This window comes from Azospirillum sp. Marseille-Q6669, from assembly GCF_965111635.1.
In genome coordinates, this window is the sequence record NZ_CBCOOP010000002.1 from 1 (window position 1) to 109,693 (window position 109,693).

The window sequence follows — 109,693 nt, forward strand, 5'->3', positions numbered from 1 at the left end:
TTCACGGCCGGCGGCGCCAGCCCCGCCGAGGCAAACCAGTGCGGCCAGTCGTCCGCCCAGTGCGACACCGACAGCAGCGTCGCCGACAGCAGATCCTCCGGACGGCGCAGCGTCCGCGCCAGAGCCGGCGCGCAGACCGGCAGCATGTCGGCGGTGAACAGCTCCTCCACCTCGTAGCCCGGCCAGTGCCCGTCGCCCAGCAGCAGGGCGCAGGTCCAATCCTCGCGGATCGGCGCGCCGGCGCCGCCGGTGGCGATGCGCACCTCCACGTCGGGGTGGCTCTCGTGGAAGGCCGACAGGCGCGGGATCAGCCAGCGCACCGCGAAGGTGGCACCCACCCCCAAGGTCAGCACCGGGCCATCGCGCATGGCGGCGACCCGCTCGACGCTCTCCGCGATCGTGTCGAAGGCGCCGGTCAGGCCGGGCTGCAGCGCCCGCCCGCGGTCGGTCAGCTCCAGCGCGTTGGCCCGCCGCTCGAACAGCGGGAAGCCCATCCGCTCCTCCAGCAGGCGCACCATGCGGCTCACCGCGGCCTGCGAGACGTTCAGCTCGCTCGCCGCCCCGGTGAAACTGCCGTGGCGGGCCGCGGCCTCGAACGCCCGCAAGGCGTTCAGCGATGGCAGGCGCCGCATCCGATCCCCTCCTCCCATGCACCCCAACATTTCCTGGGGGTCAGCATCAGACAATCCCGTTTGCGGCGCAAGCGCGTCAGGGGCATCATGCGGTCCACAGCCAAAGAAAACTTTCGGACGAGCGGGATGCTGACGGTTCCCCTGACACTCGGACTCGGCCTTGCGGCGCTGGTGACCTCGTTCCTGTCGGGCCTGTTCGGCATGGCCGGCGGCATGGTGCTGATGGGGTTGCTGCTGGTGCTGCTGCCGGTGTCCTCGGCCATGCTGCTGCACGGGATCACGCAGATGACCGCCAACGGCTGGCGGGCGTGGCTGTGGCGGCGGCACGTGCAATGGGGGATCGTGGCCCGGTTCCTGTTGGGCGGGGCGGTTGCGGTCGCTGTCTTCACCCTGATCCGCTACGTGCCCGGCAAGGCGGAATCGCTGATCGTGCTGGGGCTTTCGCCCTTCATGGCGATGGCCGTCCCGTCGCACTGGTCGCCGAACGTGTCGCGGCGCGGCCACAGCACATTGGCCGGCGTCCTGTGCATGGGCGTGCAGCTGATCGCCGGCATCTCGGGGCCGCTGCTCGACGTCTTCTTCGTGAAGTCCAGCCTGTCGCGGCAGAGCGTCGTCGCGACCAAGGCGACGATGCAGGTCTTCGGCCATCTGTTCAAGACGGTCTATTTCGGCTCCCTCGTCGCGGCGTCGGAGGCGGAGGCGCTGGACATCACGGTGACGCTCGTCTGCATCGGCATGGCCGTACTGGGGACGAACCTGTCGCGCCGCGTGCTTGACGCCATGAGCGACGCCCAGTTCCGCACCTGGAGCCAGCGTCTCGTCGCCCTGACCGGCACCGTCTATCTCGGCCAGGGGCTGTTCCTGCTGGTGGTGGGGTAGGTTCCGAGGGGTTCTTGCCCCCACCCTGGCCCTCCCCCGCTGACGCAGGGGAGGGAGCTGAAAATCCCCTCCCCTGCGAAGCTCTCGCGCAAACCTATGGTTTGCGCGAGAGCTGCGCAGGGGAGGGGAATGGCGCAGGGGAAGGAAAATTGCTTACAAATAGATCGCCGCGCCCGCCCCCGTGTTGACGGTGGCGTCCTTCAGCGTGTCCACGATGAACTGCACCTCGTCGGCGGTGACCTTGTGGTGCAGCGGCAGGGCCAGAACGCGGTCGACCGTCTTCTGGCAGACCGGGCAGTCGGCCCGGCTGGCGCCGCGCTCCTGGTAATATTGCTGGGTGTAGAGCGCCTGCCCGTAGTCCGACGCCTCCACCTCGTGCGTCGCCAAGTCCTCCAGCACCGCCTTGCGCCCCGAGGCGGTGAAGCGGGTGCCGAGGTGGACGGCGTAGACCATCGGGTGCACGTCGTCGGCGCCCGGCCCCTTGTAGGGCGGCTTGATGCCCTCGAAGGAGGCCATGGCCGCCTCGTAGTGGCCGACCACCTCCCGGCGCTTCGCCAGGATCTCCGGCAGCCGTTTCAACTGGACGAGGCCCAGCGCGGCGGTCAGGTTGCTCATGCCCGCCTGGAAGGGAATGGTGCGGGTGATGACCACCGTGTTGCGGTGCTCCATCTCGCGCCGACGCAGGTAGCGGAGCTGATGGGCGAGGTTGCGGTCGTCGGTGACGATCATCCCGCCTTCGCCGGTCACCAGCACGCCGGGTTCGGAAAAGTCGAAGATGGCGCAGTTGCCGAAGCTGCCGACCAGCTTCCCCTTGTAGGAGGAGCCGATGGCCTCGGTCGAATCCTCGATCAGGATCAGCCCCTTGTCCGTGGCGAGCGCGCGCAGCTCGTCCCAGTGGGCGGGGTGGCCGTTGACGTTGCCGGCCAGGATGGCCTTGGTCCGTGGCGTGATCTTGGCCTCGGCCTTCGCCGGGTTGATGGTGTGCTGCCAGTAGTCGATGTCGACGAAGACCGGCTCCGCGCCGGCCAGCGCGATGGCGTGCTGCACCTGATGCCAGCCGAAGGGGGAGCAGAGAACCTCGTCCCCCGGTCCGATGCCGTAGGCCTTGAGCACCATCAGCGTGGCGATGGTGCCGCTGGACACCGCCACCGCGTGTGCGCGGCCGAGCCAAGCGGCGAAGGCGTTCTCGAACCCCTCCGTCATCCGCCCGTCGCCGAGGCTGCCGGAGGTGAGGATGCGGCTGATGACCGCCACCTCCGCGTCCGAAATGTCCGGGTCGATCAGCGGGATGTAGTCGCCGAGTTCGCTGTCGTCATCTTCGGCTGAGTTGTCCAGGGGCATCGTCATTCCGCGATCCTTGTTCAGTCGTCCTCGTCCCGTTGCGCGATCACCACACCGGTCGCCGTCTCCGGCTTGTTGGTGATGAGCCAGCAATGGTTGGTGCCGTCGACGAGGTAGAGGTTGAAGCCGGGCTCTTCCCGGAAGGCGTCCTCCGCCATCACCGCGGCGTGCGCCCCGGTGACGTTGGACAGGTCCGGGTTCGCCTCGCGCACGGCGCGGACGACGCTGTCGAGGCGGGTGCCGTCCGCGAAGAGCTTACCGGCCAGGGCGGCGATGGCGTCGATCCGTTCCGGGGACAGGGCCATGGCGGTCACTCCGCGCCGCGCTTCTTGGCCTCGACGGTGATGGGCAGGCGGGTGTCCGCCGGCATCTCCGGCAGGTCCAGCGTCCAGCCGTTGGCGACCTTGACCCAGCCGCCCCACAGGCCCGGCTTCTCCATTTCGGTGATGGGCTCCTCCAGGTCCTTCTTGGCGACGTAGATCGTGTATTGCTCACCGGCCTTGCGCACCATCACCTTCATGTCACTCTCCAGTCGTCGTGTTTTTAACTGTCGTTTGGTCAGGCCGCGATCCGCGCGTAGAGCGCGGGAAACTCGTTGAGGACCGATTCCACCTCCTCCGCCGTGGTGCAGCGGCTGAGGGAGAAGCGTAGGCTGGCCGCGGCCTCCGCCGGGCTCAGGCCCATGGCGGTCAGGACGTGGCTCGGCTCGTTGCCGCCGGACGCGCAGGCCGCCCCCATGGAGACGGCGATGCAGGCGCGGTCGAGCCGCATCAGCAGCTCCTCCGCGTCCAGCGGTCGGCCCTGCGGGTCGGCGAAGCGGATGTTGCTGGTGTTGGGCAGGCGGGTCGCCCCCTCGCCGTTGACCCGGCTGCCCGGCCAGGCGGCGAGCACGCCGCGCTCCAGCCGGTCGCGCAGGATCGCCAGCCCGCCGGCCTCTGCGACCATCGCGGCGGCGCGGTCGGCGGCGGCGCCGAAGCCGACGATGGCCGGCACATTCTCCGTCCCGCCGCGGCGGTGGCGCTCCTGATGGCCGTGGATCAGCGGGGCGAAGGGCACGCCCTTGCGGATGTAGAGGGCGCCGATGCCCTTCGGCCCATGCATCTTGTGGGCGGACAGGGTCAGCAGGTCGGCGTTCACCGCGTCGACCTTGATCGGCAGCCGCCCGGCGGCCTGCACCGCGTCGGTGTGGAACAGGGCGCCGCGCGCCTGGGCGATGTCGGCGGCGGCGGCGACCGGTTGGATCGCCCCGGTCTCGTTGTTGGCCCACATGACGGAGACCAACGCCGTGTCGGGCGTCACCGCATCGCGCAGGTCGGCGAGCGCGATGGTGCCGGTGCCGTCCACCGGCAGGACGCTGACCCGCCAGCCCTGCCGTTCCAGATCATTCGCCAGCATCAGGGTCGAGGGATGCTCGATCGCCGTGGTGACGAGGTGGCGGCGCTCCGGACGCTCCGCCGCGACGGCGCGCAGCGTGCCGAGCAGGGCCGTGTGGTTGGCCTCCGTCGCGCTGGCGGTGAAGAGGATGTCCGCCGCCTTCGCGCCGACCAGCGCCGCCACCCGGGCGCGCGCCTCGCCCACCGCCCGTTTGGCCGCCATGCCGGCGGCGTGCGGGCTGGAGGGGTTGCCGAACTCCCCGGACAGGTGCGGCAGCATCGCCTCCCGCACCTCGGGCGCCAGCGGGGTCGTCGCGTTGTTGTCGAGATAGATCATGGGTCCATCGCAGGCCGTGGCACGGAGGGGGCGGTCAGTCCATCACGCCGGGAACGCCGCGGCGGCGGCCGTCGGCGGGGGCGATCTCCTCCTCCAGGCAGCCGACGACGACGCCGGCCGGGAACTCCACCAGATAGACGGGGATCTGTGTGCCCTCGGCGTGGCCGATGCGCACGATGGTGCCGGGCGTGCCCTTGGGAGCCAGCAGCGCGCCGTCCTCGGCGTTGGGGTGGCTGCCGTCGTTGTGGAGGTCCACCGCGGCGGTGACCGCCAGACCCCAGTCGTAGAGCGGTTCGCGGGGCGGGATGAAGCCGGGCTTCTTCGCTTCGGTGACGGCGTCGCTCATCGCGTGCTCCTTGGGCAAGACGGTCATTGCGGGTCGTTGCAGCGGGCGTCGACCAGTTCGAGTTCCTTGGCGCGCATGCCGACGATGATGCGCTTCTCGTAAAAATCGACGCCGTATATGTAATACATCTGCAGGTAGGTGCCGATCGACTTCACATAGCCGATGTCCCCGGTGCGGATCAGGAAGTCGCCCATCGGGCGTCCGGGATAGGTGCCGTCGTTGCGCACGTCGCGAAGGGCGCGGACCTTCTGGCCCTCCTCGAAGGCGGGGCGGTCTTCCAGTTCGATCGGTTCGTTCGGATCGCGGGCGCGCTCGCGCATTCGGTGCTCCTTGTTCCGGTCAGTCGGGGGGCCGGTCAGTCGGGGATCAGGTCGCCGGTGGCGGGCAGTCCGGCGCGGCGCTTCTGCGCCACGGTGCGGACGTCGTCCACCGGGTCTTCGGTCAGCGGGGCGAGGTCTTCGGGCGGCAGGCGGCTGGCAACGACGAAGCGCACGCACCAGTCGGTGTCGCGGATCAGGGCTGCCAGCTTTTCCGGCGGCAGGCGGCGGGCGACGACCATGCGCACGCGGGCGCTGTCGTCCCAGGCCATGCTCATCAGCCACTCCAGCCCGATGCGGTTGGCGACCTCCAGCCGGATTTCGGGGTCCTCGTCGTGCATCATCGCCGGCAGCATGCCCTCCGGCACGCGGCGGGCGACGCGCAGGCGCACTGAATAGTCGGGGTCGCGCATCAGCGGCGAGAGGTCGGCGTCTTCCAGCCGGGAGGCGACGGCGATGCGCACCTCGCGGTCGGGGTCGCCGCGCATCTTCAGCAGCAGGCGGCGCGGCAGGCGGCGGGCGACGGCGGCGCGCACCGTCTCGTCGGGGTCGTCCATCAGCCGCGGCACGATGAAGATCGGCGCGAAGCGGGCGGCGTTGGCGCGGACCTCGAAATAGGGATGGTCGAGATGCTCGCCCGCCAGATCGTCGTTCCATTGGAAGAAGCGCTGGATGCGCTTGGCGTAGCGGTCGTGCACGCAGGCGCGCAGCGGTTCGCAGCGCCCCTCGGCGAGACGGTCGCGGAAGGCGCAGCCGTCGCAATCGACGGGGTTGCCCAGCCAATCCAGCGCCTTGTCGATGTCGTCGCTCATGCATCGTCCTCCGGGCCGGCTTCGAAACGATCGGCGGCGGCGAGCAGGCGGGTGGTTCCGAAGCGGTCCTTCGGGTCCAGCTCCCGGACCTTGTTCAGGGCCTCGCGCCCTTCGGCCAGACGGCCCAGGCGCAGATGCAGGTAGCCGACCGCGGTCAGGGCGAACAGAAACAGGCGCGGGGCCGGTTCCAGACCCGCGAAGTCCGCTCCCAATGATTTGGAAGAATCCTGGCCGACCATGCGCCAGTCGCTGTGGTTCAGGCCGATGGCGGCCATGGCGTGGCCGAGCATCCGCTCGCCGTAGAGCAGGGCGGTGTCCAGGTTCGCCTTGTAGAAGTGGAACTTGTAATGGCCGAGATCGACCAGCCGGTGGCCCGGCGCCAGCTCGGCGGCGCGGGCGAGGTAGCGCTGCGCCGCCTCGGCGTCGGCGTGGCTGGCGGCGGCGAGATGCAGGAACCGCTCCGCCTCGGGCGGCAGGTCGCCGCCGTAGTAACGGCGGTTGAGCCAGCCTTCATCCACCTCGTCCAGCATGGCGGTGCGCTCCATGGACACCCTCTCCCGTGATGGGACGGGAGAGGGGTTGCGGGCGATCAGGCCGGGACGCAGCAGTCGGCCGGGCAGACCGAGGCGCACTGCGGGCTGGAGAACTGGCCCTTGCACTCGGTGCACAGGTCCGCGTTGATGGCGTAGGCGCCCTTCTTGAAGCTGATGGCGTTGTTCGGGCACTCGGCCTCGCAGGCGCCGCAGGCGGTGCAGTCGGAAGCCTTGATCTTGTAAGCCATGACACTCTCCTTGGGTGTGGTGGCGGCTGTTGCGGTGGGCCGCCGGGTAAGTCCGTGGGGTGGATCGGGTGTTCGGGTGTCAGGCGCGCAGGGCGGTGAAGGCGCCGGTGCGGATCACCGCGTCCTGCCCCTCGCGGGCGTTGATCGCACCTTGGCCGAGGCGCTCGGCGTAGTCCTTGAAGTAGGTCAATGCCGACTCCTCGATGTATTCGAAGGCGAAGCGGTCAACCGGCTCGATGCCCGCGTCCTTGAGGTTCTGCGACGGGCAGCCGCCGATCTTGGCGACGAAGACGGCGGTGCAGTCGTTGATCGCCGACAGCACACCGCCGAGCGCGTCCTCGTCGCCCGAACCGCCTTCGCAATACTGGTCGACGCGGCGGTGGCCGACGAACTTGGCGCCCTTCGGACCGACCTCGTAGATCTGGAATTCCTTGGCGTGGCCGAAATGCTCGTTGATGCGCTCGCCGCCCTTGGTGGCGACGGCGATCAGGATCGGCTGCACCTCGGTGCCGACCGTCTCGGCGACGTCGGCCTGTGCTGCGGCCTTGGCGGCGTGGCGACCGGCGCGCTCGCCCTCGACATGCTCGCGGTAGGTGCGGGCGGCTTCCTGGTCGTATTCCACCTCGCCCATCGCATCGATCTGGTCGATGGTGAATTCGGAACCGCGGTCCTCGCCCAGCAGGCCGACCGCGTCGGCGCGGCACTGGCGGCAGTGGCGCATCAGCTTGGCGCCGCCCTCGCACTGGTCCTGCAGGACCTTCAGCTCCTGCGCGGTCGGGCCGCGCTGGCCGGTCAGGCCGAAATGCGTGCCGTGCGCCGGGTCGGAGATCAGCGGCATGATGTTGTGCAGGAAGGCGCCGCGCGCCTTCACGGCCTTGTTCACGTCCATCAGGTGTTCGTCGTTGATCCCCGGGATCATGACGGAGTTCACCTTCACCAGGATGCCGCGCGAGGTCAGCATCTCCAGCCCGAGCATCTGCCGCTCGTGCAGGATCTTGGCGGCGTCCAGGCCGGTCCAGCGCTTGTGGTCGTGGAAGATCCAGGGGTAGATGTGCAGCCCGACCTCGGGATCGACCATGTTGATGGTGATCGTGACGTGGTCGATGTTGTAGTTCGCGATGGTGTCCACATGGTCGGGCAGGGCCAGGCCGTTGGTGGACAGGCAGAGCTTGAGGTCCGGCGCCTTCTTCGCCAGCATCTCGAAGGTCTTGAAGGTGTTCCTGCCGCCCGCCGCCAAGCTGTCGCCGGGGCCGGCGATACCGATGACGGAGAGCTGCGGGATCTCCTTGGCGACAGCCAGAATCTTGCGGAGCGCCTGATCGGGGGTCAGCTTCTCGGAGACCACGCCCGGCCGGCTCTCGTTCGAGCAGTCGTATTTTCGGTTGCAGTAGTTGCACTGGATGTTGCAGGCCGGCGCCACCGCGACGTGCATGCGGGCGAAATAGTGATGCGCCTCCTCGGAGTAGCAGGGATGGTTCTTCACCTTCTCCCACACCTCCGGGGACATGTCGGCGGGGCCGTCCGACGACCCGCAGGAGGACGACGCGCAGCCGGAAGCGGCGGCGGGCGGCGCCTCGGCGGGGGATTTCAGCTCACCCACGCCCAGGATGCTGTCGAGCGAAATAACGTTGGCCATCGTCCACTCCCTTCCCAGCCGCGCCGTCGGCGCCCTTGGTCGGGTCATTAAAAGCAAGTTCGGGGCCAACCGGGTGAAGTGTGGAGTTTCAGTGAGTTAAGCGGTTTTGTCTGGCCTGTGGGACATGTCAGCAATCCGACAAAGGCGGACAAAGCCCAACAATGGCCGACAAACACGCCGCCTGTCGGGGACCCGACATGGGGGCGTCGTCATGCGCTTCCCACTTGGAAGGTCAGGACATGGTCCTCCCCGGGCCGCAGCGGTTCTCCCCCGAACCCGATCAGCCCGCTGCCGGTCAGTTTCGTCGAATCGCGGCGCAGCAGCAGGGAGGGGGACTCCCCTGTGCGGATGAAGGTGCCGTTGGTCGAATGGTCGGTCAGCAGGAAGCCGCCACGGCTGAGGTCGATCACCGCGTGCTGGCGCGAGGTGCGGCGGGAGGGGATGCGCAGGCCGCAGCCCTCGTCACGCCCGACCGTGACGCGCGGCAGCAGGGGAGTCAGCGTCACCTCGGCGCCGCGCCCGAACAGGCGGAGGGACGGCAGGCCGCGCCCGTGGCCGGGAACCGATGTGCTCAGGGCGACGGTGGCGTTGTCCTCGGCCTCCGCCGGGGCGTTGCCGTCGCGGATCTGGTGGACGCGGACAGGGGCCGCCTTTCCCTTCACCGCGACGCTGTTCAGAAGGCGGGTCCGCTTGTGCAGCGGCGAGGAGAGGCGGTCGACCAGATCGTCGGTCGCCAGGATCTCGCCGGGGCGGGCGATGGATTCAAGCCGGGCGGCGACGTTGCAGGCGTCGCCGTAGAGGTCGCCGGGGCCGGCGATCACCGGGCCGAAATGCAGCCCGGCGCGCAGGCGAAGCCCGAAATCCGCCTGCCGCTCCATCATGGCGAGCGCGGCGCGGGTGGCGCCGTCGCTCATGGGGAAGCAGGCGAGAAGCCCGTCGCCCAGGCTCTTCACCACCGTGCCGTCGTTCTCCCCGACGATCCGGCGCAGGTCCTCCAGCACCCGCTGGGTCAGCGCCGCCGCCTTGCGGTCGCCCGCCAGTTCATAGAGCAGCGTGCTGTCGGCGATGTCCACGAAGAGGAGCGCAAGGGGCTTTTCCATGAATCTGCGGCAACCGGGGAGAGTGCCGGGAGGTTAACACACACCCGGTCACCTGTCCCGGTTGTGCAGCCGGATGCCCTTCGTTCCTCCGGGGAGAAAAGCGCCGGGCGGCTCGGTACCCCTCAGAAGCGCTTGATCTCGATGTTGTACTTGCGCAGGGCGTAGCTCACCTGACGGGTGGTCATGCCGAGAAGGCGGGCGGCCTTGGCCTGCACCCAGCCGGTGCGCTCCATCGCCCAGAGCAGGCGGTCGCGCAGCGATCCCGACTCCGGCTCGTCGAGCGGCACCTCGGCGGCGGGCGGCGGAGCGGCATTGGCAGCCGATGCGGGTGCGGGAGCCGCGGCGGCGGGGGCGCTCGGCTCCGGCAGGGGCAGCGGGATCAGGGGAACCGGAACCACCGGCTGGGCGGCGCCGCAGACCGGCGACGGGCCGGCGGAACAGCCCGACGCGCAGGCCGGCCACGCGCCGCCGCCGGCACCCACCGGTTCCGGCACCGGGGCCGGCATGGCCGGGGTCTTCGGCGCGTTGGCCGCCGCCGGACCGCCGGGACGTCCCGGAGGAACACGGTTGACGGCCCCCGGCCCCATGGACGGGGCGAGGCCGCCAACCGACGCGCCCAGCGTGCGGTACTGGAACAGCACCGAGGAGTTGCAGAGGTTCAGGCTGCAGGACAGGGATTCAGTGCGGATGATGCCGTCGCGCGACTGGGTGGCCGCGCGCTCGATGCAGTTCTCCAGCTCGCGCACGTTGCCGGGCCACGTGCAGCGGTTCAGCACCTCCAGCGCCTCGTCCTCCATGACAAGGGTCATGCCGTTGTCCTTGGCGAACTTCGCCACGAAATGGCGGGCCAGCGGGCCGATGTCCTGGCGCCGTTCGCGCAGCGGCGGCAGATGGATCGTCACCACGTTGATGCGGAAATACAGGTCGGCGCGGAACTTGCCGTGGCCGACCGCCTCCTCCAGGTTCAGGTTGGTGGCGCAGATCAGCCGTACGTCGGTCTTGATGGTCTTGGACCCGCCGACCCGCTCGAACTCCTGCTCCTGCAGCACGCGCAGCAGCTTGGCCTGGAAGTTGGGCGAGATGTCGCCGATCTCGTCGAGGAACAGCGTGCCGCCCGACGCCAGCTCGAACCGGCCCTTGTGGTCCTTCTGCGCGCCGGTGAAGGCGCCCTTCTCGTGGCCGAACAGCTCCGATTCCAGCAGAGATTCCGGTAGGGCGGCGCAGTTCACGCGGATGAAGGGGGCGTCCTTGCGCGGCGACATGTTGTGGATCGCCCGCGCGATCAGCTCCTTGCCGGTGCCGCTCTCGCCGCGGATCAGCACGGTGGACTTGAAGGGCGCCACCCGGTGGACCTGGGCCATCACCTCCAGCATGTTGGGGCTGGTGCAGACCACGTCGTTGATCGGGGCGGCGATGGGCCGCAGCTCCTTCTGCATGCGGAAGGTCTCCCGCATCATGAAGCGGCGCTCCTCGGCCACGGTGCGGTGCAGCCGCACGGTCTGGCCGATCAGGTTGGCGACCATGGTCAGGAAGCGAACGTCGCTGCCGAAATGGCCCTGAGGCCCCTCGTCGGAAATGCGGTCGATGGTCAGCACGCCGACGACCACACCCGCCGCCTTGATCGGCACGCCGACCAGCGAGGCCACCTGCTCGTCCAGGTCGTCGCGCCCGCCGGTGCGGTTGAGGAACAGCGGTTCCTCCGCCAGATTGGGGACGACGGCGGGCATGCCGGTCTTCAGGATGCGGCCGGTGATGCCTTCCCCGTCGCGGAATTCGATCTGCGCCGCGGCCTCGTTCGACAGGCCGTTCGCGGCCACGAGACGCAGCACATTGTCCTCGCCCACCAGATAGACGCGCCCGCGGTGCATCTGCAGCTGGTAGGCCAGCGCACGAAGCACCTCGCGCAGGGTCTGCTGGAGGTCGAGAGAGGAACCGAGGATCTTGCTGACCTCATAGATGGTCAGCAGCTCCAGGTTCGACGTGGACTGGCGCATTGCACCCGGCATGATCGACACCCCCTGCTCAACCGGGACTCCGGACGCCGCGCACCAGCGCGCTCGTCGATGCGATCCCGGCACGGCGCCTTGAACCGTTCCTCCCGGGGTGGGGTGTGCGCTCGTTGCTGATCGGCGCCTTTGACCACCGGTGCGCCCGCCGCGCGTGCTTCCGTGACAAGCCGTTCGCGCTGCGGACTGTCGAAAGTTTCGGAAACTCTCGGTCGAAAGGCAAGCCCTTTTGCATATCAGTTGCTGCGGCGCACAATGACTTATGGCTGCGGCAGAACGGCGCAACCCTTGAGAAAACTGGAATTTCTACTGTCAAACAGCTAATAACTGACTGGTCAGTAATATTTTCTCCACCCTGGAGGACGGCATGCCGGAGGATGATCCCGCCGTTCCGCGCTGGCGCCGCCGCAAGGAGGCGCGCCCCCGGGAGATCGTCGACGCCGCCCTGACCGTCTTCGGCGAGCGCGGCTTCGCGGCGGCCCGGCTGGAGGATGTCGCGGCGCAGGCCGGGGTCAGCAAGGGCACGCTCTACCTCTACTTCCCGAACAAGGAGGAGCTGTTCAAGGCGGTGGTCCGCGAGGCCATCCTGCCCAACCTGGACATGGCCGAGCGTCTGCTGGCCGGGGCACAGGGGCCGAGCTTCGCCGTGCTGGAGACGCTGCTGACCCTCTTCGCGACGCGCATCCTGAAATCCCGCGCCGGCGCCATCCCCAAGCTGGTCATCGCGGAGGCCGGCAATTTCCCCGATCTCGCCCGCTTCTATTACGACGAGGTGATTCGCCGCGCCTTCGCCCTGCTGACGGCGGTGCTGGAGCGCGGCGTCGCGCGCGGGGAGTTCCGCCCGGTGGACGTCGAGTCGACCGTCCGGCTGATCGTCGCGCCGATGCTGATGAGCGCGCTGTGGCGCTCCTCCTTCGAGGCGCTGGAGGGCCGCCCGCCGGACGTCGCGGCGCTGCTGGCCGCCCATCTCGACGCGCTGCGCCGGACGCTCGCCCCGGAGGGAGGGGCGCCGTCATGAGCTGGATCGCCGAAACGCTGGCGGCGGCCCTGGCTGTCCTCGGTCTGGGCGGCGGGGACGCCGTGCCGCTGGCCCACGGCTACGCCGAGGGGGAGTATCTGCGCATCGCCGCCCCGGTGGCCGGGACGCTCGACACGCTGGCGGTGACGCGCGGCGGGCGGGTTGAGGCGGGCGCGCCTCTCTTCGCGCTCGACCGCACCAGCGCGCGGGCGGAGCGCGACCGGCTGGCCGCCGCGCTGGGGCAGGCGCGGGCGCAACTGGCCGACCTGCGGACGGGCCGGCGCCCCGACGAGCTGGCGGTGGTCGCCGCCCAGCGCGCGCAGGCCGAGGCGGCGCTGCGCTATTCCGAAGCGGAACTGGCGCGGCAACAGACGCTGGTGGCGCGCAAGGTCAGTTCCGACGACCGGCTGGATGCCGCCCGCGCCAGCCGCGACGGCGACCGGGCGCGGCTGGAGGAGCTGACCGCGCAATTGGCCGTCTCCAACCTGCCGGCCCGCCCCGACCAGATCCGTGCAGCCGAGGACGCCGTGGCTCAGGCCGAGGCGGCGCTGGCCCAGGCGGACAAGCGGCTCGCCGAGTTGGCTCCGCCGGCGCCCGAGGCGGCGCTGGTCGAGGACACGCTGTTCAACCCCGGCGAATGGGTGCCGGCGGGCGCCCCGGTGGTCTCGCTGCTGCCGCCGGAGAAGCGGAAGCTGGTGGTCTTCGTTCCGGAGCCGCTGATGGCCCGCGTACGTCCAGGAGACCGGGTGACGGTGCGCTGCGACGGCTGCCCGCCCGGCCTGACGGCGCGTGTGACCTATGTGGCGCCGCGGGCGGAATACACCCCGCCGGTGATCTACAGCGTCGGCAGCCGCGAGAAGCTGGTCTTCCGCGTGGAAGCGCGGCTGGAGGACGGTGCGACGCTCAACCCCGGTCTGCCGGTGGACGTGGAACTGCCGCCATGACCGGAGACGCTGCCATCGACGTGCGCGGTCTGGTCAAGCGCTTCGGCGCCAAGACGGTGGTGGACGGCTTCTCCATCCGGGTGGCGCGTGGGCAGATCTACGGCTTCCTGGGGCCGAACGGGTCGGGCAAGACGACGACCATCCGCATGCTCTGCGGGCTGCTGACCCCCGACGCCGGGGAGGGGACCTGCCTCGGGCTCGACATCCGCCGCCAGAGCGCCGCCATCAAGCGGCAGGTCGGCTATATGACCCAGAAGTTCAGCTTCTGGGAGGATCTGAGCATCGCCGAGAATCTGGATTTCGTCGCCCGCATGTATGGACTGCCGGACCGGCGGCGGAAGGTCGCCGCGGCGCTGGAGCGGCTGGGGCTGGGCAACCGGCGGGCGCAGCTGGCGGGGGCGCTGTCGGGCGGCTGGAAGCAGCGTTTGGCGCTGGCCGCCTGCATCCTTCACGAGCCGAAGCTGCTTCTCCTCGACGAGCCGACCGCTGGGGTCGATCCCAAGGCGCGGCGGGATTTCTGGGACGAGATCCACCGGCTGGCCGACGACGGGCTGACCGTGCTGGTCAGCACCCATTACATGGACGAGGCGGAGCGCTGCCACGCCATCGCCTACCTCGCCTACGGCCGGTTGATGACCCAGGGCAGCGTGGAGGAGGTGATCGCCAACTCGGGTCTGGTCACCTACGAGGTCGGCGCGCGGGGGGCGGGCGGGGCGGACCTCGGGCGCGTCGCGGCGGCGCTGCGCGACCGTCCGGGTGTCGAGATGGTCGCCGCCTTCGGCGCCCGGCTGCATGTCAGCGGTGGTGACGGTGCGGACCTTGCGGAGGCGTTGCGCCCCTGGGCCGCCGACTCGGGCCTGATGGTGCGGCGGACGGAGCCAACGCTGGAGGACGTGTTCATCCATCTGATGAACCGCAGCACGGACAATTTCGCATGACCGCGCCGCCGGCGGGCAAAGTCAGGCCGTCCCCACAGCCTTGCGAAAGACGGTGCGGGGACGGCGCGTGGTCATTCGATCGACGCGGAGGTCACGCCTGTGTTCTTGTTCCAGCGCAGCGTCAGCTTGGAGATCTTGCAGAGGTTCAGATTCTGCCAGACCGCCGACTCACCGTCGTCGTAGATGACCTTCATGTCCCACTTGCAGGTCTTCTCGGCCTTGCTGAAGCTCAGTTCGAACTCCTCGCCGTCGTCGAGGACGTCACGGCCGAGGATGTCTTCGTCCCACTTCTCGTTGGCGGACTCGCTGACGTAGATGTGCTTCAGCGCGTAGCCCGTCTCGTTCGCGATGGTGAAGTCCTGTTGCCCGGCCATGGCGGCGCCATGAAACAGGAACAGGGCGGCGACGGCGGCGGCGCCCTTGGCAAGAATAGATGTCATGGTATGTTTCCCGCATACGAGTTAATCCATTTGGACGGTGCTTCAAGCAATTTCGATATGTCAATGGGGGTCAAGTTGCCCGCTGCGGCATTGAAGTGAAGGTTGTGTTTCTATTTTGAAATGCACGGCTGGGGAGGGGCGTCATGGCGCGGTTTTCCTTCGCGCGTTTCGTCGCAGTGATGGTGAAGGAGTTCATCCAGATGCGGCGCGACCGGCTGACCTTCGCCATGATGGTGGGGGTGCCCGTGCTCCAGCTCGTGCTGTTCGGCTTCGCCATCAACTCCGACCCCAAAAGCCTGCCGACCGCCGTCCACGCCGCCGACTCCAGCCCATTCGCGCGCACGCTGGTGTCGGCCATGGTGAATTCCGGCTATTTCGACGTGACCCGCGGCGCCGGCAGCCCGGCGGAGCTGGATCGTCTGCTGGCGGAAGGGCGGGTGCAGTTCGCCGTCACCATTCCCGCCGGCTTCGCCCGCGACCTGCAGCGGGGCGAGCGGCCCGTGCTGCTGGTCGAGGCCGACGCGACCGACCCGGCGGCGACCAGCAACGCGCTGTCCGCCCTGTCCACCCTCGCGCGGCAGGCGCTGGATCCCGACCTGACCGGGCCGCTCGCCCATCTGCGCTCCACCCCCGACCCGGTCGAGCTGCGGGTCCACCGCCGCTACAACCCGGAGGGCATCACCCAGTACAACGTGGTGCCCGGCCTGATGGGCGTCGTTCTGACCATGACCATGGTGATGATGACCGCGCTGGCCGTCACCCGCGAGCGTGAGCGCGGGACGATGGAGAATCTGCTGGCGATGCCGGTCCGCCCGTTCGAGGTGATGCTGGGCAAGATCGTGCCCTTCATCCTGGTCGGCTACATCCAGGTCGTCATCATCGTCCTGGCCGCCCGGCTTCTCTTCGGCGTGCCCATCATCGGCAGTCTGGCCTTGCTGTCCGCCGTGCTGGTGCTGTTCATCGCCGCCAATCTGGCGGTGGGCTTCACCTTCTCCACCGTGGCGAAGAACCAGCTCCAGGCGATGCAGATGTCCTTCTTCTTCTTTCTGCCGTCGATGCTGCTGTCCGGCTTCATGTTTCCCTTCCGCGGCATGCCCGGCTGGGCGCAGGCGGTGGGGGAGGTCCTGCCGCTGACCCATTTCCTGCGCATCGTCCGCGGCATCCTCCTGAAAGGCAACGGTCCGGCGGAGATCGCGGGGGAGGTGGCGGCGCTGCTGCTCTTCCTGGCGGTGGTCACGGTGGTCGCGCTGAAACGCTACCGGCAGACCTTGGACTGAGCAGTAAAGGGGAGCCGGGCGTTGCCCTACACTCTTGTCGGCAAGTCGAAATCGGCTGTGACATGAGCGTGAGCCTCACGTTTCGTTAAGAAACATTGGCTCTAATCTTTCCCGATTGGCGGTCCGTGGGGGAAGATGATGGGGCGCTTGGCGATTGGCCCGACGATCGGGATTCTTGCGGTGGCCTTGGTCGCAGCCGGCTTGATCGCCGCCGCTCTCGCCGGACCGGCCGAGGCCGGATCGCCCAAGAAGAAGAAGCCAGCACCACCGGCTCCCAATTCCATCGCCTGGAGTCAGGTGAGCGGTCCCGCCCTGGGACCGGCCCAGTCCATCGGCGGCTACGCCGCGGGCTGCATCACGGGGGCGCAGGCCCTGCCGGGGGAGGGCACCGGCTATCAGGTGATCCGCATGTCCCGCCAACGCTACTACGGCCATCCGGAACTGATCGACTATCTGAAGGGCTTCGGGCGGAAGGTCGCGGCGGCCGGGTTGGGGACCGCGCTGATCGGCGACATGGGGCAGGCGCGCGGCGGACCGATGAGCTTCGGCCACGCCAGCCACCAGATCGGGCTCGACGCCGACGTCTGGCTGCGGCTCGACCATCCGCCGATGGGGCGCAACGCGCGGGAAAGCCTGGCCGAGATCAAGTACGTCGATTACGGGCGCGTCCGCGTCACCGAGGACTGGTCGGAGCGGCAGGCCCAGCTTGTCCGCATCGCCGCCAGCGATCCGCGGGTGACCCGCATCTTCGTCAACCCGGCGATCAAATTCGCCATGTGCCGCCATTCCTGGCCGGACCGCGCCTTCCTGCGCAAGCTGCGGCCCTGGCACGGCCATGACGGGCACATGCACATCCGCCTGGGCTGCCCGGCTGGAAGCCCGCAGTGCGAGGACCAGCGCGACATTCCCGATGGCGACGGCTGCGGCGACGAGGTCGCGTCCTGGCTCGGCTCCGTCTATCCGGTGGTGGAGAGGCACAACGGCAAGCCGCAGCCGCGCTACGTCAACATGCCGCCCGCTTGCACGCCGGTGCTGCGCGCCGCCGGGACGCGGGTCGCCGCCATGGACGATCCGCGCGCGGAGAAGGCGTTACGGTAATGTGACGCAGGATTTTGCGCTTGCACGAGCGGAGCGCCCGGATACTGTGAAAGTCGGAATGAATTCGTCCGGCGGTCCAGGCAACGGGGCAGGCGCGAAGGCGATGAGCGATAACAGCGGACACGATCACGCGGGCGCTCCCCGCATCACGCTCAAGACCCGCCTTCACGCTTGGTGGGAGGGGTACGACCTCTCCGCCCTGAAGGGCCGGGGCGGCGAGGAGGACGGCAAGCCGCAGGCTGGCGCCGCTCCGGCCCAGCCCGCCGCCCGCGGCCATGGCCCCGGCATGAACCGCTGGGGCAAGCCGCTGTGGAGCGCCACGCGAATCGAGGTGGCGGAGAAGCTGTGGGGTGAGGGCTTCAACACGCCGGGCGGCCACGACCACATCCCCTATCTGGTGAAGCCGCTGGGACTCAATCCGGCGATGAGCGTGCTGGACCTGTCCGCCGGACTGGGCGGCACCAGCCGCACCATGGCGAGCAAGTACGGCTGCTGGGTCACCGGGCTGGAGGCCGCGGAGATCCTGGCGAAGGAGGGGATGATCCGCTCCTTCAAGGAGGGGCTGGAGAAGAAGGCTCCGATCGAAACCTACGACCCGGAGAATTTCAGCTATCCCAAGCGCGTGGACGCCATCGTCTACAAGGAGGGGATGTTCTCCGTCCGCGGCAAGGACCAGCTGTTCGACGGGATGGAACTGGCGCTGAAGCCGCGCGGCCATCTGCTGATGACCGATTATGTGATCGAACCGGCGCTGGCCGGGGCCAGGGCTGTCCAGGTCTGGTGCGACAAGGAGCCGATGCAGCCGCATCTGTGGTCCAAGGACCAGATGGCCGCCGCCTTCGCCCAGCGGAACCTGGACCTGCGAATCGCCGAGGACATCACCGACACCCACCGCGGCCTGATCGTGAGCGCCATCCAGGGGCTGGTCGAGCATCTGGAGCGCCATCATCTGGATCACGAAACCAAGCTCGCCGTGATGGACGAGGTGGAGCTGTGGGTCCGCCGCGTGTCCGCCATCGAGGCGGGCATGAAGGTGTGCCGTTTCTACGCGCTGAAACCGGCGGAGTAGCGTCGAAACGGCCGCGTCCGGCGGGAAACGCAACCGCGACGGGGGCCGTTGACAGCGGGGGTGCGCCGCACTATGGTGCGCGCCTTCGATCGAGCCGCCGACCGACCAGGATGAAGAACTATGAAGATCGTTAACTCTCTCAAGTCGATGAAGACGCGCCACAAGGCCTGCCGCGTGATCCGCCGCAAGGGCCGCGTCTACGTCATCAACAAGCAGAACCCGCGCTTCAAGGCCCGCCAGGGCTGAGACCGGCGGCCGGGTCCGCCCGGCCGACGAGCAGAGGTTTCTCGCAAGAGCCGCGCCTTTCGGGCGCGGCTCTTGCGTTTTGGGGGATCGGTTCGCCCATTGGCCGATCCCTCACCGGCTTGTGTCCTTCCCGCCGGCAATGATACCACTGGTTACGGAATGCATCCGGAACCAACCGGTGCGAATCACGGGGGAGGACGGCCGGCCATGCGGATGCCCGCGCCCGACGACGGCGTCATCGCGCGCCGCCGCGAGATCATCGCAGCGCTGCGGGCCATCGTGCCCGGCGAGGGGGTGATCGTCGACGAAAGCGAACTGCGCGCTTATGAATGCGACGGGCTGACCGCCTACCGCCAGCTTCCCATGGTCGTGGTGCTCCCCAGCACGACGGAGCAGGTGAGCCGGGTGCTCCGGACCTGCAAGGAGATGGGGGTGAAGGTGGTGCCGCGCGGCGCCGGCACCTCCCTGTCTGGTGGCGCGCTGCCGCTGGCCGACGGCGTGCTCCTGGGGATGGGCAAGTTCAACCGCATCCTCGACATCGATTTCGCCAACCGCTGCGTGGTGACCCAGCCTGGGGTGACCAACCTCGGCATCTCCAACGCGGTGGCGCATGAGGCCTTCTATTACGCGCCCGACCCCTCCAGCCAGATCGCCTGCACCATCGGCGGCAACATTGCCGAGAATTCCGGCGGGGTGCATTGCCTGAAATACGGGCTGACCACCAACAACGTGCTGGGGCTGGAGATGGTGCTGATGGACGGCACCATCCTGCGGCTGGGCGGCAAGCATCTCGACGCCGGCGGCTACGACCTGATGGGCGTCGTTACCGGCTCCGAAGGGCTGCTGGGGGTGGTGACCGAGGTCACGGTGCGCATCCTGAAGAAGCCGGCCACCGCCCGCGCCGTGCTGATCGGCTTCCCGACCAGCGAGCAGGGCGGCGACTGCGTGGCCGCCATCATCGCCGCGGGCATCATCCCCGGCGGCATGGAGATGATGGACAAGCCGGCCATCCACGCGGCGGAGGATTTCGTCCACGCCGGCTACCCGCTGGACGTCGAGGCCCTGCTGATCGTCGAGCTGGACGGCCCGGCGGCGGAGGTCGACCACCTGATCGACCGGGTGGCGGAGATCGCGCGGTCCAAGGGCTGCTGCTACTCCCGAGTCTCGACCTCGGAGGAGGAGCGGCTGTCCTTCTGGGCGGGGCGCAAGGCGGCCTTCCCGGCGGTGGGGCGCATCAGCCCCGACTACTACTGCATGGACGGCACCATCCCGCGCAAGGCGCTGCCCCTGGTGCTGCACCGCATGCAGGAGATGTCCGACCGCTACGCCCTGCGGGTCGCCAACGTCTTCCATGCCGGGGACGGCAACCTGCATCCGCTGATCCTCTACGACGCCAACAAGCCGGGCGAACTGGAGCGGGCTGAGGCCTTCGGCAACGACATTCTGCGCCTGTGCGTCGAGGTCGGCGGCGTGCTGACCGGCGAGCATGGCGTGGGGGTGGAGAAGCGCGACCTGATGACCGACCAGTTCGACGAGGTCGATCTCGACCAGCAGCAGCGCATCAAATGCGCCTTCGACCCCGACGGGCTGCTGAACCCCGGCAAGGTCTTCCCCAAGCTGCACCGCTGCGCCGAGCTGGGCCGTGTGCACATCCACAAGGGGGAACTGCGCTTCCCCGATATTCCCCGATTCTGAGGCCATCCGCATGACCGTGACCACCGTCAAGCCCGACACGGCGGCCCAGGCCGCCGACGCGGTGCGCTGGGCCTTATCGGAAGGGACGCCCCTGGATGTCGCCGGTTCGGGCTCCAAGCGCGGCCTCGGGCGCCCGATCCAGACCGCCTACACCCTCGACCTCTCCGGCCTGTCCGGGGTCGTCGCCTACGAGGCGGAGGAACTGGTGCTGACCGCGAGGGCCGGCACGCCGATGGCCGAGATCCTGCCGATGCTGGCGGAGCGCCGGCAGCAGCTCGCCTTCGAGCCGCAGGACCTCGGGCCGCTGTTCGGACGGCCGGAGGGGCAGGGGACGCTGGGTGGGGTGGTCGCCAGCGGGTTGGCCGGGCCGCGGCGCATCTGCGCCGGCTCCGCCCGCGACCACACGCTGGGCATCGAGGGGGTGAACGGGCGCGGCGACCTCTACAAGGGCGGCGGCAAGGTGGTGAAGAACGTCACCGGCTACGACGTGCCCAAGCTGATGGCCGGGTCCTTCGGCACGCTGACCGTCCTGACCGAACTGACGGTGAAGGTGCTGCCGGCGCCAGAAGACGTGCGGACGCTTCTGCTGGCCGGGCACGAGGACGCCGGGGCCGTGGCGGCGCTGACCGCGGCGCTGCAGAGCCCCTACGACGTGTCCGGCGCCGCCCATCTGCCGGCCGCGGTGGCGGCGCGGTCCCATGTGAGAACGGTCGCCGGGGCGGGCGGGGCGGTCACGCTGGTGCGGGTGGAGGGCTTCGGCCCGTCCGTCACCGCCCGCGTCGCCGCACTGAAGGAGGAGCTTGGCGCCGACGCCGTCCTGGACCGGGACGAGTCGCGGGCGGTGTGGAAGGAAGTCAGGGACGTGGCGTTCTTTTGCCTCGCTACCTCCCCTGCGTCAGTGGGGGAGGGCCGGGGTGGGGGCGACGACTCCCGCCACATCTGGAAAATCTCCGTCCAGCCCTCTGAAGGGCCACGCGTGGCGGAGTCGATCCGTTGGGCGCTGGACGCGGAACTGTACTTCGACTGGGGCGGCGGGCTGATCTGGGCGGCGGTGGCGCCGACGCCCGATGCCGCCTCCGCGATCCGCGGCGCGCTGGGCACCGCCGGCCATGCGACTCTGGTGCGCGCGCCCGAGGACGTGCGGACCACGACGGAGGTGTTCCACCCGCTGCCCGACCCGGTGATGGCGCTGAGCCGCCGGGTGAAGGAGAGCTTCGACCCCTGCGGCATCCTGAACCCTGGCCGCATGCACGCGGGAGTGTAAGGCATCCATGCAGACCAACTTCACGCTCACCCAGCTCGCCAACGCCGACTACCGGGACTCGGAAGCGATCCTGCGCAAGTGCGTCCATTGCGGCTTCTGCACGGCGACCTGCCCGACCTATGTCCTGCTGGGTGACGAGCTGGACAGCCCGCGCGGCCGCATCTACCAGATCAAGGACATGCTGGAGAAGGGCGGGCCACCCACCGAGCATCAGGTGAAGCACGTCGACCGCTGCCTCTCCTGTCTGTCCTGCATGACGACCTGCCCATCGGGCGTCAACTACATGCATCTGGTCGATCACGCCCGCGCCCATATCGAGGCGACCCACGCCCGCCCGCCCGCCGACCGGGCCATCCGTGACCTGCTGGCCCGCGTGCTGCCCAACCCACGGCTGTTCCGTCTGGCCCTGATCGCCGCCTGGTTCGGCAAGCCCTTCGCCGGGCTTCTGCCGGGTCGGCTGGGCGCGCTGCTGGCGCTGGCCCCGAAGTCGGTGCCGGGACCGAGCCACTGCGACCGTCCGGGCAGCCATCCGGCGGTCGGGCCGCGCCGCAAGCGCGCCGCCCTGCTGGTCGGCTGCGCCCAGCAGGTGCTGGCTCCGCAGATCAACGAGGCGACCATCCGCCTGCTGAACCGCCAGGGGGTCGAGGTCGTGGTGGCCAAGGGGGCCGACTGTTGCGGCGCCCTGACTCACCACATGGGCAAGACCGACCTCAGCGACGCCGCAGCGAAGAAGACCATCGACGCCTGGATCGCGGAGATGGACGGGGAGGGGCTGGACGCCATCATCGTCAACACCTCGGGCTGCGGCACCACGGTGAAGGACTACGCCTTCCAGTTCCGCGAGGACGCGGAATACGCGCCCAAGGCGCTGCGCGTGGCGGCCATCGCCCGCGACGTGACGGAGTTCCTGGCGGAGATCGGTCTGACCGCCCCGGTGATCGAGACGGGGCAGGCCATCGCCTACCACTCTGCCTGTTCCATGCAGCACGGCCAGCGCATCAAGGATCCGCCGCGGACTCTGCTGCGCGGCGCTGGTTTCGAGGTGAAGGAGATCCCGGAAGCGCATCTCTGCTGCGGCTCCGCCGGCACCTACAACATGCTCCAGCCGGAGATCGCCGTTCAGTTGCGCGACCGCAAGGTCCGCAACATCGAGAGCACGAAGGCCGCCGCCATCGCCGCCGGCAATCTCGGTTGCATCACCCAGATCGCCACCGGGACCGGGCTGCCCATCGTCCACACGGTCGAGTTGCTGGACTGGGCGACCGGCGGCCCGAAGCCCGACGCGCTGAGGGACAGCCCGGCCTTCGCCGGTCCTGCCCAGGCGCGGGGTGCTGCGGTGCACGCTGCGGAGTAGGCTGGAAGAGGGACCACCGACCCGCTTGGACTTTTCGCGCCGTATGGCTAGGTTGGCGCCAACGGGACGATGAGGCGCTCAGTGGACAGCGGGTTCAAGGACGAGAGCGACAGCGGGTACGGGATCGGGCGGCGTCTGTCGGCCTGGGGGGTGCATGCCTTCACGGGCAGCGGCGTGGTGCTGGGGTTGCTGGCGCTCCTCGCCGCGGTCAACGGCGAGGCCAAGGCGTGCCTCGGCTGGCTGGGGCTGGCTCTGGTCGTCGACGGGGTGGACGGCACGCTGGCCCGCCGCGCCTCGGTGAAGGAGGTGCTGCCGGGCATCGACGGGTCGGCGCTGGACCTCGTGATCGATTATCTGACCTACGTCGTCGTTCCGGCGGTCTTCATGTACCGCTTCGGCCTGCTGCCGGACGGGCTGGGCGTCGCGCTGGCCGCCTTCATCATGATGACGTCGCTCTACTGCTTCTCGAACACCGGGATGAAGAGCGGCGACAACTACTTCGTCGGCTTTCCGGCGATCTGGAACGTGGTCGCGCTCTATTTGTGGATTCTGGCGCTTGACCCGTGGATCAACACCTCGGTGGTGCTGGTTCTCGGCCTGCTGACCTTCACGACGGTCAAGTTCCTGCATCCCTTCCGGGTACGCCGCTGGATGCGCCTGAATCTTCTGGTCAGCGGCGCGTGGCTGGCCTCCAGCGCGGCGTTGGTGGTCCTGTATCCGGACCGTCCCGACGCCGTCTGGTACGTCTGGCTGGCCAGCAGCGCCTATTACGCCGCGATCTGCGCGTGGCGGACGCTGCGCGGGCCGGCTGAGGCGTAAGGCGCCCCTGGGCTTCGCTCAGGGTTTCTCGGGGGCGGTCTCCCGGTTGATGTCGTCCTTGGCGTCGCGGGCCTTCTGCTGAATGGCCGCGCCGGCGTCCTGCATCATGCGGCCGGCCTCGGAGCCGATGCCCTTGGCGGCCTCGCCCACGCGCTCCGCGGTCTGGTCCACCGCGCGCCCGATCTCCTGGCCGGTCTTCTCCGCCGACTGCTGGTCGTCGCAGGCGGCCAGCAAAGGCAGGGCCAGGAGCGGAAGGGCAAGGACGGCGGTGCGAATCCCGTTACGACGAGCCATGGAATAGCCTCCACAATTGATCCATGGAGGCGTAACGGTTCACGGGGGCGTTTGGTGCCCGTCCTCCATCAAAAGGGGAGCCTTCCTCAAAAGCGGTAGGCGGCGGTGATGGCGACCACCGGCCAGAAGCGCGCGGCGCGGATCGAATCCTCGACCTCGCGGCGCTGGTCCTCCAGCACGGCGGCGATGGCCGGCGTGGTCGCCACGCCCGGCGCGCTCAGGCTGACCCGCGGCTTGCCCTGGAACAGCACGCCGAGATCCACGCCGACGCTGAAGTTTGGGCTGAACACCGTGCCGTTGTAGCCGATGCCGGCATAGGGGGCGAAGCGGTCGAACTTGGCCTCGCCGTCGAGCTGCCCGGCCTGCTGCGGCGTGACCACCACCCCGCCGAAGCTGCGCGGGCCGGACAGGGTGCCCGTCAGGTCGGCCTTGTTGTAGTTGATCCGCGCGCCGCCGCTGATGCGGAAGCCGGTGCCGGCGACCGGATAGACATCCAGCACCGCGCCGAAGCTACGCAGCTTCACGTCCAGGTCGTAATCGACGCCGGAGATGCTGCGGTCGGTGCTGAATGTGAACATGTTGCCGCCCAGCCGCAGCCCGAACATCGGATTCACCCGGTAGCCGGCCTCCAGCCCCAGACCCAGCGTGCTGGCCTGCGCGCCGACATGGAAGGGGGAGTTAACCCGACCATCCATGGTCTGGGCGGTGGCGGCGGAGGCTCCGGCAACAGCGAGGGCGAGGGCGAGAAGGGCGGCGGTGCGCATGCGGCGTTTCCCCTTGAGACGTCTCGATCGAACGGGGAACGCGGACCAACCGCAAAGGTTGCGGCCGGCGTGGGGCGCCGGCCGCGTTTCAGCTGGCTGTGACTAAAACGCCACAGCGATGGGGCGTGTGCTTGCTTAGAACTGATCCTCGCTCAGCGCCATGACCGTGCGATGGGCGGTCAGGATCGGCAGCAGCAGGCCCGGCCCCTGGGCCAGGATCTGCTCGGCGTAGAAGCGCGCGGTGACCAGCTTCGCCTCCAGGAAGGGCGCGTTGGCGCCGGGCTGGCGCAGCCCCTCCAGCGCCTTTGCGGCGGAGCGGGCGAGCATCCAGCCGCCGGCCACCGTGCCCCACAGCTTCAGATAGTTCACGGCCCCCGCCGCGGCGGCGCGCAGGTCGCCGTCGGCCTGGGTCTTCACCACCCAGGCCACCGCCTGCTCCAGCGCGTCCAGACCGGCGGACAGGTTGGTGCGGATCGCCTCCATGTCGTCGCCGGGGATGCTCTCCAGCTCCGCCACCGTGGCCCGCATCTCGGCAATGAAGGTCCGGGCCGACTCGCCGCCGTCGCGGCCGGTCTTGCGGAAGGTCAGGTCGTTGGCGTGGATGCCGTTGGTGCCCTCGTAGATCGGGGTGATGCGGGCGTCGCGGTAATGCTGGGCGGCGCCGGTCTCCTCGATGAAGCCCATGCCGCCGTGGATCTGCACGCCGGTCGAGGCGACGTCGCAGCCGATGTCGGTGCTCCACGCCTTCACGATGGGGGTCAGGATGTCCACGCGGGCGGTTGCGGCGGCGCGCACCGCGGCGTCCTCGTGGTGGCGGGAGACGTCGAGCTGGGTGCCGGCGTAGAGCGCCAGCGCGCGGGCGGCCTCCGTCTTGGCGCGCATGTCCAGCAGCATCCGGCGCACGTCCGGGTGGCGGATGATGGCGACGCCGGAGCCCTTCGGGTCGGCCAGATCCTTGCTCTGCACGCGGCCCTTGGCGTAGTCGCGGGCCTGCTGGTAGGCGCGCTCGGCGATCGCTACGCCCTGGATGCCGACGCCGAGGCGGGCGTTGTTCATCATGGTGAACATGTATTCGATGCCGCGATTCTCCTGGCCGACCAGGAAGCCGATGGCGCCGCCGTCGTCGCCGAAGGCCATCACGGCGGTGGGACTGGCCATGATGCCCAGCTTGTGCTCCAGGCTGGCGCAGCGCAGGTCGTTGCGCGCGCCCGGCGTGCCGTCCGCGTTGGGCAGGAACTTCGGCACGATGAACAGGCTGATGCCCTTGATGCCCGGAGGCGCGTCGGGCAGGCGGGCCAGCACCAGATGGACGATGTTGTCCGTCAGGTCATGCTCGCCGTAGGTGATGAAGATCTTCTGGCCGGTGATGCGGTAGGTCCCGTCCTCCGCCCGCACCGCGCGGGTGCGCACGGCGGCGAGGTCGGAGCCGGCCTGCGGCTCCGTCAGGTTCATCGTGCCGTTCCACTCGCCGGCGATCATCTTCGGCAGGTAGAGCGCCTTCTGCTCCGCGCTGGCGTGCTCGGTCAGCAGATCGACGGCGCCCTGGGTCAGCAGGGGGCACAGGCCGAAGGACAGGTTGGCCGCCTGCCACATCTCGTTCACCGCGAAGGCGACGGTCCAGGGCAGGCCCTGCCCGCCATACTCCGGCTCGAAAGGCAGGCTGTTCCAGCCGCTCTCGGTGAACTGGCTGTAGGCGTCCTTCCAGCCGGTCGGCGTGCGGACCACGCCGTTCTCCAGCACCGAGCCTTCCTTGTCGCCGACCCGGTTCAGTGGGGCGAGAACGCCGGAGGCGAACTTGCCGGCTTCCTCCAGCACGGCGTCGACCAGATCGGGGGCCGCCGAATCGCAGTTCGGCAGCGCGGCGACCGTTTCGAGGCCGACCACCTCGTTCAGGACAAAGCGGAGGTCATCGACCGGAGCGGTGTAGGGAATCATGGATGGAGCGGCCTCCCGTGACCCGATTGTGCGTGCCCGATTGCGCGTGCCCGATGGTCCGTGAACGCGTCTTGGGCGGTTTACGTGCGCGTCACCATACCGTACCGAATGGTGCATGGCGAGCCTCGCCGTCGGGCATGAATATTGGCATCTGGGTTGCGGTGCGAACAGCGCGGCTGCGACGCAGGAGAGGGCGCCAGACTTGGCATCACGGTTGCAGGAGTAGGGCAGCACCGCTCACAGGGGTTCCTCCCATGACCATCGCCGCCACCCTTGCCCGTCAGGCCGAATCCGCCGTCCAGGCCGCGAAGACCACCCGCGGGCCGGAGACTGTCGAGGCGGCGGTCCGCAACGCCAGCGCCAAGACCGGGGTCGATTTTTCCTACCTCATGGAAAAAGCTGCCGTGGAGAGCGGGTACCGGACGGACGTGAAGTCCTCCTCCTCGTCGGCGACCGGGCTCTACCAGTTCATCGACAGCACATGGCTGGCGACGATGCGCGACCATGGGGCGGACCACGGCTACGCCAAATACGCCAACGCGATCCAGACGCGTGGCGACGGGCGCCCCTACGTCACCGATCCCGACCTGAAGCGCGAGATCCTGGACCTGCGCAAGGACCCTAACGCCTCGGCCCTGATGGCCGCGGAATACACCCGCGACAACAAGGAGTATCTGGAGGACACGATCAAAGGGAAGGTCGGCTCCACCGAACTCTACATGGCGCATTTCCTGGGGGCGGGCGGGGCCTCGAAGTTCCTGAACGCCATGCAGGACAACCCCAACCGCGCCGCCAAGGAGCTGTTCCCCGACGCCGCCTCGTCCAACAAGGCGGTGTTCTTCGACAAGGACACCGGCCGGGCCAAGTCGCTGAAGGACATTTACGACCGCTTCGCGACGAAGTTCGCGGAATCGCCCAACGCCGACTTCGCGCCGGCCCAGACCGCCATCGACCGGGTGCGCCGCCAGGACATGCCGGACGGCTTTACCACCCAGGTGCCCAGCATGCCGCAGAAAGCGCTGAATGGCACGCCGCTGTCGATCTACCATGTGCTGGCGCTGAACGCCCTGGAGACGCCGGACGAGGTGGACAGCATCTCCGGCAGGCCCGCCCGCGGCCGCCGTCCGGACGGCGAGGACAAGGACAACCGCCGCATGCGCGACCAGCCGGTCCGTACGGATCAGAACGAGCACACGGGGCTGGGCCTCGGGCTGGGCCTGTCCAAGGTGGTCGGGCAGGGGACGGTGGCGGGGACGTCAGCCGGGACTGCGGCTGGAGCGGAGGTGAGCAAGGCGGCGTGAGCGGCTGACCGCCGGGCTACACGCCCCTGAGGCGATTGCGGGCTTCCGCCGCTATGGCCGCGAAGACCCGGCGGTCGCCGGGCAGCAGTGCGTCGGCGGTCAGCCGGCGGTGCGGCTCGAACCGCAGGCCCGCCCGGTGCGCCGCCGCGGCGCTTCCCCAGAAGGCGGGGGGCCGACGGCTCAGGCCCGCCGCATGGCGCGGCTCGCGCCACCGCACCTCCCGCAGCACGTTGGTCAGGTCGAAGTCGATGAGGGTCCGCCGTCCGCCCGGGCCGCTCAGGTGAATCCAGGCGTGGAAGGGGAAGGACTCCGTTTGCTGCCGCTGCTGCGCCGGATCGGGCGGGCGGACGTCGGCGGGCGTCGCCGGGTAGCCGAGCCAGCGCCCCCGGCCATGGGCTTCGGACTTGCGGAAGGCCACGCGGCCCAGCGCGACCTCGGCCCGGCCGTGGCCCAGAGCCTCCAGCAGCATCGCCCCGGCGAAAGCGTAATACTGGCATCCGCCCAGCCGGTGGGTGTGCACCAGATCGCGATGCAGCGGGTGGGCGGTCACAGCTTCATGCACCGCCTGCCGGACGCGCTCCCGCTCCGGAGGCAGGGCTCCGGCCACGGACGTGCCGGGCACCGGCGCCGTCTCGGCCTCGCCCAGCATCAGGCGCATCCACGCCGACATCGCCAGCAGCATCGCCGCCTCCGTTCCGCGGTTACCGACCGACTCCTAAGAACAGGTCGGAACCGCGAAAGGTCGCACGGGGCGGGCAGGGGCCCTCTTTCGGGTGAGGCCCTTACGGCAGCATCTTGCCGGGGTTCAGCAGGCCCTTGGGGTCGAGCGCCGCCTTCATGGCGCGCAGCATGTCGAACTCGACCGGGCTCTTGATGACCGGCATCTCGTCCTTCTTGAAGCGGCCCACACCGTGCTCGGCGGAGATGGAACCGTCCAAGTCGAAGATGACCTCGTTCACGACGTGGCAGATCTCGTCCCAGCGGGCGAGATAGGCGGCGGTGTCGGCGCCCTCCGGCTGGCTGAGGTTGAAGTGGATGTTGCCGTCCCCGACATGGCCGAAGGGGGTCGGGCGGATGCCGGGGCAGGCCGCGGCCACGGCGGCCTCGGCGCGCTCGATGAACTCGGCGACGCGCGACACCGGGACCGACACGTCGTTCTTGATCGAGCCGCCCTCGAACTTCTGCGCCTCGACGATGGCCTCGCGGATGAACCAGAGCTGGTTGGCCTGGGTTTCCGACTGGGCGATGGTGGCGTCGGTGGCAAGCTCCGCCTCAAAGGCCTCGCCCAGCGCCGCCTCGACCGTCTCGCGGAAGGCGTCGGACTGGGTGCCGGCGGTCAGCTCGGTCAGCACGTACCAGGGCGACGGCTCCGACAGCGGGTCGATGGTGCCGGCGACGTGCTTGAGCGCGAATTCCAGGCAGCGGCGCGACATCAACTCGAAGGCGGCGACAGCGTCGCCCGACGCCTCGCGCAGGCGGGCCAGCAGTTCGATGGCGGCGGCGGGGCTGGGCACGGCGATGAAGGCCGTCTCCGCCTGGCGCGGGCGCGGGTAGAGCTTCAGCACCGCGGCGGTGACGATGCCCAGCGTGCCCTCCGCCCCGATGAACAGGTGCTTCAGGTCGTAACCGGTGTTGTTCTTGCGCAAGGACCGCAGGCCGTTCCAGACGCGACCGTCGGCCAGCACGACCTCAAGACCAAGCACGAGATCGCGCATGTTGCCGTAGCGCAGCACGTTGATGCCGCCGGCGTTGGTGGAGATCAGGCCGCCGATCTGGCAGGTGCCCTCCGCCCCCAGGCTCATCGGCAGCAGGCGGTCCTTGTCCTTCGCGGCCTCCTGCGCGGTCTTCAGCACGACGCCGGCCTCCACCGTCATGGTGTAGTTCAGCGTGTCGATGCCGCGGATTTTGTTCATCCGCGACAGGCTGATGACAATTTCGCGCCCTTCCTCGTAGGGGATGGAGCCGCCGACGAGGCTGGTGTTGCCACCCTGCGGGACGACCGGGATGCCGGCCTCCGCGCAGATCGTCACCACCGCCGCAACCTCCTCGGTGCTGGCCGGGCGGACCACCGCCGGGCTGTTGCCTTTGAAGCGCCCGCGCCATTCCGACAGGTAGGGGGCCATGTCCTCCGGCGCGGTGAGAAGGCCGTTCGGGCCGACGATGGCGCGGATCCGGTCGAGGGCGGCGGCGAGGCTGGCGGCGTCAGGGCTGGCGGCAGGGCTGGCGGCGGCCATGGGCGGAGGGTCCGGGGGCTGGAGGGCGCCTCGCCCCCCTCCCGACCCCCCCCCGCTGTCGCAGGGGAGGGGGCTTTCTGTCCCTCCCCTGCGACAGCGAGGGAGGGAGGGACCCGCGAAGCGGGAGGGTGAGGGCTCGTTGCGAGACTCTTATCGCCTCGCCGTCCGTTTTTCCACTACGCCCGATCCATCACCCCCGCGGGGCGGCGGCCCGCCGCAGCCGGTCGTTGATGGCGACACCCAGCCCCTCATCCGGGATCGGCATCACCGCGATGGCGCGGGCCCCCTCCTGGTCGAGCGCGCGGAGATGGGCGAACAGGTTCGCCGCCGCCTCGTTCAGGTCGCCCTGGAGGCTCAGGTTCAGGCGGGCCTTGCCGCCGCGGATGAAGCGGTCGGGGCCGAAGGTCAGGAACGCCTCGTCCTCCTCGGCGCTTGTGGCGTTCAGCCGCACCGGGACGTTGGGGGCGTAGTGGCTTTCCAGCTGGCCGGGCGACTTCGGGGCGTCCGGGTTGCCGGCGGAAAGCTGGATGGGGCCGATCAACCGCTCGATTTCCTCGCGCAGCACGGCGCCGGGGCGCAGCAGCACGGGCGTCTCGCCGGTCAGGTCGAGGACGGTGGACTCCACTCCGACCTGGCACTTGCCGCCGGCCACCACCATGCTCACCCGGTCGCCCAGGCTCTCGATGACGTGGTGGGGGGCGGTCGGACTGACCGCGCCGGAGCGGTTGGCGCTGGGCGCGGCGATCGGCTTGCCGGCGGCCTTCAGCAGGGCCTGCGCCACCGGGTGGGCGGGCACGCGCACCGCCACGCTGTCCAGTCCGGCGGACACCAGCAGCGACAGCCCGGCCTCGGCCCGGCGGGGCAGGACCAGGGTCAGCGGGCCGGGCCAGAACTGGTGGGCCAGCTCCACCGCGCGCTCGTCGAGCACGGCGATGGCCTCGGCCGCCTCCAGGTCCGGCACATGGGCGATCAGCGGGTTGAACTGCGGGCGGCCCTTGGCGGCGAAGATCGCGGCCACGGCCCGGTCGTCGGTGGCGTCGCCGCCGAGGCCGTAGACGGTCTCGGTCGGGAAGGCGACCAGCTCGCCGCTGCGCAAAGCCTCGCCGGCGCGGGCGAGGCCGGCGGGCGTGGCGGGGATGATGTCGGGATGCTTGTCGGTCACGGGGCGATTTGTAAAGCGTGGGAGGATGAAGTCAATTCGCGCGGTTGCGCCGGCTCTGTCCAAGCCTTATGACGGGTGTGCGCGATAAACAACCAAATGATGGGTGTGGGCATGACGGGCAAGGTCTTCACCGTGGCTCAGCAGAAGGGCGGGGCCGGAAAGACCACTCTGGTGGCTCACCTCGCCATTGCCTGGATGCAGCTTGGGCGGTCGGTCGCCACGGTGGACATCGACCCGCAGGGCAGCCTGACCCGCTGGCACGCGGTGCGGGCGGAGGCCACGGGCGGGGAACCCGGCTTCACCCATGTCCAGATCACCGGCTGGCGCACCCAGACCGAGGTGGAGAAGCTGGCCCGCGACCACGACATCGTGCTGATCGACAGCCCGCCCCATGCCCAGACGGAGGCGCGCATCGCCGTGCGCGCCGCCAGCCTCGTCATCGCCCCGGTGCAGCCCAGCCCGATGGACCTGTGGGCGGTGCAGCCCACCCTGGACCTCGCCGCGCAGGAGAAGCGCCGGCTGCTGCTGGTGCTGAACCGCGTGCCGCCGCGCGCCCGCATCGCCGACGAGCTGATCGCGCGGGTGCGTGAGCTGGTGAACCCGCCGGCCGTGGACATCGCGGAGTCGCAGATCGGCAACCGCACCGCCTACGCCGGGACCCTGCTGTCCGGCCTGTCGGTGACCGAGGCGGCGCGCAAGACCCAGGCGGCGGCGGAGATGCAGGCGCTGGCCGAGGAGATCCTGCGCCGGGCGGCGTGAGGGGGAACGGCACTCGTGCCGAGTGTGCCGACACGCGCAACCCCCTCACCCTAATCCTCTCCCTGAGGGGAGAGGGGACACCATTACAGCGCCTGCAACGCCTTCAGCACCGCCGCCACATGGCCGGTGACCTTCACCTTGCGCCAGACGTTGCGGACGATGCCGTCCTTGTCGATCAGGAAGGTCGCGCGCTCCAGACCCATGTATTTGCGGCCGTACATGCTCTTCTCGACCCACACGCCGTAGGCTTCGGCGACGCCCGTCTCCTTGTCGGAGGCCAGCGTGAAGGGCAGCTCGTACTTCGCCTTGAACTTGTCGTGGCTGGCCACGCTGTCCTTGGACACGCCGATGATGACGGCGTCGAGCCCGCTGAAGTCCGGAAGCTGGTCGCGGAAGCCGCAAGCCTCCGACGTGCAGCCGGAGGTGTCGTCCTTCGGATAGAAGTACAGGATCACCGGCTTGCCCCGCAGGGCGGACAGCGTGACGCTGCCGCCGCCGTCGGTCGGCATGGTGAAGTCCGGGGCCGGGGTGCCGACCTCGATCGGGGCGGCGTTGGTGGCTTCGCTGGCGTTGTTGGCTTCGCTCATGGGAGTTTGGCTTCTTCGTTGGTCTCTGGGGGAGGCAGCCTTGACGCCGGCTCCTCGACCAGCGCCACGAAATGGCGATGGGCGCGGGCGGCGATGTCCCGGATTCTGCTGTCGAGCGCGGCGAAGTCAACCGCCGGCTCCTCTTCTGGGAAGGCAGCGCGTGAGAGTCCCTCCCGCAGGGTGGGCGACACCTGCCGCGGATCGAGCACGCCGTCGGTAGTCAGTCGCAGGAAGCCCTGCACCCGGCGCCACAGCTTCAGCGTCGCCACCAGCTCCTCCGCCACCTCTGGCGCCAGCAGACCGGCTCCGGCGGCGTTGAGCAGCGCGCGGCTGGTGGCGATGGACAGGATGTCCGGATGCGCGTGCCCGTGGCGGAGCTGGAGATATTGGGCCGTGAACTCGATGTCGATGAGGCCACCGCGGGCGTATTTGACGTTCCACGGGTTGGTGGTGCCGAACTCCTTGTCGATGCGGCGGCGCATGTCAGCGACGTCCCGCAGCACCTTGGCCGGATCGCGCGGGCCGGTCAGCACGCCGCGGATCGCCGACTCGACCTTGCGGCCCAGCGCCGGATCGCCGCCGATGACGCGGGCGCGGGTCAGGGCCATGTGCTCCCACGTCCAGGCCTCCTTGGCCTGATAGGCGGTGAAGGCGTCCAGCGCGGTGGCGAGCGGCCCGGCGTTGCCCGACGGGCGCAGCCGCATGTCCACCTCGTACAGCCGCCCGTCGGCCATCGGGGCGGTGATGGCGTTGGTCAGGCGCTGCGTCAGCTTGATGTAATACTCGTTGGGCGCCAGCGGCTTGGTCCCGTCCGACTGGCGGGTTCCCGGCGGCACCTCGTAGACCACGATCAGGTCGATGTCGGAGGTGATGGTGAGCTGCCGGCTGCCCAGCTTGCCCATCGCCACCACCACCCAGGCGCCGCCGGGGATGCGGCCGTGGCGGGCGGCGAACTCCTCCTCGACGCGGGCGGCCAGCTCCGGCACCACCACGTCGGCCAGATCGGCGAGGAAGGGGCCGCAGCGGTCGCCGTCGGTGATGCCGCGGAGGATGTGCGCCCCGGCGCGGAAGCGCTGGTCGTTGGTCCAGCGTCGCGACAGGGTCAGCACGTCCTCGAAGTTGTGCGCCCCGGCGATGAAGCGCTGGTACTCCGGCGTCAGCCCCGCCGCGTCGGGCAGCGGGTCGAAGAAGTCGGGCGACAGCACGGCGTCGAGCAGCGATGGGTTGCGCGACAGCGTCTCGGCCAGTTGCGGCGCCGTGCCCATGATCTCCGCGACCAGGGCGAGCAGCCAGGGGTTGGCGATGAACAGCGAGAACAGCCCGACCCCCGCCGGCAGCCGCTCCAGGAAGCTGTCGAACTTGACCAGCGCGTCGTCCGGGGCGGGGGTCTTGGCCAGCTCGTTCAGCATGGCCGGCACCAGCTCGGTCAGCAGCTCCCGCGCGCGGCCCGAGCGGGTGGAGCGGTAGCGCCCCCGGTGCCAGGTGGAGACCACGGCGATGACCCGGCTGGGGTCGCGGTAGCCCATGCCGGCCAGCGTTTTCACCGTGCCGGGGTCGTCGTCGGTGCCGGTGAAGACGAGGTTGCCGGGGCCGGACAGCGACGGCGCCTCCTCGAACAGCTCGGCGTAGCGGTCCTCCACCCGGCCGAGTTGGGCCAGCAGGTCGGTGCGGAAATCCTCCACCCGCTCGTAGCCGAGGAAGGTCGCCAGATGCGCCACGCCCTCGTCGTCCGCCGGGATCTGGTGGGTCTGGCGGTCGTCGGTCATCTGGATGCGGTGCTCGACCCGGCGCAGGAAGCGGTAGGCCTCCTCCAGTTCCTCCACCGCCGCCTCCGGCACGCGGCCGACCGCGCACAGCGCCTTGTTCGCCAGCAGGGTGGGGGCGATGCGCACGCGGATGTCGCGCCCGCCGAAAATGAGCTGCTGGGTCTGGGCGAAGAACTCGATCTCGCGGATTCCGCCACGGCCGACCTTGATGTCGTGGCCGTTCACCGTCACTTCACGATGGCCCTTGTGGGCGTTGATCTGACGCTTGATGGAATGGATGTCCTGGATGGCCGCGAAGTCGAGGTGGCGCCGCCACACGAACGGTTCGAGGAAACGCAGGAAATGCGCCCCCGCTTCCGGATCGCCGGCGATGGGGCGGGCCTTGATCATGGCCGCGCGCTCCCAGTTCTGCCCGACGCTGCCGTAATAAATTTCGGCCGCCGAGACGGACACCGCGAGCGGCGTGGCCCCGGGATCGGGGCGCAGCCGCAGATCTGTACGGAAGACGTAGCCGTCCTTGGTCCGTTCATCCATAATGCGGACAAGATCGCGCGCGATACGAATGAACGTGCGGGCGAGGTTGTCCGGCTGGGGCGTTTGAACGACGGCGTCGTCGTACAGGACGATCAGGTCGATATCGCTGGAATAGTTGAGCTCGCGCGCACCAAGTTTGCCCATGCCAAGCACGATCAGGCCCGACCCGACCCATGGCCGCTGCGGTTCCGGCAGCGTCAGCGTGCCCGCCTCCGCGGCGCGGCGCAGCAGGTGGTTTGCCGCCATCCGGACCGACGTCTCGGCGATGTCGGACAGCGCGCCGGTGACGGCCTCCAGCTCCCACGCGCCGGTGATGTCGGCGATGGCGATCAGCAGCGCCGCCCGCCGCTTGGCGATGCGCAGGGCGGTCATCAGCCGGTCGATGTTGCGCTCCTCCGCGCAGTCCGCCTCCAGCCGGCGCAGCAGCGTCGCGAAGGCGGCGTCGTACCCCTGCGTCACCATCTCGCGGACGAAGGGCAGCTCGCGCGTCAGGATCTGGCCGAGATACGGGCTGTTGCCGCACACCGCGTCGATCAGCGCCCGGCCCTCGGTCGAATCGGCGTACGCCTCGGCCCAGGCGCGCAGGGCGTCGCCACCGGTGTTGTCCGCGGCGTTCGCCGCCTCGGCGCTCCAGCGCTCCAGGCCGCGTCCGGCAAGGGCGGTGTCGAAGGGTTTCGGCAGCGTGGTGGTCATGGTCGCGGCTATCCCTGCACAAGAACTGAGCAGGAGGGTGCGCGGTCCGGCCCTTCCGGTCAACCGTGACAATCCGCGCCGTGACAATCTGCGGGCGTCGCCGCCGGGACACTGTCCTTGATCCGGCGAACCGCGAAGCTTCTCGCCTGGACCACCGCGGGCGTGGTGGTGGTCGTCGGCGCGGCCGGCGGGCTGTTCGCTTGGCGGCTGGCCCAGGGGCCGGTCGCTCTCGACCCGCTGACCCCCTATGTGGAGCGGGCGCTGAGCGACCCGCAGGGCCGCTACCGGGTCGATGTCGGCCAGCTCGTCCTGTCCTGGGTGGATGAGGAGGAGAGCGACGGGCTGACCCGGCTGGACCTGCGGGCCATCGACGTGCACGCGGTCAACGCCGAGGGCGACGAGCTTGCGGCGGTGCCGGAACTGGGCGTCGGCTTTTCCGTGCGCGCGCTGTTCCAAGGCAAGCTGTCGCCGACCCGGCTCGACCTCGTGCGGCCGCGCCTCCAGGTGGTGCGCCGGGCTGATGGCAGCCTGGATTTCGACGTGCGCTCGATCCCGTCTCCCGGCGAGCCGGAGAAGGACGAGCCGGAGGACGGCCCCGACTTCGCGGGGGAGATCGTCTCCACCCTGATGCAGCCTCCGGACATCGCCCGCCCGCTGGGCCTGCTGCGGCGGTTGTCCATCATCGGCGCCGACCTGACGGTGACGAACCGCATGCTGGGCCTGTCCTGGCACGCCAACCGCGCCGACATCGTGCTGACCCGCGACGGGACCGAGATCGTCGGCGGGGCGCAGCTGCTGCTCGACCTGGACGGGCGGACGGCGGCGGTGGAGGCATCGGGCGTCCATCGCATGGCCGACGCGGAAACCGCGCTGTCCACCCGCTTCGACGGCTTGCAGCCGGCGGCGCTGGCCAAGATCGGCCCGCTGCTGGCGCCGCTGTCGGCGGTGACCGTGCCGCTGGGCGGGCGCATCGACGCGACTCTGGATTCGCGGTTCGAGCCGGTGCGCTTCAGCTTCGACCTGCAGGGCGGTGCCGGAGAGGTCAGCCTGCCCGCGCTGCGGCCCGACCCCTACCGCATTGACCGGGTGCGGCTGCGCGGCGGGCTGGACGTGCCGGGCCGGCGGGCGGAGCTGGAGCGGCTGGACCTTGCGCTCGACGGGATGGTGATGGCCGGGCGGGGTGACCTGCGGGAGCGGGGCGGGCAGCGCAGCGGCAGCTTGCGGCTCGACCTGACGTCGGATGGCAAGCGGGCCTCGCTCGACCTCGACGGCACGCAGGTTCCCGACAAGGGCGCGTCGGTCGCCGCGCGGCTCGACGGACTGGTGCCCGCCACACTGGCCGGGCTCGCCCCGGCGCTGGCACCGCTCGCCGCGGCGCAGCTTCCCCTATCCGGCACGGCCAGCGTCGAGCTGGATCCCGACGGGCAGCCGCGCAGCGGGCGGGCGGAGTTGAAGGCCGGCGCCGGGCATGTCGTTCGACCGGACCTGTTCCCGGAGCCGATGCCCATCGCCTCCGCCGCCCTGACGGTGGCCGGCGACCGCTCCTCGGGCAAACTGGATGTGGAGCGGCTGGCCATCGATCTCGGTGGGCCGACCGTGGAGGGGACGGCGCAGGCGGCCATCGCCCAACTCGGCACGCCGGACGCCCGCCTGTCGGTGGAAGCCGCCGTGACGGCCAAGCGGGTGCCGGCGGACGAACTGCCCCGGCTGTGGCCGCTGGGGGTGGGGAAGAACCCACGGGAATGGGTGACCCAAAACCTGTCGCACGGCGTCGTGCCGGAGGCGACGGCGACCGTCCGGGCCAGTGGGCCGCTGTCCGACCTCGCGGCATTCGACGTGACGCATTTCCAGGCCGGCATCAAGGCCGAGGACATGACGGTGGATTACTTCCACCCGCTGCCCAAGGTCACCGGCTTGGCGGCGGAGGTGTCCACGGATGGCAAGACTTTCACCATCCACACCAAGGGCGGCCGCATCGACGACGTCCAGCTCGGTGAGGGCACCATCGTCATCGGCGGTCTGGACACCGGCAAGGAGACCATGGACATCCGTGTCCCGGTCCGCGGGCCGGTGCGCACCATCCTGACCGTTCTGGACAGCCCGCCCCTGGGCTATCCCAGCCGCCTCGACCTCGATCCCAAGCGCACCCAGGGGCAGGCCGACGCGCAGCTTCACTTCCAGTTCCCGCTGCTGGTCGACCTGAAGGTCGAGCAGTTGAACCTGGACGTCGTGGCAAAGCTGCGCGGCGTCGGGGTGGAGAAGGTGGCCGCCGGGCTGACCGCGACCGAGGGCGACCTGACGCTGGCGCTCGATATGAACGCCATGACGGTGAAGGGCAACACCAAGCTGGACGGCATCCCTGTCACCATCGACTGGAAGGAGCAGTTCACCTCCACCGCCAAGGGGCCGCGCACCCGCATCGCCGTGAAGGGCGATGTGGACGCCCAGGACCTGCGCAGCCACGGCATCGACCTAGCCGAGCATGTGGAAGGGCCGCTTGGGGCGGATGTGCTGTTCACCGTGGACCAGCGCCGCCGCTTCGGCCTGACCGCCGGGCTTAACCTGGAAAAGACCCACCTGCGCATCGACGAGCTGGGCTGGGAGAAGAAGCCCGGTGTGCCGGGCACCGGCAAGCTGGCGCTGGAGTTCCAGAAGGACCGGGTGACCCGCATCACCGGCCTGTCGGTCGATGCCGGGGGGCTGCGCGCCCAGGCGGTCGTCGATCTCGCGCCGCAGACCATGGCGGTCACCAAGGTGGCGGTCAGCCAGATGTCCGTCGGCCAGACCGACCTGAAGGCCGACGTGACGGTGCATGACGGCGGCAAGAGCGGCTACTCCGGGACCATCACGGGCCAGAGCCTGGACGCCCGCGTCCTGGCCGGCAAGGCCGACCCGCCCGGCGGCAAGAAGCAGGGGCCGGCCGACGAGAAACCGCTGCCGCTCGACTTCGACCTGAAGCTGAACCGCGTCGTCTTCGGGGACGGCCGCCATCTGTCCGACGTGGCCGGGCGGATCAGGCGCGACCGCCTGTCCTGGACGGCGCTCGACGTGACGGCGAAGGCGGGGCGCGACGGGGCGGTGTCCCTGCGCTATCTGCCGGGCGCCCAGGGATTCTATGACGTGGCCATCTCGGCCAGCGACGCCGGCGCGACCTTCCGCGCGCTCGACATCAACGACCGGGTGCAAGGCGGTGTTTTGGCGATCACCGGCCGCACGGTGGAGCCGCGGGCCGACGCCGCCATCGAAGGCCGGATGGAGCTGACCGACTACGCGCTGGTCGATGCGCCGGTCCTGGCCCGCATCCTGAACTCCATTTCCCCCTCCGGCTTCGCCGAGCTGATGGGCGGTGGCAAGGGCATCCGCTTCGGGCGGGCGGTCAGCGACTACCGCAAGGACGGGCGCCTGCTGACCGTCAAGGACCTGCGCACCTCCGGCTCCGCGCTCGGCCTGACCCTGTCGGGGGAGGTGGACATCGAGACCGACACCGCCAACCTGCGCGGCACCATCGTGCCCATCTACGGGCTGAATCGCCTGATCGGTCAGATTCCGCTGCTGGGCGACGCGCTGAGCGGCGGCGAGGGGCAGGGCATCTTCAGCGCCACCTGGCACGTCCGTGGTCCGCTGGCCGACCCGGACGTGACGGTGAACCCGCTCGCCATGCTGGCGCCGGGCTTCCTGCGCAATCTGTTTTTCCTGGGCGAGGGGGGCGACGGCAAGGAAGCGCCCTCGCCGGGAACCTTCGTGAAGTAAGCGGGATTGTTCATCCCTCGCCCCTCTGGGGAGAGGGTGCCCGCGAAGCGGGCGGGTGAGAGGGTTGCGCTTGTGCCGGACGTTCCGCCACGCGCATCCCCCTCACCCTAACCATCTCCCCGCTTTCGGCGGACCGAAGGTCCACCTGTCGCGTCAGCGCAAACTTCGTTTGCGCGTGAGCGGAGGGGAGAGGGGGACATCAGGGAGACTCAGTGTTGCCTCACACTGCCTTGACCAGCGCGTGACGCTTCTTGCCGGCGCTCAGCTTGATGACGCCGTCGGCGTTCAGATCGGCGGCGGTGGCCTTGGCGGCCTCGTCGGGGATGGCGGCGTCGTTCATCTTCGCGCCGGCGCCCTTGATGAGGCGGCGCGCCTCGCCCTTCGACGCGGCCAGCCCGGCGGAGACCAACAGGTCCACCACCGCGACGCCGGCCTCAAGCTCGGCGCGGGGCACGTCGATGGTCGGCAGGCCCTCGGCGGCGGCGCCCTGCTCGAAGGTGCGGCGGGCGGTCTCGGCGGCCTCCAGGGCGGCCTCCTCGCCGTGGGCGAGCCTGGTCACCTCGTGGGCGAGGATCTTCTTGGCCTCGTTGATGCCGGCGCCTTCGAGAGCCTCCAGCCGCGCCACCTCGTCCATCGGCAGTTCGGTGTAGAGGCGCAGGAAGCGGCCGACGTCGGCGTCTTCGGTGTTGCGCCAGTACTGCCAGAAATCATAGGCGCTGAGCTTGTCGGCGGTCAACCACACCGCGCCCGCAGCGGTCTTGCCCATCTTGGCGCCCGACGCGGTGGTCAGCAGCGGGGTGGTCAGGCCGAACAGCTCCGCCCCGTCGGTGCGGCGGCCCAGCTCGACGCCGTTGATGATGTTGCCCCACTGGTCCGACCCGCCCATCTGGAGCATGCATTTCTCGCGACGGAACAGCTCCACGAAATCGTAGGCCTGGAGAATCATGTAGTTGAATTCCAGGAAGGTCAGCGGCTGCTCGCGATCCAGCCGCAGCTTGACCGATTCGAAGGTCATCATGCGGTTGATCGTGAAGTGCCGGCCGATGTCGCGCAGCAGCGGGATGTATTTCAGCTCGTCCAGCCAGTCCGCGTTGTTGACCATCACCGCGTCGGTCGGACCGTCGCCAAAGGACAGGTAGCGTCCGAAGATGCGCTTGATGCCCGCCATGTTGGCGTTGATGGCCTCGTCGGTGAGGAGCTGGCGCGCCTCGTCCTTGCCGGAGGGATCGCCGATCTTGGTCGTCCCGCCGCCCATCAGGACGATCGGCTTGTGGCCGGTCTTCTGCAGCCAGCGCAGCATCATGATCGGCAGCAGGCTGCCCACATGCAGGCTGTCCGCTGTGCAGTCGAAGCCGATGTAGGCGATGATCGGCCCCTTCGCCGCGCGCTCGTCGAGCCCGGCGAGGTCGGTGCACTGGTGGATGAAGCCGCGTTCCTGCAGCGTGCGGAGGAAATCCGATGTCAGCGTCGTCATGGCCGCGATCCGGCTGTCGTGGTAGGGTCCAGGGTCGCGTCTGTTAGCATGGAACGCGCGGCCCCACAATTCTCGGGGCTGACTCGACATGGGATTGGGGTAAGGAATGCAGACGGTCGTCGGGCTGATGAGCGGCACCTCCATGGACGGGATCGACGCAGCGCTGGTCCGCACCGACGGCGAGCGCCGGGTGGAGCCGCTGGCCTTCGTCACCATCCCCTACGAGGACGGCTTCCGCGCCGAGCTGCGCTCCTGTCTCGGCGGCAAGGGACCGGTGGAGGCGGTCGAGCGCGCCCTGACCGACGCCCACGCCGACGCCGTGCGCCGCCTGCTGGCCGAGGCCGGGACGGAAGCGGCCGCGGTGGACCTGATCGGCTTCCACGGCCAGACGATTTTCCACGACCCGGCGCAGCGCCGCACTTGGCAGATCGGCGACGGCGCGCGGCTGGCGCGGGCGACCGGCATCGCCGTGGTCAACGACTTCCGCACGGCGGACGTGGCGGCGGGCGGGCAGGGCGCCCCGCTGGTGCCGCTGTTCCACCGTGCGCTGGCCGACGCCCTGCCGCGCCCGCTGGCCGTGCTGAACATCGGCGGCGTCGCCAACGTCACCTGGATCGGCGCGGGTGAAGACGCGGTCATCGCCTGCGACACCGGGCCGGGCAACGCGCTGGTCGATGACTGGGTCCTGTCCGGCCAGGGCGCCCGCTACGATTCCGGCGGGGCGCTGGCGGCGCGGGGCAACGTGGATGAGGGCGCCTTGGCGGCGCTGCTCGCCCATCCCTATTTTGACCTGCCGGCGCCGAAGTCGCTGGACCGCGACGCCTTCGACCCGGCGCCTGTCCGTGGCTTGTCCTTGGAGGATGGGGCGGCGACCCTGACCGCCTTCACCGCCGCGTCGGTCGCCCGCATCGTCCCGCATCTGCCGGAGGCGCCGGTGCGTTGGCTGGTCTGCGGCGGCGGGCGGCACAACGCGACGCTGATGGGCATGCTGGCCGACCGGCTGGGCGTGCCGGTCGATCCGGTGGAGGCGGTGCGCTGGAACGGCGACGCGCTGGAGGCCGAAGCCTTCGCCTATCTGGCGGTGCGCAGCCGCAAGGGCCTGCCGCTCAGCCTGCCGGCCACGACCGGCGTGCCCCGGCCGATGACCGGCGGGCGCTTCCACCCGGTGTGACGCCGGAAGTTACGGGCGCGGGCGGCTGTTGTCGGTGCAGTTGTCGGCGTGCTTGCACCAGTTCCCGAAGGTGCTGGCGATTTGGGCGTTGCTGCAGCCGGACAGCAGGAGCGCCGCGAGGCCGGCGAGGATGGTGAGGCGAAAGGTCCTCGCGACGGTCATTTTCCGGTCACTCCGCCACGGCGGCGACGGGGTTGCCCATCGCGCGGTCCAGATAGTCGTCCACTTGCACAGCCAAATCGTCGCTGCGGTTGGCGAAGAAATGGTTGGCGCCGGGGACCACGCGGTGGTCGATGCGGATGTCCTTCTGGTGCGACAGTTTGGTCACCAGCTTGTTCACCGCCGCCCCCGGAACCAACTCGTCCTTGTCGCCGTGGATGATCAGGCCGGAGGACGGGCAGGGCGCCAGGAAGGAGAAGTCGAACAGGTTGGCCGGCGGCGAGACGGACACGAAGCCGTCGATCTCCGGGCGGCGCATCAGAAGCTGCATGCCGATCCACGCCCCGAAGGAGACCCCGGCGATCCAGCAGACCGGGGCGTTGGGGTTGTGGGTCTGCAGCCAGTCCAGCGCTGCCGCCGCGTCGGCCAGTTCCCCTTCGCCCTTGTCGTAGGTGCCCTGGCTGCGGCCAACCCCGCGGAAATTGAAGCGCAGGGCGGAGTAGCCGCGCTTCGTGAAGGACTGGAACAGGGTGAAGACCACCTTGTTGTTCATGGTCCCGTTGTGATGCGGGTGCGGATGCAGCAGCAAGGCCATCGGCGCGTTGGGGATCGTGCCGTGTGTGTAGCGCCCTTCCAGACGTCCGGCCGGACCGTTGATCATCACTTCAGGCATGGGAACGGCGATCCTGACGCGAATATAAGGTGATCCGGACCACCGGCGGAGCGGTGAGCGGACGCCACGGCAAGCGGACGTGGTTGCCCATGGACAAGCATGGATTTTTCGCACACAATTCTTGACCGTTTTGCTTGGTCATCATATATGCGTCGATGCGTCCTTCCTGGGCAACCCGCGCGACCGGCGAGGCACGGGTCGAGGGCTCTTGCGAAAGATCACCTCTTCCAGCAAGAGGGCGGACTATACCACGGCGGGTGTTCCGGTGTTCAAGCATCTTCGCGAAGAGATCGACGGTATCATGGCCCGCGACCCGGCCGCGCGGTCACGGGCCGAGGTCGCGTTGTGCTATCCGGGCTTCCACGCCATCGTCCTGCACCGCGTCGCGCGCTATTGCTGGGACCGTCGCTGGCACCTGATGGCCCGAGCCGTCTCGCAGATCGCCCGCGCCCTGACCGGAATCGAGATCCATCCGGGGGCGACCATCGGGCGCCGCTTCTTCATCGACCACGGCATGGGCGTCGTCATCGGCGAGACCGCCGAGATCGGCGACGACGTGATGCTCTATCATGGGGTTACGCTGGGTGGCACCTCGCTGAACCAGGGCAAGCGCCACCCCACGCTGGAAAGCGGCGTGATCGTCGGCGCGGGGGCCAAGGTGCTGGGTGCCATCACCATCGGGCGCGACGCCCGCGTCGGGGCCAACGCCGTGGTGGTGGCGGACGTGGCGCCGGGCATCGCGGTGGTCGGCATCCCGGCCAAGGCGGTGGTGACCCGCGACCGCGTCGAGACGCAGAAGTTCATGCCCTACGGCACGCCCTGCGGCGACATCCCCGATCCGGTGGCACGCGCGTTGAACGGCCTGCTCGATCAGGTGTCAACCCTGCGCCGGCGCGTCGAGGAACTGGAATCGGAGCGCGGCGACGCGCATAATTCATCCGTATACGAAACATCAGGCGTTCCCAACGGGAGCGCCCGGACCGACAATGGGGTGCGCGAGCCGGTGTCCGTGGACAGCGGTCCGGCGGCGTCCTGTTGAACCAAACACAAACACGAGGCTTGGCGTCGATCCGCTGAACGGTCGGGCCGGGGTGAAGGAAGGGTAAGGAGGGTAAAATGAGACTCAGCACCAAGGGACGCTATGCCGTCATGGCTATGGTCGATCTTGCTGCCACCAGCCAGGGGAGCCCCGTCGCCCTTGCCGACATCGCCGACCGGCAGGAGATTTCGCTCTCCTATCTGGAGCAGCTGTTCGCCAAGCTGCGCAAGGGCGGTCTGGTCAAGAGCGTGCGCGGCCCCGGCGGCGGTTACCTGCTGGCCCATCCGGCGGACGCGACCCGCGTGTCCGACATCATCCTGGCGGTGGACGAGCCGATCCGCACGACCCGTTGCGCCAACGGCACGCCGCAGGGCTGCCGGACCAACCGCTCGCGCTGCCTGACCCACGACCTGTGGGAGGAGCTGGGCAACCAGATCCACATGTATCTCAGCTCGGTCACCGTGGCCGACGTGGTGGAGCGGCGGATCATCGGCACCAGCAGCCTGACCATCCGCGGCCCGCAGCCGGCGGACGAGGGTGCTGCGGTTGCAGCGGAGTAAGGGGCGGAGTAAGGGAGCGCCCTCCGGCCCTTCGTTCCGATGACCCGCGTCTATCTCGACCACAACGCCTCGGCGCCTCTGAAGCCGGCGGTGAAGTCGGCGATGATCCAGGCCATGGATCTCGCCGGCAATCCGTCGTCGGTGCACGGCTTCGGCCGCAAGGCTCGCCGCGCGGTGGAGGAGGCGCGTGCCCAGGTCGCCGCCCTGGCCGGGGTGCGGCCCGCCCAGGTCTTTTTCACCGGCAGCGGGACGGAAGCCAACAATCTGGCGCTGCGCGGCTTTCCGGGCCGGGCGGTGGTCACCTCCGCCATCGAGCATGATTCGGTGCTGGAGGCGGTTCCCGGCGCTGCCCGCGTTCCGGTGGATCGCCACGGCGTCGCCGACCTCGCCGCGCTCGACCGCCGGCTCGCCGAGGTGAACGGCCCGGCGCTGATCTCCCTGATGCTCGCCAACAACGAGACCGGCGTGATCCAGCCGGTGGCCGAGGCGGCGCGGATCGCCCGCACCCATGGCGCGCTGCTCCACTGTGACGCCGTTCAGGCCGCCGGGCGGTTGCCTCTCGACCTCGGGGCGCTTGGTGCCGACCTGCTGACCCTGTCGGCCCACAAGATTGGCGGCCCCGCCGGTGTGGGCGCGCTGATCCTCGCCGACGGGCTGGAGCCGGAGGCGCTGATCCGCGGCGGCGGGCAGGAAAAGCGCCGCCGCGCCGGCACCGAGAACGTCGTCGGCATCGCCGGCTTCGGCGCCGCCGCCCGCCTCGCACGGGAGGAGCTTCCCGACAGCGCCCGCCTGACCGCCCTGCGCGACGCGCTGGAGGCGCTGGCGCTCGCCGCCGTTCCGGCCGCGCGGGTGATGGGGGCCGGCGCGGCGCGGGTCGGCAACACCAGCAACCTGCTGCTGCGCGGCGTGGCGGGGGAGACGCAGGTGATGGCGCTGGACCTCGCCGGGGTGGCGGTCAGCGCCGGGTCGGCCTGCTCCAGCGGCAAGGTGAAGCCGTCCCACGTCCTGGCGGCCATGGGCGAGAGCGCCGGGGATGCCGCCTGCGCCATCCGGGTCAGCCTAGGCTGGGACAGCGACGGCGCGGCGGTGGAGCGTTTCGCCGCCGCCTACGCCGCGATGGCGGCAAGGCTGGCGCGTGCCCCTGCGGCGTAATCGCCTTCTCCATGACCTCCACCTCCTGCCGCGGGCCGTGTAAGGTTGCGCGGCGCCCCGCTTCTGGGTATCACCCGGCCAAAGGGAAGGCGGCGACCCGCCGGCCTCGCGGTCGACCTGTGCAGCGTTTCAACGGACGGCAAGCATGACCACATCCGATTCCGGCCCGCCGCGCTTTCCCATGGGAGAGTCTCCCAAGGGCATCGCCGGAACCATCGACGGCGATCTGGAGCCGTGCTGGCTGTGCGGCCGTTCGGTCGCGGCGCGCGCGATGTTCTGCCATTCCTGCGGGGCGGTGCAGGCGCCGCGCCCACTCGACCATTTCACCCGGCTGGGTCTGGAGCGCCGCTTCGACATCGAGCCGGAGGCGCTGGCCCGCCAGCACGCCGGTTTCTCCCGCGCCATGGACCCCGAGCGCTTCGCGGCGCGCGGCGCGCGGCAGCAGGCCAACGCCCGCGCCCAGGCCGACGCGCTGGGCGAAGCCTATGAGACGCTGCGCGACCCGGTGCGCCGCGCCCGCTATCTGCTGGACCTGTTGAACTCCCCCGCCGCCGCGTTGACCGCGGAGGAGGACGAGGAGGTGACGGCACTGGCGGACCGGCTGAACGGCGCCCCGGACGTCGCCGCGGTGGACCGGCTGGCGCAGGACATCGGGCAGCGCATGGAAAGTTGCATCAAGTATCTTGCCATTGCCTTCCGCAACGGGCAGACCGACAACGCCGCGCGCATCCTCGCGCGGCTGGAGCGGTTGGAGGTGCTGGCGGCCGAATCCCGGACGCGGCGTTCCGGCCTTGCCCCGAAATCACCCTAACCATCGCCACCGCACACCGACGCCTTTGTTCAGGAGAGCACCCCAATGCCCAAGATGACCTTCATCGAGCCGAACGGCACCCGCCACGAGGTGGACGCCCCGCTCGGCCTGTCCGTGCTCGAGGTCGCGCACAAGCATGGCCTGGACCTGGAAGGCGCCTGCGAGGGCTCGCTCGCCTGCTCGACCTGCCACGTCATCGTGGAGCCGGAGTGGTTCGACGTGCTGAACGAGGCCTCGGAGGACGAGGAGGATATGCTCGACCTCGCCTTCGGCCTGACCAAGACCTCGCGCCTGGGCTGCCAGATCATCATCAGCGAGGAACTGGACGGTCTGGCCGTGCGCCTTCCCGGCGGCACCAACAACGCCATGCGCTGACGTACCGCCGCGGCGCCTTCCGGGGACGCCGCGGTCTGCACCCGCCACCGGGGAACCGGTGCGCCAGCCCGCTCGCGGGCGCGGTGCCCCCGGTTCTCCGGTGGTGAATTTTTTTGGAACCAGCCCATATAGGGCGCCATGATCTCCTACGCCAACTCCCTCGGCATCGCCAAGCGTCCCCAGGACACCCGCGTGGTCGTCGCCATGTCCGGCGGCGTCGATTCCTCCGTCACCGCCGCCGTTCTGCGGGAGGAGGGCTACGACGTGGTCGGCATCACGCTGCAACTCTACGACCACGGCATCGCCCTGCAGAAGCCGGGCGCCTGCTGCGCCGGGCAGGACATCTACGACGCCCGCCAAGTGGCCGATCGCATCGGCATCCCGCATTATGTGCTGGATTACGAGGGCAAGTTCTCCCAGGACGTGATCGACGACTTCGCCGACACCTATCTGCGCGGCGAGACGCCGATCCCCTGCGTGCGCTGCAACCAGCGGGTCAAGTTCCGCGACCTGCTGAACACCGCCCGCGACCTCGGCGCCGACGCCCTGGCGACCGGCCATTACGTGCGCCGCGTCCAGGGGGCGGCGGGAGCGGAACTGCACCGCGCCATCGATCCCGGACGCGACCAGAGCTACTTTCTGTTCGCCACGACGCGCGAGCAGCTGGAGTTCCTGCGCTTCCCGCTGGGCGGCCTGACGAAGCCGGAGACCCGCGCCCTGGCCGAGCGCCACGGGCTGGAGGTGGCGGCCAAGCCGGACAGCCAGGACATCTGCTTTGTCCCCAACGGCTCCTACGCCGACGTGGTGGCCAAGCTGCGCCCCGGCTCGGTCGAGCCCGGCGACATCGTCCACGTCGACGGGCGCGTCCTGGGCCGCCACCGCGGCGTGGTCCACTACACGGTGGGCCAGCGCAAGGGATTGGGCATCGGCGGTATCCGGGGCGAGGAAGAGCCGCTGTTCGTCGTGCGCCTGGAGCCCGGCCAGCGCCGCGTCGTCGTCGGCCCGCGCCGCGAGCTGGCGCGCAGCGTGGTGACGATCCGCGAGGTCAACTGGCTCGGCCCCGCCCTTGCCCCCGGCGAGGGGCTGGAGGTCGAGGTGAAGCTCCGCTCCGCCCAGCCGCCGGCCCCGGCGGTGTGGCGGCTGGGTGCGGACGGCACCGCGCAGGCCGAACTGCACGAGCCGCAATACGGCGTGGCGCCCGGCCAAGCCTGCGTCGTCTACCAGGACGACCGGGTGCTTGGCGGCGGCTGGATTGCCGGAACGGGGGCCTGACGAAAACTTCGCAAAAAGTGAAATTTCAGCGTTGACACCTCGGCCCCCCTGGAATACATAAGCGGCCCCGGCACGAACCGCGGCGGCCAACACCGAAACGGACCGCGCCGGGAGATGATGGTAAGCACGATGGCAGCGTAGCTCAGTGGTAGAGCAGGGGAATCATAATCCCTTGGTCGGGGGTTCAAATCCCTCCGCTGCTACCATCACGAAAGCCCGTCAAGTCTTCGACTTGGCGGGCTTTTTCTTTGGCCGACGTGGGGTAGGCGCGCTTCCTCTCAATCCTCCGTCAGCGCGTGGGCCATGGCGTCCTGCAACGGCGCCAGCACATAGTCGATGGCTCGGCGCTGTCCGGTCGCGATCAGCACGTCGGCTGGCATGCCCGGATGCAGGGCTGCCGAGCCGATGCGCTCCAGCGCGCCGGGCACGGGGCGGATGCGGGCCACGAAGTAGGGGGCGTGGGTCGTCGGGTCGGTAAGGCGGTCGGCGGAGACGTCGACGACGGTGGCGTCGATCGATGGCGTGCGGCGGGGCTTGAAGGCGCTGAGGCGGACCTGCGCGGTCTGGCCGGCCTTCACCACGTCGATGTCCAGCGGGTCGATGCGCGCCTCGATGGTCGGCAGGCCGCTGTCGGGGACAATGTCCATCAGCGGCTCGCCCGGCTTCACCACGCCGCCCACGGTGAAGACGGTCAGTCCGACCACGCGGCCCGGGACCGGGGCGCGGATTTCCGTGCGTTCCACCGCGTCGCGGGCGGCCTTCAGGCGGGCGGCGGTCTGGTCCAGGGCGTTCTGCGCCTCCTCCATCTCGGCGGCGATGTCGGACCGACGGGCCGTCTCCTTGGCATGGAGCTGGGTGTCGGCGACCGTCACCGCCTGCTCGGCCAGCAGGGCGCGAGCGTGGGATTGATCGCGGGTGCCGGCCAGGTCGGCCATGGCCCGCTTCAACGACAGAACCCGCAGCTTGCGCTCCAGCCCCTTGTTGAAGAGGTCGAGCACGCCGGCCAACTCCTCCTCGATGAAGACGATCTGCTCCGCCGCCGCGCGCTCCTGGGCGCGGTGAGCGGTCACCTCGCGCTCGGCCTGCAGGCGCTGTTCGCGCAGCACAGCCATGTCGCCGTCATGGCGGGTCCAGCGGGAGGCGAACAGTTGCTGCTGCACGGCCAGGGCGCGCCGGGCGGCGGCGCTTCCATCCACCAGCTCCGCCGGTACGGAGAAAGCGCGCTGCCCGGCGTATTCGGCGCGCAGGCGGGCCATGCGGACCAGGGCGGCGGCCTGTTCGGTGGACAGCTCCTCCAGGGTGGCGCGGCTTTGCGTCCCTTCCAGGCGGAGCAGGGTCTGGCCTGCGGCCACCGGGTCGCCGTCGCGCACCGCCAGCTCGGCGACGATGCCGCCCTCCAGATGCTGGATGGTCTTGCGGTTGCCGTCCACCACCACCGTGCCCGGCGCGTGGGCGGCGCTGTCCAGCGGGGCCAGGAAGCCCCAGCCGAGCCCGGCGCCCAGCGCCAGGGCAATCACCGCGCAGCCCGCCCGCACCGCTCCGCCGATGGAGGGCTCGGCGCGGCGCGGTTTCGCAGGAATGGCGCTTCGGCCCAGCAGCGTTTCGGTCGTGGTCATCGTGAACTCTCCAATCAGGGGGTGGCGGCAGCGGCGACCGGCTGCGGGGTGGCGGTACCCAGCCGCCGGACCATCTCGGCCCGCGTCGCGGTCTGGTCGATCATGCCGTCGCGCAGCACGACGATGCGGTCCACCGCGTCGAGGACGCAGCGGCGGTGGGCGATCACCACCACCGCGGCGCCGCCGGCCTTGGCCTCGGCGATGGCGCGCAGCAGCGCCGCCTCGCCGGCTTGGTCCAGGTTCGCGTTGGGCTCGTCGAGAACGAGCAGGCGGGGATCGCCGTAGAGGGCGCGGGCGAGTGCGATGCGCTGCCTCTGCCCGCCGGAAAGCAGGGCGCCGCCTTCGCCGATCGCCGTCCGGTAACCGTCGGGGAGGCGGCCGATCATCTCGTGCACGCCGGCCCGCCGCGCCGCCGCGGTGACCAACGCAGGGTCGGGCTCGCCCAGCCGGGCGATGGCGTCCTCCACGGTGTCGCCGAGCAGGCCGACGCCCTGCGGCAGATAGCCGACATGCCGCCCGCAGTCGTCGCGGTGCCAGCGCCACACATTGTGGCCGTCGAGATAGACGCCGCCCTGGGTCGGCTCCAGCACGCCGACCAGCAGCCGGGCCAGCGTGGACTTGCCCGCCGCCGAGGGGCCGACGATGCCCACCGCCTCGCCCGGCTCCACCGAGAAGGAGAGGCCGCGGAGCGTCGGACGGTCCGACCCCGGCGGAACGTAGGTCACGCGGTCTAGTAGCAGGGAACCGCTGGGGCGGGGCAGGGGGGCGCCCGGCGTGGGAGCCGCGTCCGCCGTGAACAGGCCGCGCAGGCGGCGCAGGCTCTCGCGGGCCGAGGACCAGTTGCGCCAGGAGTCGATCAGCTGCTCGAAGGGCGCCAGCGCGCGGCCCATCAGGATGGAGGCGGCCAGCATGCTGCCCGGTGATACCTGCCGGTCCAGCACCAGCATCGTGCCGGCGGCGAGGATCGCCACTTGGGCGGTCATCCGGCAGACCTTGGCGAGCGAGGCGACGGACTGCGCCCGTGCCGCGGTCTGGTTGACCAGCCGCAGATGATCGTCCTCAATCGCCTGCCAGCGGCGGCGCAGGTTGCCCATCATGCCCATGGCGGCGACGGCCTCCACGCCGTGCGATGCCGCTTCGACCTCGGCGCCGTGGCGGCACAGGGCGCGGTTGGCTTCCGCGGCGCCCGGCATGGTCAGCATCCGGCCGAGCAGGCTCACCCCGACCAGACAGAGGATGCTTCCACCGCAGACGAGGCCGTAGAGCGGGTGGATCAGCGTCAGGAAAAGCAGGAAGACGAGGCTGAGCGCGGCGTCGAGCGGTGCCGTGAGGCTCGGCCCGGACAGGAACTGGCGCAGTTCGTTGAGGTCGCGCAGCGCCTGGGCCGGGCGGCTGGCGCCGCCTCGCAGCAGGCCGCCCATAGACGCCTCCAGCGCGTCCATGGTCAGGCTGCGCGCCGCCAGATGTCCCATGGCCTGGGTCAGCCGTCCGCGGATCGCCTCGACCAGCCCGAACACGGCAAAGCAGCCCAGCGCCAGCAGCGACAGGGCCACCAAAGTCTCCACGCTGCGGCTGCCCAGCACGCGGTCGTAGACCTGCATCGTGTAGAGCGGCATCGCCAGCTGGATGAGGGCGAGAAAGACGCTGAACCCGGCGGCGGCGGCGAGGCCGGTGGCGATGCGCCGGCGGATCGCGCACAGGGCCGGCGGGTGGTCGGAGGGGCCGGCGGATGGGCTGCGGCGGGATTCCCGTGCGGCCATGGGAGGGGCGCTCCTGTCGTCCGGAGAAGGGAAAGGGGCGCGCCGGGAAGGACGGCGCGCCCGGGACCTCGGTCAGGCGGATCAGTAGAAGGAGATGTCGCCCATCGGGTTGTCGCCCTTCACGATCAGGTCGTGATAGCCGGTGTCGTTCGCCGCGTTCCACGTGACGACGTAATTGCCGTCCTTCTGCCAGATGCTGTATTGGCCGTCGGCGGGCGCGCTGGTCGTGCCGGCGTAGCTGTAGCTGCCCTTCAGCCAGATCTGGTCCTCGTCCTTGAAGTCGGTGATGGTGTCGGCGTTGCCGGCGTAGATGTCGCCGCTGTCCTTCGTCTCGAAGAAGAACCAGTCGGCCCCGGCCCCGCCGGTCATCTGGTCCTTGCCCATGCCGCCGTAGAGGTCGTCGAAAGTGTCGCCGCCGCTCAGCGTGTCGTCGCCGTCGCCGCCGTAGAGCTTGTCGTACCCGCTCTCGCCATAGAGCTGGTCGTTGCCGCTGCCGCCGTAGAGCGTGTCGGTGCCGTAATAGCCCATCAGCAGGTCGTTGCCCGACTCGCCGTAGAGCACGTCGTTGCCGTTCCAGCCGTCCAGCGTGTCGTTGCCGGACCAGCCGAGGATGGTGTCGTTGCCGTCGTAACCCTGCACGTAGTCATTGCTGACGCCGTACTTGATCATGTCGAGATAGTCGGCGTTGTTGGTGCCATAGACGTTTGCCATTGATGCGTTTCCTTCGGATCAGGGGATTGTGCCATGCAGGGGGAGGTGCTTCATTCGGCTTTCTTCTTGCCGGTTCGCTTTGAAGACCTCGCCCTTGCACAGCCATTCTTCCCGGATCGGGCATCCGGCACTGTTGTCCACTTCACAGTTTTGAACAGGAGAGAAAAAGCGCTGCGGTCAGCGCCGCCGGTGCAGGATCATCCCGCCATGGCGCAGCACCCCGTCGATGAAGTCGCCGTCGGCGGTGAAGCCGGTGTCGTCCCAATAGTCGATGTGGTCGCCGGTGACCCGATAGCGGCCCTGGTACGCCTTCTCCCGGTTGCCCCGCGCCTCGACGTAGCGGTTGTTGGGGAGAAGCTCGTGGCGGACACGGCCATCCTCGGTCACCCACAGGCCGACATAGGGGTGATCCGCTTGCTGCACTTCAGGTCGGTCGGCGGTCTGGGCCAGTGCCTTGCGGTCGGGCAGGGCCTCGGCGCCGGAGGCGAGCAGGGCGGCGGTCAGGGTGGCGGTCCGGGCGAACGCGCGCGTCATGGCGTGCCTCCTTGCGCCGACGGGCGGCGCTCGGCGAACAGCTCCGACAGGGTGCGTGCGGCGGAGATCGCGCGGGGGAAGCCCGCCGGGACCGTCACCATGTATATGATCTCCTTCAGCTCGTCCTCGGAGACGCCGGCGTTGAGCGCATAGCCGGCGTGGATCTTCATGAAGGCCGTCTCGCCGATGGCGGCGAAGGCGGCGACCGCCGCCAACTGGCGGGTTCGCGTGTCCAGCCCTGGCCGCGACCAGACGTCGCCCAGCGCGTAGGCCTCGGTGGCCTCCGCCAGGAAGGGGAACTCCTCGCGCATCCGCTCCAGGGTGGGCTGGGGCTGGCCGTTGTTCAGGCTGCGGACTACCTCGCCGCCGCGCTTGGCGCGTTCCTCGGTCGTCAGGGCGGCGGCTGGCATCGCCGGAACCGTGGCGAGCAGACCCGCCGCGACGAGGGTGCGCAGGCGGGCGGGGGGACGGGTGAGGGTGTCGGTGCCGTGGGTCATGCTTGGCCTCCTCAATGGTGGGCTCAGTGGCTGGCTGTGGGACGGACCACGATCTCGTTGGTGTCCACGTCGTCCGGCTGCTCGATGGCGTGCAGGATGGCCCGCCCGATGGCGTCCGGCTTGATGGAGACGGCGCGGTAGCTGCGCATCAGCTCTTCGGCCTCCGGGTCGGTGATGGTGTGGGCCAGCTCCGATTCCACGACGCCGGGGCAGACGCAGGTGACGCGCAGCCGCTCGTTCTCCTGGCGCAGCCCGTCGGAAATGGCCCGCACCGCGTATTTCGTCGCGCAGTAGACGGCGGCGGTCGGCGAGACGGCGAGTGCCCCGATGGAGGCGATGTTGATGATCTGGCCGAAGCCCTGGCCGTTCATGACCGGCAGCACCGCGGCGATGCCGTAGAGGACGCCGCGGATGTTCACGTCGATCATGCAGTCCCATTCCTCGACCTTCAGCGAGGCCATGGGGGACAGCGGCATGACCCCGGCGTTGTTGACCAGCACGTCGATGCGCCCGAACCGCTCCTGCGCGAAGGCGGCGAAGGCCGCCATGTCCTCGCGGCTCGTCACGTCCAGCGCGCGGACCTCGGCGGTCCCGCCCGCGGCCCGGATGTCGGCGGCCAGGGATTTCAGCCGGTCCGTCCGGCGGGCGCCGAGCACCAGCTTCGCCCCGGCGGCGCCGAGGACGCGGGCGGTGCCCTCGCCGATGCCGCTGGACGCGCCGGTGATGAGGATCGTCTTGTCGGTGATCGCGGTCATGTCGTGCTCCCTTCCGTCGATCGTTGCGGTGACGGAGAAAAGCTATGATTCGGCTGCCGATAGTTCGAGTTGCCAATCGTGAACGAGCTGGTTAGCTTCTCTAACCAATGAGCGACCCCTTCGAAGGCATGGCGGCGTTTCTGGCGGTGGCCGAGACGCTCAATTTCCGCCGGGCGTCCGAGCGCCTGGGTGTCACCCGCTCCGCTGTCAGCCAAGCGGTCCGCCGGCTGGAGGACCGCATCGGCGTGCCGCTTCTCCAGAGGACGACGCGCAGCGTCCGGCTGACCGACGCGGGCGCGCATCTGTTCGCCGCGACGCGGCCGGCGCTGGCGGAAATCGGCACGGCGCTGGAGGTCATCGCCTCGGCGCATGGGGAGCCCGGCGGGACGCTGCGGCTGGCCGTCTCGTCCATCGCGGAAAGCATCCTGGAGGGGGAGGCGCTGGCTGGCTTTCTGGCCGCCTACCCGTCGGTCGGCATCGACATCCTGGTGACCGACGAGGAGTTCGACATCGTCGCGGCGGGTTTCGATGCGGGTGTCCGGCTGGGCGAGGCCATTGAGCAGGACATGATCGCGGTCCCGGTCTCCGCGCCGCAGCGGCAACTGGTGGTAGCCTCACCGGCCTATCTGGAGCGGGAGGGACGGCCCGCCCATCCGCGTGACCTGCTCGCCCACCGCTGCATCGGCTGGCGTCCTGCGCCGGACGTGGCGCCCTACCGCTGGGAGTTCACCGAGGACGGCCGCGACTTCGACATCGCGGTGAATCCGCGTGTCGCGACCAACGACATGGGGATGATGGTCCGGTTGGCCCTGGCCGGCGCCGGGCTTACCTGCGGCATGGAGGAGACCTTCCGGCCCCATCTGGAGCGAGGCGCGCTGGTGGCCGTCCTGGAGGCGTTCTGCCCGCCCTTCGCCGGCTTCCACCTCTACTATCCAAGCCGCCGGACGGTGCCACCGCGGCTGCGCGTCCTCATCGACCATCTGCGGGCGCGGAACGGTGTGTCGCCGAGAGCGTCACGTCTGGGGTGAGTCGAGGCGTTACCGCGGCATCAGCGCGAAAACGCCCCAACCCAGATGGTCCCGCGTGTGGGTGGCGTAGCGCACCGGTTCCGAAGTCAGTTTGGCGCGAACCTCCTTCGCGAAGTCATCGCCGGGATTGGCGTCCAGCCAGCGGCGCATGGTCAGCCATTTGGCCGCCTCGTAGCGATCCCAGCCGTCCTGGTCGGCCAGAACCATCTCGACGACGTCGCAGGCAAGGCGGCCGAAGGATGCGAGAAGCTCCGGGAGCGTGAGGAAATCGGCGATGGCGTTGGCGAGGCACCCCTTGGCAATCTCCTCCGTCGGCGGCATCCGCCTCCAGTAGGGCTCGCCGACGAGGATGATCCCTCCGGCGCGCAGGCTGCGGGCCAGAAGCTCGACCGTGCCGACGACACCACCGGCAATCCAGGTGGCACCGACGCAGGCGGCCACATCGACTTTCTCGTCGGAAACGTATCCGGCGGCATCGCCATGGATGAACGTGACACGATCGGCGACCCCGAGTTCGACGGCACGGAGCTTCGCGTGCTCGGTGAACAACCGGCTCATGTCGATGCCAGTGCCGACGATGCCATGATCGCGTGCCCAGCTGCACAGCATCTCCCCCGAACCGCTGCCGAGATCGAGCACCCGGGCTCCGGACTCCAACCGCAGCGCCGCGCCGAGCGTGGCGAGCTTTTCCGGTGTGATCGGGTTGTGAATGCGGTGGGCGCTTTCACTGATGGTGAATATTCGAGGAATGTCCACTTTGGGAGACGTCCTTGAACGGATGCTGGGAGTGGGCGGACTCGCCTCGGGACGAAGGCGGCGGTCCAGCGAGTGAAGGTGGTGGAGCGATGGCTGCGCGGAATTGCAGGATAACCTGCGGGGCGCGTCTCAACAAGTTCTCACCAAGGTTGTGCCAAGCTCCGCGCTTGAACGGGCCTGCGTTTCCGGAGACCGCCCTCACAGCTTGCGGCTGGCATCCCAACGTATGGCTACCTGGAAACGGAAACGACGGGTGCCGGAACCCTGAGGCCCCGGCACCCGCCTTCTTTTCTGGAATGCGCTCCGGCTCCGGCGTCTCAGCCGAACCATTATCAAGAATTCATGATCGCCCCTGTGTTTAAAATTGCAATATATTGCAATGTACGGCGTATTAATGCATTGCAAATTATTAAAATCGTGGAAGTTGCGACGCGAAACAGTAGTGATTTTATTGTCATGTTCTGTGCGTCAAAGAACATAACGCTAGAAAAGTAGCGAAGTAGGAAATTGTGTCAGCAAGCACTGCGCCCTGTTTGCTGCTGATCGCATGTCGCTGAGGTGCATCGGTGATAGGGGAGGCGGCCAATCATCCACGGTCAGATTTTCCTCCTCCTGCGCACGGAGGCACCAAGCCATTTGCTGCATTTGCCGAGAGGATTTGGGAAATCCTCGTGATGAATGGACACGTCCCAGGGGCGCCTGTTTCCGCTCCAGGGCTATGGTTGCCGGCAGGAGTTGCGGGTCCGGTCCCGCAGCTCCCGACAGTCACGGGTCCATGACGTCGCCCAGCGTGGCGGCGAGGTCGCCGGGCTCCACCGGCTTGTGCAGCAGGCGGCAACCGATGGAGCGCGCCTCGCGCAGCCGCTCCGGCGCCGTGTCGCCGGTGATGATGACCACCGGCACATCCCAGCGGCTCCGTACAAGCTCGGCCACCTTGCGGCCGGTCTGGCCGCCGGGCAGGCGATGGTCGGCCAGCACCACATTGGGGCGGTTGCGCATCCGGGGCAGGCGGGCAGCCAACTCCTCCGCCGAGCCGACGGCCGTCACCTGGACGCCCCAGCGTTTCAGCAGCATGGTCATGGCATGGCGTACCCGCTCGTCGTCCTCCACCAGCAGCACCCGCCGGCCCTTCATCCGGTCCGTTGGCGATGCCGTCACCGCCGCGCTGGTGGCGGCGACGGCCATGGCGCGCGCGGCAGCGGTCAGGCGGCGGTCGGGTTCGGGGGAGAGGACAGCGCGCGGAACGGTCACCGTGAAGACCGTGCCCCGCCCGACCTGCGACCGCATGTCCAGCGTCAGGCCGAGCAGCCGCGCCATGCGGGCCACCAGCGGCAGGCCGAGGCCGAAGCCCTTGGCCGCGCTGCGCTCCGGGTTGTCGAGCTGGTGGAACTCCTCGAAGATGGCGGCGCGGGCGTCGGGGGGAATGCCCTGTCCGTCGTCCCACACCTGAAATTCCAGCGCATCGGGGCGACGTCGGCAGCCCAGAAGAACACGTCGTCCGTTTCCCCCCCCGTGACGGATGGCGTTGGACAGCAGATGGGTCAGTATCCGTTCCAGCAACCGCGGGTCGGTCCGCACCGCCACGCCGCAGGGGTGGACGTGCAGGCTCGTCCCCTCGGTCGTTGCGCTCTCCCGGAACTCCTGGGCCAGACGGCGCATCAGCGCGTCGGGTCTGAATTCCGTGACCACGACGTCCACCGCGCCGGCTTCCAGCCGGGCAAGGTCCAGAAGGCCGCTCAGCATACCGCTCAGGCTGTCGATGGAGGCCTGGAGCAGATCCGCTGCCTCTCTGGCCGAGGGGTTGGAGCCGACGGCGCCACGCAGAATGTGGGCATAGAGCGCCGCCGCCTGGATCGGCTGGCGCAGGTCGTGGCTTGCGGCGGTCAGAAAGCGCGCCTTGGCCCGGTCGGCGCGCTCCGCCGTCTCATGGGCACGGCGCAGTTCCTCCTCCCGAGCGGTGCGGCGGTCTTCGGCGCGGTGAAGCCGGTCGCGGAGCCGCCCCATCTCGCGGCGCTGCTCGACCAGTTCGGCGGCCAGACGCGCGCTTTCCTCGACTAGACGGCTTGCGTCGCGCTGCAGACGATCCGCGGTCCGGACCCCCTCGGCAAGGTTGCGGTTCAGCGCTTCCAGGCTGTCCCGCAACGCCTTGCCGGTGGTTGATCCACCCCTGTCCGGTTCATCCGAGTCCGCATGTTTCGGCATATATGTCTCCACGATGGCCCCCGCTCACCGCCGCACAACAACTTCCGGCTCTTGAATTCGCATGCTTCAGGTCACAACAGCGCAGAACAGGAATTGTTTTCGCGGACATAACGATTCGCGCGCGTGCAAGGGTCCCGATCATCGCTTCCAGGCTGTCGGTTGCGGAGCAGCGACACGCTGTGCCCAAAAGGGCGGCAGATTGTCGCATATACGACATGTCCTGGTTGCGCGGGGAGCCCAGCCTGCGGCACCGGAACGGTCGCTGCGCTGTTGAATCCCGTGGCGCCGTTCCGGCGCCGATACGGACGCCACAGGCTGACCAGATGGAGTTTCAAAGCGATGCAGGAACCCGGCGAAGGGAAGGGGCGGCCCTGCGACGCAGCCGCCCTTCGCTGGCACACCAATTGCTTTGTAAGCAAACGGATGCAGGTTTCCATCATACGGGATGTTTCTTGACCTTGTTCGCTTGGCGAACGATCTAACGTCCCTGGCGCCTGCGCGGCCCGTGGCTGGTGCATTTGGAGGCAGGTTTGATCAACCCTATGATTACGGCCACCGCCGGCTGGTCCGAGGCGGTGGAGGAGCGGGCGCAGCGCTTGCTCCGCTATCAGGTTGGGACCGAAGGGCCGGACGGTGTCCCGGTGACCGTGCAGACCATGTTCGAGCGCTGCGGCTTCACGCCGGTCGCCAGCGCCCGTTTCCTGATGTGCATCCCGCCATTGACGGCGATGCACGAGCTGACCAAGACCGTCACGCGCTTCCGCATCGACGGCGAGGTTTGCCCGGACCCGGCGGGCATGGCGAAAGCGGCCCTGTCCTTTGCCGGGCGCGCGGTGGCGGTGCATGAACTGCACCCAGAGCGCCGGTTCGTCGCCGGCGTCATTTCCTCCCTCCTGGGGTTGCAGGGTCCCAGCCGGCGGTAGGGTCGGGCGATCACCGGAGGTGCCTTCGATTCATGCGGATAACCAAGGGCCGTGCGGTTCCGCGCGGCCCTTTGCCGTTCCATGCTGCCGGAAATCCGCCATTCTTTAAAAGTTGTAACCGTCCTTTGGTTGCTCGTTCAGCGGAGTCGCATTATCAGTGTTCGGCTGTACGACCATGGGCTGGGTCCGCCGGTTCTTGGCCAGTTCTTTGACCAGCTCCCTGGCCAGTTCCCGGGCTCGGGCGAAGGAGGGTGCCGCGATGGACAGGAAGCCGGTCGATTACGGGCAGTACAGCATTCTGGTCATCGAAGATCAGCCCTTCGTGCGCCGGACCATCATGCAGATCCTCTCGCAGATCGGCTTCCGCTCGATCGCCGAGGCCGACAACGGGGAGACCGGCATGCGGGAGTGCATCCGCGCCACCCCGGACGTGATCGTCTGCGACATCGACATGAAGCCGGTGTCCGGCCTCCAGTTCCTGGCCGAGTTGCGGGCCAGCGCGGAGGTGCGGAACCGCCGCACGCCGGTGGTCTTCCTGACCAACCACACGGAATCCGAAATCGTGAAGAAGGCCATGTCCCTGGGTGTCAACGGCTTCGTCGTGAAGCCGCCGTCCTTCGGTGCCTTGAAGGAGCGGGTGGACCGTCTGCTGGCCGGCAAGTGAGGAAGAGGATGGGGGGCGTGGTGCGGCGTGCGGTGCTGTGCGGTCTGGCGGTGCTGCCGCTGGTCGCCTGTTCGGGGGAGCCGGGCGAGTCCGACATGCGCAAGCTGGTGGAAACGCACACCAGGCGGGCACTGGACGGCCAGGGGCAGGGCGGCTTCCGCGGTTTCGAGGGCTTCCGCAAGCAGGGCTGCGTCGATACCAAATACCGGAACGGCGCCCCGAAGCCGGACGACAAGCAGTATGATTGCTATTACGCGGCGACCTTTGCGCCGCAGCCGGGTGCCACAGTGATGACGGTGAACGGCAAGGGTCGCTTCACCCGCACCGACAAGGGCCTGATCTTCGAGGATCTGGGAGCGCAGCCACGTTGATATGGCGCGCGGGTGCGGCAACAGTTCAGCGTTGTCTGGAAAAGGAAACGACCGGCCATGAACCTGTCATGAACCGGCCGCGTCAGATGGTGGAAGGGGCTGGATTTGAACCAGCGTACGCTTACGCGGGCAGATTTACAGTCTGCTGCCTTTAACCACTCGGCCACCCTTCCGCTGATGCTTGACGCGACCATCGGAGACCTGCCGTTCATCGGGCCTTGCTTGGCCTTCCGTCTGGCGGGTGGCGTTATCTAACGGGTGACGACGCTCCGGTCAAGCGGCTTTCTTCACCGGCAGCGCATCTTTGTTGACGCCCCTTCGTTCAGGCCCCCTCGCCGCGGGCCACGCGGGCCAGGGTGCTCAGCGGGTCGCCGTCCTCCGCGCTGAAGCAGGCGCTGAAGTCGTCGCACACCTCGCAGTTCGGGGATTTGCAGAGCATCAGCCCCTCGCGCTCGCAGAGCTGCCGGTAGAAGAACTTCTTCCACTTCATGTCGCCGCTGTTCAGCGCGACCAGCGACGGAAAGTGCCGGCGGAACATGGCGTTCAGTTCCCGCCGGTTGGCGAAGCCCATGTCTTGCCAAAGGTGATTCGGCCCCAGCGTGCGGCGGGCGACGATGGCGGCCAGCCATTCCTCCTCGACGGTCCCGGCGGCGCGGTGGTCGAGCAGGAAGGCCCGCAGATCCTCCTCCTCGATGGCGTCCTCGCCGCTGTCGTCAGGCAGGGTGGAGAGGAGATGGGCAAAGCCCGCCGCGTGCCGCCGGATCAGCTCGGCCAGCGCGCCGCGGGGCAGTCCCAGGGACGCCGTGACGCCGCCGGAATGCTGCGCGGCCAACCCGAGGATGCGGGTGAACAGCAGCCGGTCGAGGGCTGGGCCGTCCGGAAGGCTGTCCAGTGCATCGGCGGGTGAATGGATGGAGAGGGCCAGGGCCGGATCGGCGATATGGGCAATCACGGTGTCGGCAATCATGTTCGGCGAACTCCCGCATCGGGGGGTTGTTCGGTCATGACCATGATGGTGGATCAAATTCCCGCAACTGCGAAGTGGTTTTTTTGCGGGTGCGTTGTCGAGGCCTGTCCGGCATCCGCCTCAGCCGTTCAGGACCTCGGCCGTGAAGCGCTCGAAAAAGCCGTCGATGACGCGGTCGGCCTTGGCCTTGACCAGCTTGACCGCCAGCCGGCCGACGGCCCCGCCCAGCGCCGCCGCGAGGGTGAAGGACAGGTGGGTGTGGCCGTCCACCTCCTCCAGCGTGATGCGGGCCTCGCCCTTGACCGCTCCGGCGAGGCCGCCCTTGCCCTCGGCGTAGAGGATGTAGAAGCGCGGCGCGTCCTCCGGCGCTACCCGGACGTTGCCGGCGAAGCGCGCGTTCAGCGGCCCGACCGTGGCGCGCACACGCGCGGTGTATTCGGTGGGCGACAGCCGGTCCATTTCCTCCAGCACCGGGATGCAGCGTTGCAGCACGGCGGGATCGCAGAGCGCGGTGAAGACCCGCTCGCGCGCCGCCGGAATCCGGTACTGGCCGTTCAGTTCCATGGATCACCTGTTGTTGGTCGGGAACGCCAAGCGATTTGGTGTATGGATGACCCGCTTCCAAGACGCGCAATCGAGCACGGAGGGCGACAAACATGCGGCAGGCCGTCACGACGCTGACCACCCAAACCCGCGGCCAGGGTCTGGTCGAGGTGACCGAGCCGGTGGCCCGCTGGGTCGCCGCCCAGGGCATGGAGACCGGTCTGCTGACGGTCTTCTGCCGGCACACCTCGGCCTCTCTGGTCATCCAGGAGAACGCCGACCCGAGCGTGCGCGGCGACCTGGAGCGCTTCTTCAAGCGGCTGGTGCCGGAAGGCCCCGAGCTTTACGACCACATTCTGGAAGGGCCGGACGACATGCCCGCCCACATCCGCAGCGCCCTGACCACGGTGCAGCTGTCCATCCCCGTGCTGGAGGGGCGGATGGCGCTGGGCACCTGGCAGGGGATCTACCTGTTCGAGCACCGCCGCCGGCCCCACGAGCGGACCCTGGCGTTGCATCTGCTGGGCGAGTGAGGGCCAGGCGCCCGCGCGACTACCCCAGCCAGCCCGCGATGTAGGGTTCGAGCCACCGGAACAGGGCGACGGCGGCGACCAGCCAGATTCCGACCATCAGCGCGGCGGCGGCGTAGCTGACCGGCCGGGTGGCCAGCCGGGCGGCGGTGGCGCGGTGTTCCTCCAGAACCGCCGCCGGGATCAGGCGGATGACCAGCAGGATGCCGAGCGGCACGATCAGCAGGTCGTCCAGATAGCCCAGGACCGGCACGAAGTCGGGGATCAGGTCGATGGGGCTGAGCGCGTAGGCCGCCACCGCGGCGGCGGCCACACGGGCGTACCACGGCGTCCGCGGGTCGCGCGCCGCCAGATAGAGCGCGATCACGTCGCGCTTGATCCGCCGCGCCCAGCCCTTCGCCGCCGCCAGCATGGCGGGCCGTCAGCCCGCCGCCGGGACGGGAGCGGCGGACTGGCGCAGCCGTTCCAGCAGGGTCTTGGTGGCGAAGCCGTCCGGCACGGCGCCGATCGACTGCTGGAAGCGGCGCACGGCGTTGCGGGTGTTGGCGCCGACGATGCCGTCCGCCGTTCCTGGTTCCATGCCCAGCGAGGCCAGCCGCTCCTGAAGCTCGATCCGCTCGTCGCGGCTCAGCGCCGGTTCGTGGCGCGGCCAGCTTCCCTGCACGCCGGAGCGGCCGGCGAGACGGTCTGACAGCAGCGCCACCGCCAGCGCGTAGCTGGTCGAGGGGTTGTACTTCATGATCGCCCGGAAATTCTCCCGGACCAGGAAGGCCGGCCCCTGCGCGCCGGCGAGCATCAGGACGGCGGCCCGCTCCTCCTCGCCGCCGCTCAGCTCGCCGCCGTTGACCGGTCGCACGCCGAGGCGGCGCCATTCGGACACCGGCTTGGAGATGTTGTACTCGGCCTGCTCGTAGGGGAAGCCGGCGGGCAGGGTGACCTCCTCGCCCCAGCGCTCCCCGGTGCGCCAGCCGTTGGCCTGCACGAACTTGGCGGTGGAGGCGAAGACGTCGGGCAGGCTGCCCCAGATGTCGCGCCGCCCGTCGCCGTCCTCGTCGGTGGCGTGCTTGAGGAAGATGGTCGGCATGAACTGGGTCTGGCCCATGGCGCCGGCCCAGGAGCCGCTCATCCGCTCCGGCGGGATGTCGCCGCTGTCGAGGATGCGCAGGGCGGCCAGCAGCTCCGTCCGGAAATAGCTGGCGCGGCGGCCTTCATAGGCCAGCGTGGTCAGCGCGTCGACGACGGAGAAGCCGCCGGTGAAGTTGCCGAAGTCGGTCTCCACGCCCCAGAAGGCCACGAGGATCTCTGCCGGGACGCCGGAGCGCTGGCTGATGCGGCGCAGCAGCGCGCCGTTGTCCTGGATGCGCTGGCGCCCGGCCTGGATGCGGCGGTCGTTGACCGCGCTGTCCAGATACTGCCAGGGCTGGCGGTTGAACTCCGGCTGGGAGGAATCCAGCTCGACCACCCGGTCCGACAGCTTCACGTTGGCGAAGGCGCGGTCGAAGGTTTGGGCGCGGATGCCCTGGCCGAGCGCCTCGGCGCGCAGGGACTTCAGCCAGTCGGCGAAGCTGACGGCGGGCTGGGCCGGGGCCACGCTGGCCGGGGCGGCGGCCGTCGCCTTCGCGGTTCCGGACGTGGTGGTGGCCGACACGGGCGGGGCGCCCGTCGTCTGGCAGCCGGCCAGGATCGTGGTGGCGAGCAGGAGGCGGACGGGAAGGGACAGCAGGGGGCGCATGCGCTCTCGTGACCAACAGGGAAAGGCTGTGCGGGAGCCTAGGACGGACGGCCCTTTCACTCAACGGACAAGTTCCGGTGCCGGAAGCAACGCTCATCCGCCACGCGCGGGGAAGGTGGGCAAGAATCGACACGGATTGCACGGATCAAACCGGATTTCACGGAGTCACTCGGCTCGACCAGCGGTGTGCTTGCGGGTTTTCAGAAATCCGTGAAATCCGTGTCCGAGTCCGTGAAATCCGTGTCGGATTTTGTCATCCGACGGAGTGACGCGGCGCCCAGACAGCCTGGACTTGACCGTGAACAAAACTTGAACAAACGGGCAGAAATCCCCATATCCAGAGCATTCCGAAACCAGAGACGAGACGTTCGCGGCCCGCCCCCCGGCGCGCCGCCGAGAGGGTTCGCCATGCCGTATTTTCCGACCATCGAACTCACCCCGCAGGTGTCCCTGCTGCTGGCGCGGGGGGCTCTGCGCCTGAATCCCGGCCAGTGGGTGCGGGGTCCGAAGGGGCATGGCCGCTACCTGCGCACCGACCCGCGGACCGGCACCACCTATGTGAGCTGGCTGCGCCCCGGCGACGATTGGGAAACCGCGTCGCAGCGCTTCAGCCGGGCCTGCCGGAAGGGCTTCATCGGGCGCTATCGCGGCGGCTACGAGGCGGAGAAGGCGCGTCGGGAGATGGCCCGGCTGATCGCGGATGCCGACCACGCCGGTGGCGTTCCAATGCGGGACGAGCGGCAGCCGACGCTGTTCTAAGGCGGCAACCCACGCGCCCATGGAGAGCAGAGGCTTGGCCGAAGGGACCATCAACGCCATCCGCATCGGCTGCGCCGGCTGGAGCATCCCGAAACCCTCCGCCCCGGCCTTCCCGGCGGAGGGCACGCATCTGGAGCGCTACGCCCGCGTCTTCCCAATGGTGGAGGTCAACAGCCGCTTCTACCGCCCGCACAAGCCGGAAACCTGGGAGCGCTGGGCGGCCTCGGCGCCGCCGGACTTCCGCTTCGCGGTCAAGCTGCCGCGCGCCATCACGCACGAGCAGCGCTTGAAGGACTGCGCCGCCGCGCTGGAGCATTACCTGTACGAGGTCGGGCATCTCGGCGACCGGCTGGGGCCGCTGCTGGTGCAACTGCCGCCGACGCTGCGCTTCGAGCCGGCGGTGGCCGGTCCTTTCTTCGCGACCCTGCGCGAGCGTTTCGCCGGCCTCGTCGTCTGCGAGCCGCGCCACCCGAGTTGGTTCGCGGCGGAACCGGACCGGCTGCTGGTCGACCATGCCGTGGCCTGCGCCGCCGCCGATCCGGCTCCGGTGCCCGCGGCGGCGGAGCCGGCGGGCTGGGATGGCTTCCGCTACTGGCGGCTGCACGGCTCGCCGGTGATGTACCGCAGCGCCTACCCGCTGGACGCGCTGGACCGGCTGGCCCGGCGCTTCCGCGACGAGGCGCGGGAGCGGCCGGTCTGGTGCGTCTTCGACAACACCGCCGACTTCCACGCGGTTGACGACGCGCTGACGCTGATGAGCCGTTTGGGTGCCTCCACAGGTCAGAGAGACAAGCCCGGCGCCTGACCGCTATCGTTGCGCGAACGCAAGCGCAGCCGGGGCGGTCGGGTATGGACGTCATTCTTCTGGTGCTGATCGGGGCCATCGTCGCCCACCGGTTCAACCGCCGGCTGACGGCGCAGGAACGCGAGATCGCCCGGCTGCGGCAGGCGCTGGAGCGGGTGCAGGGGCCGGTGACGGTCGAGGCCGCGCCGGTCGATGCTCCCGCCGCGGCCACCGCCGCCATGGCGGAGGTTCCGCCGGAGCCACCGCCGATCCAACCGCCCCCGGAACCCTCGCCACCCCCGCTGTCGGTGTGGAGCCGGCTGGAGGACGCTCTGGCCGGGCGCTGGCTGATCTGGCTGGGCGGGGCGACGGTCGCTCTGGCGGCGGCCTTCTTCATCAAGATGTCGGTGGAGCAGGGCTGGCTCGGCCCCAGCGTGCGCGTGGCGCTCGGCCTGCTTTCCGCCGCGGCGCTGATGGTCGGTGGCGAATGGCTGCGGCAGCGCGGCGGAGGGGCGGAGCCGGGTGGGCGCGATCCGGTGCCGCCGGCCCTGACCGCGGCGGGACTGTTCACGGGTTTCGCCAGCGTCTATGGCGGCTATGTGCTCTACGACCTGTTCGCCCCGCCGCTGGCCTTCGCGCTGCTCGGCGGGTTGGCGGCGCTGGGGATGGCGCTGTCGCTGCTCCAGGGACCCTACATCGCGGCGCTGGGATTGCTCGGCGGCTTCGCGACGCCGCTGCTGGTTTCGTCCATCGGGGGATCGGCCTGGGGGTTGTTCGCCTATCTGCTGGCCCTGTCGGGCGCCGGGATGACGGTGGTGCTGTGGCGCGGCTGGCGCTGGCTGGGGCTGGGCACGCTGGTCGGGGCGGCGGGCTGGGTGCCGGTCTGGTACGTCGGCGGCTGGAACCCCGGCGACGCCCTGCCGGTCGGGATCTACCTGCTGCTGACCGCCGGGCTGTTCCTGATGCCCGCCCTGCTGGCCGGGCCGGTCGAGGCGATGCCGCGCACCACCCTGTTCGACATGCTGCGCTGGAAGGGCCGTCCGCGCGCTGACCGTCTGGCCGTGGCGGCGGTGGCGGTGCTGGGGCTGCTGATGGCGATGCTCGTCACCGTGGACGGCCACCGCAGCGGGTCGCTGGTGATGCTCGCCCTGTTCGGGCTGCTCTGCGTCGCGGCGGGACGGCGGATCGAGCGGATCGCTGGCGTCGCCTGGATCGGCGCTCTGGCGGTTCTGCTGGCCTTCGCCGGCTGGACGGTGCCGCGCTGGCCCCTGCCGCCGCCCGCCGTCACCGCGGATGGCCACCCCATCGTGCCGTCGCCGGGCGCGGGGCTGCCGTTCCAGTCCGGGCGGTTCCTGTGGGCGGTGGGCGGCTTTGCCCTGCTGTACGGGATGTGCGGCTTCATCGCCCTGTGGCGGTCGACGCGGGCGGCGCTGTGGTCGTCGCTGGCGGCCTGGATGCCGGTGGTGCTTCTGGCGCTCGCCTACTGGCGGCTGGACCCGCCGCAGGCCGACACGCTGTGGCCGGTGGCGAGCCTCGCGCTGGCGGCGCTGCTGGTCGCCGGAACCGGCCCGCTGGCCCGCCACCGCCACCAGCCGGGCGTCGGTCTTGGGCTCGCCGCCTTCGCCGCTGGGGCCGCCGGAGCGCTCAGCCTCGGCGCGGTCATGATGCTGCGCGAGGCCTGGCTGACCGTGGCGCTGGCCGCCCAGGTGCCGGTGCTGGCGTGGCTGGAGCGGCGGATGGGGCTGCGCTCGCTGCGCGCGGTGATCCTGCTGGTGGCGGGCGCCGTCCTGGTCCGGTTGGCGCTGAATCCGTCGGTGCTTGAGTATGGGGAGGATGGGCTCGGCTGGATCGTCTACGGCTACGGCCTGCCGGCGGCGGGCTTCTTCCTGGCCGCCCATTGGCTGCGCTCCGCCCCGGACGGCAGGGGCGATGACGGGGTGGTCGCGCTGCTGGAGGCCGGCGGGCTGGCCTTCGTCACGCTGCTGCTGTCGCTCGGCATCCAGGCGCTGACCCGCGGCACGCTGGACGAGCCGCCCGACACGCTGCGCGAGGTGGCGCTGCACACGCTGGTCTGGCTGGCGCTGGCCCTGCTGCTGGCGACGGGGCGGCGCTGGCGCACGCGGCCCGTGGCGGTGTGGGGGCGGCGCATCCTGGCCGGGCTGGCGGCGCTTCAGGCGGCGGCGCTGCATCTCGTTGCCCTGAACCCGCTGTGGAGCGACGAGGCGGTGGGCGCGTGGCCGGTGGCGAACACGCTGCTGCTTGCCTATGGGCTTCCGGCCCTGCTCGGACTGCTGTTCCTGTGGGTGGAGCCGCTGCCGGCCCGGCTGCGCCCGTGGGTCGCGCTGCTGCCTCTGGCGCTGCTCGGCACCAATCTGGCGCTGGAGATCCGACACGCCTTCCAGGGACCGGTCCTCTCCGGCCCGGACCTGCCGGACGCCGAATGGTACGGCTATTCCGTCGGCTTCCTGGTGGCGGCGGTGCTGATGCTGGTCGCCGCCCTGCGGTACCGGCTGGGCTGGCTGCGCCACGCCGCGATGGCGCTGATCCTGGCGGTGGTCGCCAAGGTTTTCCTCAGCGACATGGCCGAGCTGGGCGGGCTCTACCGCGTCGCCTCCTTCCTCGGGCTGGGGCTGAGCCTGATCGGCGTCGGCTATCTCTACCGCCGGCTCCAGGGCACCGCACCGCAGGGAGGGCAAACAATCGCCTGAGCGAACGGTCGGGTTGACATCCGCCCCCCTCTCGCGCTCCGATGATGGCAACGAACGCAGAAAAGCCAAGCCGCAGAAAAGCCAAGCCAGGGAGGCCCGCAGCCATGACCAGTTCCATCGCCCATCCCATCCTGCCGAACGGCGACAGCGGCTTCACGGTGGAGGCCGCGTCGATGAAGTTCGGCCGCGGCATGCTGACAGAGGCGGGGAACGACGCCAAGGCCATGGGCATGCGCCGGGTGGCCTTGTTCACCGACCCCCATGTGGCCGAAATCGCGCCCTTCGCGGCGGCGCTGGACTCGCTGAAGGCGGCCGGGCTGGACGTCGCCGTCTACGACCGCTGCGCGGTGGAGCCGACCAGCGCGTCTTTCCTGGAGGCGGCGGACTTCGCCCGCGACGGCCGGTTCGACGGCTATGTCTCGGTCGGCGGCGGGTCGGTCATCGACACGGCCAAGGCGGCCAACCTCTACGCCACCCACCCGGCGGACTTCCTCGCCTACGTCAACAAGCCGCTGGGCGAGGGGCGGCCGGTGCCGGGTCCGGTCAAGCCGCACATCGCCTGCCCGACGACCTGCGGCACCGGCAGCGAGACGACCGGCGTCGCCATCTTCGACCATGTGGAGATGCGGGTGAAGACCGGGATATCCTCCCGCTATCTGCGCCCGAATCTGGCGCTGGTCGACCCGGCGACCATCGACAGCCTGCCACCGGGCGTCATCGCCTCCACCGGCTTCGACGTGCTGACCCACGCCATCGAGAGCCATACCGCGCGCTCCTACCGCTCCCGCCCGAAGCCCGACGCGGCCAACCCGCGGCCGCCCTACCAGGGCGCCAATCCCTGGTCGGACATCGGCAGCCTCCAGGCGATCCGGCTCGGCGGACAGTATCTGGAGCGCGCCGTCAACGACCCGGCGGACGAGGAGGCGCGCGACGCCCTGATGTTCGCGGCAACACTGGCCGGACTGGCCTTCGGCAACGCGGGGGTGCACATCCCGCACGCCATGTCCTACTCCGTTGCCGGGATGAACCACCGCTTCACCGCGCGCGGCTACGAGAAGGCCGCCCCGATGGTGCCGCACGGCATCTCGGTGGTGCTGAACGCGCCGGCCGCCTTCCGCTTCACCGGTTCCGCCGAGCCCGAGCGCCATCTCCGCGCCGCCGAGGCGCTGGGGGCGGAGGTCCGCGACGTGTCCCCGGCGGACGGCGGCGCCATACTGGCCGCCCGGCTGATCGCCATGATGCGCGCCACCCATCTGCCCAACGGCCTGTCGGCGCTCGGCTACGGCGCGGCTGACATTCCGGATCTGGTGCGCGGCGCGATGGCGCAGCAACGGCTGCTGACCATCGCCCCCCGCCCGGTGACGGAGGAAGACCTGCGCGGCCTCTACGCCGACGCCATGACCTACTGGTGAGCGCACCGACGGGCGGCCCCATCCCGTGGGACGAGGCCACCCGCAACGGTGTTACGGACGGTTCGGGTACAGGCCCTGGGTTGCAATGCAGACGGTCTGTCCAATCGCCGGGGACTGGGTGGACACCTTCTGGGTGGCGCCGGCCGACGCGGGCGCGACCGCCACGGTGCCGCCGGTGATGCCGGTGTTGGGAACCGTGACGGTGCCGCTGGCCGTGCCGGCGACGCTGGCGGCCGTGCTGGGGGCCGGGCCGCTGGTGTTGTACGGCCCGTTCACGGTGAAGCCGGCGCCGCCGTCGTTGATCGAGGTGTCGCCGAGATAGACGGTGCCCGAGGTCGGGGCCGACACCGGGCTGCCGCCGGTGGTGACGGGAAGGCTGACGGTGCCGGTGAAGGGAACGGTGGTCGAGCCGCCCGACCCGCCGCCCGTGCCGGTGAAGGTGGCGGTGTGGGTGTGCGGCTGCAGCGGAACCTGGGCCGCCGACAGCAGAAGCTCCTGCTGGCCGACCTTGGCGCCGATGGCGATGTTCGCCAGCCCGGGGCCGGTGCCGGACCCGATGGCGGCGCGGCCGCGCAGATCGGGGACGGCGAAGAGGTCCGCGTTGTTGCCGCCGTAGCGGTAGCCGATCAGAGCGAACAGCGCCTGGTTTTCGCGGACCGTCAGCGTCCGGCCGTCGGCGATGACATAGCCCTGCGGGCACCAGTCGAACGCGTAGGTGCAGATGGTGCCGATGTACGGTTCCACGTTGCAGGCGGCGGCGGGCGTGCTGAACAGAGCCAGGCCGCTGGTCATCGCAAAGGCGGCGGAGAGAAGAGTCTTGCGCATGATGTGTCCTCAGCGTTGAGAGGGGGGCTTTTGTGGCCGCAACCTGTTACGGACGGTTCGGGTACAGGCCGTTGGCCACGATGCAGACGGTCTGTCCGATCGCCGGGGACTGGGTGGACACCTTCTGGGTGGCGCCGGCCGACGCGGGCGCGACCGCCACGGTGCCGCCGGTGATGCCAGTGTTGGGAACCGTGACGGTGCCGCTGGCCGTGCCGGCGACGCTGGCGGCCGTGCTGGGGGCCGGGCCGCTGGTGTTGTACGGCCCGTTCATGGTGAAGCCGGCGCCGCCGTCGTTGATCGAGGTGTCACCGAGATAGACGGTGCCCGAGGTCGGGGCCGACACCGGGCTGCCGCCGGTGGTGACGGGAAGGCTGACGGTGCCGGTGAAGGGAACGGTGGTCGAGCCGCCCGACCCGCCGCCCGTGCCGGTGAAGGTGGCGGTGTGGGTGTGCGGCTGCAGCGGAACCTGGGCCGCCGACAGCAGAAGCTCCTGCTGGCCAACCTTGGCGCCGATGGCGATGTTCGTCAGGCCGGGGCCGGGGCCGGTCCCGGTGCCGATGGCGGCGCGGCCGCGCAGGTCGGGGATGCCGAAGATGTCCGCGTTGTTGCCGCCGTAACGGTAGCCGACCAGGGAGAACAGCGCTTGGTACTCGCGGACCGCCAGCGTCCGGCCATCGGCCGGGATATAATTGCGGGGGCACCAGTCGAACGCGAAGGTGCAGATGGTGCCGATGTACGCCTCGTCGTTGCAGGCGGCGGCGGGGGTGCTGAACAGAGCCATCCCGCTTGCCATCGCAAGCACGGCGGTGAAAAGAGCCTTGCGCATGATGTGTCCTTCGCGTTGGGATTGTTTTTTGAACTTTGACGACCGGTTGTCACACAAGTGAATGATTTTATTTTTTCACGAACTTACTATCTCATATCCCGCTTAGGTGGTTAAACGACATTTTTATACAAATTTGTTCATCGTTGGGTCGTTTTTGCAATCGACACGCAAAGCTTGCAGTGCCGGCGGGGGAACCGGGCTGCCGGCCGCGACGGCGGATCCTTGGGGCACCCCCTCCGCGCGGTTCCGGCGGCCGGAACACGATCGGACGGGGCACGTTGTTCCGGAAGGGCCATCGGGATGGAGGCCCGGGGGCGGAGGCATGGCGCCAACATCATGAAAATCATCATCTTCGGACAATCCATCAGCTCCTCCTGGGGCAATGGGCACGCCACCCTATGGCGGGGGCTGGTCAAGGCCCTCGCGCGGCGGGGCAACCGCGTCGTCTTCCTGGAGCGCGACACGCCCGAACGGGCGGAGCACCGCGACCTGTGGGACATCTCCGGCGGGGAGCTTCTGCTCTACGACCGCTGGGAGGATGTGGCGGCGGTGGCGCAGCGTCACGCCGACGAGGCGGACGTGGCGATGGTGACCTCCGGTTGTGTGGACGGTGCGGCGGCCTCCCACCTCGTGCTGGGGTCGAAGGCGCAGCGCACCGTCTATTACGACCTCGACACGCACATCACCCTGTCCCGCTCCGAAACGGGGGAGCGGCCGGCCTATCTGCCGCCGGAAGGGCTGGGCGGATTCGACACCGTGCTGAGCAGCACCGGCGGGCAGGCGCTGGAGGCGCTGAAGACGCAATTGGGCGCACGGTTCGTGGCGCCGCTCTACGCCTGGGTCGACCCGGACCTGCACCGTCCCGCCGATCCGGTGCGGCGCTATCTCGGCGACCTCTGCCATCTCGGCGCCTGGGTCGAGGACCGGAAGGCGGCGCTGGAAGCGCTGTTCATTGAGCCGGCCCGGCGGCTGGGACGGCGGCGCTTCGTCCTGGCCGGCGGCGGCTATCCGGACGACGCGTCCTGGGGGGCCAACATCCAGCGCGTCCGGCATCTGCCTCCGGCGGAGCACGCGGCCTTCTTCTGCTCCTCCACCCTGACGCTGAACGTGACGCGCCGGTCCCTGAAGGCGATGGGCTGGTGCCCGTCCGTCCGGCTGTTCGAGGCGGCGGCCTGCGGCGTTCCGGTGATCTCCGACGAATGGGAGGGGATCGGCGCCTTCTTCGAGCCGGGGCGCGACATCCTGGTCGCGCGGGAGACCGACGACGTGACCACGGCGTTGATGCTGCCGCGCGGCCATCTTTCCACGCTGGCCCAGCGCGCGCGGTCGCGCGTTCTGGAGGAACACACGGCGGAACGGCGCGTGCGGGAGTTGCGCTCCATTCTCGACATCAAGGGGGGCGGCGATGATTGATCCGACGTTCCCCGGTTGCCCGGCTTGCCTCTCTTGGAAGTAAGCCGCCCTGGGCGCTCTGGCCGTCCGGTCGGGTTCCCGGTTCCGAGGTCGGCAACCCGGTGCAGGACGGCTATCCCTTTCGCGAGTCGATCCACTTCCAATACCCCGGTTACCGGAAGCCCTTTTTCGTAGAAAACAAAGAGGGAGCTATCGCGGCAGGACTGTCCCGATTCCGGCTGTTCTCCGGGCCGCCAAGATGTCGGAGAGAAAGAAGGGCGTGCGTCAGACAATAAGTTCCAATGAATAACACCACAGGGACATGGGATGAACGAAGCGGTGAAGCGTAGGAACAGCCCGGCAGGAGAACGTCACCCGAGCGTCGGCGCCCCTTCAGGCCTTCCTTTCCTGGAGGCGCTGCGATGGCATTGACCATTCTCACCGTGGCGTCGCCCTTTGCCCCGATCGGCGCCGATCCGGAAAACGAAGGCACGGCGGAGCAGGTGGCCGGCGCCATCGACGCCGCCCTGGTCCGCGCCGGGCACCGCTCGATCGTCATCGCGCCGGAGGATTCGGCGGTGGCCGGGACGCACATCCCGCTGGCGCGCGTCCATGGCGGGGCGCATGGGCAGGTGCCGGACGAGCGGGCGCAGGCGGCCGTTCTGAGGCGCGTCGCCACCGTGGTCGCCGGAGCGGTGGAGGACCACGCACCCGACCTCGTCCACCTCCATGTCCGGGACTTCGAAGCCCTGCTGCCGCCGCAGGATGTGCCAGTCCTGGCGACGCTCTACGAGCCGCTGGACCGCTACCGGCCGGAGGCCCTGGCGTCGCGGCGGGCGAAGCTGCACCTCCAGCCGGTGTCCGCCGCGCAGGTGCGCGGAGCCTCGCCGGGGCTGACGTTCCTGCCGCCGCTGGAGATCGGGGTGGCGGTGGACCGCCTGCACATCCGGGTGCCGAAGCGCCGCTTCGCCGTCTGCCTGGGCGACATCGAGCCGGAGATGGGCTTCCACATCGCGCTGGACGCGGCGCGGCAGATCGACATGCAGCTTCTTCTCTGCGGCGGCCTGTCCCGCGGCGCGGAGGAGCAGCGCTACCTTCAGGAGGAGATCCGGCCCCGGCTGGACCCCAAGCGCCGCTTCCTCGGGCGGATCGGCTTCGGGCGCAAGCGCTGGATGCTGGGGGCGGCGCGCTGCCTGCTGGCGCCCAGCCTGATGTCGGAGCCGACCCCCGTCGCGGCGCTGGAGGCGCTGGCCTGCGGCACCCCGGTGGTGGCCTTCCCGACCGGAGTCCTGGCCGACCTCGTGGAACCGGGCGTCACCGGCTTCCTGGTCAAGGACGCCGAGGAGATGGCCCGCGCCATCGAGCACTGCGAGGGCTTGGACCCCGACGCCTGCCGCGCCGTCGCCCGCGCCCGCTACTCGCTGGACGGCATGACGGAACGTTATCTGGCGCGCTTCGAGGAGCTGGTCGCGGGAGGGACGGCGGCAGCGGCGGGGGTGGCGTAGCGCCCCTTCCTTTACGGATTGGCTCCATAGAGCTTGGCCATTGACAGCTGGTCGGCCAGCCGCCCGTCGATCAGGCTGTGGCGGCGGGCCACCGCCTCCTCCTGGAAGCCGTGCTTGGCGTAGAAGCGCCGGGCGCGGCCGTTGTGGCCGAACACCCAGAGCGACAGCCGGTGCAGCCGCCGCGCCCGCACCCAGAGGTCGGCCGCGGCGATCAGGCGTCCGCCGACGCCCAGCGCCCAGAAGTCCCGGCGCACCGCCAGCCCCAGACTGGCCTCGTGCGCGGTGCGGGCGTAGGCGCCGGTCCACAGCGACAGCGACCCGGCGATGGTCCCGTCCGCGATCGCCAGCAGGGTGGCCGTCCGGTCGCCGATCCTCTGTTCGGCGAGGAAGCGCCGGGCCGCCGCGACGTCCGGCAGGGATTCGGCGGCGCTGCGCATCAGGAAGTGGGTTTCGCTCCGCACCGCGTGGTCGTAGGCGAGGTAGGCGGCGGCGTCCGCCGGCAGGGCGGGGCGGATCTCCAGCCGTCCGATCCGCGCTTGGCGTGGCGCCACGACGGTCGGGTCTGGCGCCGGAGCGGACCATTCGGGAATTCCGTCCGCCCCGATGATCTTGCCCATCAGCCGCTCGCTGCGCCACGCGCCGTTGACGCGAAGGACGTCGCGCATCAGCCCCTCGTCGAGAAAGCCGAGCCGTTCGTAAAGGGACAGGGCGCGGCTGTTGCTCTCGGCCACGGTGAGTTCCAGCCGGTGCGCGCCGGTCCGCCGCGCCCAGGTTTCCGCCGCGCCGAACAGCGCGGTGGCGACGCCGCGCCCGTTCCAGTCGCGCCGCACCCCGACCGCCAGGGTCACCGCGCCGCGGTTGCGGCGGAACCGCCCGCCATGGGCGCTGAGATAGCCGACAAGGTCCGCGGGATGATTGCCGGCGGCCTCGGCGACGAAGATGGTGGAGTTGCCGGACGCCTGGAAGGCGGCGAGGTCGCGTGCCCAGAAGGGCCTCTCGCCGGGCTCGCGCAGCAGGAAATCGCTTTCCGCGTCGATCCGCGCGACCAGGGCCATCAGGGCGTGGCGCTCGCCGGGCCGGGCTTCGCGGATGGAAAAGCCGCCGATGGTCTGAATGTCCCGCATGGCGCGCAGCCTAGGCCCGCCCAGGGGCGATGGCAAAGCGGTTGTTGCCGTATGGCCGGCGCGGCTATCGTCGCGCCATCGTGAGACCTGGAGTTGCCATGCCCACCGTGACCGTCCGTCCGGCCATCGAGGCCGATTGCCCGACCATCCTCCGCTTCGTCCGGGAACTCGCCGTGTTCGAAAACGAACCCCACGCCGTGAAGGCGAGCGAGGCGGACTTCCGGCGCGACGGCTGGGGGGAGCGTCCGGTGTTCGAGGCGCTGATCGCCGAACTGGACGGGGAGCCCGTCGGCTTCGCGCTGTGCTTCCGCAGCTATTCCACCTGGGAAGGGCGGGCCGGCCTGTTCGTGGAGGATCTCTACGTCACCCCGGAAGCGCGGCGCTATGGCGTGGGCCGCAAGCTGCTGGCGACGGTGGCGAAACTGGCGGACGAGCGGGGCTGCCGCCGTGTCGACCTGAATGTGCTGCACTGGAACCCGGCGCGCGATTTCTATCTGCGCATCGGCTTCAAACAAATGGAGGAGTGGCTTCCCTACCGTCTCACCGGCGATGCGATCGCGGCACTGGCCGCGCAGGCGGATGAGGTTTGAGGGAACGAAAGCGCTGTTCTGTTCCGGTGGGCTGACGGTCGGGGCGTGTTCATGGCCCCGACCTCATCGCCACCACGCGGTACTTAGGCCTTGGTCCTGCGGGACCCTCAGGCGGCCTTGGCCGGCATCGCAGCGTTCAGCAGGTCCAGGTAGCCGGACCGCTCCTCGCGCAGGGTGGACAGCAGGTCGGCGAGGCTTTCGCGGACAAAGGGGTCGTTCTGGCCGTCGATCCGGTTCAGCGCCAGCTGGATGAACTCATCGACCAGGGCGATGTGAACGCGAGAGGACGAGGTAATCTGTTCGGTGGTGGTGGCGATCAGCATTTTAAAACTCCGTTTTGTCTTGTGTGTTCGTGATGTCTCTATTTGGCCATGTCCCGGTTAACGACTTACTAACGGGGGCTCTGCGGGGCTGGTGTCTTGAGGGGTAATCCCGCAACCGACAAATATAGGGAGATTTTACCCGTAAGGATTACCACTTTTCTTTAAACAAGCGGACGCTTTTCTGAGCCTGTGAGACTTTTCAAGGACTTCCGTCGAAGGTCGTAGCGACCGGACCGGCATAGGCGGGAGGGAAGCGGAGCCTTAACGGCGGCGTCCGCAAGCCTTAAGCCGCCACGGCGGGGCGTTAACAGGCCGTCCCGCCGGGCGGAGTACATCCTTTGCGAGGCCCGGTGCGCCAGGCTTAGCTCCTTACGCGGCGCGCGGCAGCCGGCCCGCGGCGCGGTCCATGCGGTCGGCGCGTTCCAAGGCCTGGGCGACCAGATCGTCGAACAGGTCGTTGACCAAGGCCGACAGGCGCACCGGCGCGCCGCCAAGCTGCGGCCCTTCCATCAGCAGGGAGCCTTCCTCGCCGGGGCCGACCACACGCCAGCCCTTCGCCGTCATCTCGGCGACGCGGGTCTTGGCGATGAAGGCGCGGACATGGTCCATGGCGAACTCGCTCATTCAGATCTCCCAGGGCTGGAGAGGGGCAGCGGGATGGGGGCGGGATGGGGGCGGCAGGGTCGGTCACGCCGAAACGGTAACGCAGGAAACGGAACGCAACAAGAACAAATTCGGCCGGACCCTTGCCCAAAGGGGATTCCGCGTTGATTCCCCTTGCCCGGCCGGCGATTCGGGAAAAAATGCGCTGACCGGAACGATGTTCGAACCGACGAGGACATGACCATGACCGGCAAGACCGGGATGCGCACCGAGACCGACAGCTTCGGACCGATCGAGGTTGCCGCCGACCGTTACTGGGGCGCCCAGACGCAGCGCTCGCTGCGCAACTTCCGCATCGGCGGGGAGCGCATGCCGCCAGCGCTGGTGCGCGCGCTCGGCATCCAGAAGAAGGCGTCAGCGCTCGCCAACATGGCGCTGGAGGTGCTCGACCCCCGGCTGGGCCGCGCCATCGTCGAGGCGGCGGAGGAGGTGATCGATGGCACGCTCGCCGATCATTTCCCGCTGGTGGTCTGGCAGACCGGCTCCGGCACCCAGAGCAACATGAATGCGAACGAGGTCATCTCAAACCGCGCCATCGAGGCTCTGGGCGGCGAGATGGGCTCGAAGAAGCCGGTCCACCCCAACGACCACGTCAACATGGGGCAGTCGTCCAACGACAGCTTTCCCACCGCCATGCACATCGCCGCGGCCGAGCAGATTCACCACGAGCTTCTGCCGGCGCTGGAGCACCTGCACGCGGCGCTGGCGGCGAAGGCGGCGGAGTTCGCCGACATCGTGAAGATCGGGCGCACCCACCTCCAGGACGCCACGCCGCTGACCCTGGGGCAGGAGTTCTCCGGCTACGCCGCCCAGATCGCCTACGGGATCGAGCGGGTGAAGGCGTCGCTGCCGCAGCTCTACCGGCTGGCCCAGGGCGGCACGGCGGTGGGCACCGGGCTGAACGCCAAGACCGGCTTCGCCGAAGCCTTCGCCGAGGAGGTGGCCTCCATCACCGGGCTGCCCTTCGTCACAGCCGAGAACAAGTTCGAGGCGCTGGCCACCCACGACGCGCTGGTGGACGCGCACGGCAGCCTGAACACGCTGGCGGTGTCGCTGATGAAGATCGCCAACGACATCCGCCTGCTCGGCTCCGGCCCGCGCTGCGGCATCGGGGAGATCGCCCTGCCGGAGAACGAGCCCGGCTCCTCGATCATGCCCGGCAAGGTGAACCCCACCCAGTCGGAAGCGATGACCATGGTCTGTGCCCAGGTGATGGGAAACCAGACCACCGTCAGCATCGCCGGCGCCACCGGCCATTTCGAGCTGAACGTCTTCAAGCCGGTGATCGCCTACAACGTCCTCCAGTCGATCCGGCTGCTGGCCGACGCCTGCAACAGCTTCACCGACAACGCCGTGGTCGGCATCGAGGCGAACCGCGAGCGCATCGGCCAGTTGCTGAACGAGAGCCTGATGCTGGTCACCGCGCTGAACCCGCACATCGGCTACGACAACGCGGCGAAGATTGCCAAGAAGGCCCACAAGGAGGGAACGACCCTGAAACAGGCCGGCGTGGCGCTGGGCCTGCTGACCGAGGAGCAGTTCGATCAGTGGGTCAAGCCGGAAACCATGGTGAAGCCCCGGTGACCGGGGCCATGCGCCGTCCATGAAGAAGCGCTCCGTCCTCATCGCCGGGCACCCGACCAGCGTCTCCCTGGAAGAGGAATTCTGGGAGGCGCTGAAGGGGCTCGCGCAGGCGCGGGGGATGTCGGTCAACGCGCTGATCGAGGAGATCGATTCGACCCGCAGCGGCAACCTGTCGAGCGCGATCCGGGTCCATGTGCTGAACGCGGTGCAGGGGCGGGGGGAGGGGGGCTGCCCCCGCCGGGAGCGCCCCTGGACAGGCGGCGGGGGGACGGCTACACCCTTGCGCCGGACCGACCCCTTCCCCTCGCGCCAGAGTGTCCGCCCGTGACGCCCGACATCACCCTCCTCGACACTATCGCCATTCTGTGGTTCCTCGCCTGCTGGGCGGGCTTCACGCTGATCCAGGACCACATGCTGGGCGGACGCATGGTCGTGAACCAGCATCTGAAGAAGGTGCGCCGCCATTGGATGGAGCGGATGCTGGAGCGCGACAACCGCATCATGGATTCGCAGCTCGTCGGCCACACGATGCAGAGCTGCACCTTCTTCGCCAGCACGAACATGCTGGTGCTGGCCGGTCTGGTCGGCGCCTTCGGCGCGGTGGAGAACGCCCACAAGCTGGTCGGCACGCTGTCCTTCACGGTGCAGACCACGCGCGAGTTCTTCGAGCTGAAGATGCTGCTGCTCGTGGCGATCTTCACCTTCGGCTTCTTCAAATTCACCTGGGCGCTGCGCCAGTACAATTACTGCTGTGCCCTGATCGGCTCCGCCCCGCTGCCCCCGGTGCCGGCGGAAGAGAAGACGGCCATGGCGGACAGCATCGCCGCCGCCATGACGCTGGCCGTCAAGGCGCTGAACGGTGGCATGCGCGCCTATTACTTCGCCATGGCGGCGCTGGCCTGGATGCTCGGCCCCTGGTTCTTCATGGTGTCCACTGCGGCGGTCATCGTCGTCCTGACCCGTCGGCAGGGCTTCTCCGCGACGGAGAAGGTCATCCGCGTACAGGTGGATGCGCTGGAGAGACGCGAGCGGCGATGATGCACGTTTTTGGCGATAAATATGTTAAAATGTTCTAAATCTGCGACGTTATGGCCAATACGCTGCAGCGCAAATTAATGCTTTTGTCATAGCCGCCTGATGGACGCGTGCGCTGCAGCACGCCATGTTGAGGGGATCGGCCATGGACATCGACACAGCGGTATCGGTCTTGAATTCGCTGGACGAGGCGGAACGGCTTCTGGCGGAAGTCCGGCTGCATCCAGGGGCCTGCGGTGCCGCCAAGGAGTTCATGGACCGCAACCGCGAGCTTCTCGCCCAGGCACGCCACTGCATCGATGCGGCGCACGAGCTGGCCTGATGCCGGCCCGACGATGGGCGGGAGTGGCCGGTTCCCGTTGCGCGTCAGCCCTTCCTGAGGACCTTGCCGCCCGTGCCGGCCATCTTCGCCCAGTCCTTCGCGAAATAGGCGAAATCGCGGGACGGGCGGCTGTAGAGGTAGCCCTGGGCCAGCGACACCCCCAGCTCCGTCAGGAGTTGCGCGTGTTCCGGTCCCTCCACCTGCTCCCCGATCAGCCCGAGTCCCAACTGGCGGCACACGTCCACCATGGACCGCAGCATGGCCATGTCCCGCCCGTTGTTCACGGCGCCGCGGACGAAGTGACCGTCGATCTTGGCGAAGTCGGCCTGTATCCCGTAGAGCGACTGGAAGGAGGTCGATCCGGCCCCGACATCGTCCAGGCAGATGCGGAATCCGGCGGCGCGGAGCTTCTGCAGGACGTCGTTCAGTTTGGCGATGTCGGTGACGACGACGGTCTCGGTCACCTCGATCAGCAGCTTGCGGGCCAGCTCGCCATAGGGCTCGGTCACCGCCAGGAACTGGCGCAGGAAGATCGGGCTCATCAACGTCTTGGCGGACAGGTTGATCGCCACGTCCGGCAGGGTCGGCTCCTTGCGGTGGGCGTGCATGGTGTCCAGCACCGACTGCGTCAGCAGCAGGTCGAAGTCGTAAATCAGCCCGACATCCTCAGCGAAGGTGATGAAGTCCACCGGTGACAGCGTGCCCTCCACCCGCGTCAGCGCTTCGAGATGATGGACGGTCCGGGTCCCGATGTCGACGATGGGCTGGTAGACGACGAAGAAGTCGCGCTTCTCGATGGTCGCGCGCAGCCGGCCGATGCGGTCCACCGCGTCGGACAGCATGCGCTTGGCGCCGTCCTCCAGGCTGGAGATGGTGAACTCGCCGCCCTGGGCCGACGCGAAGGCCTGCACCGTGTAGACCAGCGCGCGCGCCGCATCGGCGGGATCCAGCCGCTCGTCCGACACGTCCAGCGACCAGGTGCGGATGCCGCCGGGCAACTCTCCGCCGGCGCTCTGGATGATCTGGGTGATGTGGGCCTGCACCTCCTGACCGTCGATGTCGGACGCGTGGACGACGCCGTAACGGTCGGTGGCCAGTTGCCCGGCGCTGTCGCCGTTGGCGGAGATCGCCCGCAGATAGGCCTCGATCCCCTGCATCACCTCGCTCGCCGCCCCTTCGGGCAGGGCGTCGACCATCGATTGCAGGCCGTCGATCAGCAGCAGGGTCAGGGCGTTGTCCAGCCCCTTCTCCCGCGCCTTGATGATGCGGTCCTCCAGGATGTGGCTGAAGGCGTTGCCGTCCAGAAGCTGCCCCGCCGCGGCCAGCGCCTCGTTCGTGTTGCGCGGGCCGGAGGCCAGAAGGACGGTCAGGAACAGCGACCCGGGGCAGGAGTCGAGCCGGCAGCCGCCGAGCAGCGCCGGGAAGCGGTTGCCGTCGCAGCCCTGGAAGACGACGCGGGCCGGCTTGATGCGGCCCTTGTCCTGGATGCGCTTGAACAGGACATTGACGTACTTGCGGTCGTTCGGCGCCACGACGTCGAGCAGGCTGCTGCCGACCAGACCCGCCACGTCGCCTTCGGTCAGGCGGCAGCGCGCGCCCGCGCAGAACAGGATGTTTCCCCGCGCATCCGTCTCGATCAGCAAATCCGCAGCGGCGAAGGCGAAGCCGACGAAGCGGTCACGCTCGCGGTGCGACGGGCGACGGACCTGCGCGTTGGTCTGCGGCACCGGGCGTCTGATCGAGTCATGCGCAAGCTGCATCGGCAATAGCCCGAAATTGAGAAAAAGTTTATCGAATTGCGTCATTCATTGAATGGAGACTAGCCGCGTTCCCGTTCTGAAAAAAGCGGCAAGATTTGCCTCGCCATTCCGAAGGAAAGTTCGAAACTTAGAATTTTCAATGATTTAAAGAAAAATGTGGTTGTGAGCCGCGTTGGATTATCGCACCCGGCGCGAGAAAAAAACGACGGCGGGCCGCTTCCGAACAGGAAACGGCCCGCTGCAACGATCGAAAGCGGAGAATCGACCGGAAGGGTCAGGAGCGGGGATGGAGCCGGGTCACATGACCCATCTTGCGGCCGGGACGGGATTCCGCCTTGCCGTAGAGGTGAAGGCGGGCGCCCGGCTCGGCCATCAGCGCCGGCCAGCGGTCCGCGTCGGCGCCGATCAGGTTCTCCATCTCGGCGTCGGCCACCCGCTCCACCGAGCCGAGCGGCAGGCCGCAGACGGCGCGGACAAGCTGCTCGAACTGGCAGGAATGGCAGGCGTCCATGGTCCAGTGGCCGGAGTTGTGCGGGCGCGGCGCCATCTCGTTGACCAGCACGCCGCCGTCCGGCGTCACGAACATCTCCACCGCGAGCACGCCGACGAGGTCCAGCGCCTCGGTGAGGCGGCGGGCGACCCGCTCGGCCTCGGCCGCCGTCTCCGCCGCAACACGGGCCGGGGCGATGGTCTTGTCGAGGATGCCGTCCTTGTGCCGGTTCTCCACGGCGGGGTAGGCGGCCATGTTGCCGTCGAGCCCGCGGGCGACGATCACCGACACCTCGCAGGTGAAGGAGACGAAGCCCTCCACGATGCCGGCGTCGGAGCCGATGGCCGCCCAGGCCTCCGCCGGGTCGCTGCCCGGCTCGATGCGCGCCTGCCCCTTGCCGTCATAGCCGAGGCGGGTGGATTTCAGGATGCAGCGCGGGCCGATCTCCGCCACCGCCGTCGCCACCTCGTCGGCGCTGCGGGCGGCGCGCCAGGGGGCGGTGCCGATGCCCAGCGCGTTGACGAAGGACTTTTCCTCCACCCGGTCCTGGGCGACCGACAGCACCCTGCCGCCGGGATGGACGGGGGTGAAGCGGCCGAGATGCTCGACCACGCCGACCGGGACGTTCTCCCACTCCAGCGTCACCACGTCGACGGAGCGGGCGAAGGCCTCCAGCGCGTCGAGGTCGTCCCAGCCGGCGGAAGTGACGGCCGCCGCGACCTGGGCGCCGGGGCTGCCCTCCGATCCCGGCGCGTAGACGTGCGTCTTGTAGCCCAGACGGGCGGCGGCGAGCGCGGTCATGCGGCCAAGCTGGCCGTCGCCAAGCATGCCGATGGTCGAGCCGGGCGGAAGGATGCGGTGGGCCATGGTTCAGGCAGGCTCGTCGACGGGGGCTTCGGCGACGGCGGCGGTCTGGCGGGCGCGCCAGGCGTCCAGCGCCTCGGCGACGGCCGGGTCCATCAGGGCGATGACCGAACCGGCGAGCAGGGCCGCGTTGATCGCGCCGGCCTTGCCGATGGCCAGCGTGCCCACCGGAACGCCACCGGGCATCTGGACGATCGACAGCAGGCTGTCCATGCCCTTCAGCGCGTGGCTTTCCACCGGGACGCCGAAGACGGGCAGGGGTGTCATCGAGGCGGCCATGCCCGGCAGGTGGGCGGCGCCGCCGGCCCCGGCGATGACCACCTTAAGGCCGCGGTCGCGGGCGGTGGTGGCGTAGTCGACGAGGCGCTGCGGGGTGCGGTGGGCGGAGACGATCCGGACCTCGTGCGGGACGCCGAGCGCGGTCAGCGTCTCGGCGGCGTGCTTCATGGTGGTCCAGTCCGACTGGCTGCCCATGATGATGCCGACCAGCGGCTTGCGGTCGGTGGTGGCGGCGATGGATGCGGACACGGCGCGCGCTTTCCTCTAGGTCCGGAAAGCGGCGCATTATAGAAAGCGCGCGCGCGGAGTCCAGCGCGACGCGCGACGCCGGGCCATGTTCCCCGCCGAAAAGCCGCCTCAGGCGATGATGTCGGGCAGCATGCGACTTTCCAGGACCATGATCTGGTCCTTGAGCGCGAGTTTGCGCTTCTTCAGACGTTGCATCTGAAGCTGGTCGAACGGCGCACGTTCGTGCAGTCGGGCGATCACGTCGTCGAGGTCGCGATGCTCGCTGCGAAGCGTGGCCAGTTTTTCCTTCAGCATCTCTTGTTCGTTCATACGCGCGGGGCCCGCTGGCTGAGCGGCGGGGACTATACCAGATTTCCGCCGCAACGGCAGTGCGAAACCACGCATTCTTCGCAGGGTTATAATCCGGTCGCCGGAATGTAATATACTCGGAGGACCAGAACCATTGCGGTGGAGCAACGTTCTGGTATGACTACCTTTCGCAGCGGTTCCAGACGACACGGGACAGTCTCCATGACAGCAGGCAAGCGCATCGGCATTCTCACCAGCGGCGGCGACTGCGCCGGGCTGAACGCGGTCATCCGCGCGGTGGTCCACCGGGCCGTCCTGACCTACGGCTGGCAGGTCCTGGGCATCAAGGAAGGCACCCAAGGGTTGCTGCAGCGTCCGGTGCAGTATCAGGTGCTCGACCTGCCGCAGGTCGACGGCAACATGATGCGCATGGGCGGCACGATCCTCGGCACGACCAACCGCGGCGACCCCTTCGCCTACCCGATGGCCGACGGCACGCAGAAGGACCGGTCGGACGAGATCATCGGCGGCTACCGCGAACTGGGGCTGGACGCCCTGATCGGCATCGGCGGCGACGGCAGCTTCGCCATCCTGAAGAAACTGGCCGACAAGGGCGGCTTCCAGATGGTCGGCATCCCCAAGACCATCGACAACGATCTCGGCCTGACCGAGGTGTCGGTCGGCTACGACACCGCCGTCGGTGTGGCGGTCGAGGCGCTCGACCGGCTCCAGCCGACCGCGGCCAGCCACGCCCGCGTCATGGTGCTGGAGGTGATGGGCCGCGACGCCGGCCACATCGCCCTGGCCGCGGGCATCGCCGGCGGCGCCGATGTGGTGCTGATCCCCGAGATCGCCTATTCCATCGAGAAGATCGCCCAGAAGATCAAGCAGGTGCGCTCGACCGGCCGCAACTTCGCCCTGGTCGTGGTGTCGGAGGCGGTGAAGACCGTGGACGGCACGGGCGTGCAGAAGCTGTTCCAGGGCGGCCAGAAGCGCTACGGCGGCATCGGCGACTACATCGGCGAGAAGATCGCCGAGGCGACGGGGGCGGAGACCCGCGTCACCGTCCTGGGCCACGTCCAGCGCGGCAGCATGCCCAGCCCGCGCGACCGTCTGGTCGCCTCGGCCTTCGGCGTGCACGCCGTGGATCTGATCGCCGAGGGCAAGTTCGACCGCATGGTCGCCTGGTCGGACCGCGGCGTCATCGACGTGCCGATCACCGAGGCCATCGCCAAGTACGCCTGCGTGGAGCTGGACGGCGCCATGGTCAAGACCGCCCGCGGCTTGGGCATCAGCCTGGGCGACTGAGCGGAGGCTTGTGGGGAGGCAGGCACGGCGATGTCGGAAAACCCGCTCTGGGACTTCTCGCTCGCCGTCTACGGACGGCCGGGCGTGCCCGCCGCCTGCCTCGACATTCAGGACCGGCTCGGCCAGGACGTGAACCTTCTGCTGTTCGCCGCCTGGGCGGGCATGGCCTGCAGCGCCGACCTTCCGGCGGACGAGCTGGCGCGGATCGACTCCGCGGTCGCTCCCTGGCGGGACGAGGTGGTTCGCCCGCTGCGCGCCGTCCGCCGCCGGGCAAAGGGGGAGGACGACGCCCTCTACAAGCGCCTGAAAGCGGCGGAGCTGGAGGCGGAGCGCGTCCAGCAGGACCGCCTCTTTGCCCTGTCCGGACTCACCCCCGCGGCGGGGGGCGGCGTCGCTCTGGCCGCGACCAACCTTTACCGGCTGGTGCCGGAGGGGGACCCGGCGCTGATGGCGCTGCTGGCGGCGCTCGACACGCCGCCCGAGCCCTGACGGAACCGGTGCGATGACGACTCCCGCTATCCTAACCTCGCCCCGGCTGATCCTGCGGCCCTGGCGGGACGGGGATGGCGACGCTTTTCACGCGCTGTCACAGAATCCCGCGGTGATGGAGCATTTGCTGCCGCTTCCCGACCGGGCGGCCAGCGACGCGGTGATCCAGCGCATCGGCGAGCATTTCGACCGGCACGGCTTTGGCTTCTGGGCGGTGGAGCGGCCCGGGCACAGCCCCTTCATCGGCTTCGTCGGCTTGGCCCGGGTGACGTGGGAAGCGCCTTTCGCCCCCGCCGTGGAGGTGGGATGGCGGCTCGACCCGGACCATTGGGGGCAGGGGCTGGCGACCGAGGCCGCCGGGCTGGCGCTGGCCTACGGCTTCGGCAGCGTCGGGCTCGACGGGATCGTGGCCTTCACCGTGCCGGAGAACCGGCGGTCGCGGCGGGTCATGGAGCGGCTGGGAATGGAGCGCGATGCGGCGGGCGACTTCGACCACCCGCGGGTTCCCGACGGCCACCGCTTGAAGCGGCACGTCCTCTACCGGATCGGGCGCGACCGCTTCCAGGCGAGGATGAAGGCGGGAATCAGCGGACCAGGATGAGGCTGTTGCGGTCGCCCGTCTCGTCGGAGACCTGGAAGGGCTTGCCGACGTAGAAGGCCTGGCAGCGCTTGCCGCCGGACAGGCGGGTCAGTCCGGCTTCCCATTCCTGCCCGCGCGGGCCGAGGATGCGCAGTTTCAACTGGTCGAGCAGCGGGAATATCTGATAGCCCTCGAGGTCCAGCGGCTCCCCCTTCGCGGAGAAGGCCTCCTGGTTCAGTGTGAGGGTCTTGCCGTTGAGGTCCAGCTTGACGTCCTGCGCCCACGGGCATCCGCCGCCGGCGGGTTTCTCGTTGGCCGCGGCAGGCGCCGTGTTCAGGATCGCCGGGACGAGGGCGCAGGTCAGGGCAAGGGCACAGACGTTCAAGGTGCTTGTCATCGACGGAATGCTTTTCATAAGCGGGAACCGGTCCTCGCGCTGAATACCCCGGTATGATCCAGCGCATGGGGTGCAGAATAAGTTTTGCAAAAGTGAAATGCAACGCGGGGCTTCTCGTGGGTGGGTTGCGGGAACGGCAGGACTTGTGACCAATCCGTCAGCGGGCCTGTCCATTCCTTCGGCTTCCGGTACCCCTTCCACCATCAGGCACGTCCCATGGCGACGATCATCGAGGCCCTTCTGGCCGCCATCGACCATCACCAGTCGGGCCGTCTGGCCGAGGCGGCGACGCTCTACGGGCGGATTCTGGAGGCCGACCCCGAACAACCCGACGCTGCGCAGCTCCTGGGCGTGCTGCACGCGCAGACGGGCCGCCCGGCGGACGGGGCGCGGCTGCTGCGCCGGTCGCTGGCGCTGCGTCCCGACTCGGCAGGCGGTCACTCCAACCTTGCCGGCGCGCGTCAGACCATGGGCGACGCGGCGGCGGCGGAGGCCGGCTACGCCCGCGCCTTGCGGCTGGACCCGCAGCTTGCCGACGCCCACACCAGCAGGGCCGCCGCTCTGCGCGATTTGAACCGCGTGCCGGAGGCCACCTGTTCGGCGCAAAGGGCCTTGGCCCTGCTCCCGGCCTCGGCGGACGCCCTGGTGAATCTCGCCGAAACGGCCTTGGCTGGAGGGCGGGCGGCGGCGGCGGAGCGCGCGGCTCGCCGCGCCGCCGCGCTGGCGCCGGAATCGCCGGCGGCCCGGATGATGCTCGGCTCCGCCTGTGCCGCGCAGAAGCGCTGGGACGAGGCGGAGGCTGCCTACCGCGCGGCGCTGGACCTCGCCCCCGGCTATGGCGCGGCCTGGGGAAATCTCGGGTCGCTGCTGGCCGGGCAGGGCCGCTTCGACGAGGCGCTGGCGGCCTTCGCCGCGGCGGAGGGATGCGGTTTCTCCGGCCCGTCTTTGTGCGCAGCGCGCGGTGGTGCGCTGCTCGCCATGGCCCGACCGGTGGAGGCTCTTGCCGACTTCGATCGGGTGCTGGAGGCGCGTCCCGGTGACGCCGGGATGCGCTGGAACCGCGGCTTCGCCCGGCTGCTGGCCGGGGACTGTGAGGGCGGCTGGCCGGAGTTCGACTGGCGCCGCCACGACGCGCGGGCGGAACCGCCGTGGCGCCGCTTCGTGCAGCCCACCTGGAGCGGCGGCGACATCGCCGGGCGCACCATTTTGCTCTATGCCGAGCAGGGGTTGGGCGACACCCTGCAGTTCGTCCGCTACGTCCCGCTGGTGGCGGAGCGCGGGGCGCGGGTGATCCTGGAGGTGCAGCCGCCCTTGATGAGCGTGCTGTCCGGTCTGCCGGGGGTGGAGCGGCTGATCGCCCGCGGCCACCCGTTGCCGGACTTCGATCTGGAATGCCCGCTGATGAGCCTGCCGCGCGCCTTCGGGACCAAGCTGGACGACCTGCCCGCCGCCGTGCCCTATCTGCGCCCCGACCCGCAACGCGCCGTTGCCTGGAGCAAGCGGTTGGCGGACGGGGCGGGGCTGCGGGTCGGGCTGGTCTGGGCGGGCAACCCGCGCTTTCCCGGCGACGCGCTGCGCTCGCCCCGGCTGGCGGGGCTGCGGCCGGTGCTGGACGTGCCGGGCGTGCGTTTCTTCGGGTTGCAGAAGGGGCCGGGGCGGGAGGATCTGGAAGGGGTGGACATGCCGCCTTCCTTCACCGACCTCGGGCCGGACATCGCCGATTTCTCCGACACCGCGGCGATCATGGCCAACCTCGACCTCGTGATCTCCTCCTGCACCGGGCCAGCCCATCTGGCCGGGGCGCTGGGGGTGCCGGTCTGGGTGGTGCTGCCCCTGTCGCCGGATTGGCGCTGGCTGCTGGGGCGGGAGGACAGCCCCTGGTATCCCACCGCCCGCCTGTTCCGCCAGACGCGCGTCGGCAACTGGACGGAGGTAGCCGGGCGCGTCGCCGACGCGCTGCGTGCCGCGGCTCTTACGACTTGAGAGTGATCGTCGCCTGGGTCATCTCATCGGCGGTGGACACCAGCTTGGAGGCGGCGGAGTAGGTGCGCTGCGCCTGGATCAGCGTGGTGAACTGCTCCTCGATCTTGACGTTGGAGCCCTCGACGCTGGCCGTGCTCAGCGACGCCCCGACGGTCTTCAGCGCGCTGGTGCCGGTCTCGTTGGTCAGGTTGCCGAAGGAGTTCAGGCGGATGGCGCCCGAATTGGCGCTGGTCCGGAACATGGTGCCGGACACGCTTTCCAGATCGGTCGGGTTGATCACCGTCGCGTCGGGGATGCGGTAGATGTAGCGCTGCTTTCCGCCCTGGAAGTTGGCGGCGACGAAGCCGTCCTCGGTCAGCTCCGCTCCTTGATAGGTGCCGGCGCGGATGCCGTTGTTGCCCTGGACGATTCCCAGATCCATGCCGGCGATGGTGGTGACGGAGTTGGTCATCTTCCCATAGGAGCCGAGATCCAGCGTCGTCTGGGCGAAGTCGCCGCCGGGGTTCAGGGTCAGGGTCGCCGGGCTCCCGGTTGGCCCGCCGGTCAGCGTGCCGTTGCGGGCGAAGTTCAGCGTGCCGAGCGATTGCCAAGTGGTGGGGTCGTTCACGTTGCCGTTGCCCACCGGTTTGCCGTCGGCGCCGACGACTCCGGCGTTGAAGACCTGCCAGGTCGAGGTGCCGTCGTCCGCCTGCCCGGTCTTTAGGAAGCGCAGGGCCATCGCCCCATCGGCGCCGTTCTTGTCCACCATGTTCAGAACGACGCCGGTGGTGTTCGCCGTGGTGATCTGACCGGTCACCGGCTGCTGGTCGTAGGGCAGGTTGAGGTTCAGCGACGCCTGGGTCGAGGCTTCACGGTAGTCCTGCAGCCCGCTCAGCGAGACCGGAGTCATGCTGCTGAGGCTGCCAAAGGAGCCGGAGCCGCTGGCGGGGTCGAGCTTGAAGCCCATCAGCGCCTTGCCGGCGCCGTTCACCAGACGGCCCTCCTTGTCGGGGGAGAAGTCGCCGGACCGCGTCAGGAAGACCGAATCGTCGCTTGTCCGGGCGGTGGTCGCGGTTGTGCCGGTCTGAGCATCCAGGTCCTGGACGAGGAAGAAGCCGTTGCCGACGATGGCCGCGTTGGTGGTGACGCCGGTCTGTGTGACGGTGCCGCCGCTGTGGTCCAACCGCTCGAAAGCGCGCACACCGTTGCCGGGGTCCTTGTTGCCGGTGCGGTCGCTCAGCACGAAGTCGGAGAACTGCGTCTCCGACGCCTTGAAGCCGGACGTGGAGGCGTTCGCGATGTTGTTCGAAATGGTGCCCAGGGCGCGGTTCTGCGCCGTCAGCCCGAGAACGCCATTGTTGAAGATCGTGGTGATGCCCATGGTCCGGCCGCCTCATTCCCATCGACGCACGTCCGTTGGAACGCGCCGCGCAGAGAACTGCAACCGTCGTGCCAGAAAGCGGGGAGCCGCTGAAACAACCCTCTCCCGTGGCGGGGGAGGGATTTGTTCAGGCCGCGGAAACCAAGGGATGGGCAGAAATTTCCCGGCGGAGGCGGCTCCTCACCCTGCGCTGGGCAGCTTTCGCCCACCCGCCGGCCCCCTCACCGGTCTCAATCGACCGGTTCGAACATCTTGGTCTGGGAGTTGATGGCCCACAGGTCGCCGCTGTCCAGGTCGAACCACCAGCCGTGCAGTTCCAGTGTCCCGGCCTCCACCCGCTCGCGGACGAAGGGGAAGGTCATCAGATTGTCCACCGACGTGCGGACGGCGGCGCGCTCGATCACGTCGGGCTTCTGCTGAAGGCGCTCGAACTCGGCCTTGCGCCGTTCCTCGTCGGTGTCTCCCTGGGCGGGCGGGATGTAGGGATCGAGCGCCGCGCTGGCGATGGACACCCAGGGCGACACGAAGTCGTTCTGGTCCGGCTCGCCCTTGCGCAGGCGGATCAGCCCCTGGATGCCGCCGCACAGGGCGTGGCCCAGCACGATGACGTGGCTGACCTGAAGCACCCGCACCGCGTATTCGATGGCCGCCGAGGTGCCGTGGTAGCTGCCGTCCGGCTGGTAGGGCGGGACGAGGTTGGCGACGTTGCGGACGACGAACATCTCGCCCGGCTCCGCCTGGGTGAGCAGCGCCGGATCGACGCGGCTGTCGGAGCAGCCGATCATCAGGATCTTGGGCTTCTGCCCCTCCTCGACGAGCTGGCGCATGCTGTCGGGCCGGCGCTCGTAGTAGCGGGCGCGGAAACCTTTCATCCCGGCGAGAAGCTGACGAATCGGAACGTCCTGGTCGCGGGTGTGTGGCATCGTTCTGATACCCCTCTTCGGTCGGGATTTAGCGGATGCGGTATAGCCCAGGCCGGGTCATGTTTCCAGAACCTCCGCAGGCGCCGGCTCGCCCCAGCGGCGGACGATGCCCGCGTCCAGCCCGAACAGGTCCAGCGCCCGCCCGACGGCATGGTCCACCAGATCGTCGATGGTCTGCGGGCGGCTGTAGAAGGCGGGGACCGGCGGAGCGATCACCGCGCCCATCTCAGCCAGTTGGGTCATGGTGCGCAGGTGCCCCAGATGAAGCGGCGTCTCGCGCACCATCAGCACCAGCGGGCGGCGCTCCTTCAGCGTGACGTCGGCGGCGCGGGTCAGCAGGGTGGAGGTCACGCCCGTGGCGATCTCGCTCATCGTGCGGACGGAGCAGGGGGCGACGATCATGCCCATGGCGCGGAAGCTGCCGCTGGCGATGGCCGCGCCGATGTCGGCGGCGGCGTAGGACACGTCGGCCAGAGCGCGCAGCTCCGCCACCTTCATGTCCGTTTCATGGGCCAGGGTGACCTCGGCGGAGCGGCTGACGACGAGGTGCGATTCGACGCCGATCCGGCGCAGCACGGACAGCAGCCGGATGCCCAGGATCACGCCCGAGGCTCCGCTGATGCCGACGACAAGACGGGAGGGTGCAGTCATGCCGAAGAAGTAGCGCGCGGGCCGGGCGTCGTCCAGAGCGCGGTCCTATGGACCTCTTCACGGGGCCGGCGCCGGGGGCGGAGGGACGGGCCGCACCCGGCGCTTAAAAGCAAAAAGCCCCCCTCCCGCCGGGGGAGAGGGGCCGGTAAGGCGGCGTCAGCGCGCCTCTTCCCGCTCTGAATAGGGCGACTCGTCGCCGTAGCCGTCCTCGCCGTCCTGGGCCTCGCGCTCCTCCTGCGACAGAGGGACGCCGCCGCGGCGGACGGCCAGGGCCAGGGACTCCTCCAGCTCGCGCTGGGTGCACAGGCCGAGCAGCACCGGGTTGCGCGGCTTGATGTTCGGGGCGTTCCAGTGCGTGCGGTCGCGGACCGCCGCGATGGTCGGCTTGGTCGTGCCGATCAGACGGCAGAGCTGGGCGTCCGACAGCTCCGGATGGTGCTTCAGCAGCCAGGCGATGGCGTCCGGCTTGTCGCCGCGCTTGGTGATCGGGGTGTAGCGCGGCCCCTTGGACCGCGCCGCCGGCAGCGGCAGGTCGGGGACCAGCAGCTTCAGGCGCAGATCCTGGTTGCGCTCGCAGCGTTCGATCTCGCCCTTGGTCAACTGACCATTGGCCACCGGGTCCAGCCCGACCATGCCGACCGCCACCTCGCCATCGGCGATGGCCTGGACCTCCAGGGAATGCAGGCCGCAGAAGGCGGCGATCTGCTCGAAGGTCAAGGATGTGTTCTCGACCAGCCAGACGGCCGTCGCTTTCGGCATCAAGGGCAGTGCCATCGTCCCTCCTGACAACTCCAACCCGACCGCACCCGCTGGCGGGTGGCGCGATCGGCCATACTTTACCGGATGGTCCCGAGCTTCGCCCTCCATATAGGGCCGGAACCGGTCGATGTAAGCGTGCTCGGGCAGGCGGCCGGGAAAACCCGGACACCGATCCCTCTGCTAACCGTCTTGGCGCGCTTTAGCAAGCCCACCCAGCTGTCCGGGAACAAGAATGAAGCGAAAAAATTACTTGAAAGGGAATTCCCGGCTGTGAAACCGGGGAATTCCCTTCGCAATCCAATGGATCGCCGGTGCGGCGACGGTCAGCCGCCAACCGTCATGACGATCTTGCCGATGTGTGCGCTGGATTCCATCAGGGCGTGCGCCTCGGCCGCCTGCTCCAGCGTGAAGACCTTGTGGATCACCGGCTTGACCGTGCCGCCTTCCAGGAGCGGCCAGACCTTCTCGCGCAGGGCGGCGGCGATGCGGCCCTTCTCCTCGACCGAGCGGGCGCGCAGGGTGGAGCCGGTGAGGGTCAGGCGCTTGGTCATCACCGGGAACATGTTGATGGAGACCTTCGGCCCCTGGAGGAAGGCGATGGAGACGTGCCGCCCGTCGGGGGCCATGATGCCGATGTCGCGGGCGATGTAGTCGCCGCCGACCATGTCCAGCACCACGTCGACGCCGCGCCCGCCGGTCTCCTTCTGGATGACGGCGGCAAAGTCCTCGGTCTTGTAGTCGATGGCGCGGTCGGCGCCCAGCTCCTCGCAGGCACGGCACTTCTCGGCGCTGCCGGCGGTGGTGAAGACCTTGGCCCCGAAGGCCTTGGCGAGCTGGATGGCCGTGGTGCCGATGCCGCTGGAGCCGCCATGGACCAGCAGCGTCTCGCCGGGCTTCAGCGCGCCGCGCTCGAACACGTTGGTCCAGACGGTGAAGAAGGTCTCCGGCACGGCGGCGGCCTCGACCATGCCATAGCCCTTCGGCACGGGCAGGAGCTGTGGCGCCGGGACCACGCAATACTGGGCATAGCCGCCGCCGGCGATCAGGGCGCAGACCGCGTCGTCGGCGGCCCACTCCGTGACGCCCTCGCCGATGGCGACGACGCGCCCGGCGATCTCCAGGCCGGGCAGGTCGGAGGCGCCCGGCGGCGGGTCGTAGCGGCCCTGGCGCTGCAGCATGTCCGGACGGTTGACGCCCGCCGCCTCCACCGCCACCAGCACCTCGCCGGGGCCGGGCACCGGGGCGGGACGCTGCACGGTGCGCAGGACCTCCGGACCGCCGGGTTGCGAAATCTCGACGCAGGTCATGCTGTCCGGCAGGGCGATGCCCATGGTGTCTTCCCCCATTCCTCGTTGACGCGGTGTCCGCCAATCCGGCTGTCGCCACTCCGGGCGGCCGGGCCGTTTGTGTCCGCAGGCGTCCAAAGTTAGAATTCCGCACCGGCGCTGACAAGCACGCCCCGCCGGCCTTTCCGACGTGCGGGAAGCGGACGGTGCGGGGCAGGGATGCGCGAATGCGGGAGGAGCAGCCCAATGGACATCGACGATCTGGAGCCGCGCAAGGCCAAGCCGGCGCTGAAGGACCTGACCGCGCTGGGCGTGGCGGAGCTGAAGGACTACATCGCCGGGCTGGAGGCTGAGATTGCCCGCGCCCGCGCCGCCATCGCCGCAAAGGAGGCGCAGAAGAACGCCGCCGAAGCCTTCTTTAAGAAGCCGTCCTGACGAACGGAAAAAGCCCCTCGCCCGGGATGGGAGAGGGGCGTCGCTCCGTGAAATCTCAGTCCGCGCCGACCAGATCGCGGTAGCAGTGCCAGGAGGCGTGGCCGATCAGCGGCAGGGCCAGCGCCAGCCCCAGGAAGCCGGTGACCATCCCCGCCGCGGTGAACAGCACGATCAGGAAAGCCCAGCCAGCCATGGTCCGCAGATTCTCGCGCAGCACCGCGACGCTGGTCGCCATGGCGGTGAAGCTGTCCGTCTCGCGGTCCAGCAGCATCGGGATCGACACCACGCTGATGGCGAAGACCGCCGTGGCGATGACGCCGCCGACGATGGTCCCGGTCAGCAGGAACGGGATCGTCTGGGCCGAGAAGAAAATGCGGTCGACGAGCTGGTCGAAGGCCGGCGGCTCGGTCGCGAAGAACAGCGCGAACAGCAGGAAGGCGATGCGGATCCAGGCCAGCATGGCCAGCATCAGCGCCAGCCCGATCCCGGCGATCTGCACGCCGTTGCGGCGGTAGGCCCCGACGACCTTCATCAGGGTCGGCGTCTCCCCGCGCTCCAGCAGGCGGCTGGTCTCGTAGAGGCCGACGGCGAAGACCGGCCCCAGCAGCATGAACCCCGCCGCCATCGGCAGGACCAGATACTGCATGTCCTGCATCGACAGCACGGCCACCAGCGCGAGGCTGGACAGCACCGCCAGCAGGCCATAGGCGGCGCTGATCATGGGGCTGGCGCACATGTCGCGCCAGCCGGCGCTCAGCCACACCCAGGGGCGGTCGACGTCGACGCTGCGGATTCGCGGAAGATAGGATGCCGGCTTGTGGAATTCGGAGGGTTCTTTGCGCCGGACCGGCCGATGGAATTGGGACGCACCGCGGTGAGACGACATGTCGACCATGTTGATGGTCCTCCCCTTTGCCCATTGCGCCTCTCGTGAGGGGGGAGTGTAGCAAAGCGGTCGGCTGCGTTCCAGATTGTCTTATGGACGAATTGTTTGAATACCTAATTGTCACAAAAGCGATACCAAAGCATGGGCTTGGCGGTCACTCGCCAGCCTGTTCGCCGCCAGCCTGTTCGCCGCCGGTCTTTTCGCCGCCGGTCTTTTCGCCGTCGACCTTCTTGCCGTCGAGATCCGCCTTGCGGCGCTCGGCGTCCTGACGATCGCGCAGCTTCTCGGCCTTGGTGCGCCCGAAGCGGACACGGTTCTCCTCGGCGGTTTTTTCACGCTCTTCCTTCTGGCGCATCTTCCGGAAGCGGTTCAGGTTCACGACATCGGCCATGGGGCGCGTCTCCTGAGGGCGGGACATATCGTCTTTTGGACAACTCGGCCGTTGGAATGCCCAAATTGCTTGTTTTCTTTCGGGACGATAGTTTAGCGGAACCCCGTGCCACCCGGAAGACCGGAGCGGGCGCCAGCGGTTCCCGCGGCTTGTGGCGGACATCTTGTGGCAGGAATACGGCGACTTAACAGCCGAACGGTGGGGAAGGCGGGGCAACCGGTGAAAAAACTCCTGATCGCGGCGCTGATTCTATTTGGCCTGCTGGTGGCAGCGGTGCTGATCGTGCCGAGCGTGGTCGACTGGAACGCCTACAAGGCCCAGATCGCGGACAAGGTGTCCGCCGCCACGGGCCGCAAGGTGGAACTGAGGGGCGACATCGGCCTGTCCCTGCTGCCGGCCCCGGCGCTGACGGTGCGCGACGCGCGGCTGGCCAACGCGCCCGGCGGGTCCGAGGAGGACATGGCCCGCCTGAAGGAACTGGACGTCCGCGTGGCCCTCGGCCCGCTGCTCGGCGGTCACATCCAGGTGCAGAGCATCAAGCTGATCGACCCGACCTTCCTGTTCGAGACACTGCCCGACGGGCGCTTCAATTGGGATCTCTCGGGCGCCGACGCCGGCCGTGCGGCGGGCAGCGGGCCGGGCGGATCGGGCGATGGGCTGGCCTCGGCGGTCAGCTTCGATCAGGTGACGGTGCAGAACGGCACCATCCAGTATCGCGACGCCCGGACCGGTCAATCGGAGGTGATCGACCAGATCGACGCGCGGATCGTTGCGGGCAGCTTCACTGGGCCGTTCCAGGGGCAGGGCGGTTTCCGGGCGCGCGGCGTGCCGCTGCGCGGCGAGATGTTCGTCAGCCGCCTGATCGACGGCGCCGCCGTCCAGGTCCGGGCGGCGCTGTCGATGGCCGATACCGACGCCACGCTGCGCTTCGCCGGAATCGTCACCAACCCGCCGGGCAGCGGCGGCTCGCGCGCCCAGGGCGATCTGCGCGTCGAAGGAAGCGACCTGTCCCGCGCGCTGGCCCTGGTCCGCAAAGGCTCTGCCGCGGGCGAGGACAAGAAGGCGAACGCGTTGCTCGCCCAGTCCTTCGGCATCCGTACGGCGGTCGAAGCGTCCCCGACCGCGGCGAGCTTCACGAATCTGGAGGCGCAGCTCGGCGACACGCGCGCCACCGGCACGGCGACCCTGCGCAGCGGAACGCCGGCCAGGGCGGAACTGACGCTGGCCCTGAACCGGCTCGATCTCGACGCCTGGCTGGACCGCGCGGGCGCCGGCGGTGGTTCGGACGCCGGCGCCCAGCCTGCCGCCCGCAATGGGAACACGGCCAAAAGCGCGCCGCCCAGCGCTCCATCCGGCAGCGCCCCAGCCCCGACCGGCAGCACGACCCCGCCCGGCGGCTTCGCCCTGCCGGACACGCTGGACGCCAAGCTCGACCTCGCGGTGGACGGCATCACTTACAACGGCGGCGTCATCCGCCAGGGGCGGGTGGAGGCCAGCCTGACCGGCGGCACATTGAACATCGACCGTGTCAGCGCGCTGCTGCCCGGCGGCTCCGACATCGTGGCGGCGGGGGAACTGGCGGCGGCCAACGGCCAGCCGAACGTCAATCTGCGGATGGAGGCGAACGCCGACAACCTGCGCGCTGTGCTGGAATGGCTGCGTGTGGACGTCCGCGCCGTTCCGGCAGACCGGCTGCGCCGGGCCTCGGTCGCCGCGCAGTTGCAGGGGCGGCCGGGGCGGCTGGACGTGAACGGGCTGGACCTGCGGGTGGACGCCAGCCGCCTGACCGGCGCCGTCGCCTATGTGGACCGCGGGCGGCCCGCCTTCGGCGCGCGGCTCGACCTCGACCGGCTGAACCTCGACGCCTATCTGCCCCAACCGGGCGGCGATGCGGCGCCCCAGGCCACCCCTGCCACCAATGGCGTGGGCAGTGGCAACGCCGCGGCTCCCGCTTCCGCCAATGGTGCCACCCAGGCCCCCGCGCGCAACGGGCGCTCCTCGATGACACCGGCCCGGCTGCTGGCCGGCGTGGACGCGAACCTGGAATTGTCGGTCGGGCAACTGACCGTGCGCAACACGCCGGTCCAGGGGCTTCGGCTCGACGCCACCGCCGCGGGCGGAGCCCTGTCCATCAAGGAGGCGACGGTGCAGGACGCCGCCGGGGTGAAGCTCCGCCTGGACGGGCAGATCGCCGGGCTGGAGCCGCTGCGCGGCGCCCATCTGACGCTGAACGCCGAGGCCGCCAGCCTGGAAGGCGTGGCCCGCGCCGTTCCCTGGCCGGAGGGCGCCCCCGCGCCGGAGCGGCTGGGAGCGGTGAAGGCGCAGGTCCGCCTGTCGGGCGACGCCGAGCGTCTGGCGGTCGAGCTGGGGGCTGAGGCGGCCGAAGGCTCGCTGGAGGCGGGCGGCACGGTGCTGAACGTCGAGAAGAACCCGTCCGTCGATCTGAAGCTGCGCGCCAAGCATCCGGAGCTGGCCCGGCTGGCCAGCCTGTTCACCGATAACCCGTCTTCCGGCGGCGCAGTGTCCGGTTCCTACGGCCCGATGGACCTCTACACGGAGCTGGCGGGGACGCGGAAAGCCTTCACGTTGGGCAACATCCAGGGCGTGCTGGCCGGCGTCACCGTCAAGGGCAAGGCCAGCGCCGACCTGAACGGCAGCAAGCCGCGGGTGGAAGCCGACCTGCAGACCGGCGACCTGGAGCTGGACCGGCTGGCGGCGCTTCCCGCCGCCGCGGCCCGCCCTGCCGGCGCCACTTCTCCGGCGGCCGTGGCGTCGCCGGGCGCGCCCCCCGCCGCGACGGGGGATTTCAGCGGGCTGCGCCGCTTCGACGGGCGTTTCGCGCTGACCTCATCCGCTCTCGTCAAGGGCGGCACGCGGATCGAGAATCCGGCCCTGCGCGCCACCGTGACCAACGGCGTGCTGACGGTGGAGCGGTTCGACGGCACCCTGATGGGTGGCCAGCTCGGCGCCACCGGGCGGCTCGCCGCTCCGGGCAATCAGACGCCGACCGCCGAGGCCACCATCACCCTGTCCAAGGCCAAGCTGGCCGAGGCGGTGGGCGGCGGCCTGGGCGGCGGAGCGCTGGAGATCGCCGGGGGCGTGCTCGACGCCGAGGCCAATTTGACGACCAGCGGGGCCGGCGGCGACGCCATGCTCAAGGCGCTGGCCGGCCAGGGCCGGATCAACGCCCGTGACGGTCTGCTGCGAGGCTTCGACCTCGGCGCCCTGCGCGACCGGCTGACCAAGCTGGAGCGTCCGCAGGAGCTGCTGGGCGCCGTGATGGGCGGGCTTCAGGGCGGGGAGACCCGCTTCGCCCGGCTGGACGGCAGCTTCGCCATCGACAAGGGCGTGGCGCGCACCGAGGACACGCGCCTGACCTCCGACCTGGGCGAGGCGGTGGCGGTGGGGCAGGTCAACCTTCCGGCGCAGACCATCGACATGCGCGTCCGCCTGACCGTGCAGTCCGAGCAGGCGCTGCCCCCGCTGACCGTTCGCATGACCGGCGCCCTCGACAAGCCCACCCGCTCCTTCGAAATGCAGGAGGTGCAGGAGTATTTCGCCCGCCGCGCCGCCGAGGGGCTGCTCAACAGGGTGGTGCCGAAGGATCTGCCGATTCCCGGCGGCGGCAATGCCCCGAAGCCGGACGCGCTGTTGAAGGGGCTGATCGACGGGCTGAGGCGTTGAGAGTGTGGACGCGCGTGACGCTTTGCGTCCAAGCCCCGTGATGCTTTGCGTCCAAGCCCGTTGAAGTTCCGTGGGGCGGGTCCCATAATGCGGCAGACAAGAAGCGGATTTTGAGTCGATGCAGGTGGACAATAAGATTCTGGACGATCTGGCCCGCGTTGCGGGTGGCGCGCTTGGCGCGCTGTCGTCCCTGCGCGAGGAAGCTGAGGCGCAGATGCGCCAGCAGTTCGAGCGCGTTCTGTCGCGGATGGACGTGGTGAGCCGCGAGGAGTACGAGGCCGTCCGCGCCATGGCCGCCAAAGCCCGCGAGGAGCAGGAGGCCATGGCCGAGCGGCTCGCCGCGCTGGAGGCCACGGTCGCGACGCTCAAGGCCGAACACGATCCGAAGCCGGCAACGGGCGCTTCCGCTCCCGCCGTCGGCCCCATCGCCGGAGGGGGCACCGGGCCGGTCTGATCCGGACCACCGCCTACGTCTCCGAACCTTCACGGATGCACCGCCGAAAACCAGTTGCGCCGGCCAGACCCTTTTGGCACGGTGCATTGGGTGGTATTCATCCGTCTGCCAGCCACAACATCTCGGGGCTTCCCCTTCTTGCGCGAAGGCGGATCCGCCCCGGGGCGGTTCCGTCCACCGCGCCTTTACAGGAGGACGCCGACATGTCGGCTGTTGCCGTCGACACCCCCTCATCCGCGCACAATCCCCTGGACATCGTCGAGGAGATCGTCACCGCCAACGAATGGCCCTTCGAGCGGGCCGGCGAGGACGAGCTGATCGTCGAGATCGGCGGGCGCTGGGGCGATTACCGCCTCTATTTCGTCTGGCAGTCCGACGTCAGCGCGATGCAGTTCTCCTGCCAGTTCGACATGAAGGTCCCGGCGGCCCGCCGCTCCTCGGTCAACGACCTGTTGGCGGAGGTCAACGCGCGCATGTGGCTCGGCCATTTCGATGTCTGCGCCGAGGAGCACACCCCGATGTTCCGCCAGACCATGCTGCTGCGCGGCTCGCGCGGCGCGACGGTGGAGCAGCTGGAGGACCTCGTCGAGATCGCCCTGTCGGAGTGCGAGCGCTTCTACCCTGCCTTCCAGTTCGTGATCTGGGGCGGCAAGTCGGCGTCGGAGGCGGTGTCGGCCGCCATCCTCGACACCGCCGGGGAGGCGTGACCGTCATGGCGCAAGGGAAGGCGCAGGGTTGCACGTTGCTGCTGGCCGGCTGCGGCAAGATGGGCGGCGCGATGCTCGACGGCTGGCTGAAGGCCGGCATTGCGTCCAGCGTCGCCGTCATCGAACCGTCCGGCCTGCCGGAGTCCCTGCGGTGCAACCCCGCGGTCGTGCTGGCCAGCGGCGCGGACGCCTTGCCCGCCGGCTTCGCGCCGGACGTGGTGGTTCTTGCGGTGAAGCCGCAGGTGATGGACTCGGTCCTTCCGGCCTACCGGGCGTTGGTCCGCCCCGGCACGGTGTTCCTGTCCGTCGCCGCCGGCAAGACGATCGCCTCCTTCGAAGCGGTGCTGGGGGAGGGGGCGGCCATCGTCCGCTCCATGCCCAACACGCCCGCCGCCATCGGCCGCGGCATGACCGTCGCCGTCGGCAACCCGGTGGTGACCGAGGCGCAGAAGTCGCTGTGCGATGCGCTGCTGCGCGCGGTCGGCGACGTGGCCTGGGTGGAGGACGAGTCGCTTCTCGATCCGGTGACCGCCGTCTCGGGCAGCGGCCCGGCCTACGTCTTCCTGATGGTCGAGGCGATGGCGAAGGCCGGCGAGGCCGCCGGTTTGCCCGCCGAGCTTGCCATGCGTCTGGCGCGGGCCACCGTTGCGGGGGCGGGCGAACTGCTCCACCAGTCCCCGATCGCCGCCGCAGACCTGCGCAAGGCCGTGACCAGCCCCAACGGCACCACCCAGGCGGCGCTCGACGTGCTGATGGCCGGGGACGGCATGCAGCCGCTGTTCGACCGCGCCGTGGCTGCCGCCGCGAACCGTTCCCGCGAACTGGCGAAGTAAGGCGTCATGGCGGCCCTCAGCCCCTCCGCCCAACGGGTCCAGGATTTGCTGGACGGTTTCGGCCACGGCCACAGCGTGGTCGAGCATGAGGGCAGCACCCGCACGTCGGAGGATGCCGCGAACGCCGTCGGCTGCGCCGTGGCGCAGATCGCCAAATCCCTGATCTTCCGTACGAAAGAGAGCGGCCGGCCGGTGCTGGTGGTGGCCAGCGGGGCCAACCGGGTGGACGAGAAGGCGGTCGGCCGGCTGATCGGCGAGACGATCGAGCGGGCCGATCCAGACTTCGTCCGCGAGTCCACCGGCTTCGCTATCGGCGGGATTCCGCCCATCGGCCATGCCGTGCCGCCGCTGGTCCTAATCGACGCCGACCTGATGGGCCTTGACGCCATTTGGGCCGCCGCCGGTACCCCCAACGCGGTCTTCCGCCTGACCCCTGCGCAACTCGTCGCCATCACCGGCGGACGGGTCGAAGCCATCCGCAAGGGCTGACCGTCCGGCAACCGAGCCGGTCAACCGGGCAGGATGCCGCAGCGCGGCATGACCGCGCATCGCCGGGCCACCCCTCTTCCAAGCCTCTGGATTCTCTGGCAAGACTCTTCCCAACGAGTTCTTGAACAGAGACGCATCAGGGAGGCCCCCCGTGACTGACGCCCGGCACAACCCCTACGAGACCGACCTCGACCAGAACGCCGCCAACACGGTGCCGCTGTCGCCGCTCTCGTTCCTACGCCGCACCGCCGCCGTCTATCCCCAGCGCATCGCCGTGATCCACGGCCCGGTCCGCCGCACCTGGGCGGAGACCTACGAACGCTGCGTGCGCCTCGCCTCGGCCTTGGCCAAGCGCGGCATCGGGCTGGGCGACACGGTCGCGGTCATGGCCCCCAACACCCCGGAATCCTTCGAGGCGCATTTCGGCGTGCCAATGACCGGCGCGGTGCTGAACGCCCTGAACATCCGCCTGGACGCCGAGGCGCTGGCCTTCATCCTGGAGCATGGCGAGGCGAAGGTCCTGCTGACCGACCGGGAGTTCTCCGGCGTCATCTCCAAGGCCGTCCACATGCTGGAGCCGAAGCGCCGCCCCATCGTCATCGACATCGACGACCCGCAGGCCAAGGGCGGCGAGCTGATCGGCGAGCAGACCTACGAGCAGTTCCTGGAAACCGGCGACCCGGCCTATGAATGGCCGATGCCGGCCGACGAGTGGCAGGCCATCGCGCTGAACTACACCAGCGGCACCACCGGCAATCCCAAGGGCGTCGTCTACCACCACCGCGGCGCCTACCTGAACGCCATGGGCAACGTGCTGACCTGGGCGATGCCGCACCATCCCGTGTATCTGTGGACTCTGCCGATGTTCCACTGCAACGGCTGGTGCTTCCCCTGGACGGTCACCGCCATGGCCGGCACCAACGTCTGCGTCCGCACCATCACCGCCAAGGGCATCTACGACGCGCTGGCCGACCTCGGCGTCACCCATATGTGCGGCGCGCCCATCATCATGGGCCTGATCGTCAACGCGCCGGAGGACCAGAAGCGGGAGATCCCGACCGGCGTGAAGATGATGACCGCCGGTGCCGCCCCGCCCGCCGCGGTGATCGAGAAGATCGAGCGGCTGGGCTTCGACGTCACCCACGTCTACGGCCTGACCGAGGTCTACGGCCCGGTCACCATCTGCGCTTGGCACGAGCACTGGAACGACCTGCCGCTGGAGGAGCGCGCGGCGCTGAAGGCGCGGCAGGGCGTGAACTACGCCACGCTGGAAGGGCTGATGGTCGCCGACCCCAACACGCTCCAGCCGACTCGCAAGGACGGCGTGACGATGGGCGAGATCTTCATGCGCGGCAACACCGTCATGAAGGGCTATCTGAAGAACCCGCGGGCCACGCAGGAGGCCTTCTCCGGCGGCTGGTTCCACACCGGCGATCTCGGCGTCTGGCATCCGGACGGCTACATCGAGCTGAAGGACCGCTCCAAGGACATCATCATCTCCGGCGGCGAGAACATCTCGACCATCGAGGTCGAATCGGTCCTCTACAAGCATCCGGACATCGTCGAGGCCGCCGTGGTCGCCCGCCCGGACGAGAAATGGGGCGAGACGCCCTGCGCCTTCGTCACCGTGAAGGAGGGCAAGCAACTGACCGAGGCCGAGGTGATCGCCTATTGCCGCGAGCATCTGGCCCACTTCAAGTGCCCGCGCACCGTCGTCTTCACCGCCCTGCCGAAGACCTCGACCGGCAAGATCCAGAAATACGTGCTGCGCGATCAGGCCCGCGCGCTGAACGGAGCGAAGGTGTGACCGCTGTGACCGGGGGCTTCGGCCCCCTTCTGCCCGAGGAAAGGACGGACGCCACGGCCCTGGTTCGCCAGGGTTTCGGCATTCCCCGTGAGTATTTCGACCGGTCGGTGGAGCTGTTCGGGCCGGGCGTGATGCGGGGCCTGCGCGCCGGACCGGAGGCGGGTCGCGCCGGGCAGCTCGTTGCCTGCGCCGCCGTCTGGCCGATGGACCAGTGGTTCGGCGGGCGCCCGGTGCCGTCCTGCGGCGTGGCGGCGGTGGCGGTCGATCCGGCGCAGCGCGGGCGCGGCTACGGCACCGTGCTGATGCGCGGTTTGCTGGAGGAGGCGCGTGCCGGGGGCGCCGCACTGTCGGTGCTCTACCCAGCGACCCTACCGGTCTACACCCGCCTGGGCTTCGGGCGGGGTGGGGTGTCCTTCGACTGGAGCGCGCCGCCGGGCGCCCTGTCCGCCGGGCCGCCGCCGGGGGACGGGTGGATCCGCCGGACCGACGCGAGCGACGCCAGCGAGCTTGCGGCGCTACGCCGCAGCCTGCTCACCACCGCCAACGGACTGGTGGAGCGCAATGAAGGCCTGTGGAGCTTCGCCCTCTGTCCGGACGGTGCTCCGTCCGACGTTTACACTTTGGGTGGTCCGAGAGGGGCGGAGGGATACGTGGCGGTCGCGCCGCCGTCGGACCGGAAGCTGGTGGTTGCGGATCTGTGCCTGCTCAGCCCGCGTTCAGTGCGGCTGGCGCAAGGTTTCCTGGCCGGCTACCGGGCGCAGGTCGACCGCGTCTCCTGGCGCGGCGGGCCCGACGACCCCCTGGTCCTGATGGCGCCGGACGCCGGTCCGCGTGCCGACGCTCGCGACGAATGGCTGTTGCGCATTCTTGATCTTCGCCGCGCCTTGGAAGCCCGCGGCTATCCACCTGGGGTTGCCGGCGAGTTGGTGCTGGACGTTTCCGATGCGGTGATTCCGGAGAATTCCGGCACTTTCCGGTTGCGCCTGTCCGATGGAAAGGCCGTCGTGGACCGGGTTCCGGAGAAGACGGGCGGCGGCGGAAAAGCGGCCGGAGCGGGGCTTTCCCTGTCCATCGCGGCCTTGTCCGCCCTCTACAGTGGCCACAAAGGCCCGCAGATTCTCCGCCAGGTTGGCCTTCTGCGTGGCGGCGAAGACGCGATGGCGCTGGCGGCGCTGCTTTTCTCGGGGCCGGCGCCGTGGATGCCGGACCGGTTCTGAAGCGGTGATACCAGTTGCGTTTATCAAACCAGAAATTAACCCTTTCTGATGTATCCCTTAGCGACAAAGGCATGACGACGGCCAAAGCATAAGGCCGTACGATCCGGGGGAGCCCGATTTCATGACGATTGGAACGCGGATTGCGCTCGGTTTTGCGGCGGTCCTTCTGATGACGGTCGCGGTGGCGTTCGTTGGCTGGAACAGCCTGCGCACCTACGCCGGGCGTGTCGATCTGGCGGCCCACACCGCCGAACTGGACGCCCGGCTGAAAACCGTGCGGATCGAGGAAGCCCGCTTCGTCACCGAGCGCGACTCCAAGGCCGCCGACAATGTGCCTGGCATGCTGGACCGGCTGCGCGACGAAGCGCAGGGCACGCGGTCCGCGCTTGAGGACGCCGGCAGCATCCGGCTGGTCGACGAGATCCTGGCGGGCATCGCCGGCTATCGCAGCGCCTTCGCCAACTTTGTCGCCCAGGACGCGGAGGCCCGCGCCCGCACCCAGAGCATGGAGACACGCGCCCAGGCCCTGCGGGAGATCGCGGAGAAGATCGGCAAGCAGCAATCCGACCGCTACGACCAGAACATGGTCAGCCTGAAGGACGCGGAGCACGCCGTGCGGCAGAGCCGCGACACCTCCGACCGCGCCGACCGGCTGATCGAGATGGTGCTGGAGGCGCGCCGCCTGCAGTCCGACTTCGCGCACACCCGCAATCCGGCGACGATGGCCGCCGCCGGGGAGGCCATCGCGGCGCTGCTGGCCAACGCCGAAGCCATCGAGAAGGATCTTCTCGGCACCAACGACGAGGAATTGGCCCAGCGGATCGTCACCATCGCCGGCGCCTACCGCATGGTGTTCGACCAGACCCGCGCCGAAGGCGCCGGCGAACCGGCCAGCGGCCGCATCCAGGCGCTGGATCGCCACGCCCTTGAGATCCAGAATCTCGCCCACGAGATGCAGGAGAACCAGTCGATGGTCTCCAGCGCGCTCCAGGAGGCCGCGAACTTCGCCCAGAGCGAGGTGAACGAGGCCGTCCAGCTGCGCGGCATCGCCATGCGCCTGATCCAGGGCGCGCAGTCCGCGATGCTGGGGCAGCGCGATTTCATCCTGATGAACGGGGAGGATGCCCGCGCCCGGGTGCATGGCGCGGTCAAGGAGACGCTGGGGCTCGCCACCCAGGCCGGGGCCGTGCTTGTCGATTCGGAAGGCCGAGCGCTGATCGCCGCCATCACCGAGGCCGCCCAGGCCTTTGATCGGGAGTTCGCCGCCCTCGTCACCACCAGCGAGAACCAGCGCACCGCCTCCAAGACCATGGCCAAGGCCGCGGGCGACGTCAGCGAGCAGGTGGCCCGTCTCGTCTCCATCCAGCGCGATGACCGCGAGAACGGGCGCAGCGGGGCGGAGCTGATCATCATCATCGGCGCCGCCGTGGCGCTGGCGCTGGGCATGGTGATGGCCTGGATCATCGACCGTGCCATCACCCACCCGATGCACGCCATGACCAAGGCGATGGGCCGGCTGGCCGAAGGCGACCTGACGGTCGACATTCCCGCCGGCGACCGCAAGGACGAGCTGCGCGCCATGGCCGAGGCACTCAGCGTCTTCAAGGAGAACGCCCTGGAGATGCAGCGCATGGAAGGGGAGCGGGAGGAGATGCGCCGGCAGATCGACGCCGACCGCCGCCGCACCATGAACGAGTTCGCCAACGGCTTCGAACAGGCTGTGTCGGGCGTCGTCCTGTCGTTGACCGAGTCCGCCGGCAACCTCGGCCGCGACGCGCAGGAGATGTCGTCGGACGCCGCCCTGACCACCGCCAAGTCGAGCGCCGTCGCCGCGGCGTCGGAGCAGGCGTCCAGCAACGTGCAGACCGTCGCGGCGGCGGCGGAGGAACTGTCCTCCTCCATCGCCGAGATTTCCCGCCAGCTCAACAGCAGCTCGCAGGTGGCGGTGGGGGCGGCGGCCAAGGCGACGGAGACCAACGGCATCGTCGAAGGTCTGGCCGAGGCGGCGCAACGCATCGGTCAGGTGGTGGACCTGATCGGCGAGATCGCCGAGCAGACCAACCTGCTGGCCCTGAACGCGACCATCGAGGCGGCGCGGGCCGGGGAGGCCGGAAAGGGTTTCGCCGTGGTGGCGACGGAGGTCAAGAACCTTGCCGGCCAGACCGCCAAGGCGACCGAGGAGATCTCCAGCCAGGTGGCGCAGATGCAGGCGGCGACGGGCGGGGCGGTGGGCGCCATCCGCACCATCTCCGACGCGGTCGGCACGATCAGCAGCACGGTCACCGAGATCGCCCGCGCCATGGAGCAGCAGGGGCTCGCCACCCGCGAGATCGCCCAGAACGTCAATCAGGCCGCCGAAGGCACGCAGGAGGTGATGCATCACATCGCCGAGGTGACCAACGCCGCCACCAAGACCGGCGGCGCCGCCGACGCGGTGCTGAGCGCCAGCCGCACTCTGGCCCGTCAGGCCGATCATCTGCGCTCCGAGGTGCAGGGCTTCCTCAACAAGGTGCGGACCGCCTGAGCCGTCTGGCGGGGTTTGCCTTTCATCGTGGGACCGCGGGCCGGGGCCGAAAAATCCCCCGGCCCGTTCCCGTTGCTTTCGCACGGGGCATCTGTTAAGCCGCGCCGTGCCTCACGGACGCGAGAACTTATGGCTTTCCCCTTGTCACAGCGCGACTCCGCCCGGGGGATACCCGACGCGATTCTGGCGGGTCTGGCCGGCGTGGCGGTGGCGGCGCTCGGCCCGCTGGCCGCCATGGCGCCGCGCGGTTTGCCGGTCTGGGCCATCCTGATCGCGCTGGTCGGGCTGGCCGGCCTGGTCCGCCGCGGCGCCCTGGGGCGGCTGCAACGGGCGATGCCCGGCACGGCGGTGGTTCTGGCCTTCCTGGCTCTGGCCTCCCTCTCCATCCTGTGGAGCCCATCGCCGCGCTCCGGCCTGACGGTGGTGGAGATCGGCTACATCGGCCTCGGCGCGCTGGCCGGCGGGGCGTGGATGTCCTCCCTGCCGGGGGTGGAGGCACGGCGGTTGACCGGCCTGTTCCTGTTGGGCGTGTTCGTCGGCGTCCTGCTGTTCGCCGTGGAAGCCGCGTTGGATTTTCCGCTGCACCGCTGGTGGAACCATGTGCCGGCGGGTGTCGAGATCGCCGAGACCAACGTGCCCAAGCGCACGGCGGTCCTGCTCTGCCTGATGGTCTGGCCGGCGGCGATGGCGCTCGACCGGGCCGGGCGGCGGGGGCTGGCCGTCGCACTTCCCACAGTCTTCGCCGCGGCCTGCCTGTTGCTGACCAGCCGGTCGGCCATGCTGGGCATTGCCGTCGGCGGGGTGGCCTTCGCGCTCGCCGTCTGGTCGCCGCGGCTCGTCCGCGGGGCGCTGGCGGCGGTGTTGGGGGTGGCCTTCGCCTTCGTGCTGCCGCTGGTGCTGCTGTTGGACCGCGTGTTGAACCTGGACGGTGCCGACTGGCTGTTCCGGTCGGCCCAGCACCGGGTGGAGATCTGGGGCATGGCCGCCAGTCGAGCGCTGGAGACGCCCTTCTTCGGGCAGGGCATCGACGCCTCGCGCGCGCTGGAGCCGGAAGGGGCGGTGTCCCGCTTCGGCACGCTGACCGACAGCCTGCTGCCGCTGCACCCCCACAACGCCTTCCTGCAGGTCTGGCTGGAGCTTGGCGCCTTCGGCGCCGCGCTGGCTCTGGCGGCGGCCTTGCTCCTGCTGCTCGGCACCGGGCGGCTGGAACGGCGGCTGCAACCCTTCGCGCTGGCCCTCTTCGCGTCGGCACTGGCGATGGCGAGCACGGCCTACGGCATCTGGCAGGCGTGGTGGATGGGCGGCATGCTGGCGGCCGGCCTGATGCTCCGGCTGGCCGCGCGCACCCCGGCGGGGGGCGAATGACGGGCGCGCACGGCAACGGTCGCCGCCGCGTCCTGGTCATCAAGCTGGGGGCCTTCGGCGACTTCTTCCTGGCCCAGACCGCCTTCTCGGCCATCCGGCGGCACCACGCCGCCGACCATCTGGCGCTGCTGACCCTGCCGTCCCTGGCTCCGCTCGCCCGCCTCAGCGGCCTGTTCGACGAGGTTCTGGAGGACCCGCGGGAGCGGTCGCTCGGGGCCTATCGGCGCGTCCGCCGCCTGCTGCGCGCCGGGCGTTTCGACCGGGTCTACGACCTCCAGGCGCAGCGGCGCACTGACCGCTACTTCTGGCTGCTTGCCCCCGGTCCCTGGCCGGAATGGTCGGGCACGGCCTGGGGCGCCTCGCACCGCGATCACTATCCGGGCCGCCGCAAGGTGCCGGTGATCGAGCGCTACACCCGGCAGTTGGCGCCCTTCGGCATCGTGCCGGACGCGGTGCCGGACCTGTCCTGGCTCGACGCCGACACCGGCGGTTTCGGCATCGCCGCGCCCTACGCGCTGCTGATTCCCGGTTCCTCCCCCGGGCGGCCCGACAAGCGCTGGCCGATCGAGCGCTACGGTGAACTGGCGCGCGCGCTGGCGGCCCGCGGGATCACGCCGGTCGTGCTGGGCACGGCCATCGAGGCGGACCTCGCGCGGGCCATCACCGCCGCCTGTCCGCAGGCGGTGGACCTGACCAGCCGCACCAGCGTGCCCGAGATTGCCGGGCTGGCCCGTCGGGCCTGGGCGACGGTGGGCAACGACACCGGCCCCACGCATCTGGTCGCGGCCGTGGGGTGCCCCATCCTGGGCCTTTTCTGCGACGCCTCCGTCCCGATCCACGCCAACGGGCCGCGCATGGTCGTCCATCACCGCCCCGCCTTCGCCGACATGGACGTGGCCGGCGTGCTGGCGGCGATGGATGCTCTGCCGCCGAACCGATAGAGTGCCGCCGATCATGTTGCGGAAGCCATAAGGATTTGAGCAGGCAGGACGCCAGCGCCATGCCCGCCGATGCGGTCACCCCGCCTGCCGGAAAGCCGGGCGGGCGTCTGATGCTGCTCGCCAAACTGGGGGTGACCCTGGCGGTTCTCGGCGTGCTGGGTGTCAACGCCGACTGGACGGCCTTGCTGGCGCGCGTCACCGGAGCGGACCCCGTCTGGCTGGCGGCCGGCTTCGCGGCGAAGCTGCTCGCCGTGGTCTGTGCCGGGGAACGCTGGCGCGACGCCCTGCGCGCCGCGGGCGAACGGGTCTCGCACGCGCTGGCGATGCGGCTGATGTTCACCGGCCTGTTCTTCGGGCAGGTGCTGCCGGGGGCGCTGGGCGGCGACGTGGTGCGCGGCTGGCTGACTTACCGGGGCGGGGCGTCTTCCACCGCCGTGGTGCTGGCCCTGGTGCTGGACCGGCTTCTGGCCCTGGTCGGCTGCATCCTGCTTCTGTTCCTCGGCCTGCCGCACCTCGTGGCGACGGCCCCGCCCTCGGTCGCCTGGGCCGGACCGGTGGCGGTGGCGCTGCTCGCCATCGCCATGGTCGTTGGGCTCCAGGCGGACCGTCTTCCGCTGCCGGGCGTCCTGCTGCGCCCACCGGTCCGGGCGGTGCAGGTGCAGGTCG

107 protein-coding genes, 2 tRNA genes and 1 pseudogene (1 of these 110 cut by a window edge) are annotated in these 109,693 nt (G+C 69.5%); 55 read left to right on the top strand and 55 right to left on the bottom strand.

What is annotated here, in order from left to right:
• On the bottom strand, window positions 1–632 hold a 632-nt coding region (locus ACWPXE_RS11185; protein ID WP_454017933.1), incomplete at its 3' end, for a LysR family transcriptional regulator.
• A 126-nt stretch (window positions 633–758) separates the two neighbouring features.
• Here ACWPXE_RS11185 and ACWPXE_RS11190 point away from each other — a divergent pair.
• A complete protein-coding gene (locus tag ACWPXE_RS11190; protein WP_454017934.1) occupies window positions 759–1,511 on the top strand; it encodes a TSUP family transporter in 753 nt (250 codons plus the stop codon).
• 153 nt (window positions 1,512–1,664) lie between these two features.
• Here the strand turns inward: ACWPXE_RS11190 and ACWPXE_RS11195 are convergent, their stop codons facing one another.
• From ACWPXE_RS11195 to nifA, 12 genes are all read right to left on the bottom strand, one after another.
• Window positions 1,665–2,858: a DegT/DnrJ/EryC1/StrS family aminotransferase gene (locus ACWPXE_RS11195; protein WP_454017935.1), complete on the bottom strand. Its 1,194-nt coding sequence runs from the start codon at window positions 2,856–2,858 to the stop codon at window positions 1,665–1,667.
• Window positions 2,859–2,872: 14 nt separating this feature from the next.
• The gene (locus ACWPXE_RS11200) at window positions 2,873–3,157 is read right to left on the bottom strand and encodes a hypothetical protein (RefSeq protein ID WP_454017936.1); all 285 of its coding nucleotides are present in this window, start codon (window positions 3,155–3,157) and stop codon (window positions 2,873–2,875) included.
• A 5-nt stretch (window positions 3,158–3,162) separates the two neighbouring features.
• The gene (nifT, locus tag ACWPXE_RS11205; RefSeq protein WP_035672252.1) at window positions 3,163–3,372 is read right to left on the bottom strand and encodes a putative nitrogen fixation protein NifT; all 210 of its coding nucleotides are present in this window, start codon (window positions 3,370–3,372) and stop codon (window positions 3,163–3,165) included.
• A 38-nt stretch (window positions 3,373–3,410) separates the two neighbouring features.
• A complete protein-coding gene (locus tag ACWPXE_RS11210) occupies window positions 3,411–4,562 on the bottom strand; it encodes a cysteine desulfurase family protein (RefSeq protein ID WP_454017937.1) in 1,152 nt (383 codons plus the stop codon).
• 34 nt (window positions 4,563–4,596) lie between these two features.
• The gene (locus ACWPXE_RS11215) at window positions 4,597–4,908 is read right to left on the bottom strand and encodes a nitrogen fixation protein NifZ (protein ID WP_454017938.1); all 312 of its coding nucleotides are present in this window, start codon (window positions 4,906–4,908) and stop codon (window positions 4,597–4,599) included.
• A gap of 23 nt (window positions 4,909–4,931) precedes the next feature.
• Window positions 4,932–5,228 carry a nitrogen fixation protein NifZ gene (locus tag ACWPXE_RS11220; protein WP_094307455.1) on the bottom strand — a complete coding sequence of 99 codons (297 nt, stop codon included), beginning with the start codon at window positions 5,226–5,228 and terminating at the stop codon, window positions 4,932–4,934.
• Window positions 5,229–5,263: 35 nt separating this feature from the next.
• Window positions 5,264–6,037 carry a 4Fe4S-binding leucine-rich repeat protein gene (locus ACWPXE_RS11225; RefSeq protein ID WP_454017939.1) on the bottom strand — a complete coding sequence of 258 codons (774 nt, stop codon included), beginning with the start codon at window positions 6,035–6,037 and terminating at the stop codon, window positions 5,264–5,266.
• Complete coding sequence (locus ACWPXE_RS11230) at window positions 6,034–6,582, bottom strand: hypothetical protein (protein ID WP_454017940.1); 549 nt, start codon at window positions 6,580–6,582, stop codon at window positions 6,034–6,036. The genes ACWPXE_RS11225 and ACWPXE_RS11230 overlap by 4 nt, the downstream gene beginning before the upstream one ends.
• 44 nt (window positions 6,583–6,626) lie before the next feature.
• Window positions 6,627–6,818 carry a 4Fe-4S binding protein gene (locus ACWPXE_RS11235; protein WP_014239802.1) on the bottom strand — a complete coding sequence of 64 codons (192 nt, stop codon included), beginning with the start codon at window positions 6,816–6,818 and terminating at the stop codon, window positions 6,627–6,629.
• A gap of 79 nt (window positions 6,819–6,897) precedes the next feature.
• A complete protein-coding gene (gene nifB / locus ACWPXE_RS11240; protein WP_454017941.1) occupies window positions 6,898–8,454 on the bottom strand; it encodes a nitrogenase cofactor biosynthesis protein NifB in 1,557 nt (518 codons plus the stop codon).
• A 209-nt stretch (window positions 8,455–8,663) separates the two neighbouring features.
• Complete coding sequence (locus tag ACWPXE_RS11245) at window positions 8,664–9,554, bottom strand: adenylate/guanylate cyclase domain-containing protein (RefSeq protein ID WP_454017942.1); 891 nt, start codon at window positions 9,552–9,554, stop codon at window positions 8,664–8,666.
• A gap of 122 nt (window positions 9,555–9,676) precedes the next feature.
• Complete coding sequence (gene nifA, locus ACWPXE_RS11250) at window positions 9,677–11,560, bottom strand: nif-specific transcriptional activator NifA (protein WP_454017943.1); 1,884 nt, start codon at window positions 11,558–11,560, stop codon at window positions 9,677–9,679.
• Between the two features lie 367 nt (window positions 11,561–11,927).
• Here nifA and ACWPXE_RS11255 point away from each other — a divergent pair, with 367 nt between their 5' ends.
• Genes ACWPXE_RS11255 through ACWPXE_RS11265 form a run of 3 tightly spaced genes read left to right on the top strand, consistent with a single transcriptional unit; the run spans window position 11,928 to window position 14,460 of the window.
• On the top strand, window positions 11,928–12,578 hold the full coding sequence (locus tag ACWPXE_RS11255; RefSeq protein ID WP_454017944.1) for a TetR/AcrR family transcriptional regulator: 651 nt from the start codon (window positions 11,928–11,930) through the stop codon (window positions 12,576–12,578).
• Entirely contained in the window at window positions 12,575–13,522 is a 948-nt protein-coding gene (locus ACWPXE_RS11260; RefSeq protein ID WP_454017945.1) for an HlyD family secretion protein, read from the top strand. Before ACWPXE_RS11255 ends, ACWPXE_RS11260 begins: the two co-directional genes overlap by 4 nt.
• A complete protein-coding gene (locus ACWPXE_RS11265; protein ID WP_454017946.1) occupies window positions 13,519–14,460 on the top strand; it encodes an ATP-binding cassette domain-containing protein in 942 nt (313 codons plus the stop codon). Before ACWPXE_RS11260 ends, ACWPXE_RS11265 begins: the two co-directional genes overlap by 4 nt.
• Before the next feature lie 71 nt (window positions 14,461–14,531).
• Here the strand turns inward: ACWPXE_RS11265 and ACWPXE_RS11270 are convergent, their stop codons facing one another.
• A complete protein-coding gene (locus tag ACWPXE_RS11270) occupies window positions 14,532–14,900 on the bottom strand; it encodes a hypothetical protein (RefSeq protein WP_454017947.1) in 369 nt (122 codons plus the stop codon).
• A gap of 143 nt (window positions 14,901–15,043) precedes the next feature.
• Here ACWPXE_RS11270 and ACWPXE_RS11275 point away from each other — a divergent pair, with 143 nt between their 5' ends.
• The 8 genes from ACWPXE_RS11275 to pcsA all read left to right on the top strand — a co-directional run bounded on the left by ACWPXE_RS11275 (window position 15,044) and on the right by pcsA (window position 23,722).
• Window positions 15,044–16,177 (top strand): ABC transporter permease, encoded by a 1,134-nt coding sequence (locus ACWPXE_RS11275; RefSeq protein ID WP_454017948.1) that lies wholly within the window; start codon window positions 15,044–15,046, stop codon window positions 16,175–16,177.
• Window positions 16,178–16,357: 180 nt separating this feature from the next.
• The gene (gene mepA / locus ACWPXE_RS11280; RefSeq protein WP_454017949.1) at window positions 16,358–17,275 is read left to right on the top strand and encodes a penicillin-insensitive murein endopeptidase; all 918 of its coding nucleotides are present in this window, start codon (window positions 16,358–16,360) and stop codon (window positions 17,273–17,275) included.
• A 103-nt stretch (window positions 17,276–17,378) separates the two neighbouring features.
• Window positions 17,379–18,344, top strand: coding sequence for an SAM-dependent methyltransferase (locus ACWPXE_RS11285; protein ID WP_454017950.1), 966 nt, complete (start codon window positions 17,379–17,381; stop codon window positions 18,342–18,344).
• Between the two features lie 120 nt (window positions 18,345–18,464).
• Window positions 18,465–18,590: a type B 50S ribosomal protein L36 gene (ykgO, locus tag ACWPXE_RS11290; protein ID WP_012973122.1), complete on the top strand. Its 126-nt coding sequence runs from the start codon at window positions 18,465–18,467 to the stop codon at window positions 18,588–18,590.
• Between the two features lie 207 nt (window positions 18,591–18,797).
• Entirely contained in the window at window positions 18,798–20,285 is a 1,488-nt protein-coding gene (locus ACWPXE_RS11295; protein ID WP_454017951.1) for an FAD-linked oxidase C-terminal domain-containing protein, read from the top strand.
• A 10-nt stretch (window positions 20,286–20,295) separates the two neighbouring features.
• The gene (glcE, locus tag ACWPXE_RS11300) at window positions 20,296–21,549 is read left to right on the top strand and encodes a glycolate oxidase subunit GlcE (protein ID WP_454017952.1); all 1,254 of its coding nucleotides are present in this window, start codon (window positions 20,296–20,298) and stop codon (window positions 21,547–21,549) included.
• A 7-nt stretch (window positions 21,550–21,556) separates the two neighbouring features.
• Window positions 21,557–22,903 carry a glycolate oxidase subunit GlcF gene (gene glcF, locus ACWPXE_RS11305; protein WP_454017953.1) on the top strand — a complete coding sequence of 449 codons (1,347 nt, stop codon included), beginning with the start codon at window positions 21,557–21,559 and terminating at the stop codon, window positions 22,901–22,903.
• A gap of 81 nt (window positions 22,904–22,984) precedes the next feature.
• Window positions 22,985–23,722 carry a phosphatidylcholine synthase gene (pcsA, locus tag ACWPXE_RS11310; protein ID WP_454017954.1) on the top strand — a complete coding sequence of 246 codons (738 nt, stop codon included), beginning with the start codon at window positions 22,985–22,987 and terminating at the stop codon, window positions 23,720–23,722.
• An 18-nt stretch (window positions 23,723–23,740) separates the two neighbouring features.
• On the opposite strand, the gene ACWPXE_RS11315 is transcribed toward pcsA, so the two are convergent.
• The 3 genes from ACWPXE_RS11315 to ACWPXE_RS11325 form a co-directional block, all read right to left on the bottom strand.
• Entirely contained in the window at window positions 23,741–24,016 is a 276-nt protein-coding gene (locus tag ACWPXE_RS11315) for a hypothetical protein (protein WP_454017955.1), read from the bottom strand.
• Between the two features lie 86 nt (window positions 24,017–24,102).
• Window positions 24,103–24,780 carry a hypothetical protein gene (locus ACWPXE_RS11320; RefSeq protein WP_454017956.1) on the bottom strand — a complete coding sequence of 226 codons (678 nt, stop codon included), beginning with the start codon at window positions 24,778–24,780 and terminating at the stop codon, window positions 24,103–24,105.
• Window positions 24,781–24,915: 135 nt separating this feature from the next.
• Complete coding sequence (locus tag ACWPXE_RS11325; RefSeq protein WP_454017957.1) at window positions 24,916–26,715, bottom strand: acyl-CoA dehydrogenase; 1,800 nt, start codon at window positions 26,713–26,715, stop codon at window positions 24,916–24,918.
• Between the two features lie 254 nt (window positions 26,716–26,969).
• Between ACWPXE_RS11325 and ACWPXE_RS11330 the strand changes: the two genes are divergently transcribed.
• On the top strand, window positions 26,970–28,016 hold the full coding sequence (locus ACWPXE_RS11330; RefSeq protein ID WP_454017958.1) for a hypothetical protein: 1,047 nt from the start codon (window positions 26,970–26,972) through the stop codon (window positions 28,014–28,016).
• Between the two features lie 16 nt (window positions 28,017–28,032).
• On the opposite strand, the gene ACWPXE_RS11335 is transcribed toward ACWPXE_RS11330, so the two are convergent.
• The 3 genes from ACWPXE_RS11335 to ACWPXE_RS11345 all read right to left on the bottom strand — a co-directional run bounded on the left by ACWPXE_RS11335 (window position 28,033) and on the right by ACWPXE_RS11345 (window position 31,412).
• Window positions 28,033–28,698 carry a hypothetical protein gene (locus ACWPXE_RS11335; RefSeq protein WP_454017959.1) on the bottom strand — a complete coding sequence of 222 codons (666 nt, stop codon included), beginning with the start codon at window positions 28,696–28,698 and terminating at the stop codon, window positions 28,033–28,035.
• 100 nt (window positions 28,699–28,798) lie between these two features.
• A complete protein-coding gene (locus ACWPXE_RS11340) occupies window positions 28,799–30,250 on the bottom strand; it encodes an FAD-binding oxidoreductase (protein WP_454017960.1) in 1,452 nt (483 codons plus the stop codon).
• Window positions 30,251–30,440: 190 nt separating this feature from the next.
• A complete protein-coding gene (locus ACWPXE_RS11345; protein WP_454017961.1) occupies window positions 30,441–31,412 on the bottom strand; it encodes an L-threonylcarbamoyladenylate synthase in 972 nt (323 codons plus the stop codon).
• 111 nt (window positions 31,413–31,523) lie between these two features.
• Between ACWPXE_RS11345 and parA the strand changes: the two genes are divergently transcribed.
• Complete coding sequence (gene parA, locus ACWPXE_RS11350; RefSeq protein ID WP_454017962.1) at window positions 31,524–32,171, top strand: ParA family partition ATPase; 648 nt, start codon at window positions 31,524–31,526, stop codon at window positions 32,169–32,171.
• Window positions 32,172–32,254: 83 nt separating this feature from the next.
• Here the strand turns inward: parA and bcp are convergent, their stop codons facing one another.
• Window positions 32,255–32,758 carry a thioredoxin-dependent thiol peroxidase gene (bcp, locus tag ACWPXE_RS11355; protein WP_454017963.1) on the bottom strand — a complete coding sequence of 168 codons (504 nt, stop codon included), beginning with the start codon at window positions 32,756–32,758 and terminating at the stop codon, window positions 32,255–32,257.
• Window positions 32,755–35,751 carry a bifunctional [glutamine synthetase] adenylyltransferase/[glutamine synthetase]-adenylyl-L-tyrosine phosphorylase gene (locus ACWPXE_RS11360; protein WP_454017964.1) on the bottom strand — a complete coding sequence of 999 codons (2,997 nt, stop codon included), beginning with the start codon at window positions 35,749–35,751 and terminating at the stop codon, window positions 32,755–32,757. The genes bcp and ACWPXE_RS11360 overlap by 4 nt, the downstream gene beginning before the upstream one ends.
• A gap of 117 nt (window positions 35,752–35,868) precedes the next feature.
• On the opposite strand from ACWPXE_RS11360, the gene ACWPXE_RS11365 reads away from it, so the two are divergent.
• Window positions 35,869–39,501, top strand: a complete 3,633-nt coding sequence (locus tag ACWPXE_RS11365) for a YhdP family protein (protein WP_454017965.1) — start codon at window positions 35,869–35,871, stop codon at window positions 39,499–39,501.
• Between the two features lie 220 nt (window positions 39,502–39,721).
• Here ACWPXE_RS11365 and tyrS read toward each other — a convergent pair whose 3' ends face one another.
• Window positions 39,722–40,975: a tyrosine--tRNA ligase gene (tyrS, locus tag ACWPXE_RS11370; protein WP_454017966.1), complete on the bottom strand. Its 1,254-nt coding sequence runs from the start codon at window positions 40,973–40,975 to the stop codon at window positions 39,722–39,724.
• Between the two features lie 106 nt (window positions 40,976–41,081).
• Here tyrS and ACWPXE_RS11375 point away from each other — a divergent pair, with 106 nt between their 5' ends.
• Window positions 41,082–42,146, top strand: coding sequence for an anhydro-N-acetylmuramic acid kinase (locus ACWPXE_RS11375; RefSeq protein ID WP_454017967.1), 1,065 nt, complete (start codon window positions 41,082–41,084; stop codon window positions 42,144–42,146).
• Between the two features lie 9 nt (window positions 42,147–42,155).
• Here ACWPXE_RS11375 and ACWPXE_RS11380 read toward each other — a convergent pair whose 3' ends face one another.
• Together ACWPXE_RS11380 and ACWPXE_RS11385 are read right to left on the bottom strand one after the other, a co-directional pair.
• The gene (locus ACWPXE_RS11380; protein ID WP_454017968.1) at window positions 42,156–42,308 is read right to left on the bottom strand and encodes a hypothetical protein; all 153 of its coding nucleotides are present in this window, start codon (window positions 42,306–42,308) and stop codon (window positions 42,156–42,158) included.
• 7 nt (window positions 42,309–42,315) lie between these two features.
• Window positions 42,316–42,978: an alpha/beta hydrolase gene (locus ACWPXE_RS11385; RefSeq protein WP_014239834.1), complete on the bottom strand. Its 663-nt coding sequence runs from the start codon at window positions 42,976–42,978 to the stop codon at window positions 42,316–42,318.
• Window positions 42,979–43,243: 265 nt separating this feature from the next.
• Between ACWPXE_RS11385 and epsC the strand changes: the two genes are divergently transcribed.
• The 7 genes from epsC to ACWPXE_RS11420 all read left to right on the top strand — a co-directional run bounded on the left by epsC (window position 43,244) and on the right by ACWPXE_RS11420 (window position 48,393).
• Window positions 43,244–44,017, top strand: a complete 774-nt coding sequence (gene epsC / locus ACWPXE_RS11390) for a serine O-acetyltransferase EpsC (protein ID WP_454017969.1) — start codon at window positions 43,244–43,246, stop codon at window positions 44,015–44,017.
• 77 nt (window positions 44,018–44,094) lie between these two features.
• On the top strand, window positions 44,095–44,577 hold the full coding sequence (locus ACWPXE_RS11395; RefSeq protein WP_014239836.1) for an Rrf2 family transcriptional regulator: 483 nt from the start codon (window positions 44,095–44,097) through the stop codon (window positions 44,575–44,577).
• A 39-nt stretch (window positions 44,578–44,616) separates the two neighbouring features.
• Entirely contained in the window at window positions 44,617–45,729 is a 1,113-nt protein-coding gene (locus tag ACWPXE_RS11400) for a cysteine desulfurase family protein (RefSeq protein ID WP_454017970.1), read from the top strand.
• A gap of 145 nt (window positions 45,730–45,874) precedes the next feature.
• The gene (locus ACWPXE_RS11405) at window positions 45,875–46,540 is read left to right on the top strand and encodes a molecular chaperone DnaJ (RefSeq protein ID WP_454017971.1); all 666 of its coding nucleotides are present in this window, start codon (window positions 45,875–45,877) and stop codon (window positions 46,538–46,540) included.
• A 45-nt stretch (window positions 46,541–46,585) separates the two neighbouring features.
• Window positions 46,586–46,915 carry a ferredoxin family 2Fe-2S iron-sulfur cluster binding protein gene (locus ACWPXE_RS11410; RefSeq protein ID WP_035672428.1) on the top strand — a complete coding sequence of 110 codons (330 nt, stop codon included), beginning with the start codon at window positions 46,586–46,588 and terminating at the stop codon, window positions 46,913–46,915.
• Window positions 46,916–47,053: 138 nt separating this feature from the next.
• Window positions 47,054–48,187, top strand: coding sequence for a tRNA 2-thiouridine(34) synthase MnmA (mnmA, locus tag ACWPXE_RS11415; RefSeq protein WP_454017972.1), 1,134 nt, complete (start codon window positions 47,054–47,056; stop codon window positions 48,185–48,187).
• 131 nt (window positions 48,188–48,318) lie between these two features.
• A tRNA-Met gene (locus ACWPXE_RS11420) sits at window positions 48,319–48,393 on the top strand.
• Window positions 48,394–48,465: 72 nt separating this feature from the next.
• Here ACWPXE_RS11420 and ACWPXE_RS11425 read toward each other — a convergent pair.
• The 6 genes from ACWPXE_RS11425 to ACWPXE_RS11450 form a co-directional block, all read right to left on the bottom strand.
• Window positions 48,466–49,803, bottom strand: coding sequence for an HlyD family type I secretion periplasmic adaptor subunit (locus ACWPXE_RS11425; RefSeq protein WP_454017973.1), 1,338 nt, complete (start codon window positions 49,801–49,803; stop codon window positions 48,466–48,468).
• Window positions 49,804–49,817: 14 nt separating this feature from the next.
• Complete coding sequence (locus ACWPXE_RS11430; protein WP_454017974.1) at window positions 49,818–51,563, bottom strand: type I secretion system permease/ATPase; 1,746 nt, start codon at window positions 51,561–51,563, stop codon at window positions 49,818–49,820.
• A gap of 81 nt (window positions 51,564–51,644) precedes the next feature.
• A complete protein-coding gene (locus ACWPXE_RS11435) occupies window positions 51,645–52,274 on the bottom strand; it encodes a calcium-binding protein (protein WP_454017975.1) in 630 nt (209 codons plus the stop codon).
• 177 nt (window positions 52,275–52,451) lie between these two features.
• On the bottom strand, window positions 52,452–52,808 hold the full coding sequence (locus ACWPXE_RS11440) for an Atu4866 domain-containing protein (protein ID WP_454017976.1): 357 nt from the start codon (window positions 52,806–52,808) through the stop codon (window positions 52,452–52,454).
• Window positions 52,805–53,305 (bottom strand): carboxymuconolactone decarboxylase family protein, encoded by a 501-nt coding sequence (locus ACWPXE_RS11445; RefSeq protein WP_454017977.1) that lies wholly within the window; start codon window positions 53,303–53,305, stop codon window positions 52,805–52,807. The genes ACWPXE_RS11440 and ACWPXE_RS11445 overlap by 4 nt, the downstream gene beginning before the upstream one ends.
• Window positions 53,306–53,328: 23 nt before the next feature.
• Window positions 53,329–54,060 carry an SDR family oxidoreductase gene (locus tag ACWPXE_RS11450; protein WP_454017978.1) on the bottom strand — a complete coding sequence of 244 codons (732 nt, stop codon included), beginning with the start codon at window positions 54,058–54,060 and terminating at the stop codon, window positions 53,329–53,331.
• A 107-nt stretch (window positions 54,061–54,167) separates the two neighbouring features.
• Here ACWPXE_RS11450 and ACWPXE_RS11455 point away from each other — a divergent pair, with 107 nt between their 5' ends.
• Window positions 54,168–55,088, top strand: a complete 921-nt coding sequence (locus tag ACWPXE_RS11455; protein WP_454017979.1) for a LysR family transcriptional regulator — start codon at window positions 54,168–54,170, stop codon at window positions 55,086–55,088.
• Window positions 55,089–55,097: 9 nt separating this feature from the next.
• On the opposite strand, the gene ACWPXE_RS11460 is transcribed toward ACWPXE_RS11455, so the two are convergent.
• Together ACWPXE_RS11460 and ACWPXE_RS11465 are read right to left on the bottom strand one after the other, a co-directional pair.
• Entirely contained in the window at window positions 55,098–55,844 is a 747-nt protein-coding gene (locus tag ACWPXE_RS11460) for an SAM-dependent methyltransferase (RefSeq protein ID WP_454017980.1), read from the bottom strand.
• Between the two features lie 765 nt (window positions 55,845–56,609).
• Complete coding sequence (locus ACWPXE_RS11465; protein ID WP_454017981.1) at window positions 56,610–58,046, bottom strand: ATP-binding response regulator; 1,437 nt, start codon at window positions 58,044–58,046, stop codon at window positions 56,610–56,612.
• A gap of 542 nt (window positions 58,047–58,588) precedes the next feature.
• On the opposite strand from ACWPXE_RS11465, the gene ACWPXE_RS11470 reads away from it, so the two are divergent.
• The 3 genes from ACWPXE_RS11470 (at window position 58,589) to ACWPXE_RS11480 (ending at window position 60,004) form a co-directional block, all read left to right on the top strand.
• On the top strand, window positions 58,589–58,969 hold the full coding sequence (locus tag ACWPXE_RS11470; RefSeq protein WP_454017982.1) for a hypothetical protein: 381 nt from the start codon (window positions 58,589–58,591) through the stop codon (window positions 58,967–58,969).
• Window positions 58,970–59,228: 259 nt separating this feature from the next.
• A complete protein-coding gene (locus ACWPXE_RS11475; RefSeq protein ID WP_014239878.1) occupies window positions 59,229–59,633 on the top strand; it encodes a response regulator in 405 nt (134 codons plus the stop codon).
• 8 nt (window positions 59,634–59,641) lie between these two features.
• Entirely contained in the window at window positions 59,642–60,004 is a 363-nt protein-coding gene (locus ACWPXE_RS11480; RefSeq protein ID WP_454017983.1) for a hypothetical protein, read from the top strand.
• A gap of 87 nt (window positions 60,005–60,091) precedes the next feature.
• Here ACWPXE_RS11480 and ACWPXE_RS11485 read toward each other — a convergent pair.
• The 3 genes from ACWPXE_RS11485 to ACWPXE_RS11495 form a co-directional block, all read right to left on the bottom strand.
• Window positions 60,092–60,177: transfer RNA gene (locus ACWPXE_RS11485), tRNA-Tyr, on the bottom strand.
• Between the two features lie 149 nt (window positions 60,178–60,326).
• Entirely contained in the window at window positions 60,327–60,971 is a 645-nt protein-coding gene (locus tag ACWPXE_RS11490) for a nitrogen fixation protein NifQ (protein ID WP_454017984.1), read from the bottom strand.
• Window positions 60,972–61,091: 120 nt separating this feature from the next.
• Window positions 61,092–61,535: a CoxG family protein gene (locus ACWPXE_RS11495; RefSeq protein ID WP_014239881.1), complete on the bottom strand. Its 444-nt coding sequence runs from the start codon at window positions 61,533–61,535 to the stop codon at window positions 61,092–61,094.
• Between the two features lie 92 nt (window positions 61,536–61,627).
• Here ACWPXE_RS11495 and ACWPXE_RS11500 point away from each other — a divergent pair, with 92 nt between their 5' ends.
• A complete protein-coding gene (locus ACWPXE_RS11500; protein WP_454017985.1) occupies window positions 61,628–62,047 on the top strand; it encodes a secondary thiamine-phosphate synthase enzyme YjbQ in 420 nt (139 codons plus the stop codon).
• A 19-nt stretch (window positions 62,048–62,066) separates the two neighbouring features.
• Here the strand turns inward: ACWPXE_RS11500 and ACWPXE_RS11505 are convergent, their stop codons facing one another.
• Window positions 62,067–62,456: a YkvA family protein gene (locus ACWPXE_RS11505; protein WP_454017986.1), complete on the bottom strand. Its 390-nt coding sequence runs from the start codon at window positions 62,454–62,456 to the stop codon at window positions 62,067–62,069.
• 9 nt (window positions 62,457–62,465) lie between these two features.
• The gene (locus tag ACWPXE_RS11510; protein WP_454017987.1) at window positions 62,466–63,776 is read right to left on the bottom strand and encodes a lytic murein transglycosylase; all 1,311 of its coding nucleotides are present in this window, start codon (window positions 63,774–63,776) and stop codon (window positions 62,466–62,468) included.
• A gap of 408 nt (window positions 63,777–64,184) precedes the next feature.
• Here ACWPXE_RS11510 and ACWPXE_RS11515 point away from each other — a divergent pair, with 408 nt between their 5' ends.
• The 4 genes from ACWPXE_RS11515 to ACWPXE_RS11530 all read left to right on the top strand — a co-directional run bounded on the left by ACWPXE_RS11515 (window position 64,185) and on the right by ACWPXE_RS11530 (window position 69,439).
• Window positions 64,185–64,535: a hypothetical protein gene (locus ACWPXE_RS11515; RefSeq protein WP_174438133.1), complete on the top strand. Its 351-nt coding sequence runs from the start codon at window positions 64,185–64,187 to the stop codon at window positions 64,533–64,535.
• A 34-nt stretch (window positions 64,536–64,569) separates the two neighbouring features.
• Window positions 64,570–65,340 carry a DUF72 domain-containing protein gene (locus ACWPXE_RS11520; RefSeq protein WP_454017988.1) on the top strand — a complete coding sequence of 257 codons (771 nt, stop codon included), beginning with the start codon at window positions 64,570–64,572 and terminating at the stop codon, window positions 65,338–65,340.
• Window positions 65,341–65,384: 44 nt separating this feature from the next.
• Window positions 65,385–68,027 (top strand): DUF2339 domain-containing protein, encoded by a 2,643-nt coding sequence (locus tag ACWPXE_RS11525; protein ID WP_454017989.1) that lies wholly within the window; start codon window positions 65,385–65,387, stop codon window positions 68,025–68,027.
• A 104-nt stretch (window positions 68,028–68,131) separates the two neighbouring features.
• Window positions 68,132–69,439 carry a hydroxyacid-oxoacid transhydrogenase gene (locus ACWPXE_RS11530; protein ID WP_454017990.1) on the top strand — a complete coding sequence of 436 codons (1,308 nt, stop codon included), beginning with the start codon at window positions 68,132–68,134 and terminating at the stop codon, window positions 69,437–69,439.
• Window positions 69,440–69,490: 51 nt separating this feature from the next.
• Here ACWPXE_RS11530 and ACWPXE_RS11535 read toward each other — a convergent pair whose 3' ends face one another.
• Both ACWPXE_RS11535 and ACWPXE_RS11540 read right to left on the bottom strand, forming a co-directional pair.
• Window positions 69,491–70,264, bottom strand: coding sequence for a phage tail protein (locus tag ACWPXE_RS11535; RefSeq protein WP_454017991.1), 774 nt, complete (start codon window positions 70,262–70,264; stop codon window positions 69,491–69,493).
• Window positions 70,265–70,310: 46 nt separating this feature from the next.
• A complete protein-coding gene (locus ACWPXE_RS11540) occupies window positions 70,311–71,090 on the bottom strand; it encodes a phage tail protein (protein ID WP_454017992.1) in 780 nt (259 codons plus the stop codon).
• A gap of 336 nt (window positions 71,091–71,426) precedes the next feature.
• Here ACWPXE_RS11540 and ACWPXE_RS11545 point away from each other — a divergent pair, with 336 nt between their 5' ends.
• Complete coding sequence (locus ACWPXE_RS11545) at window positions 71,427–72,503, top strand: CgeB family protein (RefSeq protein WP_454017993.1); 1,077 nt, start codon at window positions 71,427–71,429, stop codon at window positions 72,501–72,503.
• Window positions 72,504–72,904: 401 nt separating this feature from the next.
• Window positions 72,905–73,987 (top strand): glycosyltransferase, encoded by a 1,083-nt coding sequence (locus ACWPXE_RS11550; RefSeq protein WP_454017994.1) that lies wholly within the window; start codon window positions 72,905–72,907, stop codon window positions 73,985–73,987.
• An 11-nt stretch (window positions 73,988–73,998) separates the two neighbouring features.
• Here ACWPXE_RS11550 and ACWPXE_RS11555 read toward each other — a convergent pair whose 3' ends face one another.
• Entirely contained in the window at window positions 73,999–75,111 is a 1,113-nt protein-coding gene (locus ACWPXE_RS11555; RefSeq protein ID WP_454017995.1) for a GNAT family N-acetyltransferase, read from the bottom strand.
• Between the two features lie 98 nt (window positions 75,112–75,209).
• On the opposite strand from ACWPXE_RS11555, the gene ACWPXE_RS11560 reads away from it, so the two are divergent.
• Window positions 75,210–75,701 (top strand): N-acetyltransferase family protein, encoded by a 492-nt coding sequence (locus ACWPXE_RS11560; protein WP_454017996.1) that lies wholly within the window; start codon window positions 75,210–75,212, stop codon window positions 75,699–75,701.
• 107 nt (window positions 75,702–75,808) lie between these two features.
• Here the strand turns inward: ACWPXE_RS11560 and ACWPXE_RS11565 are convergent, their stop codons facing one another.
• Both ACWPXE_RS11565 and ACWPXE_RS11570 read right to left on the bottom strand, forming a co-directional pair.
• Window positions 75,809–76,024, bottom strand: a complete 216-nt coding sequence (locus ACWPXE_RS11565; RefSeq protein WP_014239900.1) for a hypothetical protein — start codon at window positions 76,022–76,024, stop codon at window positions 75,809–75,811.
• Window positions 76,025–76,393: 369 nt separating this feature from the next.
• Window positions 76,394–76,648: a hypothetical protein gene (locus tag ACWPXE_RS11570; RefSeq protein WP_454017997.1), complete on the bottom strand. Its 255-nt coding sequence runs from the start codon at window positions 76,646–76,648 to the stop codon at window positions 76,394–76,396.
• Window positions 76,649–76,870: 222 nt separating this feature from the next.
• Between ACWPXE_RS11570 and fumC the strand changes: the two genes are divergently transcribed.
• From fumC to ACWPXE_RS11590, 4 genes and pseudogenes are all read left to right on the top strand, one after another.
• Window positions 76,871–78,271 carry a class II fumarate hydratase gene (fumC, locus tag ACWPXE_RS11575; protein ID WP_237903956.1) on the top strand — a complete coding sequence of 467 codons (1,401 nt, stop codon included), beginning with the start codon at window positions 76,871–76,873 and terminating at the stop codon, window positions 78,269–78,271.
• Between the two features lie 19 nt (window positions 78,272–78,290).
• Window positions 78,291–78,491 (top strand): annotated as a pseudogene (locus ACWPXE_RS11580) (ribbon-helix-helix domain-containing protein); the annotation flags it as partial.
• A 104-nt stretch (window positions 78,492–78,595) separates the two neighbouring features.
• Window positions 78,596–79,309, top strand: coding sequence for a DUF599 domain-containing protein (locus ACWPXE_RS11585; protein ID WP_454017998.1), 714 nt, complete (start codon window positions 78,596–78,598; stop codon window positions 79,307–79,309).
• Window positions 79,310–79,451: 142 nt separating this feature from the next.
• On the top strand, window positions 79,452–79,628 hold the full coding sequence (locus ACWPXE_RS11590) for a hypothetical protein (protein WP_170295983.1): 177 nt from the start codon (window positions 79,452–79,454) through the stop codon (window positions 79,626–79,628).
• A 44-nt stretch (window positions 79,629–79,672) separates the two neighbouring features.
• Here ACWPXE_RS11590 and ACWPXE_RS11595 read toward each other — a convergent pair whose 3' ends face one another.
• The 4 genes from ACWPXE_RS11595 to ACWPXE_RS11610 all read right to left on the bottom strand — a co-directional run bounded on the left by ACWPXE_RS11595 (window position 79,673) and on the right by ACWPXE_RS11610 (window position 83,564).
• A complete protein-coding gene (locus ACWPXE_RS11595) occupies window positions 79,673–81,388 on the bottom strand; it encodes an EAL domain-containing protein (RefSeq protein ID WP_454017999.1) in 1,716 nt (571 codons plus the stop codon).
• A 274-nt stretch (window positions 81,389–81,662) separates the two neighbouring features.
• The gene (locus ACWPXE_RS11600) at window positions 81,663–82,745 is read right to left on the bottom strand and encodes a 5-(carboxyamino)imidazole ribonucleotide synthase (RefSeq protein ID WP_454018000.1); all 1,083 of its coding nucleotides are present in this window, start codon (window positions 82,743–82,745) and stop codon (window positions 81,663–81,665) included.
• 3 nt (window positions 82,746–82,748) lie between these two features.
• On the bottom strand, window positions 82,749–83,216 hold the full coding sequence (purE, locus tag ACWPXE_RS11605) for a 5-(carboxyamino)imidazole ribonucleotide mutase (RefSeq protein ID WP_454018765.1): 468 nt from the start codon (window positions 83,214–83,216) through the stop codon (window positions 82,749–82,751).
• Between the two features lie 162 nt (window positions 83,217–83,378).
• The gene (locus ACWPXE_RS11610; RefSeq protein ID WP_014239909.1) at window positions 83,379–83,564 is read right to left on the bottom strand and encodes a YdcH family protein; all 186 of its coding nucleotides are present in this window, start codon (window positions 83,562–83,564) and stop codon (window positions 83,379–83,381) included.
• A gap of 216 nt (window positions 83,565–83,780) precedes the next feature.
• Here ACWPXE_RS11610 and ACWPXE_RS11615 point away from each other — a divergent pair, with 216 nt between their 5' ends.
• The 3 genes from ACWPXE_RS11615 to ACWPXE_RS11625 are packed head-to-tail and all read left to right on the top strand — an operon-like array spanning window position 83,781 to window position 85,956.
• Window positions 83,781–84,866, top strand: coding sequence for an ATP-dependent 6-phosphofructokinase (locus ACWPXE_RS11615; RefSeq protein WP_014239910.1), 1,086 nt, complete (start codon window positions 83,781–83,783; stop codon window positions 84,864–84,866).
• Window positions 84,867–84,896: 30 nt separating this feature from the next.
• On the top strand, window positions 84,897–85,355 hold the full coding sequence (locus ACWPXE_RS11620; protein WP_454018001.1) for a TIGR02444 family protein: 459 nt from the start codon (window positions 84,897–84,899) through the stop codon (window positions 85,353–85,355).
• A gap of 13 nt (window positions 85,356–85,368) precedes the next feature.
• The gene (locus ACWPXE_RS11625) at window positions 85,369–85,956 is read left to right on the top strand and encodes a GNAT family N-acetyltransferase (protein WP_454018002.1); all 588 of its coding nucleotides are present in this window, start codon (window positions 85,369–85,371) and stop codon (window positions 85,954–85,956) included.
• On the opposite strand, the gene ACWPXE_RS11630 is transcribed toward ACWPXE_RS11625, so the two are convergent.
• On the bottom strand, window positions 85,940–86,332 hold the full coding sequence (locus ACWPXE_RS11630; protein WP_454018003.1) for a hypothetical protein: 393 nt from the start codon (window positions 86,330–86,332) through the stop codon (window positions 85,940–85,942). The genes ACWPXE_RS11625 and ACWPXE_RS11630 overlap by 17 nt on opposite strands.
• Window positions 86,333–86,548: 216 nt before the next feature.
• Between ACWPXE_RS11630 and ACWPXE_RS11635 the strand changes: the two genes are divergently transcribed.
• Window positions 86,549–88,315, top strand: a complete 1,767-nt coding sequence (locus tag ACWPXE_RS11635; RefSeq protein ID WP_454018004.1) for a tetratricopeptide repeat protein — start codon at window positions 86,549–86,551, stop codon at window positions 88,313–88,315.
• Here the strand turns inward: ACWPXE_RS11635 and ACWPXE_RS11640 are convergent.
• The 5 genes from ACWPXE_RS11640 to ACWPXE_RS11660 all read right to left on the bottom strand — a co-directional run bounded on the left by ACWPXE_RS11640 (window position 88,305) and on the right by ACWPXE_RS11660 (window position 93,339).
• Window positions 88,305–89,675 carry a flagellar hook-basal body complex protein gene (locus tag ACWPXE_RS11640; protein ID WP_454018005.1) on the bottom strand — a complete coding sequence of 457 codons (1,371 nt, stop codon included), beginning with the start codon at window positions 89,673–89,675 and terminating at the stop codon, window positions 88,305–88,307. The two genes, ACWPXE_RS11635 and ACWPXE_RS11640, sit on opposite strands and share 11 nt — an antisense overlap.
• Window positions 89,676–89,905: 230 nt before the next feature.
• Window positions 89,906–90,598 (bottom strand): carbonic anhydrase, encoded by a 693-nt coding sequence (locus tag ACWPXE_RS11645; protein WP_014239916.1) that lies wholly within the window; start codon window positions 90,596–90,598, stop codon window positions 89,906–89,908.
• 57 nt (window positions 90,599–90,655) lie between these two features.
• Complete coding sequence (locus ACWPXE_RS11650; RefSeq protein WP_041810970.1) at window positions 90,656–91,249, bottom strand: UbiX family flavin prenyltransferase; 594 nt, start codon at window positions 91,247–91,249, stop codon at window positions 90,656–90,658.
• Window positions 91,250–91,405: 156 nt separating this feature from the next.
• Entirely contained in the window at window positions 91,406–92,023 is a 618-nt protein-coding gene (locus tag ACWPXE_RS11655) for a DUF1013 domain-containing protein (RefSeq protein WP_237903946.1), read from the bottom strand.
• 308 nt (window positions 92,024–92,331) lie between these two features.
• Window positions 92,332–93,339: an NAD(P)H-quinone oxidoreductase gene (locus ACWPXE_RS11660; RefSeq protein ID WP_014239920.1), complete on the bottom strand. Its 1,008-nt coding sequence runs from the start codon at window positions 93,337–93,339 to the stop codon at window positions 92,332–92,334.
• A 201-nt stretch (window positions 93,340–93,540) separates the two neighbouring features.
• On the opposite strand from ACWPXE_RS11660, the gene ACWPXE_RS11665 reads away from it, so the two are divergent.
• On the top strand, window positions 93,541–93,729 hold the full coding sequence (locus tag ACWPXE_RS11665; RefSeq protein WP_454018006.1) for a DUF1192 domain-containing protein: 189 nt from the start codon (window positions 93,541–93,543) through the stop codon (window positions 93,727–93,729).
• A gap of 55 nt (window positions 93,730–93,784) precedes the next feature.
• Here the strand turns inward: ACWPXE_RS11665 and ACWPXE_RS11670 are convergent, their stop codons facing one another.
• Window positions 93,785–94,624, bottom strand: coding sequence for a DUF2189 domain-containing protein (locus tag ACWPXE_RS11670; RefSeq protein ID WP_454018007.1), 840 nt, complete (start codon window positions 94,622–94,624; stop codon window positions 93,785–93,787).
• A gap of 145 nt (window positions 94,625–94,769) precedes the next feature.
• Window positions 94,770–95,006 (bottom strand): DUF4169 family protein, encoded by a 237-nt coding sequence (locus ACWPXE_RS11675; protein ID WP_454018008.1) that lies wholly within the window; start codon window positions 95,004–95,006, stop codon window positions 94,770–94,772.
• A 219-nt stretch (window positions 95,007–95,225) separates the two neighbouring features.
• Between ACWPXE_RS11675 and ACWPXE_RS11680 the strand changes: the two genes are divergently transcribed.
• From ACWPXE_RS11680 to ACWPXE_RS11730, 11 genes are all read left to right on the top strand, one after another.
• Entirely contained in the window at window positions 95,226–98,690 is a 3,465-nt protein-coding gene (locus tag ACWPXE_RS11680) for an AsmA family protein (RefSeq protein WP_454018009.1), read from the top strand.
• 118 nt (window positions 98,691–98,808) lie between these two features.
• A complete protein-coding gene (locus ACWPXE_RS11685; RefSeq protein ID WP_454018010.1) occupies window positions 98,809–99,144 on the top strand; it encodes an accessory factor UbiK family protein in 336 nt (111 codons plus the stop codon).
• Window positions 99,145–99,347: 203 nt separating this feature from the next.
• Window positions 99,348–99,851, top strand: a complete 504-nt coding sequence (locus ACWPXE_RS11690) for a YbjN domain-containing protein (protein WP_454018011.1) — start codon at window positions 99,348–99,350, stop codon at window positions 99,849–99,851.
• Window positions 99,852–99,856: 5 nt separating this feature from the next.
• Window positions 99,857–100,684 carry a pyrroline-5-carboxylate reductase gene (gene proC / locus ACWPXE_RS11695; RefSeq protein WP_454018012.1) on the top strand — a complete coding sequence of 276 codons (828 nt, stop codon included), beginning with the start codon at window positions 99,857–99,859 and terminating at the stop codon, window positions 100,682–100,684.
• A gap of 6 nt (window positions 100,685–100,690) precedes the next feature.
• Entirely contained in the window at window positions 100,691–101,173 is a 483-nt protein-coding gene (locus tag ACWPXE_RS11700; protein ID WP_454018013.1) for a YbaK/EbsC family protein, read from the top strand.
• 151 nt (window positions 101,174–101,324) lie between these two features.
• On the top strand, window positions 101,325–102,980 hold the full coding sequence (locus ACWPXE_RS11705) for an acyl-CoA synthetase (RefSeq protein WP_454018014.1): 1,656 nt from the start codon (window positions 101,325–101,327) through the stop codon (window positions 102,978–102,980).
• Window positions 102,977–104,197: a GNAT family N-acetyltransferase gene (locus tag ACWPXE_RS11710; RefSeq protein ID WP_454018015.1), complete on the top strand. Its 1,221-nt coding sequence runs from the start codon at window positions 102,977–102,979 to the stop codon at window positions 104,195–104,197. Before ACWPXE_RS11705 ends, ACWPXE_RS11710 begins: the two co-directional genes overlap by 4 nt.
• 121 nt (window positions 104,198–104,318) lie before the next feature.
• Window positions 104,319–106,721 carry a methyl-accepting chemotaxis protein gene (locus tag ACWPXE_RS11715; protein WP_454018016.1) on the top strand — a complete coding sequence of 801 codons (2,403 nt, stop codon included), beginning with the start codon at window positions 104,319–104,321 and terminating at the stop codon, window positions 106,719–106,721.
• Between the two features lie 129 nt (window positions 106,722–106,850).
• Entirely contained in the window at window positions 106,851–108,086 is a 1,236-nt protein-coding gene (locus tag ACWPXE_RS11720) for an O-antigen ligase family protein (protein WP_454018017.1), read from the top strand.
• The gene (locus tag ACWPXE_RS11725) at window positions 108,083–109,027 is read left to right on the top strand and encodes a glycosyltransferase family 9 protein (protein ID WP_454018018.1); all 945 of its coding nucleotides are present in this window, start codon (window positions 108,083–108,085) and stop codon (window positions 109,025–109,027) included. Before ACWPXE_RS11720 ends, ACWPXE_RS11725 begins: the two co-directional genes overlap by 4 nt.
• A 59-nt stretch (window positions 109,028–109,086) precedes the next feature.
• On the top strand, window positions 109,087–109,693 hold the 5' portion of the coding sequence (locus ACWPXE_RS11730; protein WP_454018019.1) for a lysylphosphatidylglycerol synthase transmembrane domain-containing protein. It continues 356 nt past the right edge of the window; the window shows 607 of its 963 coding nt (coding positions 1–607); its start codon is at window positions 109,087–109,089; the stop codon falls past the right edge of the window.

Coding starts and splice junctions, on each gene's coding strand:
- ACWPXE_RS11190 (WP_454017934.1), top strand. CDS start 759: ATGCTGACGGTTCCCCTGACACTCGGACTCGGCCTTGCGGCGCTGGTG.
- ACWPXE_RS11195 (WP_454017935.1), bottom strand. CDS start 2,858: ATGACGATGCCCCTGGACAACTCAGCCGAAGATGACGACAGCGAACTC.
- ACWPXE_RS11200 (WP_454017936.1), bottom strand. CDS start 3,157: ATGGCCCTGTCCCCGGAACGGATCGACGCCATCGCCGCCCTGGCCGGT.
- nifT (WP_035672252.1), bottom strand. CDS start 3,372: ATGAAGGTGATGGTGCGCAAGGCCGGTGAGCAATACACGATCTACGTC.
- ACWPXE_RS11210 (WP_454017937.1), bottom strand. CDS start 4,562: ATGATCTATCTCGACAACAACGCGACGACCCCGCTGGCGCCCGAGGTG.
- ACWPXE_RS11215 (WP_454017938.1), bottom strand. CDS start 4,908: ATGAGCGACGCCGTCACCGAAGCGAAGAAGCCCGGCTTCATCCCGCCC.
- ACWPXE_RS11220 (WP_094307455.1), bottom strand. CDS start 5,228: ATGCGCGAGCGCGCCCGCGATCCGAACGAACCGATCGAACTGGAAGAC.
- ACWPXE_RS11225 (WP_454017939.1), bottom strand. CDS start 6,037: ATGAGCGACGACATCGACAAGGCGCTGGATTGGCTGGGCAACCCCGTC.
- ACWPXE_RS11230 (WP_454017940.1), bottom strand. CDS start 6,582: ATGGAGCGCACCGCCATGCTGGACGAGGTGGATGAAGGCTGGCTCAAC.
- ACWPXE_RS11235 (WP_014239802.1), bottom strand. CDS start 6,818: ATGGCTTACAAGATCAAGGCTTCCGACTGCACCGCCTGCGGCGCCTGC.
- nifB (WP_454017941.1), bottom strand. CDS start 8,454: ATGGCCAACGTTATTTCGCTCGACAGCATCCTGGGCGTGGGTGAGCTG.
- ACWPXE_RS11245 (WP_454017942.1), bottom strand. CDS start 9,554: ATGGAAAAGCCCCTTGCGCTCCTCTTCGTGGACATCGCCGACAGCACG.
- nifA (WP_454017943.1), bottom strand. CDS start 11,560: ATGCCGGGTGCAATGCGCCAGTCCACGTCGAACCTGGAGCTGCTGACC.
- ACWPXE_RS11255 (WP_454017944.1), top strand. CDS start 11,928: ATGCCGGAGGATGATCCCGCCGTTCCGCGCTGGCGCCGCCGCAAGGAG.
- ACWPXE_RS11260 (WP_454017945.1), top strand. CDS start 12,575: ATGAGCTGGATCGCCGAAACGCTGGCGGCGGCCCTGGCTGTCCTCGGT.
- ACWPXE_RS11265 (WP_454017946.1), top strand. CDS start 13,519: ATGACCGGAGACGCTGCCATCGACGTGCGCGGTCTGGTCAAGCGCTTC.
- ACWPXE_RS11270 (WP_454017947.1), bottom strand. CDS start 14,900: ATGACATCTATTCTTGCCAAGGGCGCCGCCGCCGTCGCCGCCCTGTTC.
- ACWPXE_RS11275 (WP_454017948.1), top strand. CDS start 15,044: ATGGCGCGGTTTTCCTTCGCGCGTTTCGTCGCAGTGATGGTGAAGGAG.
- ACWPXE_RS11285 (WP_454017950.1), top strand. CDS start 17,379: ATGAGCGATAACAGCGGACACGATCACGCGGGCGCTCCCCGCATCACG.
- ykgO (WP_012973122.1), top strand. CDS start 18,465: ATGAAGATCGTTAACTCTCTCAAGTCGATGAAGACGCGCCACAAGGCC.
- ACWPXE_RS11295 (WP_454017951.1), top strand. CDS start 18,798: ATGCGGATGCCCGCGCCCGACGACGGCGTCATCGCGCGCCGCCGCGAG.
- glcE (WP_454017952.1), top strand. CDS start 20,296: ATGACCGTGACCACCGTCAAGCCCGACACGGCGGCCCAGGCCGCCGAC.
- glcF (WP_454017953.1), top strand. CDS start 21,557: ATGCAGACCAACTTCACGCTCACCCAGCTCGCCAACGCCGACTACCGG.
- ACWPXE_RS11315 (WP_454017955.1), bottom strand. CDS start 24,016: ATGGCTCGTCGTAACGGGATTCGCACCGCCGTCCTTGCCCTTCCGCTC.
- ACWPXE_RS11320 (WP_454017956.1), bottom strand. CDS start 24,780: ATGCGCACCGCCGCCCTTCTCGCCCTCGCCCTCGCTGTTGCCGGAGCC.
- ACWPXE_RS11325 (WP_454017957.1), bottom strand. CDS start 26,715: ATGATTCCCTACACCGCTCCGGTCGATGACCTCCGCTTTGTCCTGAAC.
- ACWPXE_RS11330 (WP_454017958.1), top strand. CDS start 26,970: ATGACCATCGCCGCCACCCTTGCCCGTCAGGCCGAATCCGCCGTCCAG.
- ACWPXE_RS11335 (WP_454017959.1), bottom strand. CDS start 28,698: ATGCTGCTGGCGATGTCGGCGTGGATGCGCCTGATGCTGGGCGAGGCC.
- ACWPXE_RS11340 (WP_454017960.1), bottom strand. CDS start 30,250: ATGGCCGCCGCCAGCCCTGCCGCCAGCCCTGACGCCGCCAGCCTCGCC.
- parA (WP_454017962.1), top strand. CDS start 31,524: ATGACGGGCAAGGTCTTCACCGTGGCTCAGCAGAAGGGCGGGGCCGGA.
- bcp (WP_454017963.1), bottom strand. CDS start 32,758: ATGAGCGAAGCCAACAACGCCAGCGAAGCCACCAACGCCGCCCCGATC.
- ACWPXE_RS11360 (WP_454017964.1), bottom strand. CDS start 35,751: ATGACCACCACGCTGCCGAAACCCTTCGACACCGCCCTTGCCGGACGC.
- tyrS (WP_454017966.1), bottom strand. CDS start 40,975: ATGACGACGCTGACATCGGATTTCCTCCGCACGCTGCAGGAACGCGGC.
- ACWPXE_RS11375 (WP_454017967.1), top strand. CDS start 41,082: ATGCAGACGGTCGTCGGGCTGATGAGCGGCACCTCCATGGACGGGATC.
- ACWPXE_RS11380 (WP_454017968.1), bottom strand. CDS start 42,308: ATGACCGTCGCGAGGACCTTTCGCCTCACCATCCTCGCCGGCCTCGCG.
- ACWPXE_RS11385 (WP_014239834.1), bottom strand. CDS start 42,978: ATGCCTGAAGTGATGATCAACGGTCCGGCCGGACGTCTGGAAGGGCGC.
- ACWPXE_RS11395 (WP_014239836.1), top strand. CDS start 44,095: ATGAGACTCAGCACCAAGGGACGCTATGCCGTCATGGCTATGGTCGAT.
- ACWPXE_RS11400 (WP_454017970.1), top strand. CDS start 44,617: ATGACCCGCGTCTATCTCGACCACAACGCCTCGGCGCCTCTGAAGCCG.
- ACWPXE_RS11405 (WP_454017971.1), top strand. CDS start 45,875: ATGACCACATCCGATTCCGGCCCGCCGCGCTTTCCCATGGGAGAGTCT.
- ACWPXE_RS11410 (WP_035672428.1), top strand. CDS start 46,586: ATGCCCAAGATGACCTTCATCGAGCCGAACGGCACCCGCCACGAGGTG.
- mnmA (WP_454017972.1), top strand. CDS start 47,054: ATGATCTCCTACGCCAACTCCCTCGGCATCGCCAAGCGTCCCCAGGAC.
- ACWPXE_RS11425 (WP_454017973.1), bottom strand. CDS start 49,803: ATGACCACGACCGAAACGCTGCTGGGCCGAAGCGCCATTCCTGCGAAA.
- ACWPXE_RS11430 (WP_454017974.1), bottom strand. CDS start 51,563: ATGGCCGCACGGGAATCCCGCCGCAGCCCATCCGCCGGCCCCTCCGAC.
- ACWPXE_RS11435 (WP_454017975.1), bottom strand. CDS start 52,274: ATGGCAAACGTCTATGGCACCAACAACGCCGACTATCTCGACATGATC.
- ACWPXE_RS11440 (WP_454017976.1), bottom strand. CDS start 52,808: ATGACGCGCGCGTTCGCCCGGACCGCCACCCTGACCGCCGCCCTGCTC.
- ACWPXE_RS11445 (WP_454017977.1), bottom strand. CDS start 53,305: ATGACCCACGGCACCGACACCCTCACCCGTCCCCCCGCCCGCCTGCGC.
- ACWPXE_RS11450 (WP_454017978.1), bottom strand. CDS start 54,060: ATGACCGCGATCACCGACAAGACGATCCTCATCACCGGCGCGTCCAGC.
- ACWPXE_RS11455 (WP_454017979.1), top strand. CDS start 54,168: ATGAGCGACCCCTTCGAAGGCATGGCGGCGTTTCTGGCGGTGGCCGAG.
- ACWPXE_RS11465 (WP_454017981.1), bottom strand. CDS start 58,046: ATGCCGAAACATGCGGACTCGGATGAACCGGACAGGGGTGGATCAACC.
- ACWPXE_RS11470 (WP_454017982.1), top strand. CDS start 58,589: ATGATTACGGCCACCGCCGGCTGGTCCGAGGCGGTGGAGGAGCGGGCG.
- ACWPXE_RS11475 (WP_014239878.1), top strand. CDS start 59,229: ATGGACAGGAAGCCGGTCGATTACGGGCAGTACAGCATTCTGGTCATC.
- ACWPXE_RS11480 (WP_454017983.1), top strand. CDS start 59,642: ATGGGGGGCGTGGTGCGGCGTGCGGTGCTGTGCGGTCTGGCGGTGCTG.
- ACWPXE_RS11490 (WP_454017984.1), bottom strand. CDS start 60,971: ATGATTGCCGACACCGTGATTGCCCATATCGCCGATCCGGCCCTGGCC.
- ACWPXE_RS11495 (WP_014239881.1), bottom strand. CDS start 61,535: ATGGAACTGAACGGCCAGTACCGGATTCCGGCGGCGCGCGAGCGGGTC.
- ACWPXE_RS11500 (WP_454017985.1), top strand. CDS start 61,628: ATGCGGCAGGCCGTCACGACGCTGACCACCCAAACCCGCGGCCAGGGT.
- ACWPXE_RS11505 (WP_454017986.1), bottom strand. CDS start 62,456: ATGCTGGCGGCGGCGAAGGGCTGGGCGCGGCGGATCAAGCGCGACGTG.
- ACWPXE_RS11510 (WP_454017987.1), bottom strand. CDS start 63,776: ATGCGCCCCCTGCTGTCCCTTCCCGTCCGCCTCCTGCTCGCCACCACG.
- ACWPXE_RS11515 (WP_174438133.1), top strand. CDS start 64,185: ATGCCGTATTTTCCGACCATCGAACTCACCCCGCAGGTGTCCCTGCTG.
- ACWPXE_RS11525 (WP_454017989.1), top strand. CDS start 65,385: ATGGACGTCATTCTTCTGGTGCTGATCGGGGCCATCGTCGCCCACCGG.
- ACWPXE_RS11530 (WP_454017990.1), top strand. CDS start 68,132: ATGACCAGTTCCATCGCCCATCCCATCCTGCCGAACGGCGACAGCGGC.
- ACWPXE_RS11535 (WP_454017991.1), bottom strand. CDS start 70,264: ATGCGCAAGACTCTTCTCTCCGCCGCCTTTGCGATGACCAGCGGCCTG.
- ACWPXE_RS11540 (WP_454017992.1), bottom strand. CDS start 71,090: ATGCGCAAGGCTCTTTTCACCGCCGTGCTTGCGATGGCAAGCGGGATG.
- ACWPXE_RS11545 (WP_454017993.1), top strand. CDS start 71,427: ATGAAAATCATCATCTTCGGACAATCCATCAGCTCCTCCTGGGGCAAT.
- ACWPXE_RS11550 (WP_454017994.1), top strand. CDS start 72,905: ATGGCATTGACCATTCTCACCGTGGCGTCGCCCTTTGCCCCGATCGGC.
- ACWPXE_RS11555 (WP_454017995.1), bottom strand. CDS start 75,111: ATGCGGGACATTCAGACCATCGGCGGCTTTTCCATCCGCGAAGCCCGG.
- ACWPXE_RS11560 (WP_454017996.1), top strand. CDS start 75,210: ATGCCCACCGTGACCGTCCGTCCGGCCATCGAGGCCGATTGCCCGACC.
- ACWPXE_RS11565 (WP_014239900.1), bottom strand. CDS start 76,024: ATGCTGATCGCCACCACCACCGAACAGATTACCTCGTCCTCTCGCGTT.
- ACWPXE_RS11570 (WP_454017997.1), bottom strand. CDS start 76,648: ATGAGCGAGTTCGCCATGGACCATGTCCGCGCCTTCATCGCCAAGACC.
- fumC (WP_237903956.1), top strand. CDS start 76,871: ATGACCGGCAAGACCGGGATGCGCACCGAGACCGACAGCTTCGGACCG.
- ACWPXE_RS11590 (WP_170295983.1), top strand. CDS start 79,452: ATGGACATCGACACAGCGGTATCGGTCTTGAATTCGCTGGACGAGGCG.
- ACWPXE_RS11595 (WP_454017999.1), bottom strand. CDS start 81,388: ATGCAGCTTGCGCATGACTCGATCAGACGCCCGGTGCCGCAGACCAAC.
- ACWPXE_RS11600 (WP_454018000.1), bottom strand. CDS start 82,745: ATGGCCCACCGCATCCTTCCGCCCGGCTCGACCATCGGCATGCTTGGC.
- purE (WP_454018765.1), bottom strand. CDS start 83,216: ATGGGCAGCCAGTCGGACTGGACCACCATGAAGCACGCCGCCGAGACG.
- ACWPXE_RS11610 (WP_014239909.1), bottom strand. CDS start 83,564: ATGCTGAAGGAAAAACTGGCCACGCTTCGCAGCGAGCATCGCGACCTC.
- ACWPXE_RS11615 (WP_014239910.1), top strand. CDS start 83,781: ATGACAGCAGGCAAGCGCATCGGCATTCTCACCAGCGGCGGCGACTGC.
- ACWPXE_RS11620 (WP_454018001.1), top strand. CDS start 84,897: ATGTCGGAAAACCCGCTCTGGGACTTCTCGCTCGCCGTCTACGGACGG.
- ACWPXE_RS11625 (WP_454018002.1), top strand. CDS start 85,369: ATGACGACTCCCGCTATCCTAACCTCGCCCCGGCTGATCCTGCGGCCC.
- ACWPXE_RS11630 (WP_454018003.1), bottom strand. CDS start 86,332: ATGACAAGCACCTTGAACGTCTGTGCCCTTGCCCTGACCTGCGCCCTC.
- ACWPXE_RS11635 (WP_454018004.1), top strand. CDS start 86,549: ATGGCGACGATCATCGAGGCCCTTCTGGCCGCCATCGACCATCACCAG.
- ACWPXE_RS11640 (WP_454018005.1), bottom strand. CDS start 89,675: ATGGGCATCACCACGATCTTCAACAATGGCGTTCTCGGGCTGACGGCG.
- ACWPXE_RS11645 (WP_014239916.1), bottom strand. CDS start 90,598: ATGCCACACACCCGCGACCAGGACGTTCCGATTCGTCAGCTTCTCGCC.
- ACWPXE_RS11650 (WP_041810970.1), bottom strand. CDS start 91,249: ATGACTGCACCCTCCCGTCTTGTCGTCGGCATCAGCGGAGCCTCGGGC.
- ACWPXE_RS11655 (WP_237903946.1), bottom strand. CDS start 92,023: ATGGCACTGCCCTTGATGCCGAAAGCGACGGCCGTCTGGCTGGTCGAG.
- ACWPXE_RS11660 (WP_014239920.1), bottom strand. CDS start 93,339: ATGGGCATCGCCCTGCCGGACAGCATGACCTGCGTCGAGATTTCGCAA.
- ACWPXE_RS11665 (WP_454018006.1), top strand. CDS start 93,541: ATGGACATCGACGATCTGGAGCCGCGCAAGGCCAAGCCGGCGCTGAAG.
- ACWPXE_RS11670 (WP_454018007.1), bottom strand. CDS start 94,624: ATGGTCGACATGTCGTCTCACCGCGGTGCGTCCCAATTCCATCGGCCG.
- ACWPXE_RS11675 (WP_454018008.1), bottom strand. CDS start 95,006: ATGGCCGATGTCGTGAACCTGAACCGCTTCCGGAAGATGCGCCAGAAG.
- ACWPXE_RS11685 (WP_454018010.1), top strand. CDS start 98,809: ATGCAGGTGGACAATAAGATTCTGGACGATCTGGCCCGCGTTGCGGGT.
- ACWPXE_RS11690 (WP_454018011.1), top strand. CDS start 99,348: ATGTCGGCTGTTGCCGTCGACACCCCCTCATCCGCGCACAATCCCCTG.
- proC (WP_454018012.1), top strand. CDS start 99,857: ATGGCGCAAGGGAAGGCGCAGGGTTGCACGTTGCTGCTGGCCGGCTGC.
- ACWPXE_RS11700 (WP_454018013.1), top strand. CDS start 100,691: ATGGCGGCCCTCAGCCCCTCCGCCCAACGGGTCCAGGATTTGCTGGAC.
- ACWPXE_RS11715 (WP_454018016.1), top strand. CDS start 104,319: ATGACGATTGGAACGCGGATTGCGCTCGGTTTTGCGGCGGTCCTTCTG.
- ACWPXE_RS11720 (WP_454018017.1), top strand. CDS start 106,851: ATGGCTTTCCCCTTGTCACAGCGCGACTCCGCCCGGGGGATACCCGAC.
- ACWPXE_RS11725 (WP_454018018.1), top strand. CDS start 108,083: ATGACGGGCGCGCACGGCAACGGTCGCCGCCGCGTCCTGGTCATCAAG.